The sequence below is a fragment of the Sphingopyxis granuli genome (genome assembly GCF_001559015.1).
Lineage (GTDB): Bacteria > Pseudomonadota > Alphaproteobacteria > Sphingomonadales > Sphingomonadaceae > Sphingopyxis > Sphingopyxis granuli.
Window position 1 is genome coordinate 2,258,112 of record NZ_CP012199.1, and the last position, 110,874, is coordinate 2,368,985.

The window sequence follows — 110,874 nt, forward strand, 5'->3', positions numbered from 1 at the left end:
TGACATGGGCGCGCTGTCGGCCCTGTCGGACCTGCTGGCGGGTCTGGCGCTGCTCGGCTTCGTCGGCGCGCTGATCTGGCTGCTGACGCGTCCGCGCGCGCGCATGGCGGTGCTGATGCCGGCGCCGGGGCGGCTGACGATCGCGGCGGCGGCGATGGCGCTCTGGTGCGCCGCGCTGTATCTGTCGGGCGCGGGGTCGCCGCCGACGCTCGCGGCACAGGCGCTGCGCGATCTGGCGATCCTTGGCTGGCTCGCCGGGACCTTTCGGACCGCGGCGGCGCCGACCTCGCAAGCGCTGCGGCTGATCCAGCGGCTGCTTGCGGCGCTCTGTCTTGCGATGCTGGCGGGCGGCGCGGCCGCATGGCTCCATGACGGCGGCACCGCGGCGGCGTGGCTGAAGCCGACGCTGACGATCGTCGCGATGGTCGTGGCGTCGGGCGGGCTGCTGCTGATCGACGGCGGCGCCCGCCACGCCGGCGGCCGGATGCGGATGCCGACCCTTGCCGTCGCGGGGGGCTTTGCGATGCTGTGGGCCTATGAACTCAATATCCAGTTGATCGGCACGCTGACCGGACAGCGCGCCTCGACGCTGATCGCGCTCGTCCCAGCGGTGGCGCTGCTGATCCTGCCCACCTTCGTCATTGCCGCGATGGATATCGGGCGCGAGCGGATGCGGCTGTCGCGGCCCGCCGCGATGCGCGCCGTCCTGCTCGTCGGCGGCGCCGCCTATCTGATCCTGATCGCGCTGGCGGGCGCCGTGGCGCGGCTGGTCGGCGGGGATTATGGCGAGCTTGCGCAAAGCCTTTTCCTGCTCGTCGCGCTCGGCGCGGGCGGGCTGCTGTTCGCATCGGCGCGCGCGCGCGCGTGGCTGTCGGTCACGATCAGCAAGCATTTCTTCGAGCATCGCTACGACTATCGGTCCGAGTGGATGCGCTTCACCGCGACGCTGGCGCAGGTGGAGGAGGGCGGCACCAGCCTGCATCGGCGCGTGGCCAAGGCGCTGGCCGAACTGACGGGAAGCCCCGCGGCGCTGCTGATGCTGCCCGACGCGCAGGGCGGCTTTCACGTCGCCGAGCATTGGGGCTGGCCCGTCGCGATCGACGAGGATGCACGGCTGCCGCTGCGCACCGCCTTCATGTTGCAGGAAACGCAGCATATCGTCGACCTCGAAGCGGTGCGCCACGGGCGCGCCGACGATGCCGAGGCGCTGGCGATGCCCGACTGGCTGATCGCCGATGCGCGCGCCTGGGTCGTCGTCCCGCTGCTGCATTTCCAGCGCATGATCGCGGTCGCCGTGCTGCACCGCCCGCCCGCGCTGCGCGCGCTCGACTGGGAGGATTTCGACGTGCTGCGGATCGCGGGGCAGCAGGCGGCGAGCTATCTGGCCGAATCGCAGAGCCAGCAGGCGCTTTCCGAGGCGCGCCGCTTCGACGAGTTCAACCGCCGTTTCGCCTTCATCATGCACGACATCAAGAATCTGGCGAGCCAGCTTTCGCTGCTCGCGCGCAATGCCGAGCGCCACGCCGACAAGCCCGCGTTCCGCGCCGACATGGTCGAGACGCTGACAATCTCCGCGGGGCGGCTCAGCGATCTTCTGACCCGGCTGGCACCGCGCGAGCGCGCGCGGGCGGCGAGCGTCGAGCGCGTGCTGGTCGAGCCGATCCTGACCGATGTGGCGGCCGGGCTGCGGCCGCGCGGCGACCTGTTCGTGGGCTGCGATGCCGGGCTCGCCGCGCGCGGCGACGGCGCGGCGATCGCCCAGATCGTCGAGCAGCTCGCCGCCAATGCGCTCGACGCTTCGCCCCAGGGCGCCACCGTGCAGCTTGTCGCGGCGAGCGAGCAGGGGCGGGTGCGAATCGACGTGATCGACCGCGGCGTGGGGATGAGCCGCGCCTTCATCCGCGACGAACTGTTCAAGCCCTTCGTATCGACCAAGGAGGGCGGCTTCGGCCTCGGCGCGTTCGAGGCATTGCAGATCGCGCAGGCGATGGGGGGCATGATCGACGTTTCGAGCGAGCCGGGAGAGGGAAGCCGGTTCACGCTGTGGCTGCCGCTTGCCGGCGGCGCGGCGGCGGAGGAAGCGATCGGAACGATGATGACGAAGGTGGCGACGCGATGAGCGACAGGGGGGGAGAGCCGCGTGCGCTGCTGGTGGTCGAGGACGACCCCGGCCTGCAGGCGCAGCTCAAATGGGCCTATGACGATTATCGCGTGCTGATCGCGGGCGATCATGACGCCGCGATCGACCTGCTGCGTGCCGAGGAGCCGGCGGTGGTTACGCTCGACCTGGGCCTGCCGCCCGACGCCGACGGCACGCGCGAGGGGTTTCGCCTGCTGAAGGCGATCCTCGAAATGAAACCCGATACGAAGGTGATCGTCGTGTCGGGACACGGCGAACGCGCGAGCGCGCTGGCGGCGATTGCGAGCGGCGCCTGGGATTTCTATCAGAAGCCGATCGCCATAGAGGAACTGGGCCTGATCGTTCGCCGCGCCTTTCATGTCCACGATCTGGAGGCCGAGAATGCCCGGCTCGCGGGCGAGGGCGCGAACGACAACCGCGTCCTTGGCGGCATGATTACCGGCGCCCCCGAGATGCTGAAGGTTGCGCGCACGATCGAGCGCGTCGCCGGGCTCGACGTTTCGGTCATGCTGCTCGGCGCGAGCGGCACCGGCAAGGAGTTGCTGGCGCGCGGCCTGCACGAGGCGAGCCCGCGCCGCGACGGTGCCTTCGTCGCCATCAACTGCGCCGCGATCCCCGAGAATCTGCTCGAAAGCGAGCTGTTCGGGCATGAGAAGGGGGCCTTCACCGGCGCCGTCAAGACGACCGAGGGCAAGATCGAACTGGCGCACGGCGGCACCCTGTTCCTCGACGAGGTCGGCGACATCCCGCTGCCGCTGCAGGTCAAGCTGCTGCGCTTCCTGCAGGAGCGGACGATCGAGCGCATCGGCGGGCGCAAGCCGATCGCGGTCGACACGCGCATCGTCTGCGCGACGCACCGCGACCTCGACGCGATGATCGCCGCGGGCAGCTTTCGCGACGATCTCTATTATCGGCTGGCCGAGATGGTGGTGCGGATTCCCGCGCTCGCCGAACGTCCGGGCGACCCGGTGCTGCTCGCGCGGCATTTCCTCCACCAATATGCGCCGGCGATGAACTCGGGCGTCCGCGGCTTCGCGCCCGACGCGCTGCAGGCGATCGACGAGGGGCGGTGGCCGGGCAATGTCCGCGAGCTTGAAAACCGGATCAAGCGCGCCGTCATCATGGCCGACGGCAAGCTCGTCACCCGCGACGACCTCGACATGGCGGCGGCGGGCGACGGGGGCGAGGAGGCCTATCTGAACCTGCGCGGCGCGCGCGAGGCGGCGGACCGGGTCGCGATCCGCCGCGCGATGACGCAGAGCGAGGGCAATATCTCGCTGGCGGCGAAGTTGCTCGGGATCAGCCGTCCGACGCTCTACGACCTTCTCAAGCAATATCAGATGCAGGGGTGAATGCGCGTCCGGGGGGCCTGGATCGGCGCGCTGTGCGGGGCGGCGCTGCTCGCGGGGTGCGGCGGCCCGCGCCCGCAGGACCGGCGCGCGACGCTCGAGGAACGCCGCGCCGAACTGCGCGATGCCATCGCCGATGACCCCGCCGCGCTCGACGCGCGGACCGAACTGGCGCGCGTCGCGATCGCGCTGCACGACGGCGTCGCCGCCGAAGCCGCGGTCAAGGCCGCGCTCGCGGCGGGGGGCAATGCCGAGGTGCTGCGCCCGCTGCTCGCGCGCGCCTATGCGATGCAGGGCGACGGGCGGCGGGCATTGCAGACGCTCGACGCCGGCCCGATCGCGCCCGAGGCGATCGGCGAAGCGGCGTGGGTGGCGGGCAACGTCCATCTCGACAATGGCGACCTGGGCGCGGCGCGCGATGCCTTCGACCGCGCGGTGCGCGAACTGCCGCGCGAATCGGCGCTGTGGGTCGACGTCGCGCGCTTTCGCGACGCCAATGCCGATACGCTCGGCGCGCGCGACGCGGTCGACTATGCGATCGAACTCGATCCGCAGAACAGCGGGGCGCTGGCGCTGAAGGCCAATCTGGTGCGCACGCAGCAGGGCCTGGTCGCCGCGCTGTCCTGGTACGACAAGGCGCTGGCGATCGACCCCGACAATGCCGGGGCGCTGATCGACCAGGCCGCGACCTTCGGCGATCTCGGGCGCTACCGCGACATGCTCGCGGCGCTGCGCCGCGCCGCGGCGGTCACGCCGGGCGATCCGCGCCTCTATTATCTGCAGGCGGTGCTGGCCGCGCGCGCCGACGATTACCAGCTGGCGCGCAGCCTGTTGCAGCGCACGCGCGGCGAGATGGACGATCAGCCCGGCTTCATGCTGCTGAGCGCGGTCGTCGAGTTGCAGCTCGGCGGCGAGGCGGTGGCGGCGAGCTGGGCCGAGCGCCTGCTGATGGCGCAGCCCGACAATGCGACGGCGCGGCGTATCCTGGCGGCGGCGAACTGGGCCGATGGCGATGCCGACGGCGCCGGCGAGGCGCTGGCGCCGCTGGTGGCGCGCGCCGATGCCGACAGCTGGTCGCTGCTGCTCGCGGCGCGCGTCGCCGCAGAGCAGGGCGCGCGTGCGGCATCGGCGGGCTATATGACGCGCGCGGCCGCGCTGACGCGGGGCGATGCGGCGCCCTTTGCGGTCGACGACGACTATGGGCTCGTCGCGATGCGCGCCGACGCCGCGCCGCTCGACCCGGCGAATGTGATCCCCGCCATCGCCGCGGACATCGAACGCGGGCGCGGCGGCGCGGCGATCAATCGCGCGCGGGCGCTCCGCGATGCGAATCGGGGGGTCGCCGACGCGCATATCCTGCTGGGCGACGCCGCGATGGCGGGCGGGCAATATGAGCTGGCGATCGAGGCCTATCGCAAGGCGCGCGACCTCGACGCGAGCGAGCGGACGACGCTGCGCCTCGCCAATGCGCTGTACCGCGCGAACGATCCCGCGGGGTCGGGCGCCGCGATCCTCGCATTACGCGACAGCCAGCCGTCGAGCATCGCCGCCGACCGGCTGGCCGGGCACCTTGCGATGGATCTCGAGCATTGGGACCAGGCGATCGCGCATTTCGAGCGCGTCCGCCGGCGCATCGGCAATCGCGACGTCGTGATCCTGCGCGAACTGGCGCGCGCGTGGGCCGCGAAGGATCGCGACGACCGCGCGCTGCCGCTGATTGCGCTCGCCTACCGGCTCCAGCCGCTGAACGGCGACATCATGCTGATCTATGCCGACCTGCTCGAACGGCAGGGCGACCGGCAGGCGGCGGAGGACCTGCGCGACAAGGCTGACCAGATCGGGCGCTGAGCATCGCGCCGCAACCGGCGAGCCGGCGAATCAGGCGTCGGTCAGGTCGAGCAGCGCGCGCGCGTCGAGGCCGATGCGGCGAATCTGCTGCGCGACCGGCGGCCAGATGTTGGTCAGGAAATCCTCGCGCATCAGGGTGCGCAGCCGATCGGTCGCCCCCTCGGCGACGAACATGCCGACGCCGCGCTTCACCGTGACCAGCCCCTCGTCCTGAAAGGTCTGATAGGCCTTGGCGACGGTCAGCGGGTTGGCGCCTTCCTCCGCCGCGAGCGAACGGACCGACGGCAGCATGTCGCCGTCGCGATAGGTGCCGTCGAGGATCGCGTTGGCGATGACATCGCGCAGCCGCTGGTAGACCGGTTTCGATTGATCGAGCATGCCGACTTAATGCCATAAGACAGCATCACAGTCAAATTGCGATCCTTGCGTGATGCTTTTCGATGGCGAAACTATATGTCCCAGTCGCGGACGACATCGCCATATTCCGGTCGCGGCCGTTCATCGAGCGGCCTGGCCGGCGTGCCGAGGAAGAAATAGCCGACGATCGTATCGCCCTCGCGCGCGCCGAACGCCGCCGCGACCGGCAGGGAATAGGCGGCCCAGCCGGTCAGCCAACTTCCGACGAAGCCATGGGCATGCGCCGCGTGGAGCAGGTTCATGCCGACCGCGCCCGCCGACATCTGTTGTTCCCAGCGCGGAATCTTGCTGTCGGCGACCGGTGTCGAGAGCAGCACCAGCAACGTCGGCGCCTGATGCGCGAACTGGTCGAGCGCGGACAGGTCCATCCCCTCGGCGCCCGGATGCTCGTCGATCCACGCCCGCTTCAGCAGCGCCGCAAAGGCATCGCGCTGGCTGTCCGCCACGGTGACGATGCGCCACGGGGCGAGCTTGCCATGATCGGGCGTGCGCAGGGCCAGCGACAGGATCGCGCGCAGTTGCGCGGCATCGGGTCCGGGCGCGACCATGTCGCGCGCCTTGCCCGAACGGCGTGTCGAAAGATGGGCGAGCAGCGAGGAGGTGTCGTTGAACATGCCCGCGCATGTGGGCTTTTTGCGAAGCTTTCGCAAGAGCACGCCGCGGCCCGGACTGGTTACGCGCGCAATTAGATTCTTTCCATACGCAATTTTCGCGCTAGGTTGTCGCATTCGCGCGGCGGAGGGGCCGCAATACATGAAACAGGGAAAAGGGACGCGCGCGCATGAAAGACATGGCCTTGTGGGACGAGGGGGACTGGATCGCGGTCATCGCGCTGGTCATCCTCGGCGTCTTCCTGAGCATCGGCGCGCTCATCGCGGGCAGCAGAAAGCCCGAGTTCGCCGGGCACCCGAAGGGCCTCTACATGCTCTTCTTCGCCGAGATGTGGGAGCGTTTCTCCTACTATGGCATGCGCGCGCTGCTGATCTTCTACCTGACGCAGCACTGGCTGTTCTCCGACGGCAAGTCGAACCTGATCTATGGCGCCTATACCGCGCTCGTCTATATCACCCCGGTGCTTGGCGGCTATCTTGCTGACCGCTATCTGGGGCAGCGCAAGGCGGTGCTGTTCGGCGGTATCCTGCTCGCACTCGGCCATCTCTTCATGGCGTTCGAGGGCGATCACGGCATCACCGACGCCGCGACGAAGCAGGCCGATTCCGCGATCAACATCTTCTGGCTCGCGCTCGCGCTGATCATCGTCGGCTCGGGTTTCCTGAAGGCCAATATCTCGGTGATGGTCGGCCAGCTCTATCGCCTGACCGACCTGCGCCGCGACGCGGCCTACACCATCTTCTACATGGGGATTAACGTCGGCGCCGCGCTCGGCACGATCCTCGTCGGCTATCTGGGGCAGAAGGTCGGCTGGTCCTACGGCTTCGGCCTCGCGGGCATCGGCATGATCGCCGGCCTGATCGTCTTCGTGCTCGGCAAGAAGGTGCTGCTCGGCGCCGGCGAGGCGTCCGCGCCGCTGTCGCGCCAGACCGAATGGACCGTCTATGGCGTCGGCCTCGCCGCGGTCGCGGTGATGTGGGCGCTCGTCCAGTATCAGGACGTCATTCAGACGCTGCTCGTCGTTTCGGGCTTCTCGCTGCTCGGCTGGGTGCTGTTCCAGGCGTTCAAGCTGGATAAGGAACCGCGCGAACGCATCTTCGCCATCCTCTTCCTGATCGCGCTCAACCCGCTGTTCTGGGGCCTGTTCGAACAGGCGGGCGGCAGCTTCAACCTCTACACCGACCGCTATGTCGATACAGGCGGGGTGCCCGCGTCGGTGTTCCAGTCGATCAACCCGATCTACATCATCCTGTTCGCGCCGGTCTTTGCCGGGCTGTGGCAATGGCTCGGCAAGCGCGGGCTGGAGCCTTCGGCGCCCGCGAAGTTCGCGCTGGCGCTGGCGCAGGTCGGCGCGGGCTTCCTCGTCTTCGTCTGGGGCGCGAACAGCGTTGCGCCGGAAGTCGCGACCCCGGTGATCTTCGTCTTCCTGCTCTATCTCCTCCACACCACGGGCGAGCTTTGCCTGTCGCCGGTGGGGCTGAGCGCGATGAACCGGCTCGCGCCGTCGTTCATGGCGTCGCTGATCATGGGGGCGTGGTTCTACATGACCGCGGTGGGCAATTTCGTCGCCGGCAAGATCGGCGAGGCGACCGGCGGCGAAAGCGGCGACATGACCAAGGAAGCGACGCTCGGCATCTATTGGGAGATCGGCCTGATCACCATCGGCGCGAGCGTCGTCGTCCTCGCGCTGTCGCCGATCGTGAAGAAATGGATGCACCTCGACACGCTGCGCGATCGCGAAGGCGAACTGGCCGGCGCCGAGGAACTGGCCGAGCCGCAGGGCGCCGGCGTCCATCCTGTTACCAATCCGGGAGCATAATATGACAAGGGGCGTAAGGGGCAGCCTGCTGGCTGCGGTGTCGCTGGCGTTCGCGGGATGCGCGGCGTCGAACGGCACGGTGGAGTCGGCGAACGACAAGCCGGCGGCGACGGCGGACAAACCCGCCAAGTTCGACAAGGACCCCTATCCTTCGACCTACAAGCCCTATCCGGGGCAGGCGACCGCGGTGCGCAATGTCACGATCTTCGACGGCGAGGGCGGGCGGATCGACAACGGCACCGTGCTGCTGACGAACGGCAAGCTCGAGGCGATCGGTGGCGCCGACCTGCCGATCCCGGCCGACATCGCGGTCTATGACGGAACGGGCAAATATCTGACCCCCGGCATCATCGACATCCACAGCCATCTTGGCGACTATCCCTCGCCCAGCGTTCCCGCGCATTCGGACGGCAACGAGGCGACCAGCCCGACGACGCCCGAGGTATGGGCCGAGCACAGCGTCTGGCCGCAGGACCCGGGGTTCGGCCGCGCGCTTACCAACGGCGGCGTCACGACGCTCCAGATCCTGCCGGGCAGCGCCAACCTGATCGGCGGACGCTCGGTCGTGCTCAAGAACGTGCCCGCGCGCACGGTGCAGGGCATGAAATTCCCCGGCGCGCCCTATGGGCTGAAGATGGCGTGCGGCGAGAATCCGAAGCGCGTCTATGGCGCCAAGGGCCGGATGCCGTCGACCCGCATGGGCAATATGGCAGTCGATCGCCAGACCTGGGCCAAGGCGGCGGCGTACAAGAAGAAGCTCGACGACGGAAAGACGGTCGACCGCGACCTGGCGATGGAGACGCTCGCGGGCGTGCTGTCGGGCGAAATCCGGGTGCAGAACCATTGCTATCGTGCCGACGAGATGGCGCAGGTCATCGATATGAGCCACGAGTTCGGCTACAAGGTCGCGGCCTTCCATCACGCGGTCGAGGCCTACAAGATCGCCGACCTGCTGCAGCGCGAGGGAATCTGCGCCGCGCTGTGGGCCGACTGGTGGGGCTTCAAGATGGAAGCCTATGACAGCGTGCCGGAGAATATTCCGCTCGTCTACAAGGCCGGCACCTGCACGATCGTCCATTCGGACGATGCGAACCAGATCCAGCGGCTCAACCAGGAAGCGGCGAAGGGCCTTGCCGCCGGGCGCCGCATGGGGATCGAGATCAGCGACGAGCAGGCGTGGACCTGGCTGTCCTACAACCCGGCGAAGGCGCTGGGTATCGAGGCGAAGACGGGCAGCCTGAAGCCCGGCAAGATGGCCGATGTCGTGCTGTGGAACGGCAATCCGTTCAGTGTCTATACGCGCCCCGAAAAAGTGTGGGTCGACGGGGCGCTGCTGTACGACGCGATGGACCCCAAGCGGCGGCCGGTGAGCGATTTCGAGCTGGGCCAGCCGGGCGAGGGAGATGTGAAATGATGCGCGCGCTTCTGCTTTCCGTCGCCGTGGCGGCGGCTTCGCCGGTCGCGGCGCAGGATATCGCGATCACCAACGCGAAGCTGGTCGTCGGTGACGGCAGCGCGCCGATCGAGGGCGGCACCGTCGTGGTGCGCGGCGGCAAGGTCGTCGCCGCCGGCGCGGGTGTCGCCGTTCCCGCGGGGATCGAGGCGGTCGACGCCGGCGGCCGCTATGTGACGCCGGGGATCGTCGCGGCGTTCAGCCGCGTCGGGCTGGTCGAGGTCGATGCCGTGCCGGGCACCAACGACCGCGCCGCGGCGCGCACGCGCTTTTCGGCCGGGCTCGACATCGCGCCCGCGCTCAACCCGATGGGCTCGCCCGTCGCGGTGAACCGCGCCGCGGGCGTCACCCGCGCGATCGTCGCGCCGAGCGGCAGCAGCAACCTGTTCGCAGGGCAGGGCGCCGTCGTCGACCTGGGCGACGACATGGCCATGGTGACGCGGCCCCGCGCCTTGCAGTTCGTCGCCTTCGGCGAGGATGGATCGGCAAAGGCGGGCGGCAGCCGCGCCGCGACCTTCCTGCTGTTCCGCGAACAATTGCTCGCGGCGCGCAGCTATGCGCGCAATCCCGCGGCGCTCGCCGAATGGGGCAATGACGCGATGATCCAGCGCGCCGACGCCGATGCGCTGGTGCGGGTGATCGACGGCACGACGCCGCTGTTCGTGCGCGTCGATCGCGCCGCCGACATATTGAACGTGCTGGGGCTCAAGAGCGATTTCCCGGCGTTGAAGCTCGTCCTCGTCGGCGCGACCGAGGGATGGCTGGTGGCGCCGCAGATCGTCGCCGCGAAGGTGCCGGTGATCCTATCGCCGCTCAGCGACCTGCCCGACAGCTTCGAGCGGCTGGGCGCGACGCAGTCGAACGCGGGACGGCTGAAGGCGGCCGGAATCGACGTGTCGGTCGGTGTGTTCGACGACGACGATGCGCACAAAATGGGGTATACGACGCAATATGCCGGCAATCTGGTGGCGCTCACCCGCCAGCCGGGAGCCAGCGGGCTGAGCTGGGACCAGGCCTTTGCCGCGATCAGCAGCGCCCCGGCGCGCGCGATCGGCATGGACGGCGCCATCGGGTCACTGAAACCCGGCCGGGTTGGCGACGTGGTGATCTGGGACCGCGACCCGCTCGAACTCGGCAGTCGCCCGACGGCGATCTGGATCGACGGCAAGCGCCAGTCGTTGACGACGCGGCAGGACCGGTTGCGCGACCGCTATGCCACGCCGCAGGAAGGGGCGCTGCCCAAGGCCTACGATCGATGACGTAGCGCCGGAAGGGCGCGCAGGAGGGAGACGAACCCCGTGGAACCGATGTCGCTGTTGATCACGACCTGCGTGCTCTTCGTCGGTTCGCACCTCCTGCTCTCGCATCCGTTGCGCGACCCGCTGGCTGGGCGGCTCGGCCCGCGCGGTTTCCAGATCGTCTATTCGGTCGTCGCCTTCGCAACGCTGGCGATGGTCGTGCAGGCGTGGCGCGGCATGCCGCCCGAACCGCCGCTGTGGGCCGTCGACGATCCGTTGTGGGCGCTGGCGTCGCTGCTCGTGCTGTTCGCGAGCATCCTGTTCATGGGATCGCTGATCGGCAATCCGGCGCTGCCCGCGCCCGGCGCCGCCTTTGCCGCGCAGAAGGCGCCGCGCGGCGTCTTCGCGATCACCCGGCACCCGATGATGTGGGGCTTTGCACTGTGGGCGCTCGCCCATGCGCTCGTCATGCCGACGCCGGGGCAACTCGTGCTGTCGGCGACGATCGCCTTTCTCGCGCTCGTCGGTTCGGCGGGGCAGGATGTGAAGAAGGCGCGGCTGATGGGCGATGCGTGGCGGCATTGGGCGGCGCGCACCAGCTTCATCCCCTTCGCGCGGCAGGTCGCGGGCGTCACCCCCTGGGGCGACGCGATCCCGCGCGGCCATGCGCTGGCCGGCGGCTTCGTGCTGTGGCTCGCCGCGACCTGGGCGCACGGCGCGCTCGGCTTCATGGCGGCGGGCATCTGGCGCTGGATCGGGTGAGGGCGCGGTGAACAGCGACGAAAGAATGTCCGACCTGTCGCTGCGCCTGCTCGGCTGCGCCTATGACGAACTCGACCGGGCCGAGCAGCGGGTGATCCGATCGATCGCCGAGCGCTCGCCGACGAGCCAGTCGATCGGCGAAGCCGACGACGGCGCGACGCGGCCGAGCTTCGGCGAGCGGCTCGCCGACCGGGTCGCGGCGGTGGGCGGGTCGTGGCGCTTCATCATCGCCTTTTCGTGCGTGCTGTTCGTATGGATGCTGATCAATTCGAAAGCGCTCGACCGGCTGGGGCTCGCCTTCGACCCCTATCCGTTCATCTTTCTCAACCTGATGCTGTCGATGCTCGCGGCGGTGCAGGCGCCGGTCATCATGATGAGCCAGAACCGGCAGGCGGCAAAGGACCGGCTCACCGAAAAGCTCGATTACGAGATCAACCTGCGCGCCGAACTGGAGATCATGCGGCTGCACGAGAAGATCGACCAGATGCGCATCGCCGAGTTGATGGACAAGGTCGACGCGCTGGCGGAGCGGCTCGACACGCATTTGAGGGGCGTGGGGCGCTCCTAAAGCCGCACCATCCGCATGCCCTGTTCGCCGTAGCGAGGGCCGCTGGTGCCGCCGCGCGGCGCTGCTGCGGCGATTGCGGCGAGGTCGTCGGCGGTCAGCATCAGGTCGGCCGCGCCGACGCTGTCCTCCATCGTCACGCGGCGCTTGGTGCCGGGGATCGGCACGATGTCGTCGCCCTGCGCGAGCAGCCAGGCGAGCGCGACCTGTGCGTTGGAGACGCCATGCCGCGCCGCGACCGCCGCGATCGCATCGACGATCCGCAGGTTCGCGGGCAGATTCTCGTCCGAATAGCGCGGATCGTTGCGGCGCCAGTCCTGCTCGGGCAGGTCGTCGCGGCTGCGCACGCTGCCGGTCAGGAAGCCGCGGCCGAGCGGCGAATAGGGGATGAAGCCGATGCCATGCTCGCGGCAGGCGGGCAGGATTTCTTCCTCCACGTCGCGCTCCCAGATCGAATATTCGCTCTGGAGGGCGGTGATCGGCGCGGCCTTTGCGGCGCGGCGCAGCGTTTCGGGGCCGGCCTCGGACAAGGCGATGTGGCGGACCTTGCCTTCCGCCACCAGCTCCATCATGCCGCCGACGGTTTCCTCGATCGGCACGGCCGGGTCGACGCGGTGCTGGTAGAAGAGGTCGATCGTGTCGATGCCGAGCCGTCGCAGCGATCCTTCGCAGGCGCGGCGGGCGTTGGCGGGGCTGCCGTCGACCCCGGTGATCCGCTGACCTTCGAAGCGGAAGCCGAACTTGGTCGCGACGACGAGTCCCGCGCGCTTGCCCCGGATCGCTTCGCCGAGCAGTTCCTCGTTGCTGAAAGGACCATAGATTTCGGCGGTGTCGAAGAAGGTCACGCCCAGGTCGATCGCGCGATGGATCGTCCGCGTCGATTCGTCGATGTCGGCGTTCTCGCCGTAGAGGATGTTGCCGCCCTTGATCATCGGCATGCAGCCGATGCCGATGGCGGAGACGGTCAGGCCGTTGCCGAGCGTGCGGTATTTCATGGCGAAACTCCTTCTGCGGGTGCGTCGTCGACCCGGTCGGCGGCGAATTTGGTGGCGGCGACGTCGCCGACGACGTTGCCGATGGTGCGGAAGATGTCGGGGAAGGTCTCGACCGCGACGAGCAGCCCCAGCGGCGCGACGGGCACGCCCATCGACACCGCGATCGGGGCGATCGAGGTCACATAGCTGATCGACCCCGGCAGGCTGACCGACGACAGCGCCGCCGCCATCGCGACCGCGAGGCCGACCGCCATCGTCCACGGCGTCAGCCCGATCCCGAACAGCCAGGCGATATAGACGACGACCGCCAGGTTCATCGCGGTGCTGGTGAAGCGGAACAGCGCGACCGCGAGCGGCAGCACGATGTCGGCCTTTTTCGGCGGCACGCCCAGTTCGGCCGACGCCTGGAGCATCGCGGGCAGGCAGGCGAGCGAGCTTTGCGTGCTGATCGCCACCGCCAGCGTCGGCACCATCGCGCGGACGAAGCGCGGCAGCGGCACTCCGACGGCGAGCCAGGCGAGCAGCAGCCCCAGCACGACGCAGCATACCCCGATGCCCGACACGATCAGCACATAATGGACCAGCCCGCCGAACGCCGCGACCCCCGCCTTGACCGCGAGCGCATAGCCGAGCGCGAAGACGCCGAAGGGCGCGAGCGCGAGCACCCAGCCGATGACGACGAGCATCGCGTCGCCCAGCGCCTTGAACAGGTTCGACAGCAGGGCGCGCTGCGCTTCGCCGATGCGGGTGATCGCGAAGGCGAAGATGGTGGTGAAGACGATCAGCGGCAGCACCGCCGTCTCGGCCGCCGCTGCGATCGGGTTGGTCGGGATCAGCGACAGCAGGAAATCGCCGAAGGTCGGCGAGGGCGCGGTCTGCGCCGTGCCGCCGAGCCCGTGGCGCAGCGCCGCGGCCGCCTCCGCCGACAGCGGGAACAGCTCGATCAGCAACGGGGTCATGATCAGTGACATCAGCCCCGACAGGAAGATGGCGCCGAGGAAGGTCATCACCGCGCGCGCGGCGAGCGCCCCGGCGCGCGCGGCGTCGGCGGTCGCGGTGATGCCGGTGATCAGCAGCGCGACGATCAGCGGAATGATCGTCATCTTGAGCGCGTTGAGCCACAGCGTTCCGAACGGTTCGACGAACGGCAGCGACGCCTGCGCCGCCGACGGCGAAACGCCTTCGATGCCGATCCCGAGCAGCATCCCTGCGACCAGCGCCGAAAGGATGATCCATGCCGATTTCACGTTCAAACCCCCCGGCCCGCTTGCCAAGCAAAAATGGGTGACTTAGGGCCGTCCCGGTTGTGCGGGATGGGCTCGCGTCTGATCCCGACGATTAGGAAGCGGAGGTGCCATGCGCAAGTTTTTCGGGACCGACGGCATTCGCGGGCTGACCAACCAGGTTCCGATGACCGTCGAGGTCGCGATGCGCGTGGGCATGGCGGCGGGCGCGCATTTCCTGCGCGGGACGCACAAGCACCGCGTGGTGATCGGCAAGGACACGCGCCTGTCGGGCTATATGCTGGAAAATGCGCTGGTCGCGGGATTCACCAGCGTCGGGATGGACGTGGTGCAGGTCGGGCCGATGCCGACGCCCGCGGTCGCGATGCTGACCCCGTCGATGCGCGCCGACCTGGGCGTGATGATCTCCGCCAGCCACAATCCGTTCCACGACAATGGCATCAAGCTGTTCGGCCCCGACGGCTACAAGCTGTCCGACGCTGACGAGGCGGCGATCGAGCTGCTGCTCGCCAGTGAGCCGCCGCTTGCCGCGCCGGCGCACATCGGGCGCGCCAAGCGGATCGAGGACGCGCGGGGGCGCTATATCCACGCGGTGAAGAACAGCCTGCCGCCCGCAGTGCGCCTCGACGGGCTGAAGATCGTGATTGATTGTGCCAATGGCGCGGCATACAACAGCGCGCCGACGGTGTTCTGGGAACTCGGTGCCGACGTAATCGCGGTCGGCGTCACCCCCAACGGCACCAACATCAACGACAAATGCGGTTCGACCGCGCCGGGCCTGTTGCAGGAAACGGTGGTGGCGAGCGGTGCCGACATCGGCATCGCGCTCGACGGGGACGCCGACCGGCTGATCGTCGTCGACGAAGCGGGCGCGATCGTCGACGGCGACCAGATCATGGCGCTGATCGGTGCAAGCTGGGCGCGGCAGGGGCGGCTGAAGGGCGGCGGCATCGTCGCGACGGTGATGTCCAACCTCGGCCTCGAACGCTTCCTCGAAGGCGAAGGGCTGCGGCTCGACCGCACCAAGGTCGGCGACCGCTATGTCCTCGAACGGATGCGCGAGGGCGGGTTCAACGTCGGCGGCGAGCAGTCGGGACACATGATCCTGTCGGACCATGCGACGACCGGCGACGGCACGCTCGCCGCGCTGCAGGTGCTGGCGGAACTGGTCACGAGCGGCAAGCCGGCGAGCGCGCTGCTCCACCAGTTCGACCCGGTGCCGCAATTGCTGAAGAATGTGCGCTTCGCCGGTGGCAAACCGCTCGAGGATGCGCAGGTCGCGGCGGCGATCGCCGAGGGCGAGGCGATGCTGGCGGACAAGGGCCGGCTGGTGATCCGCGCCTCGGGCACCGAACCCGTCATCCGGGTGATGGCCGAGGGCGACGACGCCGGACAGGTGGAACGGGTCGTCGACATGATCTGCGACGCGGTGCGCGTCGCGGCGGAATAGAAGCTTTTTTGTTTCCGTTCGTGCCGAGCTTGTCGAAGCACCGTTCTTCTCTCTAAGAGCGGGGAAGGAAAAATGGCCCCCTTCGACAAGCTCGGGGCAAACGGAAGTTAAGGAACAATCATATGCTGGAAATGCGCCCCGATTGCGAACGCTGCGGCCGCGACCTGCCCGCCGATATCCACGGCGCGTTCATCTGCTCGTTCGAATGCACGTTCTGCGCGACCTGTGCCGATAAACTCGACGAGCGCTGCCCCAATTGCGGCGGCGACCTGCTCGACCGGCCGTTGCGCGAAGGGGCGGCACTGGCGAAGTTCCCGGCCTCGACCGAGCGACGGCATCCGGGCGCACGATGATTTCGATATTCGGGCTCGTCCGATGACCGCGCGCGTCCTGATCATCGCCGGTTCCGACAGCGGCGGCGGCGCCGGGATTCAGGCCGATATCAAGACGGTGACGATGCTCGGCGGCCACGCGATGACCGCGATCGCCGCGATTACCGCGCAGAACACGATGGGCGTGCAGGGTGTCCACGCGGTGCCGGCCGAGATGGTGCTGATGCAGATCGACAGCGTCGCGGCCGACATCGGCGTCGACGCGGTCAAGATCGGCATGATCGGTAGCGCACAGACCGCGGCGGCGGTCGCCGACCGGCTCGCGCGGCCCGACCTCGCCGGCGCGGCGGTGGTCTTCGATCCGGTGATGGTCGCGACAAGCGGATCGGCGCTCGCCGATGCGGCGACGATTCGCGCCTTCGAGGCGCTGCTCGATCGCGCGACGGTCGCGACGCCGAACCGCGATGAACTGGCGGCGCTCGGCGGTGAGGCGGCGGTGCTCGCGCACGGTTGCGCGCTGCTCGCCAAGGGCGGTCATGGCGACGGCGACACGGTGACCGACCGCCTGATCGAGCCCGACGCGGGCGAGGTCGCGCGCTGGGAGGCGCCGCGGATCGACACGCCGCACACCCACGGCACCGGCTGTACGCTGGCGAGCGCGATCGCGACGGGGCTGGCGCAGGGCATGCCGCTGGAGCCCGCGATCGCGCGCGCGCGCGATTTCGTGCGCCTGTCGCTGCTCGCCGCGCCGGGGCTGGGCGAAGGCCATGGCCCGATGGGGCAGCAGGCGGTGCGCAACGACGGGCTGTTCACCGGCCCCGCTCTCAATCAGTTCACACTGCCGGCGCGGGATTATGCGGCCTCGGTCGCCTTCTACAAGCTGATGGGTCTGACGCAGATCGTCGACAGTCCCGCGAACGGCTATGCACGCTTCGAGGCGGTGAACGGCGTCACCCTGTCGATCCATGTCGGCGAGACCGCGGCAGCGGGCGGCGCGACGACCTATCTCGAAAGCGGCGCGCTCGACGCCTGGGTTGCCTATCTCGCGCGGCGCGGGGTGCGTTTCGACCACATGCCGCGCGACGAGGAATGGGGCTGGCGCGAGGCGCGGCTGACCGATCCGGCCGGCAATTGCCTGTGCCTCTATCAGGCGGGCGAGTATCGGAGGTATCCGCCGTGGCGGCTATGAGCCTCGTTTCCGCAAGCGGGCGGGGCCAGGTGTGGGTGCGAGCGAAGCGAGTTCCCGCTGCCGAGATGGCCCGCCCCGCTGCGACTGGCGAGCAAGCTCGCAGGTCTCGCTGCCCCTCCCGCAAGCGGGAGGGGATATGCTGATCGTCGGCGTCGACGAGGCTGGGCGCGGGCCGCTCGCCGGGCCGGTGGTCGCGGCGGCGGTAATCCTGTGCGACGGTGGCATCGCCGGGCTCGACGATTCGAAGAAGCTCAGCGCGAAGCGGCGTGGAGAACTGGAGGTCCAGATCAAGGCGCGCTGCCGCTGGGGCGTCGGCGAGGCGAGCGTTACCGAGATCGATGCGATCAACATCCTTCAGGCGACCCTCCTTGCGATGACGCGCGCGGTCGAGGCGCTCGGCTGCGACCCGCACGAGGTGCTGGTCGACGGCAACCGGCTGCCGCGATGGCGCTATCGCGCGCGCGCGGTGATCGGCGGCGATGCGCTGCATCCGTGCATCTCCGCCGCGAGCATCATCGCCAAGGAGCATCGCGACCGCATCATGGTCGCGGCGGCGCGCGACTTTCCCGGCTTTGGCTGGGAACGCAACATGGGTTATGGTACCGCGGAGCATCTCGCGGCGCTGCGCCGGCTGGGCGCGACGCCGCATCACCGCTCCAGTTTCGCGCCGGTCGCGCAACTGGCGCTGATCTGACGGCGGGAGAGGGCGATGGGCAGCGGATTCACGGCCGACAATGTGTCGGCCCAGACCGGGCGTGTCTTCCTGATCACCGGGGCCAATGCCGGAATCGGCTTCGAAACCGCAAAGCTGCTGGCCGCGCGCGGGGCGCATGTGATCCTCGCCTGCCGCGATGCCGCGCGCGCCGAGGCGGCGATGGCGCACATCCGTGCCGAGGTGCCGCAGGCCGACCTGACGTTCCAGCCGCTCGACCTCGCCGATCTCGACCGGGTGCGCGACGCGGCGGCGGCGGTGCTGGCGGGCCCGCGCCTGCACGGGCTGATCAACAACGCCGGGGTGATGATCCCGCCCCGGACGCTGACGAAGCAGGGCTTCGAGCTGCAATTCGGGGTGAACCATCTCGGCACCTTCGCCTTCACCGGTCTGCTCCATCGGCATGTCGACCACCGTATCGTCATCACCGCGAGCCTCGCACACAAGGAAGGTCAGATCGATTTCAGCGACCTGTCGGCGACGCGCGGCTATTCTCGCTGGCCGCGCTACCAGATGAGCAAGCTTGCCAATCTGCTGACGATGTTCGAGCTCGACCGGCGGCTGCGCGCGGCGGGGCGGGAGACCGAGGCGGTCGGCTGCCATCCGGGCGTCGCGCTCACCGAATTGACGCGGCACCTGCCGTGGCCGTTGCGCTCGATGACGCCGCTGGCGACCCCTTTCTTCAACAGCGCCGCACGCGGCGCCTGGCCGACGCTGCAGGCGGCGACGGGGCCCAAGGTGCGCGGCGGCGATTATGTCGGGCCGCAGGGGCTGGGCGAGATTTCGGGGCCGTCGGGCGCGGCGCGCGCGACCGGCCGCGCGCGCGATCCCCGGCTCGCCCGCGAATTGTGGGACCGCTCGGTCGAACTGACCGGCGTCGATCCGGGGCTTTAGGTCTGTGACCTAGGATGACGATGCAGCGCCAGATGACCGAAGGCCCGCTCCACGATGCCGCGGGGCGGCTGATCGACCCCGACTATGCGACGCGCGAGGTCCGCCGTTACGACCGCGCGGCGATCGGCGCGGAGCCGGTGCGGATCAAGGAATGGGACTATTATTGCGTGCTCGATGGCGATTTCGGGCTCGCGCTGACCGTTGCCGACAATGGCTATGCGGGTTTTCTGTGCGTGTCTTGGATGGATTTGCGCGGGCGGCGCTTCGTCAACCACGGCGCCCTGATCGCCGAGCCGATGGGCAGCATGGCGCTTCCCGCCAGCGCCGACCGCGGCGACATCGTCCAGGCGCAGGACGGTCTCGAACTCGCCTTTCGCCACGAACCGGGCGGGCGGCGGCTGACGGTCCATGCGCCGGGGTTCGATGATGGGCGCGGGCTGTCGGGCGAGGTCTGGCTCGACCAGCCGCCCATGGACCGGATGGTGATCGCGACGCCCTTCGCCGACGATCCGCAGGCCTTCTATTATAACCAGAAGATCAACTGCATGCCGGCGCGAGGCCGAGTGAGGGTCGGAACGGAAAGCTATGATTTCGTTCCCGAAAGTGCCTTCGCGGTGCTCGACTGGGGGCGCGGCGTCTGGACCTATGACAATGTCTGGTACTGGGGATCGGCGTCGGGACTGGTCGACGGCAGGCCGTTCGGCTTCAACATCGGCTATGGCTTCGGCGACACCTCGGCGGCGAGCGAGAATATGCTGTTCGTCGACGGCCGCGCACACAAGCTGGACCGGGTGACGTTCCACATGCCCGATGGCGCGCCCGACAGCGCGCCGTGGCGATTCACCAGCAATGACGGGCGCTTCGAGATGGATTTCGCGCCGGTGGTCAACCGGTGGGCAAAGGTCGATGCGGGGATGGTCAAGACCGAGCAGGATCAGGTGTTCGGCTGGTTCTCGGGCCGCGTGATCCTCGACGACGGCACGCCGATGACGGTGCGCGACCTGCCCGGCTTCGCGGAGAAGGTCTGGAACCGCTGGTAGCGCCGCGCCATTCGAAAAAATTTTTCGCAGGTGAGTCCGCCGGGCCACACCACCAGTGGTTGAGTCTGCGAGTCGCGGCGGACTCCATATGTCGTGGCAGACTCCTTTCGTTCTCGTCGCGCCGTGCCGCGCCGATGGCGGATTCCTCGGAATCCCGGGCTTGACGGCGGACTCCGCGGGACTCATCAAGGCCTTCTTTCGAACGGAAGCAGGGGCAGGTCATGGGTGTGATGGAACGGGTCGAGGGTCCGGTCGCGAAGCAGCGCGCGGCAGCGAAGGCCGTCGCGAACCTGCCGCTCGACAGCATCCTGCAGGGCGATTGCATCGCGATGATGCGTTCGCTGCCCGCCGCGTCGATCGACATGATCTTCGCCGACCCGCCCTACAACCTCCAACTCGGCGGCGACCTCCATCGCCCCGACGGCAGCCAGGTCGATGCGGTCGACGACGATTGGGACAAGTTCGACAGCCTCGGCACCTATGACCGCTTCACCCGCGCCTGGCTCGCGGAGGCGCGCCGCATCCTGAAGCCCAATGGCAGCATCTGGGTGATCGGCAGCTACCACAACATCTTTCGCGTCGGCACCGCGCTGCAGGATCAGGGTTATTGGATCCTCAACGACATCGTCTGGCGCAAGGCGAACCCGATGCCCAATTTCAAGGGCACGCGCTTCACCAACGCGCACGAGACGCTGATCTGGGCGTCGATGGGCGAAAAGGCGCGCTATACCTTCAATTACCGCGCGATGAAGACGCTCAACGACGAATTGCAGATGCGGTCGGACTGGCTGATCCCGATCTGCGGCGGCCAGGAGCGGCTCAAGAAGGGCGGGCACAAGGTGCACCCGACGCAGAAGCCGGAGGCGCTGCTCTATCGCATCCTGCTTGCCTGCTCGAACCCCGGTGACGTGATTCTCGACCCCTTCTTCGGCACCGGGACGACGGGCGCGGTCGCGAAACGCCTCGGCCGCCATTTCATCGGCATCGAGCGCGAGGACGGCTATATCGCCGCGGCGAAGGAGCGCATCGAAATGGCGCTGCCGCTCGACGAAAGCACGGTGCGGACGATGATGGCGCCCAAGGCGGCGACGCGCGTCGCTTTCGGCACGCTCGTCGAATGCGGGATGATCGCGCCGGGTTCGCGGCTCACCGACGCCAGGCGGCGCTGGAAGGCAACCGTCCGCGTCGACGGCAGCCTCGATTGCGACGGCCAGCCCGCGGGCTCGATTCACAAGGTCGGCGCGGCGGTGCAGGGCGCGCCGAGCTGCAACGGCTGGACCTTCTGGCACCTCGACGACGGCCGGGAACTGCGCGTGATCGACGCAGTGCGGCAGGACTGGCTGCTCGCGAACGAGGCGTAGCCATCCTCCAAATCCGTTCGCCCTGAGCTTGTCGAAGGGCGGTCCTTCTCTTCAACCCCGCAAAGGAAGAACGGTGCTTCGACAAGCTCAGCACGAACGGAGAAGGGGAGGCGGATGTTCGCTCCCTTGACCAAGCCCGACCTTGGCACGACGGGGGAAGGCGCGCGCATCTATCTGCGTCCCGCCTGCTTCATCGACAGGCCGCACGAACTGGGCGACGGCTGTCTGCGCATCGCCGACACGATGCTGTGGTTCGCCGCGTGGCATGTCAGCCTGCGCGATGGCGATGCGGTCCGGTCGGCGATCGTTCCGGTCCCCGAACTAGACGACTGGATCGCCGCGATGCCCGACCGCCTGGCCGAGGCGGCGACCGCGCAGCGCGCCGCCGTCTCGCGGCCCCGCGCCGCGCTGGCGCTCGGCGAACGCACGGTGCGGCTGAACGAGCCGCAGATCGTTGGCATCCTCAACGTCACTCCCGACAGCTTTTCCGACGGCGGCAAGCATGTCGATGCCGCCGCCGCGACCGATGCCGGTTTCGCCATGGCGTCGGCGGGCGCCGCGATCGTCGACGTCGGCGGCGAATCGACGCGCCCCGGCGCGCCGCTCGTCTGGGAAGGTGACGAGATCGGGCGTGTCGAGGGCGTCGTCGCCGCGCTGGCGAAGGGCGGCGTCGCGGTGTCGATCGACACGCGCAAGGCCGCGGTGATGGAGGCGGCGCTCGCCGCCGGCGCCGGCATCGTCAACGATATTTCGGCACTGCGCTACGACGACCGCGCGATGGAGGTCGTCGCAAGCGCCGGCTGTCCGTTGGTGCTGATGCACGCGCCCTCGGCGAAGAGCGACCCGCACGAGGGTGCCCGCTATGACCACGTCCTGCTCGACGTCTACGACATGCTAGCCGACCGCGTCGAGGCGTGCCGCGCGGCGGGGATCGACCCCGCGAGGATCATCGTCGATCCGGGCATCGGCTTCGGCAAGGGGGTTGCCGACAATCTGGCGTTGGTGGGCGGACTGGCGCTGTTCCACACCTTGGGCTGTCCGATCCTGTTCGGCGCCAGCCGCAAGCGGATGATCGGCGCGCTCGACAATGAAGCCGCCACCGATCAGCGGCTCGGCGGCAGCATCGCGCTCCACTATCAGGCGGCGGCGTTGGGCGCGCAGTTGCTGCGCGTCCATGACGTTGCGGAAACCCGGCAGGCGCTACGCGTCTGGCGCGGGCTCAGGGATGCGGCGCTGACGGGATAAGCTTTACCTTCCCTCAAAATCACGACTTTAGATTGAACTACTTCGTCATTGCGACCCGGACCTGATCCGGGGGAAGCAATCCAGAGCGGTTATCGCCACTCTGGATTGCCGCGCGGCTTCGCCGCTCGCAATGACGAGTTGAGTCGATGATGCATCTTCTCCCTTGAGGGGAAAATGGGGTCATGCCGCCGTGTCGATCCCCAGGTCGCTCAGCTTGCGGTAGAGCGTCGAGCGTCCGATGCCGAGCCGGCGCGCGACTTCGCTCATCCGGCCGCGGTAGTGGCCGATGGCGAGGCGGATGACGTCGGCCTCGATTTCTTCGAGCGGGCGCAGGTTGCCGTCGGGCAGGTACAGGGTGATGCCGATTGCCTCGCCGTTGATCGCGACGTCGCTGCCGCTCGATGCGCTGCCGCCGAGCGCCGCCTCGATCGCCTTGAAATCGGCGCTCGTCAGCACGTCGGTCTCGCTGGCGACCGCGGCGCGGAACAGCACGTCCTGCAACTGGCGGACGTTGCCCGGCCACGCATAGGCGGCGAGCAGGCGCAGCGCGTCGTCGGTGACGCCGATCGGCCCCATGCCGGGCAGGCCGCCGATGCGCGCGAGCAGGTGGCGGGCAAGCGGCCCGACGTCGCCGCGCCGCTCGGACAGCGCGGGCAGGGTGAATTGTGCCGCCGACAGCGCATAGAACAGGTCCTCGCGAAAATGCCCCGCCTCGATCAGCTTGTCGAGCGGGCTCGCGCTGGTCGAGATGATGCGCACATCGACGCTCTGGCGGATCGAGCCGCCGATCATCTGCACTTCGCCGCTGTTCAGGAACTCGACGAGCTTCGCCTGCGTCTCGAGCGGGATGCATTCGACATGATCGATGATCAGGCTGCCGCCGTCGGCCTGGACCAGCCGGCCGACCTGACGGTCGAACGCGCCGGGAAAGGCGCCGCGCTCGTGCCCGAACAGGCCCGATCCGATCAGTCCCGGCGATACCGCCGAGCAGTCGACCATGACGAGCGGGCCGCGGGCGCGCGGCGAGGCGCCGTGGATCGCGCGGGCGAACACTTCCTTGCCGGTGCCGGTGCGGCCGTTGATCATCACCGGCACGCGCGCGCGCGCCGCCTTGGCGGCGATGGCGAGCGCGCTGCGGAAATTGGGCGCCGAGCCGATGATTTCCTCGAACGCCAGCGGCGCGCGCAGCTTTTCGGTGAGCGGACGAAGCTCACCCTGCGGACCGCCGGGCGAGGCGATGCGGTCGAGCGCGCCGAGCAGGCGGTCGGGGGCGATCGGCTTCTGCACGAAATCGCTCGCGCCCGCGCGCATTGCGGTGACAGCCGCCTCGACTCCGTTGCGCATCGTGATGACGATCAGCGGCAGCGCGGGCCGCCAGCGGCGCAGTTCGCCGACGAACTCGCCAAGCGGCAGGCCGGGCACGCCCTGATCGACGAGCACCGCGTCGAGCGCCATCCCGTCCTGCGTGCCGAGCCGGGCGAGCGCGGTGTCAGTGTCGGCGGCGATGACGCTGCGCCAGCCGCCGCGCGACGCCAGCGCCGACAGAAAGCGCTGTTGCGCCGGCTCGCTGTCGACGATCATCACCGTTCGCGTGTCGCGCGTGCTTGCCATCGCCCTCGAATCCGTCCTTTGCCGCCGGTCCCCGCGGAAGTGTTCCGCTTTGATGCAGGCTTGTAGCGGACAGGAGTAAAGGGGCGATTAAGGGCTTTCGGGCGTGCCGCAAGGTGCCATGATGGCAAAGCGGGCCTTGAGCATCGCGAAAGGCGTGGCTAAGACCGGCGCGAGACCCGATTCTGGGCCGCATTTCCGCGCGCCTTCGACGGGGAAGAGGCAAGGGGAAAAGCCATGGCGGAACAGCAAATGCAGGCGGCGAACGAAACCTATTCGGGCTTCCTCAGCCTGTTCAAGGTCGGCGCGATCGCCACCGGCATCGTGGCCATCGTCGTCGTCCTGCTGATCTCCTGACGCACGACCGCATGCGCATTGCTGTCCTGAGGGAGCTCGCCCCCGGCGAGACCCGTGTCGCCGCGACCCCGGAAACCGTGAAGAAATTCATCGGCCTGGGCGCTGAAGTTGCCGTCGAGACCGGGGCGGGGGAGCAGGCTTCGATCGCCGACGCCGACTATGCCGCCGCCGGTGCGAGCGTCGCATCGCGTGCCGACGTGTTGAAGGGCGCGGGGATCATCCTCGCCATCCAGGGCCCCGACCCGCAGGGCCTGTCGGGTTTCGCCGATGGCGCGTGGCTCGCCGCCGGGCTGAACCCGTTCGGCGAGCGGGCGCGGGTCGACGAATATGCCAAGCTCGGACTCGAGGCGCTGGCGATGGAATTCATGCCGCGCATCACCCGCGCGCAGTCGATGGACATCCTGTCCAGCCAAGCGAACCTTGCCGGTTACAAGGCGGTGCTGATGGCGGCGAACGCCTATGGCCGCGCCTTTCCGATGATGATGACCGCCGCGGGCACGGTCAGCGCCGCCAAGACTTTCATCATGGGCGTCGGCGTCGCGGGGCTTCAGGCGATCGCGACCGCGCGCCGCCTGGGCGCGCAGGTCAGCGCGACCGACGTGCGCTCGGCGACGAAGGAACAGATTCTCTCGCTCGGCGCCAAACCGATCTTCGTCGAAAGCGTGGCGGGGATCGAGGGCGAGGGCGCGGGCGGCTATGCGACCGAAATGTCCGACGAATATAAGGCGGCGCAGGCCGAACTGGTGTCGTCGCACATCGCCAAGCAGGACATCGTCATCACCACCGCGCTGATCCCGGGACGCCCGGCGCCGCGCCTGATCAGCGACGCGCAGCTCGCGACCATGCGCGCGGGCAGCGTGATCGTCGACATGGCGGCCGAAAGCGGCGGCAATGTCGAAGGATCGGTGTCGGGCGAGACCAGGCGGATCCACGGGGTCACGGTGATCGGCGCGCAGAATATCGCCGCGCTGATGCCCGCCGATACCAGCGCGCTGTTCAGCCGCAACCTGTTCAACTTCCTCTCCGCCTTCTGGGACAAGGAGCAGGGAAGGCCGGTGCTCGACGAGGAGATCGGCAATGCCGTCCGCCTGACGCAGGGCGGCAAGGTCGTCAACGAACGCTTGCTCGGATAGTCAAGGAAGATCGGGAGATATAACATGGACTTCATTGCGATTTTCTCGATTTTCATCCTGGCCTGCTTCGTCGGTTATTTCGTGGTCTGGTCGGTGACCCCGGCGCTGCACACGCCGCTGATGAGCGTCACCAACGCGATTTCCTCGGTCATCATCGTCGGCGCGCTGATCGCCAGCGCCGCGGCGGGATCGCCGCTGTCGAAATGGCTGGGCCTCGCCGCGGTGGTGATGGCGAGCATCAATATCTTCGGCGGCTTCGCGGTCACCGGGCGCATGCTTGCGATGTACAAGAAGAAGGAGCGCTAAGGCGCTGCAATCCATGGATTTGATGACGAGGCGGGGACGGCCGGCTCGGCAGGGGAATTAGCATGCACGAACTCGCACCGATCAATCCCTGGGTGGCGCTGGCCTATCTGGTTTCCGGGGTCTTCTTCATCCTCGCGCTGCGCGGCCTGTCGTCGCCGGCTTCGGCACGACGTGGCAATCGCTTCGGTATGGCGGGCATGGCGATCGCGGTCGTCACCACGCTGGTGACGCACGAACTCGCCAATCCGGTCGAGGTGCTCGGCGCGATCGCGATCGGCGCCGTCATCGGCATCGTCATGGCGCGCAAGATCGCGATGACCGCGATGCCGCAACTCGTCGCGGCTTTCCACAGCCTCGTCGGTCTCGCCGCGGTGGCGGTGGCCGCCGCCGCCTATCTGAACCCCGGCGCGTTCGGCATCGCCGACGAACTGGGCCGGATCTTCACCGTCAGCCGGGTCGAGATGGGGCTGGGCGTCGCGATCGGCGCGATCACCTTTTCGGGATCGGTGATCGCCTTCCTGAAACTCAACGGCAATATGTCGGGCGCGCCGATCATGCTGCCGCTGCGCCATCTGATCAACCTCGGCACGCTCGCCGCGATCCTCGGCCTGATCGGCTATTTCCTGACCGACCAGTCGGGCTGGGTGTTCTGGACGATCACGGGCCTGAGCTTCCTGATCGGCTTCCTGCTCATCATCCCGATCGGCGGCGCCGACATGCCGGTCGTCGTCTCGATGCTCAACAGCTATTCGGGCTGGGCGGCGGCGGCGATGGGCTTCACGCTCGGCAACACCGCGATGATCATCACCGGCGCGCTCGTCGGCTCGTCGGGCGCGATCCTGTCCTACATCATGTGCCGCGCGATGAACCGCAGCTTCATCAGCGTGATCGCCGGCGGCTTCGGCGCCGACACCTCCTCGGCGGGCGGCGCCGCGAAGGAACAGCGGCCGTGGAAGCCGGGCAGCGCCGACGACGCGGCCTTTCTGATGAGCCAGGCCGACAATGTCATCATCGTCCCCGGATACGGCATGGCGGTCGCGCAGGCGCAGCACGCGCTGCGCGAGATGGCCGACCTGCTCAAGAAGGAAGGCGTCAACGTCAAATATGCGATCCACCCGGTCGCGGGGCGCATGCCGGGCCACATGAACGTCCTGCTCGCCGAGGCGAACGTCCCCTATGACGAGGTGTTCGAGCTCGAGGACATCAACAACGAATTCGCCCAGTGCGACGTCGCCTTCGTCATCGGCGCCAACGACGTGACCAACCCGGCGGCGAAGACCGACAAGACGTCGCCGATCTACGGCATGCCGGTGCTCGACGTCGAGAAGGCGAAGACGGTTCTATTCGTCAAGCGCTCGATGGGCGGCGTCGGCTATGCCGGGGTCGACAACGACGTCTTCTACATGGACCAGACGATGATGCTGCTCGGCGACGCGAAGAAGATGGCCGACGACATCGTCAAGGCGCTCAGCGGCAGCGGCCATTGACCTCGACCGTCGCGGCGGCGAAAGCGGGATCGTTATCGGTTTGAAACCGTTATCGATCCCGGCGTCGCCAGGATGACGAAAGAGGGACAAGATTCACGATGCGCAAGATCGGCCTGATCGGTGGAATGAGCTGGGCCTCCACCGAGCTCTATTATCGCCACCTCAACAAGGGACTGCAGAAACGCATCGGATCGAGCTGTTCGGCGCCGATCCTGATGGAGAGCCTCAACTATTGCGACCTGTCGCGGCTGACGACGCCCGAACAGTGGGCGCACGCGCAGGAGGTACTGATCGCCTCGGCGCGGCGGCTGGAAAAGGCGGGGGCGACGGCGCTGATGATCGCCGCCAATTCGATGCACAAGGTCGCCGAAGAGGTCGCGGCGGCGATCGCGGTCCCGCTGATCCACATCGTCGACGAAACGGGCGCGAAGATGCGCGCCGACGGCATCCGGACCGCGGCGGTGATCGGCACGCGCAACGTGATGACCGAGCGGTGGTTCCGCCAGCGGCTGGTGCGGCACGGGCTGACGCTCGCGCCCTATGACGCGGGCAGCGCCGACGCGGTCGACCGCATCATCTATGACGAACTGATGCAGGGCCGCGTGACCGAGGATTCGCGGCGGACGATGCGCACCATCATCACCGACATTGCGAAGCAGGACGTGCAGGCGCTCGTGCTCGCCTGCACCGAACTGGTCATGCTCGTCGATCCCGACGCCAATGTGCTGCCGATCTACGACACGACGCGCATCCACGTCGCCGCCGGCATCGACTGGATTCTGGGCGACGAGCCGTAGACCGCTGCCGCGACAGTATCGGATTCTTAAGGCCGGACCGCTAGAGTGTTTTCAAGTCAGGCGGAACTGCCTGACGGCTCGGAAAACACGGCAAGACAAGAATCTGGAGTGCCGGTTTTGATTCCATCAAAACCGAACGCGCTCCAGGGCCGATCGGGACCGATTGTGGGTGGGGGTGTTTCGAAGGCGTGCGGGTTGCTCTGGCTCTTGTCTACATCGCGGTCCTGCACGGGATCGTGGCGCTCGCGCTGCTGCGCCCCGACCTGATCGACGCGCAGCGCTGGCGCGCGTCGTGGCTCCAGCCCGAACCGAGCGCCTATGGCGCGCAAAGCCACCGCCTGTTCCGCGCCATCGACGCCGACGCGGCGCCGGGCCGGTTGCTGCTGGTCGGCGACAGCCAGTTGCAGCGGCTCGACACCGCGGCGCTCGACCTGCCGGCCTATAATTTTGCCGCGGGCGGCGACACGATGCGCGACGTCGCGCGGCGCATCGCCGACTATCGCCAGCCGGGAGAGGCGAAGGCGGTGGTGCTGTGGGCCGGCGTCAACGACCTGTTGCGCGGGCGCGACCCCGAAGCGGTGCGCGCGGCGTTCGAGCAGGCGGAGGCCGCCATCCCGGCCCCGACTCCGATCCGGCTCGTATCGATCGCACCCGTCGGAGCGAAGCCGCCCCGGCGCGACCTGCAGCGCGCCATCGCGCGGACCAACGCGCTGCTGGCGCAGGCGTGCCGCGCGCGCTGCCGCTTCGTCGACGTGACCGCCGGGCTTGCCGGTGCCGACGGCGCACTGCGACCGGCCTATGACAGCGGCGACGGCCTGCACCTGAACCGTGCCGGCGGACTGGTGGTGGCGGGTGCGATCAACGGCCTGCCGGTGGCGGCACGATGAGCGGCGCGGCGCCGAAAATCCGGCTCCAGAGCCTCGACATCATGCGCGGCCTCGCCGCGCTCGCGGTGCTGCTGTTCCACTACAGCGTCATCCTGCCGCGCTTCGCCCCGGCGGCGCGGCCGATTCCGATCGCGTTCGAGGAGGGCGGCTATGGCGTCCACCTGTTCTTCATCGTGTCGGGTTTCGTCATCCTGATGTCGCTCGAACGCAGCACCGCGTCGCAATTCCTGATCTCGCGCTTCACGCGGCTCTATCCCGTCTATTGGCTCGCCTGCCTGCTGACCTTCGCGGTGCTGACCTCTTCGCACTGGATCGCCTACAGCGTCAGTGCGGGCGAATTCCTGATCAACCTGACGATGATGCAGTCCTTCGTGCGGGTGGGGGCGGTCGACGGCGTCTACTGGAGCCTCGCCTATGAGCTGGGTTTCTACGCCTTTCTCTTCACCGCCCTGCGGCTCGGCGGCGCGCGGATCGTTTCGATCCTGCCGCATTACATGGTGGCGGGCGCGGCGCTGTTTTCGGTCGCCGCGCCCTATATTCCGCATCCGCTGCACCTGCTGCTGATGCTCAACCAATATGCCGACCTGTTCGGCTGCGGGCTGGCGCTCTATCTGCTGCGCACGCGCGGCTTTTCGCTCGCGCAGGCGGCGATCCTGCCCGCTACGCCGCTGGTCGAGGCGCTTTACGATGGCTGGCACGGGCTGATCGTCGTCGGCCTGATCGTGCTAGCGATGAGCTTCGCCTGCCTGACCCGCTGGCAGCCCGGCCGCCTTGCGAGGCCGCTGATCTGGCTCGGCGGCATTTCCTATGCGCTCTATCTGACGCACCAGATGCTCGGCTATGCGCTGATCGCGCACCTGCAGGAGCTGGGGGTCGGGCCCTGGGTGTCGTTCGCGGTCGCGCTGGGCTGTGCGCTGCTGCTCGCGCATCTGCTGACCCATTATTGGGAGCGCCCGGTGTCGGCGTGGATGAAGCGCCGGCTGACGGCGTGGGCCGCGCGCGTCCGCACCCCGCTTGCCGCGCGGGCGCCGTCCGGCTGATCCGCCGCCACCGGGCTTGGCAGCGCCGCGCGATTGTCCCATGATCAGCCCGAGAGGATGGGAGAAAGAGATGCGAGTCCACCAGCTGCCGCACGCCCTTGGCCTTGGGATCGCCGCCGTGGCGATGCTCGCGGCCTTCCCCGTGGAGGCAAAGACCATATCCGTCGCGCCCGGCGGCCCCGACGCCAACGAGGCGTTACAGGAAGCGCTAATCCTGGCCGAGCCCGGCGACATCGTCGAACTGGGCGCCGGGGTGTGGAAGCTGACCGACGGGCTCTCGCTCGACGTCGACAAGGTCACGCTGCGCGGCGCGGGAACGAAGGACGGCACCGGCTCGATCCTCGATTTCTCCGACCAGCAGGGGGCGGGCGAGGGGCTGCTCGTCACTTCCGACGACGTGTATCTGACGAATTTCGCGGTGCTCAACACCAAGGGCGACGGGATCAAGTCTAAGGGCGCCGACCGCATCGTCTATCACCGGCTGCGCGTCGAATGGACCGCGGGGCCGAAGGAGACGAATGGCGCCTATGGCGTCTATCCGGTCGAGAGCAGCGACGTGCTGATCGACAGCGTTTATGTCCGCGGCGCGTCGGACGCGGGCATCTATGTCGGCCAGTCGCGCAATATCGTCGTGCGCGATTCGATCGCGACGGAAAATGTTGCGGGGATCGAGATCGAGAACAGCTTCGACGCCGACGTCCACGACAATGTCGCGACGAAGAACACCGGCGGCATCCTCGTCTTCGACCTGCCCAGCCTGCCGCAGCAGGGCGGGCACAATGTCCGCGTCTTCGACAATGTCGTCAACGACAACAGCACCCCCAATTTCGCGCCGAAGGGCAATATCGTCGCGAGCGTTCCCACCGGCACCGGCGTGCTGGTGATGGCGAACAGTCGGGTCGAGATCTTCGACAATGTGTTCGAGAACAACGGCACCGCCAATGTGATGATCGTCGGCTATCGCTATCCCTATCAGGACGACAAATATCAGCCGCTGCCCCGCGACATCGCCGCGTGGAACAACGAGCATGGCAAGGCCGGGTTCGCACCGGCGTTTCCGGGCGGGGCGGAGATCGCGGCGGCGATGGGCGGTGCGATCCCCCCGGTGCTGTGGGACGGTGCGGGGAGCGCGATCGTCAACGACGACGTCGGCGTGCTGTCGCTGAACCTGCCCGACGTATCGACGCCGCAGAGCGAGGCGAAGCCATCGCCCGCCGACCTGAAAGGCGAGGCGCCGACGCCGCTTCCCGGCATCACGCTGCCCGCGGCGATGGAGGCGAAGGTCCGGTGAGGCGCGTCGCCGCCGCGCTGGCCGCCGCGCTGCTGTGTGCGAGCGGCGCGGTCGCGGTGTCCGAACCGGGGCCGCAGCAGGCGGTGATCGACGGCGATACGATGCCGCGCAAACTGTCCGAATTCGGCCTGTTTCGCGTCGGCACCAGCGAGCCGGTCGGCGGCCTGCTGCCCTATACGCTGCACACCCCGCTGTTCAGCGACTATGCCGAAAAGCACCGGCTGATCTGGATCCCGCCGGGCCAGCATGCCGAGGTGGCCGGCGATGGCGCGATCGCCTTTCCGCTCGGCACCGTGATCGTCAAGAGTTTCGGCTGGCCCGACCGGGCGGACGGCGCTCCGCTCGAGACGCGGCTGCTGATCCACCGTGTGGACGGCTGGGCGGCGCTGCCCTATATCTGGGACGCCGATGGGAAGGACGCGACGCTGGCGCTGGCCGGGCGGCGGGTTCCGGTGACGTTCCGGAGCCCCGACGGCGAGGCACACAGCATCCGGTACGCGGTGCCCAACAAGAATCAGTGCAAGGAATGCCACAGCAAGGCGGGCGCGATCGTCCCGATCGGGCCGAAGGCGGCGAACATCGATTTCGGCGCGGCGGCGGCGCGCGGCGATGTCGCGCGGTTCCTGACCGGCCCGGCGCGGCCGGTCGCGCCGATGCCGCGCTGGAACGACCCGGCGAGCGGATCGCTTCACGATCGCGCGCGCGCCTACCTCGACGCCAATTGCAGCTATTGCCACAACCCCGAGGGCAGCGCGTCGAACAGCGGGCTGTTCCTGCGCTGGACCGACCCGGTGGGCGTCAATTACGGCATCGGCAAGCGCCCGACCGCCGCGGGGCGCGGCAGCGGCGGGATGGAGTTCGCGATAAAGCCCGGCGACCCCGACCACAGCTTCCTCATCTACCGCCTCGAAAGCCTCGACCCCGGCATCGCGATGCCCGAGATCGGGCGCTCGACCGTGCACAGGGAAGGCGTGGCGCTGCTGCGGCAATGGATAGCGGAGATGCCGAAAGGCGAGTGATGGCCGGACATAGCGTCCGCCGCTTTTCGCCGGATGCTTGCCAAGAGCGCCAAACTGACCCTAGGTCGGGCCATGACCTCGCTCGTCCTCCACGATTATTTCCGCTCCTCGGCCAGCTATCGCGTCCGCATCGCGCTGAATCTGAAGAGACTCGCCTATGAGCGCGTCGAGATCAGCCTGATCGCGGGCGAGCAGAAGAGCGACTCCTATCTCGCGCAGAATGCGCAGGGCTTCGTGCCGCTGCTCGTCGCCGACGGGCAGACGATCATCCAGAGCCTCGCGATCATCGACTGGCTCGACCGCGCCTTTCCCGAACCGCGGCTGATCCCCGATGCCGCGATGCCGCGCGCGGTCGCGCTCGCGCAGGCACAGGTCGTCGCCTGCGATATCCACCCGCTCAACAATCTGCGCGTGCTCAAATATCTGAAGCGTGACCTCGGGCTCAACGAGCAGACCAAGGACCGCTGGTATCGCCACTGGATCATCGAGGGCTTCGACGCGCTCGAGGCGATGGCGGGCGACGGCCGCTATCTCGGCGGCGAGACGCCCGGAATCGCCGACTGCTGCCTGGTGCCGCAGATGTACAATGCGCGGCGGTTCGAGGTGCCGCTCGATGCCTATCCGCGGCTCGTCGCCATCGACGCGGCGTGCACAGGGCTGGACGCGTTCCAGCGGGCGCATCCCGACGCGGTGAAAGCGGCATGATCCGGCTTCTCGCGGGGGTCGCGGCGCTGGCGCTGCCGGTGACGGCGCTGGCCGAGGAGACCGGCGATCAGGACATCGTCGTCACGGGCGCGGGATTGCTGCGACCGGCGCCGGGCGACGGGGCACAGGGCGTGGCGGTGCTGCGCGATCTCGACCCCGGCCTCGGCTCGCGCATCGAGAACCGGCTGCGCGACGAGGCGGGGATTGTGCAGTTCCGGCGCTCCGACGGACGCACCGCGCATCCGACGAGCCAGGGCGTGACGCTGCGCGGGCTCGGCGGCAACGCGTCGAGCCGCGCGCTGGTGACGCTCGACGGCGTGCCGCAGGCCGACCCCTTCGGCGCCTGGGTCGCGTGGAGCGCCTATGACGCGATCCGGCTCGGCGGCATCGTCGTCGCGCGCGGCGGCGGCAGCGGCGCCGACGGACCGGGCGCACTCGCCGGCACGATCGGCCTCTATTCCGAAATGGCGGACGGTATCGAGGCGAGCTTCGCCCTCGGCAGCCGCGACGGCTGGGACGCGACGCTCAGCGCCGGAGCGCGGCTCGGCACGGGGCAGGTCGCGATCGACGGGCGCTACAGCCGCGGCGACGGCTTCGTGCCCGTTGCGGCGGGACAGCGCGGCGCGGTCGATCGGGCGGCGCCTTACGAGCAGGGTGGGCTCGGTGTGCGGCTGCGGTTCGACGCGGGTGCCGACAGTCGTGTCGAGGCGAGCCTGCGCGGCTTTTCCGACCGGCGCGACCGCGGCGTCGATTTCACCACCAGCCGGATCGACGGGGTCGATGCCAGCCTGCGCTTCGTCCACGACCCGGCGGGCGCGACCCAGTGGCTGGCGCTCGCCTATGTCCAGCAGCGCGATTTCGACAGCGGTTTCGCCAGCGTCACGGCGGATCGGAACAGTGCCGCGCCGGCGCTGTTCCAGCGTGTGCCCGCGACCGGACTCGGCGGGCGCGTCGAATTGCGGCCGGCGATCGGCGGCGCCAATCCGTTGCGGGTCGGCGTCGACTGGCGCCGGACCGTCGGACGTACCGAGGAGGATTATTTCTTCACCGGCCTCGCCCCCGGCCGTCATCGCGTCGCGGGCGGCAGCAGCGATACGCTCGGCAGCTTCGCCGAATGGACGTCGGGCGATCCGCAAGATGGCTTCCTGTGGACCGCCAGCGGACGCCTCGACCGCTGGTGGCTCGCGGCGGGCTATCGGCACGAATATAATTTCGGCGGCCCGCCGATCAGCGATGCGACCTTCGCGGCGCGACAGGGATGGGAAGGCAGCGGGCGCATCGGGCTGCGCTGGACCGCGAACGGCTTTTCGCTGCGCGCCGCAGGCTATCGCGGCTGGCGCCTGCCGACGCTCAATGAGCTTTATCGCCCCTTCCGCGTCGGCGCCGACGCGACCGCGGCGAACGAACTGTTGAAGCCCGAGCGATTGTGGGGCGGCGAAGTCGGCGCCGATTGGCAGGGCGGTGGAACGAAGCTGTCGGCGACGCTGTTCGCGAACCGGCTGTCGAATGCGATCGCCAACGTGACGCTTGCCACCGGTCCCGGCAATTTCCCCGGCGTCGGCTTCGTCGCGGCGGGGGCGACGTACAGCCAGCGGCAGAATCTCGACGCGATCGACAGCAAGGGGATCGAGGTCAGCGCCGAGCAGGTCATCGGCCCCGCGGTGCTGCGCGCCACCTGGGCCTATACCGACGCGCGCGTCGATGCCTCCGGAGCAGCCGCGGCGCTCGACGGACGGCGCCCGGCGCAGATCGCGAGGCACGGCGCCAGCCTGTCGCTGCGCGACAATGGCGGCGGCCCCTTCGGCGGCTTTGCGACACTGCGCTATATCGGCGCGCAGAATGAGGACGACCTCGGCCTCCAGCGGCTGGGCGACGCGCTGACGCTCGATGCCGGGCTGTCGTGGCGGCTTTCCGGCGCGATCGGGATCGAGGCGCGCGGCGAGAATCTGTTCGGCGAGCCGGTGCCCGCCGCCATCTCCTCCTCGGGGATCGTCGAGCGCGCGACGCCGCGGACCCTGTGGATCGGCACGCGCATCAACTTCTGACGGTCACGGCAACTTCGGACCTTCACAGCGCCGGGTTTGGCGATAAGAAAGGGCATGCCACCCAAGACCCTCAACCTCGACCAGTTCCTGCCCTATCGGCTGTCGATCGCGTCCAACTCGCTGTCGAGCCGGATCGCGGCCGAATATCAGAGCCGGTTCGGCCTCAAGATTCCCGAATGGCGGCTGATGGCCGTGCTCGGCGAAGGGCGGCCCAAGACGCAGCGCGAGCTGGTCGCGGCGACGCGGATGGACAAGGTGACGGTGAACCGGGCGGCGAAGGCGCTCGCCGACCGCAACCTGATCGCGCGACAGGCGCACGAGGCCGACGGGCGCTCGCACCATCTGGAACTGACGGAGACCGGCCGCTCGCTTTACGATGCGATCGTCCCCGCTGCCCTGGCGACCGAAGCGCGGCTCGAATCGCATATCAGCGCCGCCGAGCGCGCGACGCTGATGACGATCCTCGCCAAGCTGACCGCCGCCGCCGAAGATTATGGCTGATCGGACCTATCGCGCCGCGCCTCCCGACGCGTTGCGCGTCGAACCGCTCGGCGACCTCACTCTGATCTTCGACCGGCGTTCGACGCAGACGCATATCGTGGTTTCGCCGATGCCCGAGATATTGGCGGCGATGGGTGCCGATGGCTGCAACGCCGCCGCGGTCGCCGCGCGGCTGGCGGCGGCATTCGACCTCGGCGATGTGGACGGCGCGCAGGCGCTCGTCGCCGAACGGCTCGTCGAACTGGCGGAACTGGGGCTGGTGGTGCCGGTGTGAGACATGGAACGCGCCTCGCGGTCGGCCCGGTGCAGTTCCGCATCGGCAGCGACTGGGCGGCGCCGATCGCCGCGCTGAACCGTCTCTACGCCAGCTATCCCCGCGACGACGACCGCCCCGCCGACGCCACCGTGCGGCTGTTTGCGGCGCGGCCGTGGCGGCGCTGGTTGCGCCCATCGGTGCAGATCGGCGGCGATTTCACCGTTCCCGATGCGCTGCCGCTGCCCCTGTCGATGGGGCTGCTCGCGGCGGAGATGGGGATGAACCTGCAGGTCGCGCTCGGCTGGCGCCGTCACCTGCTGCTCCACGCGAGCGCGGTGGCGAAGGACGGGCGCGCGGCGATCCTGTCGGGCGAATCGGGATCGGGCAAATCGACACTCGCGGCGCTGCTCGGCGAGGACGGCTGGCGGCTGATGGGCGACGAATTCACGCTGGTCGATCCCGCGAGCGGCGACGCGCTGGCGTTCCCGCGCGCCGTCAGCCTGAAGAACGCGGCGATCGCCGAGGTCGCGGCGCGGGTCGATCCCGCGCGCCTCGGCCCGTTGCTTGCGGGCACCCCGAAGGGCGACATCCGCCACCTGATCCCGCGCGCCGATGCCGTTGCGGCGATGCACGATCCAGTGCGCCCGGCGCTGCTCCTCTTCCCGCGCTTCGGTGGCGAAGCGGCGGTCGAGCCGATGGGTGAGGGGGAGGCCTTCGTGCGCCTGACCGAAGCCTCGACCAACTATGTCGCGCTCGGTGAAACCGGTTTTTCTGCGCTGCTGCGGCTGGTGCGCGAGACGCCGGCCTTTGCCGTCTCCTATCCCGACAGCGCCACCGGCATGGCGCTCGTCGACCGGCTGTGGGCGGAGGCGGCGCGGTGAGCGCGGTGCGCGATCTCGTCGCGCTGCTTGCCGGGCGGCAGGACCCGGCGGCGCTGGCGCCGCGCGCGTGGGACGGGGTGATCTCGGTGGCGCGGGCAGAGGCCTTGCTGGGCACATTGGCCTGCCGGCTCGCCGCGGCGCCGCTGCCCCCGCCGGTCGCCGCGCTCTTTGCCGACCAGCGCGCGGCCATCGCGGTCGCGCAGGCGCAGGCATTGTGGGAAGCCGAAATGGCGCGTCGGGCGCTGACGTCCGAACGGCTCGAATTCGTGCTGCTCAAGGGTACCGCCTATGCGGCGGCGGGGCTGTCGTGCAGCGAGGGGCGGCAGATCGGCGACCTCGACATATTGATCCCGTGGCACGAGGTCGGGCGGGTCGAGAACGAACTGCTCGAATCGGGGTGGGAATGGGTGAAGTCCGACCCCTATGACGACGCCTATTACCGCGAGCATATGCACGAACTGCCGCCGATGATCCATCGCAGCCGCGACCGCATGATCGACGTCCACCACACCATCCTGCCGCGCACGCACCGCCGGACGCCCGATCCGCTGGTGCTGGTCAGCGAGGCGGTCGCCACGGCGGACGGGTTCACGGTACTGTGCCCGGTCGACATGGTGTGCCACTGCGCCGCGCACCTGCTGGCCGACGGTGACCTGCAGGGCGGTCTGCGCAACCTGTGGGATTTCCACTGCCTGACGCGCGATTTCGCGGCCGCCGATCCGGATTTCTGGGACCGGCTCGCGGCGCGCGCGGACAAGCACGAACTGGGCCCCGAGGTCGCCCGCGCGGCGCGGCTGGCGCATGCGCTTTACGGCGCGACGCTTCCGGTCGGGTGGAGCCAGCCGCGCGCGGCGGACCGCCTCTATGGGTGTCGCCTGCTCGCGCGCGACGATTGGGGACGCCCCACCGACTTTCTGTTGCAGCAGGCTTTCTATATCCGCTCGCACTGGATGCGCATGCCGCCGGTCCTGCTCGCGCGGCACTTGTGGACCAAGTGGCGCCGCAATCGATAGGGCCTGTCCCTGTTCATCGGATGCCGGCGAGCAGCGGCACCAGTTCGGCATAGTCGTCGATCACATGATCGGCGCCCAGTTCCTCGACCGGCTGGTGCAGGAAGCCGAAGCTGACCGCGACGCTGGTCGCGCCCGCGCCGCGCGCCGCCATGACGTCGAAAATGCTGTCGCCGACAAAGGCGGTTCGCCCGCCGCCGCATGCTGCGATCATCGCGCGGATCGGTTCGGGCGACGGCTTGCGCTTTCCGGGCCCCAGCGTGTCGCCGCCGATGATCGTCGCCATGCGATCGGCGAGCCCCAGGTCCCCGAGCAGCTGGCGTGCGAGGTCTTCGGCCTTGTTGGTCATCACCGCGGTCCGGACGCCGAGCGCGTCGAGGCGGTCGAGCGCCGCGAGCAGGCCGGGGAAGGGACGGCTGTGGACCGCGATGTGCGCCCGGTAATAGGCGATCAATTCGTCATAGAGGCGCGGCGAGGCATCGGCGGGAACGCCGCCGGTCGCCGCGAGTCCCTGTTCGAGCATATGCGCCGCGCCCAGCCCGACCATCGGCCGCACCGCCGCGATATCCTGTGGCGGTCGCCCCGCGACGCCCAGCGCGTGGTTGAGCGCGGCGGTCAGGTCGGCCAGCGTGTCGATCAACGTGCCGTCGAGATCGAAGCCGACGATGCGAAAGGGAAAGTCGCTCATGCGCCCCGCCATGGCGCGACGGTCTGGAAACCGCAATGATTTGCTGGCATGGCAGCGCGCATGAGCAACGCCTCCCTTCCGCCCGTCGCCGCCGTCATCCTTGCCGCCGGCAAGGGCACCCGCATGAAGTCCGACCTGCACAAGGTGCTGCACCCGATCGCCGGGCGGCCGATGCTGCTTCACCTGATGGACAGCTTTGCCGCGCTGGCCCCGGCGGCGACCGTGGTCGTCGTCGGCGACAAACGCGAACAGGTCGAATCCGCGCTGGCCGGCACCGGTGCGGTGACGGTCGTTCAGGATCCCCAGTTGGGAACCGCGCACGCGGCGCTTCAGGCGCGTGAAGCGCTTTCCGGGTTCGGTGGCATGATTCTCGTCTGTTTCGGCGATTGTCCGATGCTGGCCGCCGATACCGTGCTGCGGCTATGTGCGGCGCTCGACGCAGGCGCGCGTGTCGCGGTGCTCGGGTTCCGGCCGGCCGATGCCGCGGCCTATGGACGCATCATCGCCGATGCCGACGGAACGGTCCGCAAGATGGTCGAATATAAGGACGCCACCGCCGAGGAGCGCGCGGTCGATCTGTGCAATTCGGGAGTCATCGTCGCCCGCGCGCCCGATATGTGGCGCCTTCTCGACGCCGTCGGCAACGACAATGCGCAGGGCGAATATTATCTGCCCGACGTGGCGACGGGCGCGATCGCCGAAGGGGGGCGTGTCGTCGCGATCGAGACCGGTGCCGACGAAGTCGCCGGCATCAACAGCCGCGCCGAACTCGCGGCCGCCGAGGCGCAGTGGCAGGCGTTCAAACGCGAGGAGGCGATGGCGGCTGGCGTGTCGCTCAAGGCGCCCGACACCGTCTGGTTCTCGTGGGATACCGAAATCGGCCGCGACGTGACGGTCGAACCCAACGTCTTCTTCGGCCCCGGCGTGCGGATCGCCGACGGCGCGACGATCCGCGGCTTCAGTCATATCGAGGGCGCGGAGATCGGCGCGGGCTGCGAAGTCGGGCCGTTCGCGCGGCTGCGCCCCGGAACCGTGCTCGACGAAAAGGCGAAGATCGGCAATTTCGTCGAGACCAAGAAGACGCATCTGGGCAAGGGCGCCAAGGCGAACCATCTGACTTATCTGGGCGATGCGACGGTCGGCGCGGGGGCCAATATCGGCGCGGGCACGATCACCTGCAACTATGACGGCTATTTCAAATATCGTACCGAGATCGGCGAGCGCGCCTTTATCGGATCGAACAGTGCGCTCGTTGCGCCGGTGCGGATCGGCGCCGATGCGATCGTCGGCGCGGGCAGCACCGTGACGCGTGACGTCGGCGACGGCGAACTGCGGCTGGTACGCGCCGAACAGTCGGTTAAGCCCGGCTGGGCCGACCGCTTCCACGACGCGATGCGCAAGAAGAAGGCGGCGGAGCAGAAATCATGAGCGACCGGTACGAGAACAAGCCCTTCCTGCGCTTCGTCGACGCCTGGGTGCTGAAGGCGATCGGCCACCTCGACCAGGCGACCGAAGCCTATTGCACCGCGATGGAGCCGCAGCTTCGTCAAAGCTTCAACACCACCGGCCGCTGGCCGGAGATCGTCGCGAAGCAGATGAACTTCACCCCCGAGCTTCCGGCGCAGATCCGCAAGATATGGACCGACGGCAAGGTGCGTTTCGAGGCGGGGAACGGTGAGGCGGCCGACCCCGTGCAGTTCGCGATGATTTTCGTCGACCGGACCATGGGCGGCGCAGCACAGGGTTGACATGATATCATGATATGATATCAGTATATCATGACTCGCATACTCGCCGATTTACCTGATGAGGATATCAAATGGCTCGACCAGCTTGCTGTCGAGCAGGGGAAGTCCCGCGCGGCGATCCTGCGCGAAGCGGTGGCGGCTTATCGCCCGCAAACGCCGCTGGACTGGATCGAGGCCGGTTTCGGGGCGTGGAAGGATCGGACCGACATCGGCGACGCTGTTGAGTGGCAGCGGCGTGAGCGCGCCGGATCGACACGACCTTGGGACCCGGATTATCCGGAAGTGCGGGCGGAGTTTCCCGACCTGTTCGACGAGCAGGATGATCGCGAATATGAAATTCACAAAGCCTGGCTGGCCGAACAGGGAATAAAGCCCGGCGAAACCGATCCCGATCCGGCAAAGGCGATACAGGCCCGGCCGGGCGCCAAAGCGAAATCGAAGAAGCGCGCGAAAAAGTGAGCGGCTTTGCTTTCGACAGCAATATCGTCATCGACTTGCTGCGCGGGTTTCCCCAGGCGCGCGCCGAGTTGGAACGCGCCGCGCAAAGGGGGCGGGTCTGGATCAGCCGGGCGGTGTGGATCGAGGTCATGTCCAAAGGCGAGGGCGACGGTCTGCGGCGCGCGGAAATCATGCTGTCCGGTTTCGGGGTTGATGAAATCGACGCCGAAATCGGGGAGCGCGCCGCTGCGCTGCGGCGTGAGCGGTTTCGGCTCAAAGCCATGGATGCGATCATACTGGCGACCGCGCTTACGCGCGGTCGTGTTCTGGTCACGCGAAACACAAAGGATTTTCCGGCGGCGATGCCGGGCATCCGTGTCCCCTACACCCTATAGAAAGACGGTCGCCCATGTGCGGAATCATCGGAATCATCGGCAAGGCCCCCGTGGCGGATCGCCTGGTCGACGGACTCAGGCGGATGGAATATCGCGGCTATGACTCGGCGGGCGTCTGCACGGTCGAGGGCGGCGAACTGATCCGCCGCCGGGCCGAAGGCAAGCTGGGGGGGCTCGTCAAGGAACTGGCCGCGCATCCGGCGCCGGGGACCGTTGGCATCGCCCACACGCGCTGGGCGACGCACGGCGCGCCGACGACGAACAACGCCCACCCGCACGCGACGGGTGAGGTGGCACTCGTCCACAACGGCATCATCGAGAATTTCCGGCCGCTGCGCGAGGCGCTGACCGCGCGCGGTCGCCGTTTCGAGAGCGATACCGATACCGAGGTCGTCGCGCACCTGGTCTCCGAGCGGATCGAGGCGGGGCAATCGCCAGAAGAAGCGGTGAAGGCGGTGCTCCCCGAACTGCGCGGCGCCTTCGCGCTCGCCATCGCATTCCGCAACCATCCCGACCTGCTGATCGGCGCGCGGCTCGGTTCACCGCTCGTCGTCGGCTATGGCGACGGTGAGACCTATCTCGGGTCGGACGCGCTGGCGCTGGCGCCGCTCACGCAGAAGATCGCCTATCTGGAGGAAGGCGACTGGGTCGTTATCACGCGCGACGGTGCGCGGATTTTCGACCGCGACAACACTCCCGTCGAGCGCGACATCACCACCTCGGGCGTCACTGCGACGGCGATCGAGAAGGGCAACTACCGCCACTTCATGCAAAAGGAGATTTTCGAGCAGCCGACCGTCGTCGCGCAGACGCTTTCTTCCTATATCCGCCCGCTCGAACAGACGGTGGCGCTGCCGCAGATGGATTTCGACCTGTCGCGGATCGACCGCATCACCATCGTCGCCTGCGGCACCAGCTTTTATGCCGGCATGGTCGCCAAATACTGGTTCGAGCAGTTCGCGCGCGTGCCCGTCGACATCGATGTCGCGTCGGAGTTCCGCTATCGCGACCCGGTGCTCCAGCCCGGCGGGCTCGCGCTCTTCATCTCGCAGTCGGGTGAGACCGCCGACACGCTCGCGGCGCTGCGCCATTGCAAGGCGCAGGGGCAGACGATCGCGGTCGTCGTCAACGTCCCGACCAGCAGCATGGCGCGCGAGGCCGATCTGCTCCTCCCGACCCATGCGGGGCCGGAGATCGGGGTGGCCTCGACCAAGGCCTTCACCTGCCAGCTCGCGGTGCTCGCCGCGCTCGCGGCGCATCTCGCGCTGCGCAAGGGGAAGCTCGACGCCGCGCAGGAACGCGAGATCGTCCGGCATCTGATCGAAGCGCCCGCCGCGCTCAACGCCGCGCTCGCCCACGACGAGGAGATCGCGGAGATGGCGCCGCTCGTCGCCCCGGCGCGCGACGTGCTCTACCTCGGCCGCGGCCCCGACTATCCGCTCGCGCTCGAGGGCGCGCTCAAGCTCAAGGAAATCAGCTATATCCACGCTGAGGGCTATGCCTCGGGCGAGATGAAGCACGGGCCCATCGCGCTGATCGACGAAGCGGTGCCGGTGATCGTCCTCGCCCCCTCCGGCCCGCTGTTCGAAAAGACCGTCAGCAACATGCAGGAGGTCATGGCGCGCGGCGGCAAGGTCGTGCTGATCAGTGACGCCGAAGGCCTGGCCGAAGCGGGCGAGGGCTGCATGGCGACGATCGAGATGCCCAAGGTCCACCCGCTGATCGCGCCGCTCGTCTACGCCGTGCCGGTGCAATTGCTGGCCTATCACGTCGCGGTGGCCAAGGGGACGGACGTGGACCAGCCGCGTAACCTGGCGAAATCGGTGACGGTGGAGTGACCCCCGCCGCGATCATCTTCGATTTTGACGGCGTCATCGCCGACAGCGAGGTGCGCGCGAACCGGACGCTTGCCGAAAGCCTGACCGCCATCGGGCTGCCAACGACCTATGAAGAATGCCTGCGCGACTATTGCGGGCATAATTGGCAGGAGACCGAGCGGCGGATCGTCGTGCGGCTCGGGCGGCCGTTGCCGCACGATTTCCGCGAGAGGCATCGTGAACGGGCGCAGAAACGCTTTGCCGAAGGTTTCGCACCGGTGCCGGGCGCGCCCGAATTCCTCGACTCGCTGGGCCGCCTGCCGCGCGCCATCGCTTCGTCGAGCAGCCCCGCCTATATCGCCGCGTCGCTCGATCGCTTCGGACTCGCGCGCCATTTCGGACGCCACGTCTACAGCGCCGACGGCTGGGCCCGCGGCAAGCCGCATCCCGATATCTATCTCGCCGCCGCTAAGGGACTCGGCCTCGATCCCGGCGCCTGTCTGGCGATCGAGGACTCGCCGACGGGTGCGCGGGCGGCGCTCGCGGCGGGGATGACGGTGATCGGCTTCTGCGGCGGCGGCCATATCCTCGACCGTAGGGCGCATGGGGAGGTGCTGCGCGGCGTAGGCGTGCATCATGTCGCGCATGGCTATGACGAGGTGCTGCTGCACGCCTGACGCCCGCTCCCTTCGCGGCAAGGGCATTCGCACCAACCCTTTCCTATTATTCGTGGCCGTGCTTAGCTGCTCGTGTAACCATTGGCTCCCGCCATGCGAATTCAGAGTGAAGTTGCGCAGTTTTTCGCGCCTTTCGGAGAATCGCTTTTCGCGGCCGCAGCCTTTGGCGCTCCGGCGCGTATCGGCGCCGGGGAAGAGAGAGGGAAGAGGAGAGAGCCATGTGCGACGAATTCACCGAAGCCGATCTCGACCGCGCCGGGCTTCCCGTCCGGCGGCGCGCGTTCGGCGCCCTGATCGGAGCGGGAGCGGTGGCCTCGATGCTGCCGGCGGCGGCCTGCGCCGCGGGGGCCGTGAAGGGACGCGACGTGACGATCGCGACCGACGACGGCACCGCCGACGCCTATTTCACCGCGCCTGGAGAGGGCAGGCATCCGGGCGTGCTGATCTGGCCCGACATTCGCGGCCTGCGCCCGGCCTTTCGCCAGATGGCTGATCGGCTGGCCGGCGAAGGCTATGCGGTGCTGTGCGTGAATCCCTTCTATCGCTGGGCGAAGGCGCCGGTCGTCTATCCCGGCCATGATTTCGACGACCCGGGCGTGCGCGACACGCTGTTCGGCTATCTGAAGCGGTTCGATCGTGCGACGGTGCAAAGTGATGCGAAGGCGCATCTTGCCTTTCTCGATGCGCAGGCGGAGGTCGATACGGAGCGCGGCATCGGCACCGCGGGCTATTGCATGGGTGGGCCGATGGTCATCTACACCGCGGCGCTGAACCCGGGGCGCGTCAAGGCGGCGGCGAGCTTCCACGGTGCCTCGGTCGCGACCGACAAGCCCGACAGCCCGCATCTGCTGATTCCAGAAACGCAGGCCGGCTTCCTGTTCGCGATCGCCGACAATGACGACCAGAAGGACCCGGAGGAGAAGGTCCGGCTGAAAGCAGCGCTCGACCCGCGTCCCGAGTGGCACGAGGTCGAGGTCTACAAGGGCGCGATGCACGGCTGGTGCCCGCCCGACGGCCGTGCCTATGACGAAGCGGCGGCGGAGAAGGCGTGGGGACGGATGCTCGAACTGTTCAAGGCCGCGCTATAGTTTTTGATCACGTCATTGCGAGCGGAGCGAAGCAATCCAGGGCGGGTTTACGCCAGCTCTGGATTGCCGCGTCGCCTTCGGCTCCTCGCAATGACGAGGTTACCCCATAGGGTAGAGGATATCCTTGCCGACCTTGTTCAGCGCCTTCATCACATCGTCGCCCAGCACGAGGTCGATCGCATCGAGGATCGGGTCGACCTGTTCGTGGCTGCTGACGCCGACGATCGTCGAGGCGACGAAATCATGCTGCTTCGACCAAGCGGTCGCCATCGTCACCGGGTGCAGCCCCGCCTCTTCGGCGATGGCAAGGTAGCGTTCGGTCGCGGCGAGACTCCGGTCGTTCACGAAACGCCGTCCCATCGCGGCCTGCCGGCCCTCCATCGCCAGATAGCGCGAGAAGCGGGCACCCTCCGGCCGTGCGCCATCCTGATATTTCCCCGACAGCACGCCGCCGGCGAGCGGCGAATAGGGGATCAGGCTGACGCCTTCCTGTCGGCAGACCTGCGCGAGCTCGTCCTCGAAGCGGCGGTTGTTGAGGCTGAAATTGTTCTGGATCGTGTGATAGCGCGCGCCGCCCAGCCGCTCGGACGCCGCCAGCGCCTTCATCAGGCCCCAACTCGTCTCGTTCGAACAGCCGAGGATGCGCACCTTGCCCTCGCGCACCATTTCGTCGAGCGCGTCCATCATCTCGTCATAGGGGGCGTCATGGTCGGGCCAGTGCGTCTGGTAGAGGTCGACATAGTCGGTCTGGAGCCGCGTCAGGCTGCCCTCGATCGCCGCGCGGATATGGTGACGGTCGAGCGCGGTGGTGCCGCCGCGGCACGGCGACTTGAACCAGACGTGGCTCGGCCCCGATACCTTGGTCGCGAGAATGATCGCGTCGCGCGGCTTCGTCTTCATCCAGCGGCCGACGATCTCCTCGGTGCGGCCGACCCATTGGATGTCGGGCGGCACCGGATAGCCCTCTGCCGTGTCGAAGAAATTGATGCCCGCCTCGAAGCAGCGGTCGAGTACCCGGAACGCGGTCGCTTCGTCGGCCTGGCTGCCGAAGGTCATCGTGCCCATGCAGATGTCGGTGACGTGGATGGCGCTCTGGCCGAGGCGGCGGGTCTTCATGGGCTGGGGTCTCCATCATTGTTCGGGGCCGAGGCGACTTGGAACGTCGGACATTAATTTAGTGCCACCCCTCTTCCGTTCGTGTCGAGCGAAGTCGAGACACCTATCGACCTTGCGCTCTGTCGTTGGGTGTCTCGACTTCGCTCGACACGAACGGGAAGATAATTCGGATATAACGGACGACGCTGTAGGTTGCGAAACGCAACGTTGCAATCGGAGGAGCGGGCACCCAATTAGGGCCGATGCTGAAACTCGCCTTCCTCGACCTCGTCCCCGTCACCGACAATGGGACGGTCGCGCAATCGCTCGCCAACGCCGCCGATCTGGCCGGCCATGCGGAAGAACTCGGCTATTCGCGCTATTGGGTCGCGGAACATCACGGCATGGCGGGGATTGCGAGCGCCGCGACCTCGGTCGTTCTGGCGCACATCGGCCATGCGACGCGGACGATCCGCATCGGTGCGGGCGGCATCATGCTGCCGAACCATGCGCCGATGGTGATCGCCGAGCAGTTCGGGACGCTCGAGGCGCTGTTTCCAGGGCGCATCGACCTGGGGCTCGGCCGTGCGCCGGGGTCGGACCAGCGCGTCGCGCAGGCGCTGCGGCGCAATCTTGCGAGCGACGAGCGCCAGTTCCCGCAGGACGTTGTCGAGTTGCAGGCCTTCCTCGCGGGCGGCGAGCGGCTCGGTATCCGCGCGGTGCCGGGGGAGGGGACGAACATTCCGCTGTGGATATTGGGGTCGAGCCTGTTCGGCGCGCAGCTCGCGGCGATGCTGGGCCTGCCCTATGCCTTCGCCAGCCATTTCGCGCCCGACGCGCTCGACGAGGCGCTGGCGCTCTATCGCCGCCAGTTCAAGCCGTCGGCGCAGCTTTCCGAACCCTATGCCATGGCGGCCTTCAACGTCTTCGCGGCCGACACGCGCGAGGAGGCGGAGTATCTCGCCTCGTCGCAGCAGCAGGCGTTCGTGGCGCTGCGCACCGGCAATCCAGGCCGGATGCCGCCGCCACGCGCGGGATACACGGACAGCCTGCCGCCGAATGCGCGCGCGATCCTCGACCATGTGCTGCAATGCTCGGCGGTCGGGACGGTCGAGGATGTCGCGGCGGGGCTGAAGGCGTTCGTGGCGCGTACCGGTGCCGACGAGGTCATTGTCGCATCCTCGATGTACGACCATGACGCGCGCAAGCGCTCGCTGGCGCTGGCGATGGAGGCGGCGAAAAGCCTTTAGCCCGCCGTGTTGACGCGCCTTACGCCGCGGCGGTATAGGAGCCGCCCGACCAAGGGCGGCCCGGATGCGGTCGCCTTTTTCCTTTTATCTGTCTGGAAAGGTGCTGTGCCATGTCGATCACGCCGCTGATGCCCGTTTACCCCCGGTGCGGTGTGCGTCCGGTGCGCGGCGAAGGGGCCTATCTGATCGGCGAGCGAGGCGAGCGCTATCTGGATTTCGCGAGCGGCATCGCGGTCAACCTGCTCGGCCACGGGCACCCGCACCTGACCAAGGCGATCCAGGATCAGGCGGCGACGCTGATGCATGTGTCGAACCTTTACGGCAGTCCGCAGGGCGAGGCCTTTGCGCAGCGCCTTGTCGACAATACGTTCGCCGACACCGTCTTTTTCACCAATTCGGGCGCCGAGGCGGTCGAATGCGCGATCAAGACCGCGCGCGCCTATCATTCGAGCGCGGGCAATGCCGAAAAGCACGTCCTGATCACCTTCAACAACGCATTCCACGGGCGGACGCTGGGGACGATTTCCGCGACCAATCAGGAAAAGCTGCGCAAGGGGTTCGATCCGCTGCTTCCGGGTTTCGCCTATGCGCCGTTCGACGACCTGAACGCCGCGCTCGACCTCGTCGACGACAATACGGCGGGGTTCCTGGTCGAGCCGGTGCAGGGCGAGGGCGGCATCCGCCCCGCGTCGCAGCCCTTTCTGCAGGGGCTGCGCGACATCTGCAACGAACGCGATCTGATGCTGATCTTCGACGAGGTTCAGTGCGGCGTCGCGCGTACCGGCACCCTCTATGCCTATGAGCAATATGACGTCGCGCCCGACATATTGGCGAGCGCCAAGGGGATCGGCGGCGGTTTCCCGATGGGGGCCTGCCTGGCAACCGAAAAGGCGGCGCGCGGCATGACGTTCGGCACGCACGGTTCGACCTATGGCGGCAACCCGCTGGCGATGGCGGCGGGACAGGCCGTGTTCGACGTGATCCTCGAGGAGGGATTCCTCGATCAGGTCAAGGCGACCGGCGAGCGCCTGCGCGGCGCGCTCGAACAGATGATCCCGAACCACGACGACCTGTTCGAAAGCGTCCGCGGCATGGGACTGATGCTTGGAGTCAAGCTCAAGGCGGAAAGCCGGGCCTTCGTCGCGCACCTGCGCGACAACCACGGGCTGCTGACCGTGGCGGCGGGCGACAATGTCGTGCGCGTCCTGCCGCCGCTCAACATCGAACAGCATCATATCGACGAATTCATCGAGAAACTGTCGGCGGGAGCGGCGAACTATACGCCGCCGGAAAGCTGATGCGGCATTTCCTGAACCTGTCCGACGCCGGCGGCGATGCGATCGCGGCGATGCTGGCCGATGCGATCGACCGCAAGGCGGCGCGCGCCGGCTGGCCCAAGGGCAAGCCCGACGCCGATGCGCCGCTCGCCGGCCATGTGCTCGCGATGATCTTCGAAAAGAACTCGACCCGCACCCGCGCCTCCTTCGACATCGCGATCCGCCAGCTCGGCGGTTCGGCGATGGTCATGGACTCGGGGTCGATGCAGCTCGGGCGCGGCGAGACGATCGCCGACACCGCGCGCGTGCTGTCGCGCTATGCCGACGCGATCATGATCCGTACCGACGATCATGCCAAGGTCGAGGACATGGCGGCGCATGCACCGGTGCCGGTGATCAACGGGCTGACCGACCTGTCGCATCCCTGCCAGATCGTCGCCGACCTGCTGACGCTCGTCGAACATGGCAAGGCACTGCCGGGGCTCGAACTCGCATGGCTGGGCGATGGCAACAATGTCCTGTCGTCATTGATCGAAGCGGCGGGGTTGTTCGGTTTCCATATCCGCGCCGGCTGCCCGCAAGGTTATGAGCCCGATCCCGGCTTCGTCGAGGCGGCGCGAGCGCGCGGCGTCCGTATCGACCTCTTTTGCGACGCGCGCGAGGCGGCGGCGGGTGCCGATGTCGTCGTCACCGACACCTGGGTGTCGATGGGGCAGGCGCATGCGCATAACAAGCTCGCCGCGATGGCGCCCTTCCAGGTCGACGAGCGACTGATGGGGGAGGCGAAGGCGGACGCGCTGTTCCTGCATTGCCTGCCCGCGCATCGCGGCGAGGAAGTCGTCGACGCCGTGATCGACGGGCCGCAATCGCGCGTGTGGGACGAGGCGGAAAACCGCGTCCACGCCCAGAAATCGATCCTGCTGTGGGCGCTCGGCCACCTATGAGCGAGGCGCCGGAAAGCTGGTTCGACCAGCCGCTGGCATTCACTATCGCCGACCGCCATGTGCGCGGGCGGCTGGTGCGGCTCGGCCCGGCGCTCAACCGGATCATGGCGGCGCACGACTATCCGCCGGTGGCCGAAAAGCTGCTGGCCGAGGCGCTGGTGCTGACGGTGCTGCTCGGCTCGACGCTCAAGGACGAGCGAAGCCAGCTTACCTTGCAGGCGCAGACGGGGGGGGGGCCGGTTGAGCTGCTGGTTTGCGATTATCGTGGCGGCGAATTGCGCGGATATATGAAGTTCGATGCCGAGCGGCTGGCGGGAATCGGCCCGGATCCGAGCCTGTTCGCGCTGTTCGGCGAAGGCTTTCTCGCGATCACCTTCGACCATGCGCTGACCGGGGAGCGCTATCAGGGCATCGTTCCGCTCGAAGGCGCATCGATCGGGGAGGCCGCCGAGCATTATTTCGAGCAGTCCGAACAGATTCCGAGCCTGATCCGCCTCGCGGCCCGGCGCGATCCCGAGGCGGGCTGCGTCGCGGGCGGCCTGCTGCTCCAGCATCTGCCCGAGGGCGAGGCGGGGCGCGACCGGCTACACCTGCGGCGCGAGCATCCCGAATGGGAGCATGCGCGCACCATCGCGGCGACGCTGAGGGACGAGGAACTGACCGACCCCGCGACCTCGCTCGAAACGCTGGCATGGCGCCTCTATCACGAGGACGAGGTGCGGGTGGAACCGGGCACGATGGTGTCGCGCGGGTGCCGGTGCAGCATCGAGCATTTTGCCGGGGTGCTGGCGCAGTTTCCCGAAACCGAGCGGCGCGAGATGGCCGACGAAGGGGGCGTGATCCCGGTCGATTGCGCTTTCTGCTCGCGCATCTTCCCGATCGCGCTCGACGACATCGCGGCGCGCGATTGAGCCGCCGCGGTCCCGGAACGGGGCGACGAAACGACGCTATTCAGCGCCAAGCGGTTGAAACCGCGCCCTCGTCTTGCTAACGGACTGTCCACAGGGTCGCGTTTTGCCTGGGTGCGGGCAGCCGGTGGACAAGGTGGAAATGGCGATCTTCTCTCCCTTCATGCGATGGATTTCGACGATTGCGGCGGTGGCGGCGGGTGCGACCGCGGTGCCCGCGCAGGCGCCGTCGCTGGCGATGCTCGACCGGCTCGAAAAGGGAAGCTGGCAGCTTCGCGAGCGCGGCAGCGACAAGGTCATGCAGACGCTGTGCCTCGGCGATGCGCGGCGGATGATCCAGGTCTATCACCCGCGCTCGGGCTGCTCGCGCTATGTCATCGAGGACACGCCCAATTCGGTGACGGTCCATTACACCTGTCCCGGCGCCGGGCACGGCCGCACCACCATTCGCGCCGAGACCAACCGCCTCGTCCAGATCGACACGCAGGGAATCGCCGAAGGACGGCCCTTTTCGCAGGCGATCGAGGGACGCCGCACCGGCGGCTGCTGAACCGCGTTAAGCAGGCCTTAACCTTCTTCCTTCACAAAGGGGGACAGAGCCGATGTGTGGTTCTTCTTCCTAAAGGCTTTCATGCCAAACTGGGCCGTGCAGCAAAGGCTGCGCGGCCCGTTTCCTTTGTCGGCGCGGGCCTTGCGCGGGCGCCGCCGCGAGCGTAACGGGCGGCGCATGCAGGACCTTGCCGGAAAGCCTTTGGTCGTCCTTTTGTCGGGCGGCCTCGATTCGATGGTCTGCGCGGGCCTCGCGCGCGAGGCCGGGGCGCGGATCGTCGCGCTCACCATCGATTATAACCAGCGCCATCGCGTCGAACTCGAATCGGCGGCGCGGATCGCCGCCGCGGTCGGCGCGGACGAGCATATCGTGCTGCCGCTCGACCTGCGGCGCTTCGGCGGGTCGGCGCTGACCGCCGATATCGCGGTGCCGAAGGACGGGGTGGGGGAGGATATTCCCGTGACCTATGTCCCGGCGCGCAACCTGATCTTCCTGTCGCTGACCCTGGGCCTTGCCGAAGCGCGCCGGGCGGCGGATATCGTGATCGGAGTCAACGCGCTCGACTATTCGGGCTATCCCGACTGCCGCCCCGAGTTCATCGCCGGCTTCGAGGCGCTCGCACGGCTCGCGACGCGCGACGGCGACCAGGGCGTCGCCTTTCGCATCCATGCGCCGCTGCAATATATGTCGAAGGCCGATATCGCGGCCGAGGCGGCGCGGCTCGGCCTCGACGCGGGGATGAGCTGGTCCTGCTATGATCCGGCACCCGATGGCCTGCATTGCGGGCTGTGCGACAGCTGTCGCCTGCGCAGCAAGGGATTTGCCGAGGCGGGGCTGACCGATCCGACGCGCTATGCGGTGAAGCCCCCGGCATGAGCTATGCGGTCAAGGAGATTTTCCTGACCCTGCAGGGCGAAGGCGCCCGGTCGGGGCGCCGCGCGGTGTTCTGCCGCTTTGCCGGATGCAACCTGTGGACCGGTCGCGAGGTCGATCGGGCGAAAGCGGTATGCCGCTTTTGCGATACCGATTTCGTCGGCACCGACGGGACGCTTGGCGGCAAATATGCCGACGCCGCGACGCTGGCGACGGCGATCGCGCAAAGCTGGGGCGAGGCGCGCGATCGTCGTTATGTCGTGCTGACCGGCGGCGAACCGATGCTGCAGGTCGATCGGGCGCTGATCGACGCGCTGCACGGCGAAGGTTTCACCATCGCGATCGAGACCAACGGCACGCTGCCGGTTCCGCGCGCCATCGACTGGATCTGCGTCAGCCCGAAGGCGGGAAGCGAACTGGTCCAGACGAGCGGCGACGAACTGAAACTGGTCTGGCCGCAGCCGGGCAGCGACGTCGAGCGTCTGGCCGGCCTCGATTTCGCACATCGGCTGATCCAGCCGCTCGACGACGCGCATGCGGCCGACAATGCGCGCGCCTGCATCGAGTTGGTGATGCGCGATCCGCGCTGGCAGCTGTCGCTCCAGACGCACAAGCATCTGGGGCTGCGCTGACCGGCGGATCATGGGGAAGGCCGTGGGTGTCGACCTGGGTTCCGGGCGCGACGATCTGGATCGACCTGCTTGCGTCATTGCGAGCGGAGCGAAGCAATCCAGGGCGGTTACCGCACGCTCTGGATTGCCGCGCGGCTTCGCCGCTCGCAATGACGATTCCAACGCATGGCATCAGGCTCTAAACTCTGTCCTGTTTGACTCGAATCGAGCCCTTCCCGTTCAAGTGAGGGGGGATCGTACAAGGGTTCGAGCCCCACCCCAACCCCTCCCCCGAAGGGGAGGGGCTTACCATGCCGCCTCGACCCTGAAAAAGCTGGTGATTATCGCTTTCCGGCAAGGAGTGTTCCCCGGCGAAAGCCGGGGTCCATGTGGGGCAGCGCCATGCCATCTGGACCCCGGCTTTCGCCGGGGAACAGCTCCCGATGTGCCTGAAGGGCATATAGGCCAAACAGGTTCAGCATGCCGACGTTCGGCAAAGGATCGGGTCAGCCCTTTTTGGCTGCGCTCTCCGGGGTGACCGCCTTGCGCGCCGCGGGCATGTCGACCGCGTCGGGATTGTCGTCGGCCGCGTCCGGGGCGGCATCGGCGTCGTCCGTCGTCGCCTCGTCGGGCTTGGCCGCTTCCTTCTTCGACCCATCGTCGGGCACGCTGTTGTCGATCGCGGTGCCGTCGCCCGCGGCGTCGTCGAGGATAATCATCGAATCGCTGATAGTCCCCGGCTGCACCTCCACCGCGTCGAGCTTGGCGGTCGAGGAGCCGCCGCTGTCGCCGCCACCGCAGGCGGCAAGGGGAAGAAGCAGGAGCGAAGCGAGAAGCGAACGGTTCATGCGGGCTTCCTAATCGCTTGCCGGAAGCTTGTCGAGAAAGGCGGGCAGCGCCTGCCGCAAGGCGGCGTCGACGTCATCCATATCGGCATCGATTCCCAGCGCGGCGAGGCTCGTGACCGGAAATTCGGCGATGCCGCAGGGGACGATTCCGGAGAAATGCGACAGGTCGGGAGCGACGTTGAGCGCAAAGCCGTGCAGCGTCACCCAGCGCCGCACCCGGACGCCGATCGCGCCGATCTTCGCTTCGCGACCCTGCGCATCGTCGGTCCAGATGCCGATGCGCCCCTCGGCGCGCCGCGCCACAACACCGAAAATCGCCAGCGCGTCGATCACCCAGCCCTCGAGCGCCGAAACATAGGCGCGCACGTCGCGCCCGCGCCGGGCGAGGTCCAACTGGACATAGCCGACGCGTTGGCCGGGGCCATGGTATGTGTAGCGGCCGCCGCGTCCCGCGACATGCACCGGGAAGCGCGCTTCCAGCAGTTCGGCAGGATCGGCGCTCGTCCCGGCGGTGTAGAGCGGCGGATGTTCGAGCAGCCAGATGCGTTCGCGCGCATCGCCAGCCTGGATCGCGGCGGCGCGCCCCTCCATGTCGGCAAGCGCCTCCGCATAATCGGCAAGACCGGGCGTGACGCGCCATTCGGGCAGGGCGGGGTCGGGCATGGTCGCTCCCTGCCTCGCGGTTCCCGACGACGCAAGCCCGCGCTGCGCGGCACTGCCGAGAATGCTGGACAGGAGAGGCCGGGCACGTCACTCTCCCCCGGAAAACGGAACCACCGAAAAGCGACGGGGTATCAATGACAAAATTCGACATGGGCGCGGCGTGGGACGATGCGGTCCAGCTGCTGCGCTCCCACAGCGGCCTGACCGGCACGATCGCGGCGGTCTTTCTCTTCCTTCCGGCGCTCGCGGTCGCCTGGTTCGGCCCGGTGCCGATCGAACCGCCGAGCGGCGCGACGGTCGACCAGATCATGGCGACCTTTCGCGAGAATATCCGGCAGATGGTGCCGGGCAGCCTTGTCGTGGCGCTGTTCACGATTGCCGGGACGCTGGCGATCCTGCGGCTGTGGCTGTCGCGCACCGGGACGAGCGTCGGCGAGGCGCTGAGCTTTGCGCTGACGCTGTTCCCGACCTTGTTGGTGGCGCATCTGCTGGCGGGCATCATGCTGGCGCTGGGCTTCATCCTGCTCATCGTGCCGGGACTCTATCTGGTCGGCCGGCTCGCCCTGATCGCACCCGCGGTCGCCGACCGGCGAATCCGCAATCCCATGGCCGCGATCGGCGAAAGCTGGCGGCTGACCCAGGGCAATGCCTGGTCGATCTTCTTTTTCCTGTTCCTGGTCGCGCTGGTCTTCGGAATCGCATCGGTGATCCTCGGCAGCCTCGTCGGGATTGTCGGCGGAACCGGCGCGGGGATCGGTCGGATTCTCAGCGGGCTCGTCGAGGCCGGGTTCGGCGCGGTTGCCAGCTTCGTTTCGATCGCGGTGTCGGCCGCCGCGTATCGCCAGCTCGCCGTGCGGCGGAGCGAACTGTTCGAATGATGGCAGGGGCCGGAAAGCGGAAGCGCGGAAGCCGGTTCGGCAAGCAGGGGAGACGGATGACATGAACCGAATTAGCATAAGCGAGGCCTGGTCCTATGCGACCGGTTTCTTCAGCGGGCAGGCGGTCCATCACGCGATCGTGCTGATCGGCGTCGGCATCGCGGCGCCGCTGATCCTCCAGCTTCTGCTGGGCGGCGGCGCGACGATGTTCGATCCGGCCGCCATGGCCGAAAACAGCGCCGGCCTGATCGCGGCGATGGGGGCGACGGGCGCCCTGCTCGGCATCGTCAACTATGTGCTCCAGACGGGCAGCTATTTCGCGTCCTGGCGGATCGGCCTGACCAATGGCGGCGAGCCGGTCGGCGCGGCGCTCGGCTATGGAATGATCGCTTCGTTGCCGGTGCTGCTGCTGGCGGTCGTGGTCGTCCTGCTGCTCGGCATCATCGGTTTCCTGTTCTTCGGCAGCGCCCTGACGACGCTGGCGAGCGGGGGCGAGCCGAGCAGTTCGGCGCTGATGGGAATTGGCCTGGCATTCTTTCTGATCGCGCCGCTGTTCCTGCTGTTCCTCGTCTGGCTCGCCGCGCGCCTTTGCTGCACCGGCCCCTATATGGCCGACCAGCGCAGCTATAACGTGCTCGCGGCGCTCGGCGCTTCGTGGCGGATGACCGCCGCGTCGCAGTGGAAGATTTTCGCCTATTTCATCCTGCTCGGCGTCGCGCTGATCGTGATCTTCATGATCCTGGGGATGATCGTCGGCGTGTCGCTGCTGGCCGGCGGCGCGCCGGGCACCGGGTCGATGCTCGGCCTGATCATCGGCGCGATCCTGCTCAGCGTCCCGATGGCCTATCTGCAGGTCGGGGTGCCGGCGGGCCTCTATCGCGCGCTGGGCGGGACCAACAGGAGCGACGTGTTCGCCTGATCTGCGACGCGAGGGAAGGCGGTCCGACCGTGGAGCCGCCTTCCGTCCGTCAGCTCCATTTGGCGACCGGCGGCAGGCTCATCAGGATCGCGTCGATATTGCCCCCGGTGCGCAGTCCGAACAGCGTGCCGCGGTCGTAGACGAGGTTGAACTCGGCATAGCGGCCGCGCCAGACGAGTTGCGCCTCGCGGTCCGCGTCGGTGAACGGCTGGTTCATCCGCCGCCGCACGATCTGCGGGAAGATGTCGAGGAACGCTTCGCCGACCGCGCGGGTGAATTCGAAGTTGCGGTCGAATTCGGCGTCGTCGCCGCATTCGAGATGGTCGTAGAAGATGCCGCCGACGCCGCGATGCACGCCGCGGTGCGGGATGAAGAAATAGTCGTCGGCCCATTTGGCGTAGCGCTGATAGACATCGGGCCCGAAGGGGGCGCAGGCCGCGCGCAGCCGCGCGTGAAAGGCGTCGGTATCCTCGGCATAGGGAATCGGCGGGTTGAGGTCGGCGCCGCCGCCGAACCAGCGCTTCTGGGTGACGAGGAAGCGCGTATTCATATGGACCGCCGGGACATGTGGATTCGCCATGTGCGCGACGAGGCTGATGCCGGTGGCGAAGAAGCTGGGGTCGTCGCCCGCGCCGTGGATCGACTGGGCGAAATCGGGCGCGAAACGGCCGCCGACGGTCGAGACGTTGACCCCGACCTTCTCGAACACCTGCCCCGTCATCACCCCGCGCACCCCGCCGCCGCCTTCGCCGGAAGCGAGCCCCTCGGCCTCGCGGTCCCAGGGCGTGTAGGCGAAGCGGGCGTCGCTGCCGGCTTCGGCCTCGATCGCCTCGAACGCGGCGCAGATCCGGTCGCGCAGCGACTCGAACCAGTCGCGTGCCGCCTGTTGCTGGGGATCGAGCGTGATCATGCGGGAAAGCCTTTCGTCTGCCTGAGCGCTTCGGCGAGCGCGATGCCAGCCGCCACCGCGACATTCAAGGACCGAAAGCCCGGACGCATCGGAATCGCGACCCGCGCCGCCGCGGCATCGTGGACATGGGGCGGAGCGCCCGCGGATTCGCTGCCGAGCAGCAGCGTGTCGCCGGGCTGGAAATCGAAGGCGGGAAGGGGAGTCGCCCCGGCCGTCGTCAGCAGCACCAGCCGTTTCCCTTCCGCTGCGCTCCACGACCGGAACGCGGCCCAGTCGGCGTGGCGCCGGCTGTTGGCGCGCGTGGCGTAATCCATGCCAGCGCGTTTCAGCGCCGCGTCCGAAAAGGGGAAGCCGCACGGCTCGATGATGTGGACCGCGACGCCCAGGCAGGCGGCGGTGCGCAGCGTCGTGCCGACGTTGCCCGCGATCTCGGGCTGGAACAGCGCCAGGTCCATGTCGCCGCCATAGCGCCGGCCCGGCAGCGAATCGAGAGGCGAGGGGCCAAGCCCGCCGCATTGGCGGAAAAGGGGAAATTGCCTGTTGGCAAGGCGGGTATGTGCGGCTATCAGGCCGGCAATTCCCGGAGGGGCCGCCGGGGCTGCGTCGTTTCGCGCGCATGCATCAGGGGCGGGTCATTCCTTTCCGGGAACTTTGTCAGTTCACCCATGCAAGGGCAGTCGAATGGCCAGTGAAACCGAAACCTCCGCCGGCATCGAAGATGGCGTGCGGCGCCGGGACTTCATCAATATCGCGGCAGTGAGTTTTGCCGGAGTCGGGTCCGTCGCGGTGGTTCTTCCCCTGGTCAATCAGATGAATCCGTCCGCCGACGTGCTCGCGCTGTCGTCGACCGAAATCGACATTTCGGCGATCCAGCCGGGGCAGTCGATCAAGACGAGCTGGCGCAAGCAGCCGGTGTTCGTCCGCAACCTCGTCCCCGCCGAGATCGCCGAGGCGAACAAGGTGCCGCTCAGCGAACTGCGCGACCCCGAAACGCTGGCCGAGCGGACCAAGGTGGGCAAGGAGAACTGGCTGATCACGCTCGGTGTCTGCACACACCTCGGCTGCGTTCCGCTGGGCGCCGCCGAAGGCGAGCCGCGCGGCGATTTCGGCGGCTATTTCTGCCCGTGCCACGGATCGCACTACGACACCGCGGCGCGCATCCGCAAAGGTCCGGCGCCCAAGAATCTGGTCGTGCCGCCCTATGATTTCACCAGCGACACCGTCGTGACGATCGGCTGAGGAGCGAGATAAGATGAGCTTTCCCTGGGCCAACCAGTATCAGCCCCAGCACCCGCTGATGAAGTGGCTGGACGAGAAGCTGCCGATGCCGCGCCTCGTCTACAATGCGATCGGCGGCGGCTATCCGGTGCCGCGCAATCTCAACTATTTCTGGAACTTCGGCGTCCTCGCCGGCGCCGCGCTGGCGATCCAGATCATCACCGGCATCGTCCTTGCGATGCATTATGCCGCCAATGCCGGTGTCGCGTTCGACTCGGTCGAGCACATCATGCGCGACGTCAACGCGGGCTGGTTCATCCGCTACGCGCACATGAACGGCGCGAGCATGTTCTTCATCGTCGTCTATCTCCACATCTTCCGCGGCCTCTATTACGGGTCGTACAAGGCGCCGCGCGAAATGGTGTGGCTGCTCGGCGTCGTCATCTTCCTGCTGATGATGGCGACCGCCTTCATGGGTTACGTGCTCCCCTGGGGCCAGATGAGCTTCTGGGGCGCGCAGGTCATCACCGGCTTCTTCTCCGCCATTCCGGTGGTCGGCGAGCCGGTCCGCGTCTGGCTGCTCGGCGGCTTCGCGCCCGACAACGCCGCGCTCAACCGCTTCTTCTCGCTGCACTATCTGCTGCCGTTCGTGATCGCGGGGGTCATCATCCTCCACATCTGGGCACTGCACATCCCGGGTTCGTCGAACCCGACGGGCATCGAGGTGAAGGACGAGCAGGACACGGTGCCCTTCCATCCCTATTACACCGCGAAGGACGGGTTCGGACTCGGCATCTTCCTGCTCGTGTTCGTCGCGCTGACCTTCTTCGTCCCGAACATGCTGGGCCACGCGGACAACTATATCCCCGCGAACCCGCTTTCGACGCCCGCGCATATCGTGCCCGAATGGTATTTCTGGCCCTTCTACGCGATCCTGCGCGCGTTCACCTTCAACTTCCTGTGGATCGACGCGAAGCTGTGGGGCGTCATCGCGATGTTCGCGGCGATCGCGCTGCTGTTCTTCCTGCCCTGGCTCGACAGTTCGCCGGTGAAGTCGTCGAACTATCGTCCGCTGTACCGGAAGTTCTTCTGGCTGCTCGTCCTCGACGTGTTCATCCTGGGCTGGTGCGGCATGAGCCCCGCCGAGCAGCCCTATGTGATCATGAGCCAGCTCGCGTCGATCTATTATTTCGCGCACTTCCTGATCATTCTGCCGATCGTTTCGCGGATCGAACGTCCCGAACCGATGCCGAATTCGATCACGGAAGCGGTCCTTGCAAAACATGCCGACGCCGCGTCGGCGGCAACGGCCTGAGCGCCGGACTTATATAGGAGCTGATACAGCCATGGTTCGTCCGCTCGGTTTTCTCGTCGGCCTGGGTTTCATTGCCGCGTTGGTGCTCGCGATTCTCACGACGCCGCTCACCAATGAGCCCAATGCCTCGCACGAGTTCCATAAGCATCCGAAGCATTTGAAGCTCGCCAGTGACGGCCTGGTGCCGCACTGGGACAAGGCGCAACTTCAGCGCGGGATGCAGGTCTACAAGGAAGTCTGCTCGGCCTGTCACAGCCTGAACCTCGTCGCGTTCCGCAACATTCAGGACCTGGGCTATACCGAAGGCCAGGTGAAGAGCTTCGCCAAGAGCTATGACAATATCCCGTCGATCAACCCGGACACGGGCGAACCGGCGACGCGCACCGGCCTGCCGTCGGATCATTTCCCGGCGCCCTATGCCAACGAGGTCGCGGCGCGTGCGGCGAACAACAACGCGCTGCCCCCCGACCTGTCGCTGATCACCAAGGCGCGCGAAGGCGGCAAGGATTACATCTATTCGCTGCTGACCGGTTTCCAGAACCCGCCGGCGAACCTGCCCAAGGAACTGCGCCCCGGCACCGGGCTGCACTACAACCCCTATTTCGCGAACCTGAACCTCGCGATGGCGCCGCCGCTCGCGGACGGTCAGGTCACCTATGCCGACGGCACCAAGGCGACCGTCGACCAGATGGCGAGCGACGTGACGGCCTTTCTGGTCTGGACCGCCGAACCGAAGCTGGTGAAGCGCGTGCAGGTGGGCTGGGGCGCCTTCATCTTCCTGCTGATCTTCAGCACGCTGACCTATCTGTCCTATCGGAACATCTGGGCCGACAAGGAGCACTGATCGGTGACGGAAGGGCGGCCGCTTGCATGATCGCCCTTCCGCCCCGTCCCGATCTCGACCTCGCGGCGCTCGTCCGCACGATCCCCGACTTTCCGAAGCCGGGGATTTCCTTTCGGGACATCACGACGCTGATCGGCGACGCCGCCGGTTTCGCCGAAAGCGTCCGCCGGCTTTGCGACCGCGCGGCGATCCATCGTCCCGACCTGATCGTGGCGGTGGAGGCGCGCGGTTTCCTGTTCGGTGCGGCGATGGCGACCGCGATGGGGCTGGGGCTCGTTCCCGTGCGCAAGGCTGGCAAGCTGCCCGGCATGACGATCGGGGTCGATTACGAGCTCGAATACGGCGTCGATCGGCTCGAACTGCACGAAGGCGCGGTGCTGCCGGGACATCGTGTCGTGCTGATCGACGATCTGCTGGCGACCGGCGGCACCATCCTCGCCACCGCGCAGCTCATGCGCAGCGCCGGGGCCGAGGTCGCCGCCGCGCTGTTCGTGATCGACCTGCCCGACCTCGGCGGTTCGGCGCGGCTGGCGGCCGCCGGGCTGGCATGCGAAACGCTGATCGGCTTCGACGGGGATTAGGGCATGATGACATCAGACGGACTCGTCATTGCGAGCGGCGAAGCCGCGTGGCAATCCAGAGCAGGCATAAAGCGCCCTGGATTGCTTTGCTCCGCTCGCAATGCCGACGTGGGTCAACCCAAAGTCATCAGAGTCTAGGTTCGGGATGGAGCCGAACCGGCTCTCCGCCCTTTGCGCATTGCTTGCGGACGATCCGGTCCGGCTGGAGGCTCTGGCGGCCGTCGCCGCGCTGACGCTGCCCGACGGCTGGATCGGGGCGGGCTTCGTTCGCGACGCGGTCTGGGACCATCTGCACGGCCGCCTTCGGTCGCCTCCCGCCGGGGATATCGATGTGATCTGGTTCTCGCGCACGCTAGTGGATCCGGCGATCGACCGCGACATCGAACGGCGCCTGTCCGCCGTTCTGCCGAAATTCGCATGGTCGGTGAAGAATCAGGCTCGAATGCATCATCGGAATGGCGACCGCGCCTATAAGTCGGCGGCAGATGCGATGATGCATTGGCCCGAGACGGCGACCGCCGTTGCCGCGCGGCTGCATGCCGGAACGGTGGAGATCAATGCTCCTTTCGGCCTGGACGATCTTTTCGGGCTGTGCTTGCGGCCAACGCCAGCTTTCGTCGGGGAGAGGCGGGCGATCTTCGATGGGCGGGTGGCATCGAAGCAGTGGCTGAAACGCTATCCGATGCTGACGATCCCGTCTCTTCCCGCTTCGCCGTAAGGAATCGTTCCCCGGCAGAAGCCCGGGGTTCATGCTCGGCGGCGGTAAACCCTGACCGCCTTTGGATGAACCCCGTCGTGTCCCCGCGCAGGCGGGGACCCGGAGCCGCATGACGCCGACCTTGGCTTTGTCCGCTTCGGGCTCCCGCCTTCGCGGGAGCACTCGGTTTTGCATCTCGGGACGACCATGCCTCAGGTTCGTCTCCGGACTCCGGCTTGCCCGGAGGGACGAACCCCTGTCTGCCTGATGGGCATACAGGCCAAGCAAGTTCAGGTAGACGCTTTGGAACGCGCATCATCCCGTGCCAGCGGCGTGGGATCAGGAGGATCGCACCGAGGCGCGGTCCTCACTTTTTTCGCCATTGCTCCGACTATCAGAAGGGCAGCCAGCTCTGCTTCTTGCGGAACTTCATATAGCCGACATTGGCGCCGAGCCGCGCCCCGACGCCGACGCGGATCGGGATCAGCACGACGTCGCCGCGGCGCAGATAGGAAGCGTTGAAGCCGCCGAGCAGATAGGCGGCGCCTTCGCCCGCCGGATAGCGCTTGTAGAGATCTTCGCTGTCGAAGAGATTGTAGACGAGCACGAAGGTATTGCCGGCGTTGGCGCCCGCGTCGAAACCGATCGACGGCCCGGTCCAGTATGCGGGGCGTTCGCCCTCGACCTTGTGGTACAGCGTCCCCGACCCATAGCGCAGCCCGATGCCGAGCGCGCCGCTGGCCTCGCGGCCGACGATATAGGCGTTGGGTTCGCCCTGCTTGCGCAAAATGTCCTCGATCATCGCGGCGAGGCCCTGCGCGCCCTTGCCGAACACGCCTTCGGCGGCGCCGATCAGGTCGTCCTGCTTGTAGGTCGTGCCGGGCTGGGCGTTGGTCGCCGCCGTCGCTGGATCGGTGGTTGCGGTCGTCGTATCGGGCGTGGTGCCATATTGCTCGCTGCCCGTCGCGAGGTCGCTGTCATAGGTTTCGCTTCCCGGCGCCGTCGAGGGCGTATCGACGGGCGGGGGCGGGGCGGGATTGTCGAGGTCCGAATCGATCGCGGTGTTCGGATCGACCGAGGTCATCTGCGCGGCCGCCGGCAACGGAGCGAGCGCCATCCCGATCGACGCGAGGGCCATGGTCGCAAAGGTGGTGAGCGTCCGGCGCATTTCTTCCCCCAACAGCTGTCCGGCACGCATCGACGGGCCGAAGGTCGCGTTAATCATGACTCGCTTTGATCTCCGGGCAATGAACCGGCGATGACCCGAGTCGAATTTGCGTTGGACCGAATCGCGCGGGCCGTCAAATGCGCCGAACGAGCCGTGAAATGCCGAATCTTAGGCGTTGCGGGCTGGCACGGGGCTGGCTATAGGCCCCGCTCAGGCCAACACCGTCGCACTTGCGGCGGGCCATGCGGAGACGTGGGTGAGTGGCTGAAACCAACGGTTTGCTAAACCGTCGTACTGGTAAATCCGGTACCGAGGGTTCGAATCCCTCCGTCTCCGCCACCTTTTCCCATTTCGTCAGCGCCGGCGTTCGAGCCACCAGTTCTGGCGCCAGCCATAGCTGCTGGCGATCGGCCGGCCCGCCGCGTCGGTGGCGGGACGGAAGCGGAAGCGTTCTTCGATCAGCCGGCAGGTGGTCGAATCGAGCGCGGGGTCGCCGCTCGACCGCGTGACGCGGCAGGCGGTGACGCGTCCGGTCGGCTGGATGGTAAAGCGAACCTCGACTTCTCCGCCGATCTTCGCGCGGCTGGCCGCCTTCGGATAGTCGCTGTCGCGGATCGTGCCGCTGCGCCAGACCGGTCGCGTCCCGCCGCCGGTGCCGTTTCCCGAGCCGCCGGCGCCGGTGCCGTCGCCGCGCCCTCCGGCGCCCGAACCCGGTCCGGCGACCGGGGCGGCACCCGCCGACGCCTGGCTTCCCTCGCCGGGGCGCGGGGCGGCCGCGATCGGCGGAGGATTCGGCGGTGGAACCAGCGGTTTCGGGGCCGCGACCGCCGCCGCTTTCGCCTGCTTGTTGACGGGAGACGCCTTGCCGCTGGCGCTGCGGGACGAGGTCGGTTGCGGGGCGGGAGCGACCTCCGGTTCCGGCCGGGGCGCGGGAATGGCTATGGCCGCGATCGTCTCGCTGGCGCGACGCACGACCGCAAGATCGAGGCCGCTCGCGAGGCCGAGTCCGATCGCGGCCGCGACCAGCAGCGACGCCGTGCCGGCCGCGACCCGCTCGCCTCTCGATGCCTGCCCCGAATAGATCATCGCACGCCGTTCCTTCCGCGCACCCGCGTGCGCCGCGACGACGTTCTAGAGAAACTCCTCTAGCGTGGACATGAACCGATCGAACTGGTCGTGATGCAGCCAGTGGCCCGCCTTTTCGAATTCGATCACCTTTGCGGTGCGGAAATGCTCGAGCCGCCCGTCCTTTTCGGGATTCGAGGCCCAGCTGTCGGCGCCGTAGAGAAGCAGCGTGGGGCAGGCGATCGCGGTCCACAGCGACGCGATGTCGTCCTGCGGCATGTCGAAGCCCGACCAGACATTCAGATAATTGTCGAACTTCCAGCTCCAGCTGCCGTCCTCGTTGCGATTGATCCCCTGCACGGTCAGGTGGCGCGCCTGTTCGGGCGTCAGATAGCTGTTCTCCGCCATCATCCGCGCGAGCGCGTCGTCGAGCGTGGCATAACGCTTTGGGATGCGCCCGGCGGCCTGGCGCTTGTCCTCGATCCATTGGCGGAAGCGATCGGCGACAGGTTTCGCGGCGCGTTCGGCCAGCATCCTGGGCGAAGGGCCGAGACCCTCGATCGCCACCAGCTTGCGCACATTGTCGGGGTAGAGGCCGGTATAGCGCAGCGCGACATTGCCGCCCATCGAATGCGCGACGATCGTCACCGGCGCGAGGTCGAGCTGGTGGATGAGCTGCGCGAGATCGTAGACGAAGGCGTCCATGTCGTAATTGCCGTCGGGCGACCAGGCGCTGTCGCCATGGCCGCGCAGGTCGGGCGCGATGACATGATAGCGATCACATAGTCGCTCCGCGACCCAATCCCAGCTTCGGCAATGGTCGCGGCCGCCGTGGACGAGCAGCAGCGGCGGCGCGTCGTCATTTCCCCAGTCGACATAATGCAGCTTGAGCCGCTGCGAGATGAAGCTGTGCGATGTGGGGCCACTTGCCATCGGTTCGTCCTTGCTGTCTGGTCGCGTTTCAAAAGGCGACCGATTCCGATCCGTCAACCCGCTTTGCGGATCAGGGTGCGGTCGCCGCGCGAAAATCGAGCGAGGAGCAACACGGATGACGACGTTTCGGGACAATCTGCTGGCCGGCAAGACGGCGTTCGTGGCCGGCGGGACCAGCGGCATCAACCTTGGCATCGCGAAACGCTTCGCCGAACTGGGGGCGAAGGTCGCGGTCGCCGGGCGCGATCCCGACAAGGCGGCGCGCGCCGCGGCCGAGATCGGAGCGGGAGCGCTCGGCCTGTCGGGCGATGTGCGCGATTATGATGCGATTCGCGGGGTGATGGAGACGGCCGCCGACCGGCTGGGAGCGATCGACATCGTCATTTCGGGCGCCGCGGGCAATTTCCTCGCCCCGGTGCTCGGCATGTCGGCCAACGCCTTTCGCACCGTCGTCGACATCGATCTCAACGGCACCTTCAACGTCTTCCGGGGGTGTCACGACCTGCTGAACAAGCCCGGCGCGTCGCTGATCGCGATCACGGCGGGGCAGGCGGTCAACGCCATGACGCTTCAGGCGCATGCCTGCGCCGCGAAGGCCGGGATCAATCAGCTCGTCCGCACGCTCGCGCTCGAATGGGGCCCCGACGTGCGGGTGAACGGCATCTCGCCCGGGCCGATCGCCGATACCGAAGGCATGAAGCGGCTGGCGCCCGACGCGGCGACCCGCGAGGCGCATTATGCGCGCATCGCGATGAAGCGGTGGGGCAAGGTCGAGGAAGTGGCCGAATCGGCGGTGTTCCTCTGCTCGCCGGCGGCCGCCTATATCACCGGAACGATCCTCGATTGCGACGGGGGCAGCCAGGTCGGCGATGCGTCGCGCATCGACCAGACCCGGGGCCTGTGACGGGCGCGCCGATGCCATGTGGGCACGGCCCGGTCGGTGACGATGGGAAGGAAATGGTGGGCGTGGCAAGGATTGAACTTGCGACCCCTGCGATGTCAACACAGTGCTCTACCACTGAGCTACACGCCCACACGTTCTGGGGTGACGCGCCCCTTAATGGGCTTGGCGCAGGCTGGCAAGCCTTTCGCGCGCCCGGCGACGATTATTGTTGGTGCGACCGGTCGGCGCGCCCGAACAGCAGGTCGACCTCGCGCACCAGGTCCTTGAGGTGGAAGGGCTTCGACAGCAGCTTCGCCTGTGGGACATTCTCTTCCGCGCGCAGCGTGACGGCGGCGAAGCCGGTGATGAACATCACCTGCGTCTGCGGCGCCGCCTTCGCGCTGTGCTGCGCGAGTTCGATGCCGTCCATCTCGGGCATCACGATATCGGACAGCAGCAGGTCGAACGTCCCCGAATCGATGTAGGGCACCGCTTCGGTGCCGCGGTCGACGGCGGTCACGTGATAGCCGGCGCTGGTCAGCGCGCGCGCCAGATATTCGCGCATCACGTCATCGTCTTCGGCCAGCAAAATCCGGATCATGCTGTCAATTCGCCCCCTGGTCCTGCGGCGTCGCCCCATGGGATCCTGCCGTCGTCGCGATGCCCGCCATAGTGGCAGAGGCTTAACAAATTCGGTGACGCTGGATTCGCCGGGCGAATTTTGCCACCTTGGCCGCATGCCGCAGCCTATCTTCCAGAGCGCCGCCATCGCTGTCAATCGACCTGCGGCCAGCGGACCCGTTCTGGTCTCGGTTCCCCATGCGGGACGCCTCTACCCGCCCGAGGTACTGGCGGCGGCGCGCGTCGACCGCGCGATGCTCGAGCGGCTGGAGGATGGCTGGTGCGACCTGCTGGCGGCCGGAGTGACGGCAGCGGGCGGCACGGTCGTCCAAGCCCTGTGGGCGCGCGCGGTCGCAGACTGCAATCGCGGCGAAGGCCAGATGGCGCCGGGCGAGGTCGCGGTGACGCTGCGCCCGCAATTCTCGGCGCCCGGCCGCAAGGAGCGGGCGGGGCTGGGCGTCGTCCCGACGCGCCTCGCCGATTGCGGAACGCTGTGGAAGCGCCCGATGGATGCGGCCGGCCTGCGCTGGCGACTCGATTCGCTGCACCGACCATATCATGCCGCGCTCGCGGCCGAGCAGGCCGCCCTGCGTGCGCGCTTCGGCCACGCGATCCTGATCGACCTTCACAGCATGCCGCCGATTCCGTCGGGTCAGCCGGGGCATGGCGCGCGGATCGTGATCGGCGACCGTTTCGGCGCGACGGCCGATCCGGCGCTGGTCGATCTGGTCGTCGATGCGGCGGCGGGGCTTGGCGAGCCGGTAACGCGCAACCAGCCCTATGCCGGCGGTCATATCATCCGGACCCACGGCTGCCCCGCGGACGGCCGGCATGCGGTTCAGATCGAGATCGATCGGCGCCTGTATCTGGACGGGATGGGCAGACCCGACGCTGCGGGCGTGGCGCGGCTCTCGCGCTGGCTGGCGGAACTGGTCGCCGCCGCGAACAGCCTGTTTTCAGGCGACGAAGGGCTGCCGCAAGCGGCCGAATAAAAAACCACCTCGTACCGAAGTACGAGGTGGCCAGGGTCCAGGGAGGACGCACCCGCGTCATGGGACGGGGCACTCGCCGCAGTGGAAAGGGGGCAACCACGACGGCGTACCGACAATCTAGGACGTTCCGCGCCGCGTTACAAGAAGCGGAAAGAAATAATGTTGCGAAAGAAAACTGGTCGGGGAGAGAGGATTCGAACCTCCGGCCCCTGCCTCCCGAAGACAGTGCTCTACCAGGCTGAGCTACTCCCCGACCGATCTCCAGCGCCGACGAAGCGGCGCGAAGGCAGGGCGGTCCTCTAGACGCGCCGCCCGGGAACTGCAAGCGGCAATCGCACCAGGATCGGCACTACAGCAAGTGCGCGCGGCGAAAGCTGAAATGGCCGCTGTCGACGAAGATCAGATGGTCGAACAGGTCGATGCCCATCGGACGAAGGAACCGCGAAACCGCGCGGGTGCAGGCGAGGTCGCCTTCGCTGGGCCAGGCGACGCCCGAGGGATGGTTGTGCGCCATCAGCACGCCGGTCACCGCCGGGCCGAGCAGCCTTCGCCAACGCGTCGGGGGAATGGCGCAACGCCCCGACAGCGTCGCTTCGACCCGTTCGGCGGAAATCAGCCGTGCATGGCCATCGAAGGCCAGCAACTGGACGGTTTCGCCGTCGTTGCTGAAGGATGGGCGCAGCAGATGGCGCGCGACATCGTCCTCGTCCGCGCATCGCACGAAGCCGGTCGCGGCCATGTCGGCCCCGTTGCCAAGCGGATCGGAGAGATTCATCGCGCCGTCTATGCGGCGCGGCGCCCGGCGCTCCAATCGGCATCTGCGCCGTAACGGAGGGTCATGGCTGCCGCTGCCCTTGCCGTCCTCCCGTCGGGCGCTTAGCACTGGAGCCCGCAATACAGGAGCAGGTCTTGCCCGATTCCATCCATTATGAACTGCAATATCTCGACCTGATGCGCCGAATCTGGGCCGAGGGCGACGAGCGGATCGACCGCACCGGCGTCGGCACGCGCTCGCTGTTCGGCGAGACGATGCGATTCTCGCTCGCCGACGATGCGATCCCGCTGCTCACCACCAAACGGGTCTATTGGAAAACCGCGCTGCGCGAGATGCTGTGGTTTCTGACCGGCGACACCAACATCCGTCCGCTGGTCGCGCAGGGGGTGCGGATCTGGACCGACTGGCCGCTCGATCGCTATCGCCGCGAGACCGGCGAAGATATCGGCGCGGAGGATTTCGAGGCGCGCATCCTTTCGGATTCCGATTTCGCGGCGGCATGGGGCGACCTCGGTCCCGTTTACGGCCATCAATGGGTGAACTGGCCGCGCTACGAGCCCGCGGGGGATGGCCTGTTCCGCCGGGCCGAAAAGGGGCACGACCAGATCGCGGCGCTGATCGATTCGCTGCGCAGCAATCCCGGGTCGCGGCGGCACATCTTCACCGGCTGGAACGTCGCCGACCTCGATCGCATGGCCTTGCCGCCGTGCCACATGACCTATCAGTTCCATGTGCGCAGCGACGGCGGATTGTCGTGCCTGCTGTTCCAGCGCTCGTGCGACCTGGGGCTCGGCTTCGCGTTCAACATATTCGAGGCGGCGCTGCTGACGCGGATGATCGCGCAGCAATGCGACCTGCACGCGCACGAACTGGTGTGGACCGGCGGCGACGTGCATCTCTATCTCAACCACGCCGCGCTCGTCGAAGAGCAGTTGCGGCGCACCCCGGCCGGCGCGCCGAAGCTGCGCATCCTGCGGCGGCCGGAGAGCATCTTCGCCTATCGCTTCGAGGATTTCGCGGTCGAGGCCTATGCCCCGCAGGCGCATATTCCCGCGCCCGTCGCGGTCTGATCGCGGATATTGCAATGGAACAGCGACTGTAATAATATGTCGCCACATTGAAATATAACTAAACGGCGCGTGATTCGCGTCGAAGGGAAGAAGACATGCCTGAGACGCCTCGGCGCCCGGCGGGCAATCTGCCGCCGCTGTCGCTCCATATTCCCGAACCGCGCTATCGCCCCGGCGATACCCCCGACTTCAGCGACGTTCCGGTTCCTGCCGTCGATGCCACGCCGCGCCCCGGCGAGGCGACGAAACCCGACGCGATGCGCGACCTGTGTTACGGCCTGGTGCGCGTGCTCGATTTCGACGGGCAGGCGAAAGGACCGTGGGACCCGAAGCTGGCACCCGAGCGGCTGCGCACGATGCTGCGCTACATGATGACGGTGCGGGCGTTCGACGACCGCATGTTCCGCGCGCAGCGGCAGGGCAAGACCAGCTTCTACATGAAATCGACCGGCGAAGAGGCGACCTCGGTGGCCTCGACGATGGCGATCGACCGCGCCGACATGGTGTTCCCCAGCTATCGCCAGCAGGGCATATTGATCGCGCGCGACTATCCGCTGGTCCAGATGATGAACCAGATCTATTCGAATCGCGGCGACCATCTGCTCGGGCGTCAGCTTCCGATCATGTATTCGGCGCCCGACTACGGCTTCTTCAGCGTCTCGGGCAATCTGGCGACCCAATATCCGCAGGCGGTGGGCTGGGCGATGGCGTCCGCCTCGAAGGGCGACAGCCGCATCGCAACGACATGGTGCGGCGAGGGATCGTCGGCCGAGGGCGACTTCCACTCGGCGCTGACCTTCGCGACCGTCTACAATGCGCCGGTCATCTTCAACGTCGTCAACAACCAGTGGGCGATCTCCAGCTTTTCGGGTTTCGCCGGCGGTGAGCGCACCACCTTCGCGGCGCGCGCGGTCGGCTATGGCATCGCCGGGCTGCGTGTCGACGGTAACGATCCGCTCGCGGTCTATGCCGCGACCCAGTGGGCGGCGGACCGCGCGCGGACGAACAACGGCCCGACGCTGATCGAACATTTCACCTATCGCGCCGAGGGGCACAGCACCTCCGACGACCCGAATGCCTATCGCGCGGCGCAGGAGGCCAGCGCCTGGCCGTTCGGCGATCCGATCATGCGGTTGCGCCAGCATCTCGAACGGCTCGGCGAATGGGACGGCGAACGTCACGAAGCGTTGAAGCAGGAACTCGACGATCTGATAAAGACGTCACAGAAACAGTCTGAAAAACTTGGAATTTTGGGGCACGGCATGCACCAGCCCTTCGAAACCATGTTCGAGGATGTGTTCGAGCACATGCCCTGGCACCTTCAGGAACAATGCGAACAGATGCTTGCCGAGCAACGGGCCAAGTTCGGCCCCGACTGGAAGCCCGAGTGATGAGCGCGCCCGTGAAGACCATGAACATGATCGAGGCGATCAACAGCGCCATGGACATCATGCTCGAACGCGACCCCGCCACCGTGGTGATGGGCGAGGACGTCGGCTATTTCGGCGGCGTCTTCCGCGCCACCGCGGGGCTGCAGAAAAAGCATGGCCGGACCCGCGTCTTCGACACGCCGATCAACGAATGCGGCATCATCGGAGTCGCGGTCGGCATGGGTGCCTATGGCTTGCGGCCGGTGCCGGAGATTCAGTTCGCCGACTATATCTACCCCGGTCTCGACCAGCTGGTCAGCGAGGCGGCGCGACTGCGCTACCGGTCTGCCAACGACTATATCTGCCCGATGACGGTGCGCACGCCGTTCGGCGGCGGCATCTTCGGCGGGCAGACGCACAGCCAGTCGCCCGAAAGCATCATGACGCATATCTGCGGCGTGAAGACGGTGATCCCGTCCAATCCCTATGATGCGAAGGGGCTGCTGATCGCGGCGATCGAGGATAACGACCCCGTCGTCTTCCTCGAACCCAAGCGCATCTACAACGGGCCGTTCAGCGGCTATTACGACCGCCCGGTCGAACCCTGGTCGAAGCATGCGGCGAGCGCGGTTCCCGAGGATTATTACCGCATCGAACTCGGCAAGGCCGCGACGGTGCGCGAGGGCGAGGCGGTGACGGTGCTCGTCTATGGCACGATGGTCCATGTCGCGAAGACGATCATCGAGGAGATCGGGGTCGACGCCGAGATCCTCGACCTGCGCACGCTGCTGCCGCTCGACATCGCGGCGGTCGAGGCGTCGGTGAAGAAGACCGGACGCTGCCTGATCATCCACGAGGCGACGCGCACGTCGGGCTTTGGCGCCGAGCTCGCCGCGCTGGTGCAGGAACGCTGCTTCTATCACCTCGAGGCGCCGGTCGAGCGCGTGACGGGTTTCGACACGCCCTATCCGCACAGCCTCGAATGGGCCTATTTTCCGGGTCCGGTGCGCATCGCCACCGCGCTCGACAAGCTGATGAAGGACTGACCGCCATGGCCCGCTATTCGTTCCGCCTGCCCGATATCGGCGAAGGGATCGCCGAGGCCGAGATCGTCACCTGGCACGTCCGGGTCGGCGACCGCATAGAAGAAGATGCGCAGCTTGCCGACATGATGACCGACAAGGCGACCGTCGAGATGGAATCGCCGGTGTCGGGGGTGATCGTCGAACTGGCGGGTGAGGTCGGCGACATGGTGCCGATCGGATCGACGCTCGCGGTCATCGAAACCGATGCCGACGCGGAAGCATCCGACACGCCGGAGAGTGGTTCGAGTGCCGAATCGATCGATGAAGTTACAGTTTTAGAAGAGGTTGCGGAGACTTTCGAAGATTCTGTCGAGGATTCGGCCGAAGCGCCCGCCGCCGTTGCCGAAGCAAGTCCGCCCGCGGCCACTCCCGCAGGCGGGAAAGACGACAGGGCGGTGCTCGCATCCCCCGCCGTCCGCGCGCGGGCGCGCGATCTCGGCGTCGACCTGTCGCAGGTCCAGGCCGAGGGCGACCGCATCCGCCACGCCGATCTCGACGCCTATCTGCGCTATGGCGCGGGGCAGGGCTATCGGGCACCGGGCGCATCGCGCGCCCGCGCCGACGAACCGATCAAGGTCATCGGCATGCGCCGCAAGATCGCCGAGAATATGGCCGCCTCGAAGCGCGCGATTCCGCATTTCACCTATGTCGAGGAAATGGACGTCACCGCGCTCGAGGCGATGCGCGCCGATCTGAACGCAAATCGCGGAAATCGGCCGAAGTTGACGATGTTACCTTTCCTGATCGTCGCGATCTGCCGCACGATTCCCGAATTTCCGATGATCAACGCGCGCTACGACGACGAAGCGGGCGTGGTGACGCGGCACGGCGCCGTGCATCTGGGCATGGCAACGCAGACCGACGCCGGGCTGATGGTCCCGGTGATCCGTGACGCGCAGGACAAGAATGTCTGGCAATTGGCGTCGGAAATCAGCCGCCTGGCCGAAGCCGCGCGCACCGGCAAGGCGAAGGTTGACGAACTCACCGGCGGCACGCTGACCGTTACCTCGCTCGGCCCGCTCGGCGGCATCGCGACGACGCCGGTGATCAACCGGCCCGAGGTCGCGATCATCGGTCCCAACAAGATCGTCGAGCGGCCCGTCTTCGCCAAAAATCCTCAAGGGGGCGACGACATCCGCCGCGCCAAGCTGATGAACCTGTCGATCAGCTGCGATCACCGCGTCGTCGACGGCTGGGACGCCGCGAGCTTCGTTCAGGCGCTCAAGCGGCTGGTCGAAACGCCGGTGCTGCTGTTCGCCGACTGACGGATTTGTCCTACAGGCCGAGCCCCGCGAAGCTCGTCTGGTCGAACTTCAGCCGGAAGGTCATATAGGCGCCCGAGCGGGCGAAGCGCGCTTCCTCGAAATCGCGGTCGTGGAAACCCGCGAAATTATAGCCGAGGGTGATGTTGACATTGTCAACCGGCGCGATCGTCAGCGTCGGACCGCCGGCCCAGGCGACGGTATCGGCGTCGGTGCCGACGCGCACGGTGCCCGAAGCGCCGATCGCGGCCCGTGCGCCGAGGTTGAGGCGCAGGTCGACGCCGAACAGGTTCGACCAGCCCTTCACATCGTCGGCGCCGAACCGGTCGAAATTGTAGCGCGTGCCCCAGAAGAAGCCGAATTCGCCGCGTTCGTACCACATACGGCCGTCGGCCTGCCGTGCGTCGCGAGCGGCAAGCGGCGTCCAGTTCACCGACAGGCTGTTGAGCAGCCGGCGGCTGGTCACGTCGCCGCTGACGGTCAGCGGTGCGCTGCCCACGGGACCGAGCTGGCCCGCGACGGCGCCGCGCACCTCGTCCGACCGATATTCGGCCTTGTCGAGCCATGACACGCGCGAATCCGCGGGGCGATGCGCCCAGCTCGCTTCGAACTGCATCGTTTCGGTACTCGGCATCGCGCCGCTGCCGCTCGCCCGCGTCCAGATGAGCAGCGCGCCGAGCGCCCGGCCTTCGCCGAGCTGACGGAGTCCGCCGAGCGTCAGGCCATAGCGGTTGGCCAGTTCGCCGTCGCGATATTCGGCGCGACCGGTCAGCGTCCAGCGGTCGGCGCGATAGGTGGCGCCGGTGCTGATCGCGACAAAATCCTCGGTCAGCGTGCCTGCATTGCCAAGGAAACCGCCCGAGGCGACCGGGGTGTTGACATTGATAACATCGTGCGCGCGGATGCCGCCGAGCGTCCGATTGCCGTCGACGGCCATGTCGACCGACCAGCGCTCACCGAGCCGCAGCGACTGCGACAGGCCATAGGCGGCGAAACTGCGCGGGCCATATTCGCTGATCTGCTGCTGGTTGGCGGCGGCGAGCAGGCGCGCGCCGTCCCACGGCGCCAGATCGAAGCCGAGGCGGGCCGTGCGCGCCTTCACCGCGTCGCCGTCGGCGATCTCGTAGCTGCCGACCAGATTGACGTCGCGCGTCACCGCGAAGCGTGCGCCGAGGCGGTGACGGCTCGGGAAATCGACGCTCGCATCGCGGCCGCCGAGCGCGAATTCGGTCTGGGCGTCGAGTTCAAGCCGCTTTTCGAACAGGCGCTGCGTCGCGCCCAACTGGACGATGTCCGAACGGTTGCGCGTTCCATCGCTCAGCCGGTCGTCGGCATGGGTCAGGCCGGCGCGCGCGACGGTCGTGCCCCCGCCAGCGTTCCGATCATATTCGACCAGCGCGCGCGCGGCGCGGCGGCGGGTGCCGGCGTCGAGGAAGCTTTCCTGCCACGCGCTTCCCGTCATCGACAGCGCCGAACCGACGCGCAGGCGGGCATCGACGCCGATCTTGCGCGTGCCGTCCTCTCCGCCGCTGAGTTGGCCGGTGCCGAATCCCGCCTCGCGCTCGCGGGCGTAGGCGAGCAGGTCGGCGCGGCTGCTGTGATGCTCGGCCTCGACCAGCCACGCGCGGGCCGTACCGCGAGCGGCCTTGCCGCCCGCGCGGGCGCTGGCGTCGCTCAGGGCGAGTTCGGCGCGGATCTCGGTATCGGCGCCGGGGCGATAGCGCGCATCGACGCCGCCCAGGTCCGTGCGGGCGTCGCTATCCTCGTCGTGGATGAAGGTTGCGCCGATGCGCAGCTTTTCGTCGCGCGACCGATAGCTGACGCGGCCGCCCGCGTTGAGCACGCGCTCGCCGACGCCGTCGACCTCATATTCGGCGACGATATATTGGGGATCGAGGTTCGACGAGCGGCTGAGAATGGGGGAGCGGAACCGCAGCGTTCCGGCCAGATAATCGATGTCGTAATCGATGTGGCGGGTCATGGTAACACTGTCAACAATGCGCTCGCTGTGCAGGCGGTCGCGCGTTTCGATCGTGATCCGCTCGCTGTTCGGCAGGATATCGCGGGCGCCGAGCGGGTAGGGGCCGGTAAGGCCGTTGCCCTGGATCTCGTCGCGGCGAAAGCGGTAGGGGGTGTCGGCGACGAAAGCGGTCGCGGCGAGCGTGCGGCCGCGATATTCGGCCTTTCCGCCGTTCAGCGCCCGATTGTAGCGCGCGAGCTGGGGATCGGAGATGCCGGTCTCGAAATCGCCGAACATCGCATAGAATTGCGGCCGTTCGAGCCGCAGATAGAGCTTGCGCACCGACGCCGCATCGTGGCGCATCTCGTTGCGGTCGGCGTAGACGGTGTAATAGGCGCGCGGGTCGATCACGCCGCCGAAGCGCGCGTCGTCCTGCTCCTTGTCGCTGTCATAGGCGAGCGTCATCAGCCATTTGCCGCGCACCCGCCCCTTGGCATAGAGCGCGAGCCGCGCGTCGGTGTGAAGGTCGTCGAGCGTTTCGGCCACCGATTCCATGCGGTCGTCGAGCGTATTGTAGCCGAGCGTTCCGGCGGCGAAGCCGACCACGGTCCACGGGCGGTCGCCGGGGTCGAGCCACATGTCGAGCGTCTGCCTGCGCTCGACCTTGTCGTCGCGAAAGGCGAAATCGATCGTCAGCGTGCCCGAGGCGGTGGTGGGTTCGAGCTCGATATAGGCGATGCCGTCGTCGCCCGCGGTTTTCCACAGCGGGCGCGCCCGTTCGAGCCCGGCCAGCTGGCGGGCCTGCTGCGCATCGGCCTCGACGGCGGGATAATATGGGGCAGGGACGCTGAAATCGCCCGTCAGCCCCTTGCGGATCGGCTTGCCGTCGCGGTCGGTCAGCCGCACCGCGATGACGGGACGGGTGACGCCGTCAGCGACGAGGACCGACCGTTCGCGCACCAGCGTCGCGCGCATCGGCGTTATCGAATAATGGACCTTGCGCTCGATCCTTTCGATGATGACACCGTCAACACCGCGGATTTCCGCGGTCAGGCTGTTGTCGCCTTCTTGAATCTCGATCCCGCGCCAGACGCTGACCGCGATCCGGCCGTCGGCGGACTTTGTCATGCCGTCGAAGGCGAGCGGGTCGACGGGCTTGCCGTTGATGCGGAGCGCGACGCTCTGGCCGGGCAGGTGCTTGATCGCCGCCCGCACCGACTTGGCGCGCGGATTGTGATCGGGGGCGGGAAAGAGCCACGCGATGCCCGGTTCCTGGCCAGCCAGCCAGTCGCGATGCGCGCCCGCGGCGTCTGCATCGCTGGGTACCGCCGTCGCTTCGGGGGCCGTGGTCCGGGGCGCGATCCGCGGGGCGGCGGGGACGGCGCGGAAGTCGGCGCGCTTCAGCGACCCGCCGCGCCCCTCGACGAAGCGCGAGATGGGGCTGCCGGCGCTCTGTGTCGAGCGCGCGCAATCGACGGCTTCGCGATCGAGCGGCAGCGTCGACGGGTCGATCTGGACGACGTGAAGGCCGGGGCGCACGCCCTCGAAATGATAGCGGCCGTCCTCGTCGGTGACGGTATAGCTGCCGTCCTGCAACATCACGCGCACGCCGGCGACGCCGGCCGCCTTGCCCGGATCGACGCCGCAGCCGCTATCGGCGATGCGGCCGATGATCGTCATTCGATCGCCCAGCCGGTCGCGCTTGATCGCAATCGCGGCCTCCGCGACATTGCTCGCCGACCCGCGGTTGTCGGACGCCGATGCCCGATTGAGCGCCCGTCCCGGCTGCGCCGAGACGATCACCTCGGCCAGATAGGTCAGCAGCACCGAACGGCCGGGCGCGACGCCGGGCAGCGTGACCGCGAAGTCGCGGCCATTCGCCGCAACCTGTGCCTCGACGCGTTCACCGTCGGCGCGGACGGTATCGGTCCGCAGGCGCATGCCGGTGGGCAGCGTGTCGCGGACCGTCACCGCGCCCGTCGTGCGCCGCGCGTCGCCATTGGCGACTTCTATGCGATACTGGACGATGTCGCCGGGAACCGCGACTTCGGTCGAGGTCGACTTGCGCAGCGCCAGCGGCAGGCCGGGCTTGTCCACCGGAATATCGACCCGGACCGGCGCCGGGCTGGCGAGGGTGAAGGCCCGGCCATAGCTGGCATCGCCGATCGTGAAGGGGCGATCCGCATCGGGACGGCGGAGACCGGCCAGTTCGGCCGGACTCGAAGCCGAGGGGGCTGCGTAGGGCGCCGGCGGCTCGACGACCAGGCGATAGCGGCCGGGCGCGACGAAGGGAAAACGATAATCGCCTTCGGGAAAGCGATAGACGGTGCCGCCCGCGTCGGTCACCGACTGGCCGGTGACGACCGACGAAGGGTAGGCGGACACGCCGTCGTCGCCGAACACCGGCGCCGGGTTGCCGGTCGCCGCATCGACGATCGTCACACGGGCGCCCGCCACGGGGGCGCCGTCGCCGCTGTCGAACACGATGCCGAAGGGATCGACGAGGAAATCGATCGTCGCGAGCGCGGTCATTCCCGCGCCGGCCTGGTCGGATATGTGCAGCGTCATCGTGGCGCCCGGAGCGACCGACAGGCGGCAGTCGCCCGCCGCAATCGCCGGCGGCGTGCCGATGGTGTTGATGAAACCGACGAACTCGCCGCTGTCCGGCGCCGTTTCGGTGAGGGTGATGCGCTCGCTGTCGCCGTTTTCCAGCGCCAGGACGACTGGAAGCGTATCGCGCCGCGCCGGATCGCGATTGGCCGAAGCGAGCGTCACGCCGACCACCAGCAATTCGCCGGCGCGGAAGGTGCCGCTCTGTTCGAGCGCCGCGGGATCGGTCGAAAGGCCGGCATAGGCGCCCGCGACCTGGATCAGATGCGCACCGCCTCGCGCGGCGGAGGCTCCGTTGGAAGCGCCGCCATCGCACGGCGTCGGCATCAGCGGCATCGATCTGCCGCCACCGCCATCGGTCAGGCGATAGGTGGCGATCGTCGGCTTTTCGGGGGAACGCTGCCGGACTGCGATATCGACCCGGTTCGACGAGATCCGTGCGGAATCGCCGATGCCATCATTCCATTGGGCAGAAGCCGTGTTCGAGATGATTCTCGGGGCATCCTGCGCGCGCGCCGACGGGGCCGCGCACAGCATGGCTGCCGCGGCGAGAGCGCCCGCAAGGCTCAGGGATTTCGCGATCGATGTCATCGGCCGTGCGTAGGGAAGGCGGGGGCGCCGGACGCGCCGGCATCCCTGCGCCCTCCCTGCTTTCGTCAGTTGACCGTGGCGCGGAAGACGAGCGTGCGGGTGTCGCCCGCCGCGATCGTCGGGATCGTTCCGGTCACGTTCGGCTCCGAATAGCCGCCGCCCGCGTTGCCGTCGGCATTGCAGACGCCGCCGCTGACCGTGCCGTCGAGCCGGATCGAATCGGCGACGAAGGTCAATTGCGTCGGAACGGGATCGGTGATCGCCACCGATGTCGCCTCCGCACCGCCCGGTGCGTTGGCGACTGCGATGCAATATTCGACCGTTGCCCCCGGGATCAGCTTCGGATTCGTCCCGTGATTATAGGGGTCGGATATGACACGGCTCGATTTGGTGACGGTCAGCGTCGCGGTCTTGACCGTATAGTCGTCGGCCGCACTGTGCGATCCGTCGCGGCTGCCGTCGATTGCACCGCCGGTATCGGCGAACACCGTGTCCTTGGCCGCGGTGTTGGCGCCCGTCGTCTGGCTGATCGCGCCGCCCTGCGTGCCGGGCGTATTGCCCTCGAACGCGGTAGCCTGCAACTGCACGACCGCCTTGGCGCCCGTCGCAAGCCCGGCCGGGATGTCCGCGACGACGAACAGCGTGATCGGCGTATCGGTCGCGAGTTCGTCGATATAGGTGACGAGCGTGTCCGACGGATCGAAGACGCCGACGGTTCCGCCGGCGCTGTCGCGATAGATGCGGACGTTGGTCGCGTTGAACGAATCGGTGCCGCCGTGCGGCGCCGACCCGCCGGCCGGCTGTGTCACCGTCAGACCGAAGTCGAGCACCTCGTTCGATGAATTGGTGAGCTGGAAGGTGGTGACGGCACTGGTCGTTCCCGGCGCGACTTCGGTCGTCGCATTGCCGGCCTCTTCGACGAGCAGATTGATCTTGCGGTCGACGACGAACTCGTCCGACGCGGTCGTGGTGCCCTGATCGACGCCCCCCACCTGATATTGGACGCTTGCGATATTGGTAATCGGGGTGCCCGCGGTCGTGCCGGCCGCAAGGGCCGGCGTGGCGGCGATGCTTGCGATCGCCGCGAAACCGAAGGCGCCCGTGGTCGTCAGCTTGCTGGTCATAGCTGAGCTCCTAGGCCTTGATTGGTCGCTGTCCCCACCGCCGCGACCGTTAAGCGGTTTGTTTCAGGGGGTTATTTGACAACCCCCCGGAACATGAGCTTGCCGCCGCCGCCGGCCGGAATGGCTTTCTGAAAGGCCCAGCGGATGTGCGTGACGTCGGCGGGCTGCGCGGCGCGCCGGCTGCCATCGGGCAGCGCGACCGTCAGATCGGCGAGCAGTCCCCAGTTCCGGCCGCCATCGACCGAAACGAGCGGGCTGCTCGCGGCGTCGGTGAAACTGATCGCATCGGGGAGCGGATTGGTGACGACGAAGCGCTCGGCCGGGCGCGCGCTGGCGTTGCGGTAGTCGAGCACGAAGACGAGCCGGTCGCCGGGCGTGACGACCTTGGGCTCCTCCAGCGAGACGCGCTGCTTGCCGGCGGCGTCGGTGATCACCCGCTCGACGAACACGCTGTTGGCGAGCGCGACCTGGTCGGCGGCGAGCGCCTGGCCCGGCAGGCTCGCGGCGAGCAACAGAAAAATGGCGGTGCGCATGGACTTCTCCATCAGTTGATTTTCGTCTGGAAGGTGACGGTGCGGGTTTCGCCCCCGGCGACGGCGCCCAGCGCCACATGGACCCGCGTCCCATCATAATCGCCCGCATCGCCGTCGGCGGCGTCGGACAGCGCGGTGCCGCCCAGCCTGATCGAGCCGGCGACATAGCTGGTGTCCGCCGGGACCGTATCGGTGATGGCGAGACCGTTGACCGATCCGCTGCCGTTGACCGTGGCGGTGATCGCATAGGTGATGGTGGCTCCGGGAACCGGTTCGCTGCCGCCGAAGGGGTCGGCGACGGTGGCGACCTTCACCAGCGCCACGGTGGCGGACGAGACCTTGAACGCGCCGGCATCCTGCCCGTCGGCGCCGGTCGATCCGACGACCGCGTCGCCGCCGCCCTCGCCCAGGCCGGCGAAGCTGGTGCCGGGTGCGCCGGTTCCGGTCTTGGCGGCCGCGGTCAGGCTGACGATGCCGCGATGGCCGTCGCTGACGGTGCCCGGCGTCGTTGCGAGCACGAAGACGATGACGCTCTCGTCGGGGTCGAGCAGCGGTTCGTTCGCGCCCGGCGTATAGAGCGTATCGGTGCCGGCATCGAAGACGCCGTCGCCATTGTCGATGTAGATCTGGGTGACGGCCGGATCATAATCGTCGCCGCCGCCGTTGGCGATCGTGCCGAGCACGAAGGCCTCCTCGCCATTGCCGTTGTTCGTCACCGAGAAGGTGAGCCGCTGCCCGGTCGCGCCCGGCGTCGTGACGACGTCGCCCGGGTCGCTCGAATCGACGGTGACGTCGAGCAGTTCGTCGACGCGCAGGTCGACCTTGTTCGAATCGATCGTCTGCGGTCCCCCGCCATTGTCGAAACTGGCGGTCGCGGTGTTGCTGATCGTGGAACCGGCACGGGTGCCGGCGGCCTGGGCCTGCATCGGCACGGTCAGTGCCGCGAGCAGGACGAGGGAATAAGGGAAGGGTGTACGAAGCGGTCGCTGCGCGCCCCCCACAGGCGCTTTTACCATGATATGTGACTCCGAAGGCTGGTCCGTGCCGACGGTCATCGCGGAAAAAGGAAAATTTCTGGTTAAATTGCCGGTAGGGACGCGACATTCTGGCTCGAAACAGGACAGGATGGTTTTTCGCGTCTTGTCTCAGCGGCCGTCTGGCGCGGCCCGGGAAACTCGCTTAAGACGAAGCGGTTAACCAGGAGGCCCGCGTGACCGAGGACAGGGGGAGGAAGGGCGCGCGTCCGACGCGCGGCAATCCCCTGCAGCAGATCGAGATCGACGATTTTCGCCGCGATCGGCTGCTCGCGGCGCTGGCGCTGATATTGGGCGCGGCTTTCTGCCTCGGGCTGCCTTTCGCGCTCCAGGCCGGCGCCGAATTCTTCCTGCCGCTGACCGCCGCGATCGTGATCGCCATCGCGCTGGTGCCGCTGCTCGAATGGCTCGAACGGCGCGGCGTGCCTTCGGCGCTCGCGTCCTTCCTGTCGCTGTCGGCCTTCCTGATGCTGGTGAACGCCGCGCTGGCGATCATCGTCGTTCCTGCGACCGGCTGGTTCGCGCGGCTCCCCGAATCGATCCCGCGCATCCAGAGCAATCTCGCGCCGCTGATCGACTTCTATTCGACGTTGCAGAAGTTCGTCGACCGGACGCTGACCTCGGTCGCGAGCGGGACCGAGGCGGCGTCGCAGGCGGTCGCGGCGACCGCGCCGACCTCCGTGGTCGATTATTTCATCTCCGCCGCGCCGTCGGCGGCGATCCAGCTCTTCTTCGCGGTGCTGGTGATCTTCTTCTTCCTCGCCGGCTGGACACGGCTGCGCAAGGGAACGATCCGGCGCCGCGGCAGCTTCGACGGCGCGATGCAGACCGCGCGCGTGATCCAGAATGTCGTCGATGCGACGGCCGACTATCTGGCGACGATCACGATGATCAACGCGATCCTGGGCCTCGTCGTCGCGCTGCTGCTTTGGGCGCTGGGCATGCCGTCACCCTTCATGTGGGGCGGGATCGTCACCCTGTGCAACTTCGTCCCCTATCTGGGTCCGATCGTCGCCGCGACGCTGCTCGGGCTGGGCGGGCTGATGACATTCGACGCGGTCGGATTCGCGCTGTTGCCCGCGCTGATCTTCGTCGGCGTCCATCTGGTCGAGGCGAATCTGATCACGCCGCTGGTCCTTGGACGGCGGCTGACGGTCAATCCGCTGCTGATCCTCGTCTCGCTGAGCTTCTGGGGCTGGGTCTGGGGGGCGCCTGGCGCGCTGCTCGCGGTACCGCTGCTGCTGATTCTCCAGACGGTGTTGCAGTCGACGGGAACCCCCGATCTGGCCGGTTTCCTGTTCGAGCGCGGCACGTTGACCACGGTGGAGGAGATGCGCGACCGGTTAAATCGCACCGAGATGGAAAGCGACGGTTGACAGGTCGGGACAGGGGCCATATTGGCGCGGCTCCCAAGCGCAAGCGGGTGTAGCTCAGTTGGTTAGAGCGCCGGCCTGTCACGCCGGAGGTCGCGGGTTCGAGTCCCGTCACTCGCGCCATTCCCTGCCCAGGGCGGGAAGGCGCCCCTCCCGAAAATATCTGATCGAACCGATGCGCTTGTCATTGGCCGGGGCCGTTCCGGTTCGGTGGCTCTATCCGCGCCAGCGGCCGAGTTCCATCCAGCGCAGCAGCGGTTTCAGCGGCAGCACCCACACGATCCCCGCCACCAGATAGAATAGGCCCTGCACCAGCACCGGCCAGGTGCCGATCCACGGCGAAAGCGCGACGACGATCGTCGCCCAGGCGGCGATCAGCAGCAGGATCAGCGCGATTCCGGCGGGCTTGCGCCAGCTTGGCTGGGGATCGGGGGCAGCGGTCATAGACGGTCTCCACACAGGATGAATTCCTGTTCGGTCCATATGGCATCGAGCGGCGCGTCGAGCGCCGACACGGGAAGCGCGTCCACCTCCTGCACCGACCATCCGACGCCGATGCGGGGGAGGGACGGGTGGGCCGCGAGGAAGCGGTCGTAATGCCCGCCGCCCTGTCCGAGGCGGCCGCCGTGCCGGTCGAACCCGACGAGCGGGACGAACAGGATCGACGGGATCGCGCTTTCGGTGTCGGGGCCCGGTTGCGGTGAGCCCCACGGCCCGCGCACCAGCGCCGCGCCCTCCGGACAGCGCCGGAACGCCATGGCGGCGTCGCGCGCCGCATGATGGGGCAGGGCAAGCGCGCCGCGCGCCGCGATGCCGGTTAGCGCGGGCAGGATGTCGGGTTCGTCGCCCCACGGTGCATAGCCGCCGACCAGCGGCTCCTCCGCCAGCCGCTCGGCGAGCGGAGCGGGCAGCACGCGGAAGGCGGCGAGCCGCGCCATCGGATCGAGATTCGCCGCGAAATGCCGGCGCCGGAAACGCAGCCTGTCGCGCAGTTCCTGTTTTCGCTGCGCCAGGTCGGGGGCCGGGTCGGTCATCGCCTGTCGCAGCCTCTCTTGCGCGGTGGGTGGCGGGACCACCGTGGTCGTTTGCCGGAAAATCCTCTGACGCCAGTAACGTCAGGTGGGGGCCATGTACGTCGGACCAGGGTCCGGGCAGGGACAGCTCCCTTGGATGATGTATCGCCTCAGGGATATTCGCAGCGGCTCGTGCCGGGCAGTGCCCGCCGCCCCCTATCTAGGGATGCCGGCACCGGGTCTCAACCCATTCCGTCAGGGTATCCGCTCGGCCCGGTCGGCGAGCGCTTCGATCCGCTCGGCGATCTGGAGCAGGGCGCGGTCGTGGGCGTTGCGCGGCGGCGGCGCTGACGCCTGCCGTGCGGTGTCGAGTTCGGCGCGCAGCGCCTGCTCGCGCGCCTCGGCTTCGCGCAGAGCGTCGCGCGCCGCTGCCTCGCGGCTTTCGGCGAGCGCGACCGCGGCGCGCAGCGAATCGGACTGGGGTTCGGCCTTTTCGACCTTGGCTCGCGCCTCGTGCGCCTCGTCGGCGAGCAGAAGCGCGGTGAACAGCAGCTGGCGGACCTCGGTTCCACCCTGGATCGTGCGCGCCTTGGTGTCGACGATCCCCGCGAGCTGGTGAAGCCGCTCTTCCTGCCCGTCGGCGCAATGCACGTCATAGGGGCGGCCGGCGATCTGGAGCTTGACGTCAGCCATGTTTCGCCTCGTTGATCAGCCGGTCGAGTTCGCCGATGACCGCAGCAACCTCGGCTTTCAGGGCGCTTTGGCCGGCGGTTTCGGACGGTGTGGCGGCGGGAGCCGGCCTGCTTTCGCGATCGGCCAGCGCCTTTTCGATCCGGCTCAGCGCCCGCTCGATGCGGCCGATGGCCAGGCTGGATTCGTCGAGATCGAGTTCCATGACCAAGGGTTAGCAGCGCCGCGAAGGGGGTGCAATCGCCTCTCCACGCCGAAATGCGGGCGAAATTCTGCCGCGAGCGGTTGACTCTGGGCACTGCCCCCGCAAAGGGCTGTCGCGCAACCAGCCTGTCCACTCCGGGGGAATGATGACACTGCCCGAACGTCAGCTCGCCAACGCGATCCGCGCGCTCGCGATGGACGCCGTCCAGGCCGCGAACAGCGGCCATCCGGGCATGCCGATGGGCATGGCCGATGTCGCGACGGTGCTTTATTCGGATTATCTGAAGTTCGATCCCAGCGATCCGGCATGGCCCGACCGCGACCGATTCGTTCTTTCGGCGGGGCATGGCTCGATGCTCGCCTATGCGACGTTGCACCTCGCGGGCTATGCGCACCCGACGATCGACGAAATCCGCGCGTTCCGCCAATTGAACAGCCCGTGCGCGGGGCATCCCGAGAATTTCGAGCTGGCGGGCGTCGAGATGACGACCGGGCCGCTGGGGCAGGGGCTCGCGACCGCGGTCGGCATGGCGATCGCCGAGCGCCATCTGAACGCGATCTACGGCGACGCGCTGGTCGACCACCGTACCTGGGTGATCGCCGGCGACGGCTGCCTGATGGAGGGCATCAACCACGAAGCGATCGGCCTGGCCGGGCATCTGGGGCTCGGCCGCCTGATCGTGCTGTGGGACGACAATCGCATCACTATCGACGGCTCGACCGACCTGTCGACGAGCGAGGATGTGCGGGCGCGCTATGCGGCGACCGGCTGGCACGTCGAAAGCTGCGACGGGCACGATCCCGCCGATATCCGCCGCGCGATCGACGCCGCCATCGCCGATGGCCGCCCGTCGCTGATCGCCTGCCGGACGCTGATCGGTTTCGGCGCCCCGAACAAGCAGGGCACCGCGGCGACGCACGGATCGCCGCTCGGCGCCGACGAGATCGCTGCGGCGCGCGCCAATCTCGGCTGGACGGCCGAACCCTTCGTGATTCCCGCCGAGATCGCCGAAGCGTGGCAGGGGTTCGGCGCGCGGGGCCGGACGCTTCATGCCGAATGGAACGATCGGCTTGCAACGAACGGGAATAAAAAGGAATTCGAGGATCGTCTGAGCGGCAAGGTCGCGCCGGACGACGCCTTCCGCGCCTATCTCGACTCGCTCGTGGCCGAACCGCCCAAGGTCGCGACGCGCAAGGCGTCGGAAAACGCCCTGACCGCGCTCACCGCCGATATCGCGGCGCTCGTCGGCGGCAGCGCCGACCTGACGGGTTCGAACAACACCAAAACGTCATCGACCAAACCGTTGACCAAGGATGATTATTCGGGCCGCTATATCTATTATGGCATCCGTGAATTCGGCATGGCGGCCGCAATGAACGGCATGGCGCTGCACGGCGGCGTCATCCCCTACGGCGGCACCTTCCTGGTGTTTTCGGATTATTGCCGCGGTGCGATCCGCCTGTCGGCGCTCCAGCGCCAGCGCGTCGTCTATGTGATGACGCACGACAGCATCGGGCTGGGCGAGGACGGGCCGACGCACCAGCCGATCGAGCATCTGCAATCGCTGCGCGCGATGCCGAACCTGCTCGTCATGCGCCCCGCCGATGCGGTGGAGACCGCCGAATGCTGGGCGATCGCGCTGGCGCAGGACAGTCGCCCGACGCTGCTCGCGCTGACCCGCCAGAACCTGCCGCCGCTGCGGCATGACGTCACCGAAAATCTTTGTTTGAAAGGCGCTTACCGCCTGCGCGACGCAGCGGCGGCGCGCCGCGTCGTGCTCGTCGCGACGGGTTCGGAGGTGTCGCTTGCGCTCGACGTTGCCGAGCGGCTCGAAGCGGCGGGGCAGGGCGCCGACGTCGTTTCGATGGTCTCGACCGAATTGTTCGACGAACAGGACAGCGCCTATCGCGCCGACGTCCTGCCGCGCGACGCGCTGATCGTCTCGATCGAGGCGGGCACCACCTTCGGATGGGAACGCTATACCGGCCGCGACGGTCTGCGCTTCGGCATCGACAGCTTCGGCGCTTCGGCGCCGATCGACGATCTCTACCGGCATTTCGGCCTGACCGCCGATGCCATCGCTCCCCAGATCCTGGCCCGGCTCGGTCAATAAGGACCCGCCCGACCTCTTCCGCAGAAAGGACGTTTCGACATGGCAGTGAAAGTCGCAATCAACGGTTTTGGACGCATCGGCCGCCTGGTGGCCCGCGCGATCCTCGAACGGCCGGACTGCGGCCTCGAACTGGTCGCGATCAACGACCTCGCCGATGCGAAGGCGAATGCGCTGCTGTTCAAGCGCGACAGCGTCCACGGCCCGTTCCCGGGCGAGGTCAAGGCCGAAGGCGACCGGATGATCGTCAATGGCAAGGCGATCCGCGTGACCAAGGAACGCGACCCCGCGAACCTGCCGCACGGCGAACTGGGCGTCGATATCGCGCTCGAATGCACGGGCTTCTTCGCCGACGCGGAAAGCGCGGGCAAGCACCTCGCCGCCGGCGCCAGGCGCGTGCTGATCTCGGCCCCCGCCAAGGGCGTCGACCTGACCGTCGTCTATGGCGTCAACCATGACAAGCTGACCGCCGATCACAAGATCGTGTCGAACGCCAGCTGCACCACCAACTGCCTCGCACCCGTCGCCAAGGTGCTTCACGAGGCGCTGGGGATCGAGCGCGGCCTAATGACCACGGTCCACGCCTACACCAACGACCAGAAGATTCTCGACCAGATCCACAGCGACATGCGCCGCGCCCGCGCTGCCGGTATGTCGATCATCCCGACGACGACCGGCGCCGCGCGCGCGGTTGCCGAGGTGCTGCCCGAGCTCAAGGGCAAGCTCGACGGTTCGGCGATCCGCGTGCCGACCCCGAACGTCAGCCTGGTCGACCTGACCTTCACGCCGGGCCGCGACACGAGCGTCGAGGAAGTGAACAAAATCCTCAAGGATGCGTCGGAAGGCGCGCTGAAGGGCGTCCTCGCCTATTCGGACGAGCCGCTGGTGTCGATCGACTATAATCATTGCCCGGCCAGCTCGACGGTCGACAGCCTCGAAACCTCGGTGCTCGAAGGCAAGCTGGTTCGCGTCGTCAGCTGGTACGACAATGAATGGGGCTTCTCGAACCGCATGGTCGATACTGCGGGCGTGATCGCCGGGCTGCTGTAATCCCAAGCCCCGTTTGGGCTGACCCCGGATCAGGTCCGGGGGAAGCCCTGTCCTTGTTGAAGAAAAGAACGGCCCTTCGACAGGCTCGGGGCGAACGGAGTGAGAGATGACAGGTTTTCGGACCCTCGACGACATCGGCGACGTCACCGGCAAGAAGGTGCTGGTGCGCGTCGACCTCAACGTCCCGATGTCCGACGGCGCGGTCACCGACGACACGCGCATCCGCGCGGCGATGCCGACGATCCGCGAGCTGTCCGACAAGGGCGCGATCGTGCTGCTGCTCGCGCATTTCGGGCGGCCGAAGGGAGCGAAGAATCCCACCCAGTCGCTGAGCCTCGTCATCGACGCGGTGATCGACGTGCTCGGCCATTCGGTGATGTTCATCCCCGACTGCATCGGCGAGGGCGCGAAGGCCGGCGTCGCGGTGCTTGCCCCCGGCGACGTCGCGGTGATGGAGAATACGCGCTTCCATCCCGGCGAGGAGAAGAACGACCCCGCCTTCGCCGACGCGCTGGCCGAGGTGGGCGACCTCTATGTCAACGACGCCTTCTCCGCCGCGCACCGTGCCCATGGCTCGACCGAAGGCATCGCGCATCGCCTGCCGGCTTATGCCGGGCGGGCGATGGAGGCCGAGCTCAAGGCGCTCGACGCGGCGCTCGGCAACCCGGCGCATCCCGTCGCGGCGGTTGTCGGCGGCGCCAAGGTGTCGACCAAGATCGACGTGCTGCGGAACCTTGTCGGCCGGGTCGATCACCTGATCATCGGCGGCGGCATGGCGAACACCTTCCTCGCCGCGCGCGGGGTCGATGTCGGCAAGTCGCTGTGCGAGCACGATCTGGTCGAGACCGCCAACGCCATCTTCGACAGCGCCGACAAGGCCGGATGCACGATCCATCTGCCCTATGACGTGGTGGTCGCGAAGCAGTTCGCGCCCAATCCGCCGACGCGCACCGTCAACGTCCACGAGGTTGCGGCCGACGAGATGATCCTCGACGTCGGCCCGGCGGCGATCGAGGCGCTGGGCGATGTGCTCAAGACCTGCCGCACGCTGGTGTGGAACGGGCCGCTCGGCGCCTTCGAGACGCCGCCTTTCGACACCGCGACGGTCGCGCTTGCCCGAACCGCGGCGGCGCTGACGCGCGAAGGGTCGCTGACCTCGGTCGCCGGCGGCGGCGATACCGTCGCGGCGCTCAATCACGCGGGTGTGGCGGACGACTTCACCTTCGTCTCGACTGCCGGCGGCGCCTTCCTCGAATGGATGGAAGGCAAGCCGCTGCCGGGCGTCGATGCGCTGAGGGGCTGACGCGACCCTGCGATTTGCTTCCTGTCGGGGCGCGGGCTATCGCTCCCCCAATCTATGCAGCCCAATGGAGATGACATGACTGCCGCCAATGCCGAGATGCTGGACAAGATCAAATCGGGTCAGGGATTCATCGCCGCGCTCGACCAGAGCGGCGGTTCGACGCCCAAGGCCCTGAAGGGCTATGGCATCGACGAAGGGGCCTGGTCGGACGACGAGGAGATGTTCGGCCTGATCCACGCGATGCGCAGCCGCATCGTCACCGCGCCCTGCTTCGGCGGCGGCAAGGTGATCGGCGCGATCCTGTTCGAACGCACGATGGACGGCGAGGCCGGCGGCAAACCGGTGCCGGCGCTGCTGTGGGAGCGCGGCGTGGTGCCGTTCCTGAAGGTCGACAAGGGGCTGGAGGCCGAGGCCGACGGCGTCCAGATGATGAAGCCGATGCCCGATCTCGACGCGCTGTGCCAGCGTGCGGTCGCCAAGGGGGTGTTCGGCACCAAGATGCGCAGCGTCATCAACCTTGCCAATCCGGCGGGCGTCAAGGCGATCGTCGAGCAGCAGTTCGCCGAGGCAAAGCGCATCGCGGCGCACGGCCTGGTTCCGATCATCGAGCCCGAAGTGAACATCAAGAGCGCCGAGCGTGCCGCGGCGGACCGCCTGCTGCTTCAGGAAACGCTGGCGGCGCTCGATGCTTGGGACGGCGCGCCGGTGATGCTGAAGCTGTCGCTGCCGACCGAGCCCGGCCTGTTCCAGCCGCTCGTCGACCATCCCAGGGTGCTGCGCGTCGTCGCGCTGTCGGGCGGCTACAAGCGCCCCGAAGCCTGCGTCGAACTGGCGAAGAACCCCGGCATCATCGCGAGCTTCAGCCGCGCGCTGCTCGAAGACCTGCGCGCCTCGATGGACGACGCGGCGTTCGACGCCTCGCTGGGTGGGGCGATCGACGAAATCCACGCCGCCTCGGTGGCTTGATGAGCGACAGCTGGCGAGCCGTCGATGCCTATATCGCCGGGAAACTGCTCGGCGATGACGACGCGCTCGCCGCTGCGCTTGCGAACAACGAGGCCAATGGCCTGCCGCCGATCGACGTTTCGGCGGCGCAGGGCAAGATGCTGTTCCTGCTCGCGCAGATCGCGGGCGCCCGCCGCATCCTCGAAATCGGGACGCTCGGCGGCTATTCGACGATCTGGCTCGCCCGCGCGCTGCCCGAAGGCGGCGAACTGGTGACGCTGGAGATCGAGGAGGCGCACGCCCGTGTCGCGCGCGCAAATCTCGATCGTGCGGGGGTGTCGGATCGGGTCGATATCCGCGTCGGGCCGGCGAGCGACAGCCTCGCCGCGATGACTGGCGCGGCGCCGTTCGACTTCGTCTTTATCGACGCCGACAAGCAGGGCAACGCCCATTATGTCGCCGAAGCGATCCGGCTCGGCCGCAGCGGCACCACGATCGTCGTCGACAATGTCGTGCGCGAAGGCGGTGTGCTCGATCCGGACAGCGGCGATCCGCGGATCGACGGCACGCGGGCGCTGTTCGACATGCTGAACGCCGACGCGCGTATCGACGCGACCGCGGTGCAGACGGTCGGCGTCAAGAAATGGGACGGGTTCGTCCTGGCGCGGGTGCGTTGAGCCTCCGCAAAGCAATCGCCCTCAATAGCCGTGTCCCCGCGCAGGCGGGGACCCAGAGCGCCCCGATGCCACTCGGCAATTCTCCCCCCTTTCGGTAGTTCATCGTTCCCCGGCGAAAGCCGGGTTCCACGCGAGGCAGGGTTATGCCATCTGGACCCCGGCTTTCGCCGGGGAACAAACCCTCACGTGTCCTATTGCCTGCGGGGGAACGCTACAGCCCGCCGTCGAAGCGGAACGAAAAGCGATAATCCTCCGGCGCGATCGCCGTGTCGGTGCGTCTGTCGGGGCGCACCGCCAGCAGGCGGATGCTGCCGTCGGCGAGCGGGGTGGCTCCGCCCAACATGACTTCGAACGGCTGCTCCTCTCCGGTCGGGCGCAGCCACAGCATCTTTACCCGCACCCGCCCCGCATGGACGCAGCGGACGTTCGCCGGACAGCGGCTGTCCTCCAGCACCTCTACCGGCTGCACGATCGGGCCATCGACGTAGGCGCGCTGGCCGAGCGCGACGTTGCTGCCGTCGGGAAGCGGAGCCTGCTGGCCCGTCGCGGCGCAGGCCGAGAGGGCGAGAGCGGGGAGGACCGCGAGAGAAGGAAGCTTCTGCATTTGCCGGACCCTGAACGCGCCGCTATGAACCCGCCATGACCACACCAGCCTGCCAGCTCTACCTGATTTCCCCGCTCGACGTCGGGGGCGATTTTCCCGAGAAGCTCGAGCAGGCGCTGGCGGCGGCGCCCGTCGCGGCCTTTCAGTTTCGCGTCAAGGATGTAACCCAGCACGAAGCCGCCCGGCTCGCCGAACCGTTGCAGGCGATCTGTGCAGCGCACGGCACCGCCTTCATCGTCAACGACGACATGGCGCTTGCCCGGCGGATCGGCGCGGACGGTGTGCATCTGGGGCAGGGTGACGGCGACCCGAAGGAGGCGCGCCGCCTGCTCGGGCCGCAGGCTCAGATCGGGATCACCTGCCACAACAGCCGCCACCTCGCGATGGAGGCGGGCGAGGCGGGGGCCGACTATGTCGCGTTCGGCGCCTTCTTCCCGACCAGCACCAAGGCGGTCGAGCATCGCGCCGATCCCGAGATATTGACCTGGTGGCAGGGGCTGTTCGAACTGCCCTGCGTCGCGATCGGCGGCATCACTACCGACAATGCGCGGACATTGGTCGATGCAGGCGCCGATTTCCTCGCGGTGTCGGCGGGCGTGTGGGCCTATCCCGGCGGTCCCGCAGAGGCGGTACGGGCGTTCGCCGCGATCCTCGACCTCCGGTCGGGGGGATAATCCTTTCCCGGCTCTTCGGCCTCCTCCGCTTCACGGCGCGGTGCGGCCGCGTCCTTGCGCCAGCCGAACAGGCCGGCACAGGGCGCATGGTGCGGCTGTGCGCCGGGCGGGGCAGTGGGCGGATGCAACGTCATGCGAAACACTATGACGACGGCGGAAATCGGAATATTGGATCAATGCGTCAAACCCGCTTCGGCTCGTCGCCTTTCGGCGCGGGCGTGGGATCGGATGGACGCGCGGCCGCCGCGTAGAGGTAAGTGGGGAGGAAAGAGATGATCGACACCAGCGGACGCGCCGCGGACCTGCGCGAACTGACGCTTCGCGGGATCATCCTCGGCGGGCTCATCACGCTGCTCTTCACCGCGGCGAATGTCTATCTGGGGCTCAAGGTCGGGCTGACCTTCGCGACCTCGATTCCCGCGGCGGTGATCTCGATGGCGATCCTGCGCTTCCTGTCGGGCGCGACGATCCTCGAGAACAACATCGTCCAGACGATCGCCAGCGCCGCGGGGACGCTCGCCGCGATCATCTTCGTGCTGCCGGGGCTCGTCATCGTCGGCTGGTGGCAGGGCTTTCCCTATTGGACCACCGCCGCTGTCTGCTTCATCGGCGGAACGCTGGGCGTGATGTTCTCGGTGCCGCTGCGGCGCGCGCTCGTCGCCGGATCGGACCTGCCCTATCCCGAGGGGGTCGCCGCCGCCGAAGTGCTGAAGGTCGGCTCGCGCGCCGGCGACGGCGCCGAGGAGAATCAGCGCGGCCTGCGAACGATCCTGCTCGGCTCGCTCGTCAGCGCCGGGTTCGCGCTGCTCGGCGCGATGAAGCTGGCGGCGACCGAGATCGGCCGGAATTTCAAGATCGGCGCGGGCGCGAGCGGGGCGAGCGCCAGCCTGTCGCTCGCGCTGATCGGCGTCGGCCATCTCGTCGGCCTGTCGGTCGGCCTCGCCATGCTGCTCGGCATGCTGATCGCGTGGGGCGGGCTGATGCCGGTGCTGACCGCGGCGCAGGGCGTCGCGGGATCGGTCGACGATGTCGTCGGCGCGGTCTTTTCGCAGCAGGTGCGTTTCATCGGCGCGGGCACGATCGGCGTCGCCGCGCTGTGGACGCTGTTCAAGATCGTCGGGCCGGTCGTCCGGGGCATCCAGGGATCGATCGCTTCGTCGCGTGCGCGCGGCGCGGGCGAGACGGTCGCGCTCGGCGAACGCGACCTCTCGTTCGGCATCGTCGTCGGCACCATTCTCGGCTCGCTCGTCCCGATCGCCGGGCTGCTGTGGTTTTTCGCGCAGGGCGGGCCGATCGCCGCGCACCCCGTCGGGGTGATCGCCGCGACCCTGGTCTTCGTGCTGTTCGTCGGCGCGATCATCGCCGCGGTCACCGGCTATATGGCGGGCCTGATCGGCGCGTCGAACAGCCCGGTGTCGGGGGTCGGCATCCTCGCGGTCATCGCGGCATCGCTGATGCTGCTCTTTTTCTTCGGGCGCAATCATAGCGAGGCCGACACGGCGGCGCTCGTCGCCTATGCGCTGTTCACCACCGCGATCGTCTTTTCGGTGGCGACGATCTCGAACGACAATCTTCAGGACCTGAAGACCGGCCAGCTCGTCGGGGCGACGCCGTGGAAACAGCAGTTCGCGCTCGTCATCGGCGTCGGTTTCGGTTCGCTCATCATCCCGCCGGTGCTCGATCTGCTCAACCAGGCGTTCGGCTTCGCCGGCGCGGAAGGGGCGGGGGCCAATGCGCTGCCCGCGCCGCAGGCGGCGCTGATCAGCGCGCTGGCGAAGGGCGTGCTCGGCGGCGACCTGCGCTGGGACCTGATCGGCTATGGCGCGCTGATCGGCGTCGCGGTGATCGCGGTCGACGAACTGCTGGGGCGGCTGGGCAAGATGCGGCTGCCGCCGCTCGGCGTCGGCATGGGCATCTATCTGCCAATGTCGCTCACCATCCTGATCCCGATCGGCGCCGCCATCGGCCACCTGTGGGAGAAGCGCGCGGCGCGCAGCGCCAAGCCAGAATTCTACAGCCGCATGGGCGTGCTGCTCGCGACCGGCTTCATCGTCGGCGAAAGTCTGTTCGGCGTGCTCTTCGCGGGCGTCGTCGCGGGTTCGGGAAGCGACGCGCCGCTCGCGGTAGTGGGCGAGGGGTTCGGGACGAACGCGATCCTGATCGGGGTGCTGCTGTTCGTCGGCGTGATCGCCTTCACCTATCGCCGGACGCGGGCGGCGGCGGACGCGACGCCGTAAGCCGCTTGCTCTCCGCCGCGCCGACCGCTAAGGGCGCGCTCCTGTGACCGGTGCGCTCCGCGCGCGCCGGCGGCTCTTTACCATCCTTGTTCAAGTGAGTGTGCGCGATGAAAATCTCCGGCGTTGATATCCGTCCCGGCAATATTATCGAATATGAGGGCGGCATCTGGAAGGTCACCAAGATCCAGCACACCCAGCCGGGCAAGGGCGGCGCCTATATGCAGGTGGAGGCCAAGAATCTGATCGACGGCCGCAAGCTCAACAACCGCTTCCGCAGCGCCGACACGGTCGAGAAGGTCCGCCTCGACACCAAGGATTTCCAGTATCTCTATGCCGAGGGCGACGATCTCGTCTTCATGGACAAGGATACGTACGAACAGATCAACATCTCGAAGGATGTCGTCGGCGAAGCCGCCGATTTCCTGCAGGACGGGATGGAGGTCGTGCTCGAACTGTGGGAAGAGCGTCCGATCTCGGTCGAACTGCCCGAACAGATCGAAGCGACGATCGTCGAGGCCGACGCGGTGGTGAAGGGCCAGACGGCCTCCTCGTCCTACAAGCCCGCGATCCTCGACAATGGCGTGCGCGTGATGGTGCCCCCGCACATCACCAGCGGCACCCGCATCGTGGTCAATGTCTACGACCGCGAATATGTCCGCCGCGCGGACTGACTGGTTTCCCCTCCCGCTTGCGGGAGGGGTTAGGGGTGGGCGACAGGCCCGCCCCTTCTAGCGCACACCCCCGGCCCCTCCCGCAAGCGGGAGGGGGGAGATAGAAAATGGCCATTTCCGGCATCATCACCGTCATGGAACGCGCCGCGCGCAAGGCGGGCACGAAGCTGCGCCGCGACTTCGGCGAGGTCGAGCATCTTCAGGTTTCGCAGAAGGGGCCCGCCGATTTCGTGTCAAAGGCTGATCAGGCGGCCGAGCGCACGCTCTATGACGAATTGAGCCATGCGCGCCCCGGCTGGGGCTTCCTGATGGAAGAGGCGGGGGAGATCGAGGGCGAGGCGGGCAAGCCGCGCTTCATCATCGACCCGCTCGACGGCACGTCGAACTTCCTGCACGCCATTCCGCAGTTCGCCATCTCGATCGCGGTGCAGGAACCGAAGCTCGGCGGCGGCTGGGGCGACGTCACCGCGGCGCTCGTCTATCAGCCGGTGACAGACGAAAGCTATTGGGCCGAGCGCGGCCGCGGCGCGTGGCTGCACGACCGCCGCCTCCGCGTCTCGTCGCGCCGTAGCCTGCACGAATGCCTTGTCGCGACCGGCATCCCCTATATGGGCCATGGCGACATGGCGCAGTGGGGCCGCGTCTTCGGCGCCGTCGCGCCCGAGGTTGCCGGCATCCGCCGCTTCGGTGCGGCGTCCCTCGACCTTGCGTGGGTTGCGGCGGGGCGCTTCGACGGCTTCTGGGAAAGCGACCTCGCGATCTGGGACGTCGCGGCGGGAATGCTGCTGGTGCGTGAGGCGGGCGGATTCGTCAGCGATTTCCGCGGCGGCGACCGCACGATCGAGCGCCGCGAATTCGTCGCCGGCAGCGCGGCGGTGCATTCGAAGCTGCAAAAGCTGGTCGCCGGCGCCTTGCGCGGCGCCTGAGAAGAAAGCACGGGGCAGACGACCGGCTTTCAACCTTGAGTCACTCTGAACTTGTTTGGCGTATATATCGTTCAGGCAAGTAAGAGCTTGTTCCCCGGCGAAAGCCGGGGTCCAGATGGCATGGCGCGGCTCCGCATGGACCCCGGCTTTCGCCGGGGAACAATTACCTGTCGGCGCCCGGCGCTCAGTCTTCGAAGATGAATTCGCGGAACGTGTCCATCAGCGACGACCAGGTGTTGAAGGTCTCGCCGATATTCTCGCGCGGGATGCCGTTGAAATCGACGTCGACATCCATTTCGAGCACCGGATCGCCCTCGTCGTCGCGATAGGCGCGGGCGAAGCGCTTTTCCTTGTTCCACTGGTTGAACTTTTCGAGCGGCACCTGCTTGGCGTCGCTGAATCCCATGTAATATTGCAGCGTCTTGCAGTTCCGGCCTTCGGTGCAGTTCATGAACAGGACCAGGAATTTCAGCCCGTTGCGGTTGCTTTCGATATAGGGGTCGTCGCCCGGCTTGCTGACCAGCGTCGCGGGCCAGCCCTGCGACTCGACGATCGCCTTGATCGTCGCCGGATTCGACGCGTTCACCAGCTCGGCGTGGGCCGGAACGGCCGCCAGCGTGGCGATCGTCGCCATGGCGAGGGCGCCCCGCAGAAGAAATCGTCCCATATATGCTCCCATCTCGCAATCGGACCCGATCCGGGCCGTCGGCCGGCCCCCATCATCGGCCTATCACAGGCTTGGCGCGCCTTGCCAGCGCCGTTTATGCTCTGGATCACAGCATGCTGGGAATTTCATGCCCGCAGCGCTTGCGAGGCGCGACGCGCTGGCCTAAAGCGCCCCGCTAACGGGTGGCGAACAACCCAGAAACGAACACAGGACTGCGTGCTTCATGGTCGACCTGACGCAATATCTGCCGATTCTGATTTTCCTGGCCGTCGCGGTCGGGCTGTCGGCGGCCTTCGTCTTCCTGCCGATGGGGATCGCCCGGCTCACCGGCGCCCATCAGCCCGATCCGGCGAAGCTCAGCGAATATGAATGCGGCTTTCCCGCGTTCGAGGATGCGCGCAGCCAGTTCGACGTGCGTTTCTATCTCGTCGCGATTCTCTTCATCATCTTCGATCTCGAAGCCGCCTTTCTCTTTCCGTGGGCGGTCAGCCTCAAGGAGATCGGCTGGGCCGGCTGGGCGACGATGATGATATTCCTGGCCGAACTCGCGATCGGCCTTGTCTATGCGTGGAAGAAAGGGGCTCTGGACTGGGAATGAGCAACACCTCCATCCTGACCCCCGGCCAGATGCCGGTCGCGCCGGGCACCGCCCCGGACCAGGGCTTTTTCGACGACCTCAACGCCGAAGTCGGCGACAAGGGTTTTCTCGTCACCACGACCGAGGATCTGTTCGGCTGGGCGCGCACCGGCTCGCTGTGGTGGATGACCTTCGGGCTCGCCTGCTGCGCGGTCGAGATGATCCACGTCAACATGCCGCGCTATGACATGGAGCGCTTCGGCGCCGCGCCGCGCGCCAGCCCGCGCCAGTCGGACGTGATGATCGTCGCCGGAACGCTGTGCAACAAGATGGCGCCTGCGCTGCGCCGGGTCTACGACCAGATGTCGAACCCCAAATATGTCATCTCGATGGGAAGCTGCGCCAACGGCGGCGGCTATTATCATTACAGCTATTCGGTGGTGCGCGGCTGCGATCGCATCGTGCCGGTGGACATCTATGTTCCCGGCTGCCCGCCGACCGCCGAGGCGCTGCTCTATGGCGTGATGCAATTGCAGCGGAAGATTCGCCGCGTCGGGACGATCGAACGCTGATGTCCAGCCCCGCTCCCCTGATCGCGCCGCGCGAAGGCCTCGCCGAGGCGCTGAAGAAACTGCTCGGCAAGGATCTGCTCGCGCATGTCCAGGCCGTCGGCGAGGACAGCATCACCGTTCGCCGCGACGCGGTCGACGGCGTGATGGTGACGCTGCGCGATGCGCTCGAATATCAGCAGCTCATGGAGATTGCCGGGGTCGACTATCCCGACCGCCCGGAGCGCTTCGAGGTCGTCTATCACCTGCTCAGCGTTACCCGGAACCATCGCCTGCGCGTCCGCGTCACCACCGACGAGGTGACGCCGGTGCCGACCGTGGTGCCTGTCTGGCCGGTGGCCGGCTGGCTCGAGCGCGAGGTGTTCGACATGTACGGGGTGCTGTTCAGCGGCAACCCCGACCTGCGCCGCATCCTGACCGACTATGGCTTTCAGGGGCATCCGCAGCGCAAGGATTTCCCGCTCACCGGCTATATCGAACTGCGCTATTCGGAAGAGGACAAGCGCGTCGTCTATGAACCGGTGCGGCTGGCGCAGGATTTCCGCAACTTCGACTTCATGTCGCCGTGGGAAGGCGCCGACTATATCCTGCCCGGCGACGAAAAGGCGGGCGGCACGGGCGAGGCGCCGGGCAAGGGAGCGCCCACCCCGATGACCGCCGATCAGGTCAAGAAGGCCGACGAGGCCAAGGCCGCGCCGCCGCCGACTCCCAAGACCACCGACAAGCCGGCGCAGACGGGCGCGGGAAGCAAGGCGAACGACGCCGCCGCGAAGACGAGCGAAGACGGCGCCAAGGCCAAACCCGCGTCGAAGGCGAAGACGCCCGCGACAGCGAAGGCCGAGAAAGCCCCCGCGAAGGCGAAGGCTCCCGCCAAGCCGCGCGCGCCGCGCAAGCCCAAAGGAGGTGACGCATGACCGATTCTCCCACGGTCCGGCATCACGGCAGCGACATGTTCGAAGGCTATCCGGTCGACACCGCGGACACGGCGGGCGACCAGGCGGTGACGAACTACACGATCAACTTCGGCCCGCAACACCCCGCGGCGCACGGCGTGCTGCGGCTGGTGATGGAACTCGACGGTGAGATCATCGAACGCGTCGACCCGCATGTCGGCCTGCTCCACCGCGGCACCGAGAAACTGATCGAATACAAGACCTATCTTCAGGCGCTGCCCTATTTCGACCGGCTCGACTATTGCTCGCCGCTGGGGATGGAGCACAGCTATGTCCTCGCGATCGAGAAGCTGCTCGATCTGGAGGTGCCGGCACGCGCGCAATATCTGCGGACGCTGTTCGCCGAACTGACGCGCATCTGCAACCACATGCTCAACATCGGGTCGCACGTGATGGACGTCGGCGCGATGACCCCGAACCTGTGGGTGTTCGAACTGCGCGAGGATTGCCTGAACTTCTTCGAACGCGCGTCGGGCGCGCGCATGCACTCGGCGTGGTTCCGCCCCGGCGGCGTGCATCAGGATGCGCCCGAAAAGCTGCTCGTCGACATCGGCGAATGGTGCGAGACGCGCCTGCCGAAGCTGTTCGGCGATGCGATGAGCCTTGTCATCGACAACCGCATCTTCAAGCAGCGCAACGTCGATATCGCGACGGTGAGCAAGGAAGACGCGCTGGCATGGGGTTTCTCGGGCCCGATGATCCGCGGCAGCGGCATTCCGTGGGATATCCGCAAGAGCCAGCCCTATGACGCCTATGCGCAGATGGAATTCGACATTCCGGTCGGCACGCGCGGCGACTGCTACGACCGTTTCATGGTCCGCGTGCAGGAGGTCTATCAGTCGGCGCGCATCATCAAGCAGTGCCTGCGCGACATGCCGAGCGGCCCGGTCGCCAGCCTCGACCGCAAGGTCGTGCCGCCGAAGCGCGCCGAGATGAAGAGCTCGATGGAATCGCTGATCCATCACTTCAAGCTCTACACCGAGGGTTTCCACGTCCCCGCGGGCGAAGTCTATGTCGCGACCGAAAGCCCGAAGGGCGAATTCGGCGTCTATCTGGTCAGCGACGGCAGCAACAAGCCGTACCGCTGCAAGATCCGCCCGACGGCGTTCAGCCACCTTCAGGCGATGGACATGATGGCCAAGGGCCACATGCTCGCCGACACGACTGCAATCATCGGCGCCATCGACGTCGTTTTCGGAGAGTGTGACCGCTAATGGCCGACGCACCCAACATCCCCGACGAAGCCGAAGTCCGCGCGCGCTGGGGCGATTTCGCGTGGACGCCCGAAAATGCCGAACAGGCGAAGGTCATTATCGCGCGCTACCCCGCGGGGCGGCAGCGCTCGGCGGTGATGCCGCTGCTCGACCTCGCGCAGCGGCAGGTAGGGGCAGCGACGAACACGCAGGGCTGGCTGCCGATACCGGTGATCGAATATGTCGCCGCGCAGCTCGATATGCCCTATATCCGCGCCTACGAGGTCGCGACCTTCTACACCATGTACAATCTCGCGCCGGTCGGCCGCTATCATGTGCAGGTCTGCGGCACGACGCCGTGTATGCTGCGCGGGTCGGACGACGTCATGGCGGCGTGCAAGAACCGCGGCATGGTCAAGGGAAAGACCACCCCCGACGGGTTGTTCACGCTGACCGAGGTCGAGTGCATGGGCAATTGCGCCAACGCGCCGATGGTCCAGATCAACGACGACAATTACGAAGACCTCGATTACGACAGCATGACCCGTATCCTCGATGATCTGGCGGCGGGCAAGCAGCCGAAGACCGGGACGCAGAACCCGAAGCGCCACACCAGCGATCCCGAGGGCGGCCCGACGACGCTGACCGAGATGGTGTCGGCGAACCACGATTACCGGAAGGAGTGGTAAGCGATGCTCGCCGATAAGGATCGCATCTTTACCAACCTCTACGGGTTCCAGCCATGGAACCTGAAGGCCGCGCAGGCGCGCGGCGATTGGGACAAGACCAAGGATCTGATGAAGCGCGGCCAGGACGCGATCATCGAGGAGGTCAAGGCGTCGGGCCTGCGCGGGCGCGGCGGCGCGGGCTTTCCCACGGGCCTCAAATGGTCGTTCATGCCCAAGGAGCCGCGCGAGGATCGTCCAAGCTTCCTCGTCATCAACGCCGACGAATCCGAGCCGGGGTCGTGCAAGGACCGCGAGATCATCCGCCACGATCCGCACAAGCTGATCGAGGGCGCGCTGATCGCCGGCTATGCGATGCGCGCGCGCGCCGCCTATATCTACATTCGCGGCGAGTTCATCCGCGAGGCCGAAACGCTCTTCGCCGCGGTGCAGGAGGCGTATGACGCCGGCCTGCTCGGCAAGAATGCGGCGAAATCGGGCTACGACTTCGACGTCTTCGTCCACCGCGGCGCCGGCGCCTATATCTGCGGCGAAGAAACCGCGATGATCGAAAGCCTCGAAGGCAAGAAGGGGCAGCCGCGCCTGAAACCGCCGTTTCCGGCGGGCGCGGGCCTCTATGGCTGTCCGACGACGGTCAACAACGTCGAGAGCATCGCGGTCGTGCCGACGATCCTGCGCCGCGGCGCGGCGTGGTTCGCGAGTTTCGGGCGCGAGAACAACAAGGGCACCAAGCTTTTCCAGATCAGCGGCCATGTCGAGCGGCCGTGCGTGGTCGAGGAAGAGATGGGCATCAGCTTCCGCGAACTGATCGAAAAGCATTGCGGCGGCATCCGCGGCGGCTGGGACAATCTGCTCGCGGTGATCCCGGGCGGATCGTCGGTGCCGCTGGTCCCGGCGGCCGAGATCATGGACGCGCCGATGGATTTCGATGGCCTCAAGGCGCTCGGGTCGGGCCTCGGCACCGCCGCCGCGATCGTGATGGACAAGTCGACCGACGTCGTCCAGGCGATCAGCCGCATCAGCTATTTCTACAAGCACGAAAGCTGCGGCCAGTGCACCCCGTGCCGCGAGGGCACCGGCTGGATGTGGCGCGTGATGGAACGCCTGCGCACCGGCGACGCGACGATCGACGAGATCGACACGCTGTTCGACGTGACCAAGCAGGTCGAGGGCCACACCATCTGCGCGCTGGGCGACGCGGCGGCGTGGCCGATCCAGGGCCTGATCCGCCATTTCCGCCCCGAACTGGAGCGCCGTATCCGCGAAAATGGCGGCATGATGGAGGCCGCGGAATAATGCCTAAAGTAACCGTAGACGGCATCGAACTCGACGTTCCGCAGGGCGCGACGGTCCTGCAGGCGTGCGAGATGGCGGGGAAGGAAATCCCGCGTTTCTGCTATCATGAGCGGCTGTCGATCGCCGGCAATTGCCGCATGTGCCTGGTCGAGGTGTCGCCGGGGCCGCCGAAGCCGCAGGCATCGTGCGCGCTGCCCGCATCCGACGGGCAGATCATCCGTACCGACAGTCCGATGGTCAAGAAGGCGCGCGAGGGGGTGATGGAGTTTCTGCTCATCAACCATCCGCTCGACTGCCCGATCTGCGACCAGGGCGGCGAATGCGACCTGCAGGATCAGGCGGTCGCCTATGGCCGCGGCGGATCGCGCTTTCACGAGAACAAGCGCGCGGTGACCGAAAAATATATGGGGCCGATCGTCAAGACGATCATGACCCGCTGCATCCAGTGCACGCGCTGCGTCCGTTTCGCGGAAGAGGTCGCGGGGGTCGAGGATATCGGCGCCCTCTATCGCGGCGAGAATATGCAGATCACCTCCTATCTGGAGCGCGCGGTTGCGAGCGAGCTTTCGGGCAACGTCGTCGACCTCTGTCCGGTCGGCGCGCTGACCAGCAAGCCCTATGCGTTCGAGGCGCGTCCGTGGGAGCTGACCAAGACGCTCGGCATCGACATGAGCGACGCGGTCGGCACCAACGTCCGCATCGACAGCCGCGGGCGACAGGTGCTGCGCGTGCTGCCGCGCGTCAACGACGACGTGAACGAGGAATGGGCGAGCGACAAGACGCGCCACCATGTCGACGGCCTGATCCGCCGCCGCCTGGATCGTCCCTATGTCCGCAAGGACGGCCAGCTCGTCGAGGCGAGCTGGGCCGAAGCGTTCGAGGCGATCAGGGCCGCGAATGCCGGCGCTTCGGTCGCGGCGATCGCGGGCGACATGGCCGACTGCGAGACGATGTTCGCCGCGAAGGCGCTGGTGACCGCGCTCGGCGGCCATCTGTTCGAGGGGCGCCAGACCGGGCTTGCCTATGACGTCACCAGCCTGTCGGCGGTCAATTTCAACACGACGATCGCCGAGGCCGAGAATGCCGACGTGATCCTGCTGGTCGGCACCAACCTGCGCTGGGAAGCGCCGCTCATCAACACGCGTGTCCGCAAGGCGGTGTACAAGAAGGGCGCGAAAGTGTTCGGCATCGGGCCAGAGATCGACCTGACCTACAAGGTCGAATGGCTTGGCAACGACGCCTCGCTCGTCGCGAAGTTGCCCAAGGCGGCGCTCGATGCGCTGAAGGGCGCGCAGCGGCCGATGCTCATATTCGGCGGCGGAGCGCTGTCGGTGCCCGGCGTCCACGGCGCCGGCCTTGCACTCGCCAGGAGCGTGAACGCGGTCAGGGACGGCTGGAACGGCTTCAACGTCGTCCATTTCTCCGCCGCGCGCATGGGCGCGCTGATGCTCGGCTATTCGCAGCCGGGCGGCATCAACGACGTGATCGCGGCCAAGCCGAAGCTCGCTTTCTTCCTTGGTGCCGACGACGTCGATTTCGCGGCGTTCGATGGAACGCTGAAGGTCTATGTCGGCCATCATGGCGACAAGGGCGCGCACGCCGCCGACGTCATTCTGCCCGCCGCGGCGTGGACCGAGAAGGATTTCACCACGGTCAACACCGAGGGCCGCGTCCAGCGCAGCGACAAGGCGGTGTTCGCGCCCGGCGACGCGCGCGAGGACTGGAGCATCTTCCGCGCTCTTGCCGATGCGCTGGGCGTTTCGGTCGGCTTCGACAGCTTTGACGAGTGCCGCGCGGCGATGATCGCGGCGGTGCCGGAACTGGGTATCGAAGGGCTGGTCGATTACGGCTGGCCAAAAGACTTTAATGACTTACCCAAGCTGCCCGCCAGGCCCGAGGCGCGCGAAATTCCGTCGCCGATCAAGGATTTCTACCTGACCAACGCCATCTGCCGCGCCTCGCCGACGATGCAGCGCTGCTCGGACGAACTGCTCCACGGCGTCGATTTTGCGGAGGCGGCGGAATGACCGAGTTTTTCCAGAATCTCGGCCTGTCCTACGAATGGGCGTGGGGGCTTGCCACCATCTGCGGCATCCTGCTCATTGCGCTGCCGCTGATGCTCGCGGTGGCGATGATCATCTATGCCGATCGCAAGATCTGGGCGGCGATGGCGCTGCGGCGCGGGCCGAACGTCGTCGGGCCCTTCGGTCTGCTCCAGAGCTTCGCCGACGGGCTGAAGGTCTTCCTGCAGGAAACGATCATTCCGTCGAGCGCCAACCGCGGCCTGTTTCTGATCGCGCCGATCATCACCTTCACGGTGGCGCTGATGGCGTGGGCGGTGATCCCGTTCAATTCGGGTGCGGTGCTCGCCGACATCAATATCGGTCTGCTCTACATCCTCGCCATCTCGTCGCTCGGCGTCTATGGCGTCATCCTGTCGGGCTGGTCGTCGAACTCCAAATATCCTTTCTTCTCCGCGCTTCGCGCGTCGGCGCAGATGATCAGCTACGAAGTGTCGATCGGTTTCATCCTGATCGGCGTCGTGCTGTTCGCCGACAGCTTCAACCTGAACCAGATCGTCAGGGTGCAGCAGGGGCATGGGCTCGGCATCGTCAACGCCTTCGGCTTCAACCTGCTGCTCTTCCCGCTCGCGGTGCTGTTCTTCATCTCGTCGCTGGCCGAGACCGCGCGCACCCCGTTCGACCTGACCGAGGCCGAGAGCGAACTCGTCGCAGGCTATCAGACCGAATATTCGTCGATGAGCTTCGCGCTCTTCTGGCTCGGCGAATATGCGAACGTGCTGCTGATGTGCACGCTCAACGCGGTGCTGTTCTGGGGCGGCTGGCTGCCGCCGGTCGACTGGGCGCCGCTCTATGTCGTGCCCGGCTGGATCTGGCTGTTCGCGAAGATCTTCTTCTTCTTCTTCGTCTTTTCCTGGGTGAAGGCGACCGTCCCGCGCTACCGCTACGATCAGCTCATGCGGCTGGGCTGGAAGGTCTTCCTGCCGATCTCGCTCTTCTGGGTGTTCCTGGTGTCCGGCTATCTGATGCTGACGAGGTATTCATGAGTAACATCGCCCATCTCGTCAGAACCTTCACCCTGTGGGAGTTCGTGCAGGCGCACTGGCTGACGCTCAAATATTTCTTCAAGCCGAAGGCGACGATCAACTATCCCTTCGAGAAGAACCCGCTGTCGCCGCGTTTCCGCGGCGAGCATGCGCTGCGCCGCTATCCAAACGGCGAGGAGCGCTGCATCGCGTGCAAGCTGTGCGAAGCGGTGTGCCCGGCGCAGGCGATCACGATTGAGGCCGAACCGCGCGACGACGGGTCGCGCCGCACGACACGCTACGACATCGACATGACCAAGTGCATCTATTGCGGCTTCTGCCAGGAAGCCTGCCCGGTCGATGCGATCGTCGAGGGGCCGAACTTCGAATTCGCGACCGAAACGCGCGAGGAACTGCTCTATGACAAGGCGAAGCTGCTCGCCAATGGCGACAAATGGGAGCGCGCGATTGCGGCCAATCTTGCCGCCGACGCGCCCTATCGGTAAGGGCGCGCGGACATGATTCAGCTCATCGCCTTCTACCTCTTCGCAACCGTCACCATCGCGGCGGCCGCGATGGTGATCCTCGCACGCAACCCGGTCCACAGTGTCATGTGGCTGATCCTCGCCTTCTTCAACGCGGCAGGGTTGATGCTGCTCGCGGGGGCCGAGTTCATCGCGATGCTGCTCGTCATCGTCTATGTCGGCGCGGTCGCGGTGCTGTTCCTGTTCGTCGTGATGATGCTCGACATCGATTTCGCCGAACTGCGCGCCGGTTTCGTGCGCTATCTGCCGCTGGGCGCGCTCGTCGCGATCATCCTCGCGGCCGAACTGGTCTTTGCCGTCGGGGCATGGAGCGCGGGCGGGATCGACCTCGCCAATCGCGCCGCGCCGATCGCGGCCGACACCAGCAACATCCAGCAGATCGGCGAACTGCTCTACACGCGCTACATCTTCCTGTTCGAGGCGGCGGGCCTGATCCTGCTCGTCGCGATGGTCGGCGCGATCGCGCTGACGCATCGCCGGCGCGGCGGCACGCGCAACCAGAATATCGCCGCGCAGAACCGCCGTCGCCCGTGGGAGGCGACCCGGTTGGTCGATCCGGGCGTCGGGCAGGGGATGGAACTGTGATTTCGGTCGGCCACTATCTTGCCGTTTCGGCGGTGCTGTTCACGCTCGGCGTGCTCGGCATCTTCATCAACCGCAAGAACATCATCGTCATCCTGATGGCGATCGAACTGATCCTGCTCGCGGTGAACATCAATCTCGTCGCGTTCAGCGCCGCGCTCGGCGATCTGGTCGGGCAGGTCTTCGCGATGTTCGTGCTGACCGTCGCCGCGGGCGAAGCGGCGATCGGGCTCGCGATCATCGTCATCTATTTCCGCGGCCGCGGCACCATCGCCGTCGACGATGCCAACCGGATGAAGGGGTAAGCCGGTGATCCAGGCTATCGTTTTCCTGCCGCTGCTCGCGGCTCTCGTCGCAGGGCTGGGCCAGCGCGTGATCGGCAATGTGCCGTCGAAAATCATCACGACGGGCGCGCTGTTTACGAGCTGCGCGCTCAGCTGGCCGATCTTCCTCTCCTTCGTCGCGGGAACGGGCGAGGCGAGCGTGACGCCGGTGCTGCACTGGGTCCAGTCGGGCGCGCTCCAGTTCAACTGGGAATTGCGCGTCGACACGCTGACCGCGGTGATGCTGGTGGTGGTGACGACGGTGTCGGCGCTCGTCCACCTCTACAGCTGGGGCTATATGGCCGAGGACCCGGACCAGCCGCGCTTCTTCGCCTATCTGTCGCTGTTCACCTTCGCGATGCTGATGCTGGTGACCGCGAACAACCTCGTCCAGATGTTCTTCGGCTGGGAAGGCGTCGGTCTCGCCTCCTATCTGCTGATCGGTTTCTGGTACAAGAAGCCGAGCGCCAACGCCGCGGCGATCAAGGCGTTCGTTGTCAACCGCGTCGGCGACCTCGGCTTCATGCTCGGTATCTTCGGCACCTTCCTGGTATTCGGTACGGTGTCTATCCCCGCGATCCTCGACGCCGCGCCGGGGATGGCGGGCACGACGATCGGTTTCCTCGGCATGCGGCTCGACACGATGACTGTGCTCTGCCTGCTGCTGTTCATCGGCGCGATGGGCAAGTCGGCGCAGCTTGGGGTGCATACCTGGCTTCCTGACGCGATGGAGGGCCCGACCCCGGTGTCGGCGCTGATCCACGCCGCGACGATGGTCACCGCGGGTGTGTTCATGGTCTGCCGCCTGTCGCCGATGTTCGAGGCGGCGCCGGTTGCGCTCGGCGTGGTGACCTTCGTCGGCGCCGCGACCTGCCTGTTCGCCGCGACGGTCGGCACGACGCAATGGGACATCAAGCGCGTCATTGCCTATTCGACCTGTTCGCAGCTCGGCTACATGTTCTTCGCGGCGGGCGTCGGTGCCTATGGCGCGGCGATGTTCCACCTGTTCACGCACGCCTTCTTCAAGGCGCTGCTGTTCCTGGGCGCAGGCAGCGTCATCCACGCGATGCACCACGAACAGGACATGCGCTATTACGGCGCGCTCCGTAAGCATATCCCGCTCACCTATTGGGCGATGATGGCGGGGACGCTGGCGATCACCGGCGTCGGTATCGCGGGCGTCGCGGGATTCGCCGGCTTCTATTCGAAGGACGGCATCCTCGAGGCGGCCTTCGCGTCGGGCGGCGGCGGCGTCGTCGCCTTCTGGGTCGGTATCTTCGCTGCGCTGCTCACCAGCTTCTATTCGTGGCGGCTCGTCTTCCTGACCTTTCACGGCAAGCCGCGCTGGGAGCAGAGCGAGCATATCCAGCACGCGGTGCACGACGATCATGGCCACGGCCTCGACGATCACGCGCATCATCATGAAGCGCACGGCGACGGCACCGCGGGTTATCATCCGCACGAAAGCCCGCTGTCGATGCTGATCCCGCTGGTGGTACTGTCGCTCGGCGCGGTGTTCGCCGGCATCCTTTTCCACCACCAGTTCATCTATCCGGAGGAAGGCGCGGCTTTCTGGAAGGGCAGCCTGTTCTTCGATGAACATCTGATGCACGCCGCGCACGAGGTGCCGCTGTGGGTCAAGTGGATGCCGTTCACGGTGATGGCGATCGGCCTGTTCCTCGCGTGGAACAGCTATATCCGCGACACCAGCCTGCCGGCGAAGTTCGTGGCGCAGTTCAAGCTGCTGCACCGCTTCCTGTACAACAAATGGTATTTCGACGAGCTTTACGACATCCTGTTCGTGAAGCCCGCCTTCGCGATCGGCCGCTTCTTCTGGAAGCGGGGGGATGAGGGCACCATCGACCGCTTCGGTCCTGATGGCGCCGCGGCGCTCGTCGAGGGGGGCACGCGGCTCGCGGTCCGGCTGCAATCGGGTTATGTTTATGGATATGCGTTCGTGATGCTGCTCGGTCTTGTCGGCCTCGCCAGCTGGGCCATGGTGAATTTCCTGTGAGCGGGCTTCCCATCCTGTCGCTGATGCTGGCGATCCCCATGGTCGCCGCCATCCTCTGCCTGTTCCTGGAGGCGCGGCCCGCGCGCCAGGTCGCGCTCGCGGCGACGCTGCTCGACTTCGCGCTCGCGGTGCTGATGTGGACGCAGTTCGACATCGGCGGCGCGCAGTGGCAGTTCGTCGAACGCGCCGACCTGTTCGGCCGCTTCCAGTGGGCGCTCGGCGTCGATGGCGTCGCGATGATGCTGGTCGTGCTCAGCGCCTTCCTGATGCCGCTGTGCATCCTCGCGAGCTGGGAATCGGTCAAGGAGCGCGTCGGGCTCTACATGGCGATGTTCCTGATCATGGAAGTGATCATGATCGGCGTCTTCGTGGCGCAGGACCTGCTGCTTTTCTACATCTTCTTCGAAGGCGTGCTGATCCCGATGTATCTGATCATCGGCATCTGGGGCGGAGCGAACCGCCGCTACGCGGCTTACAAATTCTTCCTCTACACGCTGCTCGGGTCGGTGCTGATGCTGCTCGCGATGATCGCGATGATCCGCGAGGCAGGGACGACCGAAATCCCGGTACTGCTCAACTACGACTTCCCGCCGGAGATGCAGACCTGGCTGTGGCTCGCCTTCTTCGCCAGCATGGCGGTCAAGATGCCGATGTGGCCGGTTCACACCTGGTTGCCCGACGCGCACGTCCAGGCGCCGACGGCGGGGTCGATGATCCTGGCGGGCGTGCTGCTGAAGATGGGCAGCTATGGCTTCCTGCGCTTCATGATGCCGATGTTCCCCGACGCCTCGGCGCAGTTCATGTGGCTGATCTTCGGGCTGTCGATGGTCGCGGTGATCTACACCAGCCTCGTCGCGCTGGTGCAGAGCGACATGAAGAAGCTGATCGCCTATTCGTCGGTCGCGCACATGGCGATCGTCACCGCTGGCCTTTACGCCTTCAACCAGCAGGGGATCGAGGGCGCGCTGATCGTCATGCTCAGCCACGGCGTCGTGTCGGCCGCGCTCTTCTTCTGCGTCGGCGTCATCTATGACCGGCTGCACACGCGCGAGATCGACCGCTACGGCGGGCTTGCGGTGAACATGCCGGCCTATGCGCTGTTCTTCCTGCTGTTCACCATGGCGTCGATCGGCCTGCCGGGCACCAGCGGCTTCGTCGGCGAATTCCTGAGCCTTGCCGGCCTCTACGAGGCGTCGAGCTGGGCCGCGCTGGCGTGCACCACGGGCATCATCCTCGGCGCCGCCTATATGCTTTACCTCTACCGCCGCGTCGTGTTCGGCGAACTGACCAAGGACGATGTGAAGGCGATGCCCGACCTCAATCCGCGCGAATGGGCGATCTTCGTGCCGCTGGCCGCGGTGACGCTGTGGATGGGCGTCTATCCCGAAAGCTTCCTTGCGCCAATGCGTGGCGACGTGACGACGGTGGTCGCGCGGCTGGCCCCGACCAAGCCCGCGGGCGATGCGCAGCTTGCCGCCGCTAGGCCGAAAGCCGCCGCACCGGCCGATGCGCACCATGCGGGAGGCGTGCAATGACCGCCGATCTCGCTCTCATCTGGCCCGAGCTGATCCTGACGATCGGCGGGCTGGTCACGCTGCTGCTCGGCACGTTCGGCGGCGACCGCCGGGTCGGGCTCTACCAGCTTGCGTCGCTGCTGACGCTGGCCGCCGGCGCGGCTGCGGTGGTGGCGCTGTTCGGCACCCAGGCCTCGGTCTTTTCGGGGACCCTCGCGGTCGACGATTTCGGCGGTTTCGCCAAGCTGATCATCTATGCCGCGAGCTTCGTCTGCATCGCGATCGCGCCGCGCTATTTCGGCGAGGGTATGCGCGCCGAATATTCGGCGCTGATCGTCTTCGCGACGCTCGGCATGGGGATCATGGCCGCGTCGCGCGACCTGATGACGCTCTATATCGGGCTCGAACTCAACAGCCTCGGCTCTTATGTGCTCGCCAGCTTCATGCGCGGCGACGACCGGTCGAGCGAGGCGGGGCTCAAATATTTCGTCCTCGGCGCGCTGGCGTCGGGCTTCCTGCTGTTCGGCATCTCGCTGCTCTACGGCTTTTCGGGCACCACCGATTTCGCCGGCATCGCGCGCGCGATGGGCGGCGGGATCAACATCGGGCTGCTGTTCGGCATCGTCTTCGTGATCGCGGGGCTCGCGTTCAAGATCAGCGCCGTGCCGTTCCACATGTGGACGCCCGACGTCTATGAAGGCGCGCCGACCCCGGTGACGACGCTGTTCGCCAGCGCGCCCAAGGTGGCGGCGATGGCGCTGCTCGTGCGCGTCGTGATCGACGCGATGGGATCGGCCGGCCCGGCGCTCGCCGCGTGGCAGCAGATCATCATCTTCCTGTCGCTCGCTTCGATCATCCTCGGCGCGGTCGGCGCGATCGGGCAGAAGAATATCAAGCGCCTGCTTGCCTATTCGTCGATCAACAACGTCGGCTTCATGCTGATCGGCCTTGCCGCCGGGACGCAGCAGGGGGTCGAGGCGGTGCTGACCTATCTGCTTGTCTATGTCGTCACCACGATCGGCGCGTTCCTGTTCGTGATGCAGCTTCGCGACGCCGATGGGCGCATGGTGGAAAGCATTCCCGCCTACGCCGGCCTGTCGAAGCGCCAGCCGGGGCTCGCCGCGGCGATGGCGGTGTTCCTGTTCAGCCTCGCCGCGATCCCGCCGCTGTTCGGCTTCTGGCCGAAGTATCTGGTGTTCGAGGCCGCGGTGAACGCCGGGCTCGTCCCGCTGGCGGTGGCCGGGGTCGTCGTGTCGGTGATCGGCGCTTTCTATTACATCGCGATCGTCAAGACGATGTTCTTCGACGACGAGGCTGATGCGGTGATCCGCAACGACGGATCGCGGATCGAGGGCGCGGTGATCGGCGTCAGCGCGCTGTGGCTGTCGGTGATCGGCTATCTGTTCATCCCGATGCTGGCGGTGGCCGCGGCGGGCGCCGCATCGGTGCTGTTCTGATCCCGCCGATCGAGCGGATCGCGCAGACAGGTTCGACCAATGCCGACCTGCTGGCGCGGCTGGCAGGCGGCGAGCATGTCGGCGAAGGCCATTGGCTGGTCGCCGATCGCCAGACCGCCGGACACGGGCGGCTCGGCCGTCCGTGGGGCGACGGGCTCGGCAATTTCATGGGCTCGACCGTTGTGCGGCTGACCGCCGCCGACCCGCCGGCCTCGACGCTGGCGCTGGTCGCCGCGGTCGCGCTGGCGCGGGCCCTCGCGGCCTTTGCGCCGCAGGTTCCGATCCAGGTCAAATGGCCGAACGACCTGCTCGTCGACGGCGCGAAATGTTCGGGAATCCTGCTCGAAAGGGCGGGCGATACCGTGGTGATCGGCATCGGCGTCAATCTGGCCGTCGCGCCCGATCTGCCGGATCGCCCGACCTTTTCCTTTGCAAGCCGCGGCGTCGCCATCGACCGCGACCGTTTTGCCGATGCGCTGGCGGTGGCGCTGATGGACGCGCTGTGGGCGTGGCGACAGGAAGGCGTCGCCAGCATCGTACGCGCCTGGCTGCCGCTCGGCCATCCGGTCGGAACGCCGCTCCATGTGTCGGAACAGGGCATCGACGGGACGTTCGACGGCCTCGCGCCCGACGGGGCGCTGCGCTTGCGCGGCGCGGACGGGACGGTCATGCTGATCC

At 67.3% G+C, this 110,874-nt stretch carries 109 protein-coding genes and 4 tRNA genes (2 of these 113 running past the window's edge); 85 read left to right on the top strand and 28 right to left on the bottom strand.

Features of this window, described 5'->3' with window-relative positions; all coding sequences use genetic code 11:
* The 4 genes in view from SGRAN_RS10405 to SGRAN_RS10420 are tightly spaced (at most 1 nt apart) and all read left to right on the top strand, a layout consistent with a single transcriptional unit that may run on beyond the window.
* Nucleotides 1-3, top strand: partial view of a TIGR03013 family XrtA/PEP-CTERM system glycosyltransferase gene (locus SGRAN_RS10405; RefSeq protein ID WP_067183361.1) — the 3' end only. It extends 1,386 nt beyond the left edge of the window; only the last 3 of its 1,389 coding nucleotides appear in the window; its start codon lies beyond the left edge, outside the window; its stop codon occupies nt 1-3.
* A gap of 1 nt (nt 4) precedes the next feature.
* Complete coding sequence (gene prsK / locus SGRAN_RS10410) at nt 5-2,119, top strand: XrtA/PEP-CTERM system histidine kinase PrsK (protein WP_067183363.1); 2,115 nt, start codon at nt 5-7, stop codon at nt 2,117-2,119.
* Complete coding sequence (prsR, locus tag SGRAN_RS10415; RefSeq protein WP_067183365.1) at nt 2,116-3,492, top strand: PEP-CTERM-box response regulator transcription factor; 1,377 nt, start codon at nt 2,116-2,118, stop codon at nt 3,490-3,492. Before prsK ends, prsR begins: the two co-directional genes overlap by 4 nt.
* Nucleotides 3,493-5,337, top strand: coding sequence for a tetratricopeptide repeat protein (locus tag SGRAN_RS10420; protein WP_067183368.1), 1,845 nt, complete (start codon nt 3,493-3,495; stop codon nt 5,335-5,337). It begins immediately after the preceding gene.
* Between the two features lie 30 nt (nt 5,338-5,367).
* On the opposite strand, the gene SGRAN_RS10425 is transcribed toward SGRAN_RS10420, so the two are convergent.
* Entirely contained in the window at nt 5,368-5,715 is a 348-nt protein-coding gene (locus SGRAN_RS10425) for a GntR family transcriptional regulator (protein ID WP_067183371.1), read from the bottom strand.
* A 71-nt stretch (nt 5,716-5,786) separates the two neighbouring features.
* A complete protein-coding gene (locus SGRAN_RS10430) occupies nt 5,787-6,368 on the bottom strand; it encodes a nitroreductase family protein (RefSeq protein WP_067183373.1) in 582 nt (193 codons plus the stop codon).
* Between the two features lie 167 nt (nt 6,369-6,535).
* Between SGRAN_RS10430 and SGRAN_RS10435 the strand changes: the two genes are divergently transcribed.
* The 5 genes from SGRAN_RS10435 to SGRAN_RS10455 are packed head-to-tail and all read left to right on the top strand — an operon-like array spanning nt 6,536 to nt 12,206.
* A complete protein-coding gene (locus SGRAN_RS10435; RefSeq protein ID WP_067183376.1) occupies nt 6,536-8,185 on the top strand; it encodes a peptide MFS transporter in 1,650 nt (549 codons plus the stop codon).
* Between the two features lies 1 nt (nt 8,186).
* Nucleotides 8,187-9,599: an amidohydrolase gene (locus SGRAN_RS10440; RefSeq protein WP_082737195.1), complete on the top strand. Its 1,413-nt coding sequence runs from the start codon at nt 8,187-8,189 to the stop codon at nt 9,597-9,599.
* Nucleotides 9,596-10,897 (top strand): amidohydrolase family protein, encoded by a 1,302-nt coding sequence (locus SGRAN_RS10445; protein WP_067183380.1) that lies wholly within the window; start codon nt 9,596-9,598, stop codon nt 10,895-10,897. The genes SGRAN_RS10440 and SGRAN_RS10445 overlap by 4 nt, the downstream gene beginning before the upstream one ends.
* Before the next feature lie 39 nt (nt 10,898-10,936).
* Complete coding sequence (locus SGRAN_RS10450) at nt 10,937-11,638, top strand: NnrU family protein (protein WP_082737196.1); 702 nt, start codon at nt 10,937-10,939, stop codon at nt 11,636-11,638.
* A 25-nt stretch (nt 11,639-11,663) separates the two neighbouring features.
* Complete coding sequence (locus SGRAN_RS10455; protein ID WP_067183386.1) at nt 11,664-12,206, top strand: DUF1003 domain-containing protein; 543 nt, start codon at nt 11,664-11,666, stop codon at nt 12,204-12,206.
* On the opposite strand, the gene SGRAN_RS10460 is transcribed toward SGRAN_RS10455, so the two are convergent.
* Both SGRAN_RS10460 and SGRAN_RS10465 read right to left on the bottom strand, forming a co-directional pair.
* The gene (locus SGRAN_RS10460; RefSeq protein WP_067183388.1) at nt 12,203-13,198 is read right to left on the bottom strand and encodes an aldo/keto reductase; all 996 of its coding nucleotides are present in this window, start codon (nt 13,196-13,198) and stop codon (nt 12,203-12,205) included. The genes SGRAN_RS10455 and SGRAN_RS10460 overlap by 4 nt on opposite strands.
* Entirely contained in the window at nt 13,195-14,445 is a 1,251-nt protein-coding gene (locus tag SGRAN_RS10465) for a dicarboxylate/amino acid:cation symporter (protein WP_067107073.1), read from the bottom strand. Before SGRAN_RS10465 ends, SGRAN_RS10460 begins: the two co-directional genes overlap by 4 nt.
* Before the next feature lie 109 nt (nt 14,446-14,554).
* On the opposite strand from SGRAN_RS10465, the gene glmM reads away from it, so the two are divergent.
* The 8 genes from glmM to folP all read left to right on the top strand — a co-directional run bounded on the left by glmM (nt 14,555) and on the right by folP (nt 22,665).
* Nucleotides 14,555-15,892: a phosphoglucosamine mutase gene (gene glmM / locus SGRAN_RS10470; protein ID WP_067183390.1), complete on the top strand. Its 1,338-nt coding sequence runs from the start codon at nt 14,555-14,557 to the stop codon at nt 15,890-15,892.
* A gap of 122 nt (nt 15,893-16,014) precedes the next feature.
* Nucleotides 16,015-16,245: a DUF1272 domain-containing protein gene (locus tag SGRAN_RS10475; protein ID WP_067107017.1), complete on the top strand. Its 231-nt coding sequence runs from the start codon at nt 16,015-16,017 to the stop codon at nt 16,243-16,245.
* Between the two features lie 22 nt (nt 16,246-16,267).
* On the top strand, nt 16,268-17,413 hold the full coding sequence (gene thiD / locus SGRAN_RS10480; RefSeq protein ID WP_067183393.1) for a bifunctional hydroxymethylpyrimidine kinase/phosphomethylpyrimidine kinase: 1,146 nt from the start codon (nt 16,268-16,270) through the stop codon (nt 17,411-17,413).
* Between the two features lie 136 nt (nt 17,414-17,549).
* A complete protein-coding gene (locus SGRAN_RS10485; protein ID WP_067183396.1) occupies nt 17,550-18,107 on the top strand; it encodes a ribonuclease HII in 558 nt (185 codons plus the stop codon).
* Between the two features lie 15 nt (nt 18,108-18,122).
* Entirely contained in the window at nt 18,123-19,019 is an 897-nt protein-coding gene (locus SGRAN_RS10490) for an oxidoreductase (RefSeq protein ID WP_067183399.1), read from the top strand.
* 32 nt (nt 19,020-19,051) lie between these two features.
* The gene (locus SGRAN_RS10495) at nt 19,052-20,059 is read left to right on the top strand and encodes a DUF2804 domain-containing protein (RefSeq protein ID WP_210434224.1); all 1,008 of its coding nucleotides are present in this window, start codon (nt 19,052-19,054) and stop codon (nt 20,057-20,059) included.
* Between the two features lie 221 nt (nt 20,060-20,280).
* A complete protein-coding gene (locus SGRAN_RS10500) occupies nt 20,281-21,420 on the top strand; it encodes a site-specific DNA-methyltransferase (protein ID WP_067183405.1) in 1,140 nt (379 codons plus the stop codon).
* A 114-nt stretch (nt 21,421-21,534) separates the two neighbouring features.
* A complete protein-coding gene (gene folP / locus SGRAN_RS10505) occupies nt 21,535-22,665 on the top strand; it encodes a dihydropteroate synthase (protein ID WP_067183408.1) in 1,131 nt (376 codons plus the stop codon).
* Between the two features lie 180 nt (nt 22,666-22,845).
* Here folP and SGRAN_RS10510 read toward each other — a convergent pair whose 3' ends face one another.
* Nucleotides 22,846-24,276: a sigma-54-dependent transcriptional regulator gene (locus SGRAN_RS10510; RefSeq protein ID WP_067106997.1), complete on the bottom strand. Its 1,431-nt coding sequence runs from the start codon at nt 24,274-24,276 to the stop codon at nt 22,846-22,848.
* A gap of 365 nt (nt 24,277-24,641) precedes the next feature.
* On the opposite strand from SGRAN_RS10510, the gene SGRAN_RS10520 reads away from it, so the two are divergent.
* From SGRAN_RS10520 to SGRAN_RS10585, 14 genes are all read left to right on the top strand, one after another.
* Nucleotides 24,642-25,763, top strand: coding sequence for an NAD(P) transhydrogenase subunit alpha (locus SGRAN_RS10520; protein ID WP_067183411.1), 1,122 nt, complete (start codon nt 24,642-24,644; stop codon nt 25,761-25,763).
* A 24-nt stretch (nt 25,764-25,787) separates the two neighbouring features.
* On the top strand, nt 25,788-26,069 hold the full coding sequence (locus SGRAN_RS10525) for a proton-translocating transhydrogenase family protein (RefSeq protein ID WP_067106989.1): 282 nt from the start codon (nt 25,788-25,790) through the stop codon (nt 26,067-26,069).
* A 62-nt stretch (nt 26,070-26,131) separates the two neighbouring features.
* On the top strand, nt 26,132-27,556 hold the full coding sequence (locus tag SGRAN_RS10530) for an NAD(P)(+) transhydrogenase (Re/Si-specific) subunit beta (RefSeq protein WP_067183412.1): 1,425 nt from the start codon (nt 26,132-26,134) through the stop codon (nt 27,554-27,556).
* A 98-nt stretch (nt 27,557-27,654) separates the two neighbouring features.
* Entirely contained in the window at nt 27,655-28,353 is a 699-nt protein-coding gene (locus SGRAN_RS10535) for an aspartate/glutamate racemase family protein (RefSeq protein WP_067183415.1), read from the top strand.
* Between the two features lie 188 nt (nt 28,354-28,541).
* Nucleotides 28,542-29,240, top strand: a complete 699-nt coding sequence (locus SGRAN_RS10540; protein WP_067183416.1) for a GDSL-type esterase/lipase family protein — start codon at nt 28,542-28,544, stop codon at nt 29,238-29,240.
* A complete protein-coding gene (locus SGRAN_RS10545; protein ID WP_067183419.1) occupies nt 29,237-30,280 on the top strand; it encodes an acyltransferase family protein in 1,044 nt (347 codons plus the stop codon). Before SGRAN_RS10540 ends, SGRAN_RS10545 begins: the two co-directional genes overlap by 4 nt.
* A 70-nt stretch (nt 30,281-30,350) precedes the next feature.
* On the top strand, nt 30,351-31,571 hold the full coding sequence (locus SGRAN_RS10550) for a parallel beta-helix domain-containing protein (protein WP_067183421.1): 1,221 nt from the start codon (nt 30,351-30,353) through the stop codon (nt 31,569-31,571).
* The gene (locus SGRAN_RS10555; RefSeq protein ID WP_067183423.1) at nt 31,568-32,590 is read left to right on the top strand and encodes an SO2930 family diheme c-type cytochrome; all 1,023 of its coding nucleotides are present in this window, start codon (nt 31,568-31,570) and stop codon (nt 32,588-32,590) included. Before SGRAN_RS10550 ends, SGRAN_RS10555 begins: the two co-directional genes overlap by 4 nt.
* A 72-nt stretch (nt 32,591-32,662) precedes the next feature.
* Entirely contained in the window at nt 32,663-33,295 is a 633-nt protein-coding gene (gene maiA, locus SGRAN_RS10560) for a maleylacetoacetate isomerase (RefSeq protein WP_067183424.1), read from the top strand.
* The gene (locus tag SGRAN_RS10565; RefSeq protein WP_067183427.1) at nt 33,292-35,340 is read left to right on the top strand and encodes a TonB-dependent receptor; all 2,049 of its coding nucleotides are present in this window, start codon (nt 33,292-33,294) and stop codon (nt 35,338-35,340) included. Before maiA ends, SGRAN_RS10565 begins: the two co-directional genes overlap by 4 nt.
* A 54-nt stretch (nt 35,341-35,394) precedes the next feature.
* A complete protein-coding gene (locus tag SGRAN_RS10570) occupies nt 35,395-35,841 on the top strand; it encodes a MarR family winged helix-turn-helix transcriptional regulator (RefSeq protein WP_067183428.1) in 447 nt (148 codons plus the stop codon).
* Nucleotides 35,834-36,115: an HPr-rel-A system PqqD family peptide chaperone gene (locus tag SGRAN_RS10575; RefSeq protein WP_067183431.1), complete on the top strand. Its 282-nt coding sequence runs from the start codon at nt 35,834-35,836 to the stop codon at nt 36,113-36,115. The genes SGRAN_RS10570 and SGRAN_RS10575 overlap by 8 nt, the downstream gene beginning before the upstream one ends.
* Nucleotides 36,112-36,978: an HprK-related kinase A gene (locus tag SGRAN_RS10580; RefSeq protein ID WP_067183433.1), complete on the top strand. Its 867-nt coding sequence runs from the start codon at nt 36,112-36,114 to the stop codon at nt 36,976-36,978. The genes SGRAN_RS10575 and SGRAN_RS10580 overlap by 4 nt, the downstream gene beginning before the upstream one ends.
* Complete coding sequence (locus SGRAN_RS10585) at nt 36,975-37,991, top strand: nucleotidyltransferase domain-containing protein (RefSeq protein ID WP_082737448.1); 1,017 nt, start codon at nt 36,975-36,977, stop codon at nt 37,989-37,991. Before SGRAN_RS10580 ends, SGRAN_RS10585 begins: the two co-directional genes overlap by 4 nt.
* A gap of 13 nt (nt 37,992-38,004) precedes the next feature.
* Here the strand turns inward: SGRAN_RS10585 and SGRAN_RS10590 are convergent, their stop codons facing one another.
* Nucleotides 38,005-38,676 carry an HAD hydrolase-like protein gene (locus SGRAN_RS10590; protein ID WP_067183436.1) on the bottom strand — a complete coding sequence of 224 codons (672 nt, stop codon included), beginning with the start codon at nt 38,674-38,676 and terminating at the stop codon, nt 38,005-38,007.
* Nucleotides 38,677-38,736: 60 nt separating this feature from the next.
* Here SGRAN_RS10590 and glmU point away from each other — a divergent pair, with 60 nt between their 5' ends.
* The 7 genes from glmU to SGRAN_RS10625 all read left to right on the top strand — a co-directional run bounded on the left by glmU (nt 38,737) and on the right by SGRAN_RS10625 (nt 44,839).
* A complete protein-coding gene (glmU, locus tag SGRAN_RS10595) occupies nt 38,737-40,104 on the top strand; it encodes a bifunctional UDP-N-acetylglucosamine diphosphorylase/glucosamine-1-phosphate N-acetyltransferase GlmU (protein WP_404950415.1) in 1,368 nt (455 codons plus the stop codon).
* Nucleotides 40,101-40,424, top strand: a complete 324-nt coding sequence (locus SGRAN_RS10600) for a hypothetical protein (RefSeq protein ID WP_067183441.1) — start codon at nt 40,101-40,103, stop codon at nt 40,422-40,424. The genes glmU and SGRAN_RS10600 overlap by 4 nt, the downstream gene beginning before the upstream one ends.
* Before the next feature lie 30 nt (nt 40,425-40,454).
* Nucleotides 40,455-40,883 carry a ribbon-helix-helix domain-containing protein gene (locus SGRAN_RS10605; RefSeq protein ID WP_082737199.1) on the top strand — a complete coding sequence of 143 codons (429 nt, stop codon included), beginning with the start codon at nt 40,455-40,457 and terminating at the stop codon, nt 40,881-40,883.
* Entirely contained in the window at nt 40,880-41,257 is a 378-nt protein-coding gene (locus SGRAN_RS10610) for a type II toxin-antitoxin system VapC family toxin (RefSeq protein ID WP_067183443.1), read from the top strand. The genes SGRAN_RS10605 and SGRAN_RS10610 overlap by 4 nt, the downstream gene beginning before the upstream one ends.
* 14 nt (nt 41,258-41,271) lie before the next feature.
* Nucleotides 41,272-43,095, top strand: coding sequence for a glutamine--fructose-6-phosphate transaminase (isomerizing) (gene glmS / locus SGRAN_RS10615; RefSeq protein ID WP_067183445.1), 1,824 nt, complete (start codon nt 41,272-41,274; stop codon nt 43,093-43,095).
* On the top strand, nt 43,092-43,751 hold the full coding sequence (locus SGRAN_RS10620; RefSeq protein ID WP_067183447.1) for an HAD family hydrolase: 660 nt from the start codon (nt 43,092-43,094) through the stop codon (nt 43,749-43,751). The genes glmS and SGRAN_RS10620 overlap by 4 nt, the downstream gene beginning before the upstream one ends.
* 218 nt (nt 43,752-43,969) lie before the next feature.
* Nucleotides 43,970-44,839: a dienelactone hydrolase family protein gene (locus tag SGRAN_RS10625; protein ID WP_067183450.1), complete on the top strand. Its 870-nt coding sequence runs from the start codon at nt 43,970-43,972 to the stop codon at nt 44,837-44,839.
* A 99-nt stretch (nt 44,840-44,938) separates the two neighbouring features.
* Here SGRAN_RS10625 and SGRAN_RS10630 read toward each other — a convergent pair whose 3' ends face one another.
* Complete coding sequence (locus SGRAN_RS10630; protein ID WP_067183453.1) at nt 44,939-45,955, bottom strand: aldo/keto reductase; 1,017 nt, start codon at nt 45,953-45,955, stop codon at nt 44,939-44,941.
* A 242-nt stretch (nt 45,956-46,197) separates the two neighbouring features.
* On the opposite strand from SGRAN_RS10630, the gene SGRAN_RS10635 reads away from it, so the two are divergent.
* The 7 genes from SGRAN_RS10635 to queE all read left to right on the top strand — a co-directional run bounded on the left by SGRAN_RS10635 (nt 46,198) and on the right by queE (nt 52,368).
* Nucleotides 46,198-47,184, top strand: a complete 987-nt coding sequence (locus SGRAN_RS10635) for an LLM class flavin-dependent oxidoreductase (RefSeq protein WP_067183456.1) — start codon at nt 46,198-46,200, stop codon at nt 47,182-47,184.
* Between the two features lie 110 nt (nt 47,185-47,294).
* The gene (locus SGRAN_RS10640; RefSeq protein WP_067183458.1) at nt 47,295-48,482 is read left to right on the top strand and encodes an aspartate aminotransferase family protein; all 1,188 of its coding nucleotides are present in this window, start codon (nt 47,295-47,297) and stop codon (nt 48,480-48,482) included.
* Nucleotides 48,479-49,405 (top strand): ornithine carbamoyltransferase, encoded by a 927-nt coding sequence (gene argF / locus SGRAN_RS10645; protein WP_067183460.1) that lies wholly within the window; start codon nt 48,479-48,481, stop codon nt 49,403-49,405. Before SGRAN_RS10640 ends, argF begins: the two co-directional genes overlap by 4 nt.
* Nucleotides 49,402-50,316 (top strand): Hsp33 family molecular chaperone HslO, encoded by a 915-nt coding sequence (gene hslO, locus SGRAN_RS10650; RefSeq protein WP_067183462.1) that lies wholly within the window; start codon nt 49,402-49,404, stop codon nt 50,314-50,316. The genes argF and hslO overlap by 4 nt, the downstream gene beginning before the upstream one ends.
* 124 nt (nt 50,317-50,440) lie before the next feature.
* Complete coding sequence (locus SGRAN_RS10655; RefSeq protein WP_237234009.1) at nt 50,441-50,863, top strand: hypothetical protein; 423 nt, start codon at nt 50,441-50,443, stop codon at nt 50,861-50,863.
* A 177-nt stretch (nt 50,864-51,040) separates the two neighbouring features.
* On the top strand, nt 51,041-51,739 hold the full coding sequence (gene queC / locus SGRAN_RS10660) for a 7-cyano-7-deazaguanine synthase QueC (RefSeq protein WP_067187027.1): 699 nt from the start codon (nt 51,041-51,043) through the stop codon (nt 51,737-51,739).
* Entirely contained in the window at nt 51,736-52,368 is a 633-nt protein-coding gene (queE, locus tag SGRAN_RS10665) for a 7-carboxy-7-deazaguanine synthase (RefSeq protein ID WP_067183467.1), read from the top strand. The genes queC and queE overlap by 4 nt, the downstream gene beginning before the upstream one ends.
* A gap of 485 nt (nt 52,369-52,853) precedes the next feature.
* Here queE and SGRAN_RS10670 read toward each other — a convergent pair whose 3' ends face one another.
* Together SGRAN_RS10670 and lipB are read right to left on the bottom strand one after the other, a co-directional pair.
* Nucleotides 52,854-53,195, bottom strand: coding sequence for a hypothetical protein (locus SGRAN_RS10670; protein WP_067183468.1), 342 nt, complete (start codon nt 53,193-53,195; stop codon nt 52,854-52,856).
* A 9-nt stretch (nt 53,196-53,204) separates the two neighbouring features.
* Complete coding sequence (gene lipB, locus SGRAN_RS10675) at nt 53,205-53,858, bottom strand: lipoyl(octanoyl) transferase LipB (protein WP_067183471.1); 654 nt, start codon at nt 53,856-53,858, stop codon at nt 53,205-53,207.
* 134 nt (nt 53,859-53,992) lie between these two features.
* Here lipB and SGRAN_RS10680 point away from each other — a divergent pair, with 134 nt between their 5' ends.
* On the top strand, nt 53,993-54,736 hold the full coding sequence (locus SGRAN_RS10680; protein WP_067183474.1) for a glycerophosphoryl diester phosphodiesterase membrane domain-containing protein: 744 nt from the start codon (nt 53,993-53,995) through the stop codon (nt 54,734-54,736).
* Nucleotides 54,737-54,797: 61 nt separating this feature from the next.
* Nucleotides 54,798-55,655: a hypothetical protein gene (locus SGRAN_RS10685; protein ID WP_067183476.1), complete on the top strand. Its 858-nt coding sequence runs from the start codon at nt 54,798-54,800 to the stop codon at nt 55,653-55,655.
* Between the two features lie 49 nt (nt 55,656-55,704).
* Here SGRAN_RS10685 and hemF read toward each other — a convergent pair whose 3' ends face one another.
* Nucleotides 55,705-56,565: an oxygen-dependent coproporphyrinogen oxidase gene (hemF, locus tag SGRAN_RS10690; protein ID WP_067183478.1), complete on the bottom strand. Its 861-nt coding sequence runs from the start codon at nt 56,563-56,565 to the stop codon at nt 55,705-55,707.
* Complete coding sequence (locus SGRAN_RS10695; RefSeq protein WP_067183481.1) at nt 56,562-57,020, bottom strand: tRNA (cytidine(34)-2'-O)-methyltransferase; 459 nt, start codon at nt 57,018-57,020, stop codon at nt 56,562-56,564. Before SGRAN_RS10695 ends, hemF begins: the two co-directional genes overlap by 4 nt.
* A gap of 226 nt (nt 57,021-57,246) precedes the next feature.
* Here SGRAN_RS10695 and petA point away from each other — a divergent pair, with 226 nt between their 5' ends.
* The 5 genes from petA to SGRAN_RS10720 all read left to right on the top strand — a co-directional run bounded on the left by petA (nt 57,247) and on the right by SGRAN_RS10720 (nt 61,241).
* Nucleotides 57,247-57,804 carry a ubiquinol-cytochrome c reductase iron-sulfur subunit gene (gene petA, locus SGRAN_RS10700; RefSeq protein ID WP_067106747.1) on the top strand — a complete coding sequence of 186 codons (558 nt, stop codon included), beginning with the start codon at nt 57,247-57,249 and terminating at the stop codon, nt 57,802-57,804.
* Between the two features lie 13 nt (nt 57,805-57,817).
* Complete coding sequence (locus SGRAN_RS10705) at nt 57,818-59,098, top strand: cytochrome b (protein WP_067106745.1); 1,281 nt, start codon at nt 57,818-57,820, stop codon at nt 59,096-59,098.
* 31 nt (nt 59,099-59,129) lie between these two features.
* On the top strand, nt 59,130-59,942 hold the full coding sequence (locus SGRAN_RS10710) for a cytochrome c1 (RefSeq protein ID WP_067106743.1): 813 nt from the start codon (nt 59,130-59,132) through the stop codon (nt 59,940-59,942).
* 26 nt (nt 59,943-59,968) lie between these two features.
* A complete protein-coding gene (locus tag SGRAN_RS10715; protein WP_067183483.1) occupies nt 59,969-60,523 on the top strand; it encodes an adenine phosphoribosyltransferase in 555 nt (184 codons plus the stop codon).
* Nucleotides 60,524-60,668: 145 nt separating this feature from the next.
* Nucleotides 60,669-61,241: a nucleotidyltransferase family protein gene (locus SGRAN_RS10720; protein ID WP_067183485.1), complete on the top strand. Its 573-nt coding sequence runs from the start codon at nt 60,669-60,671 to the stop codon at nt 61,239-61,241.
* A gap of 373 nt (nt 61,242-61,614) precedes the next feature.
* On the opposite strand, the gene SGRAN_RS10725 is transcribed toward SGRAN_RS10720, so the two are convergent.
* Entirely contained in the window at nt 61,615-62,388 is a 774-nt protein-coding gene (locus SGRAN_RS10725) for a DUF1134 domain-containing protein (RefSeq protein WP_082737449.1), read from the bottom strand.
* 246 nt (nt 62,389-62,634) lie between these two features.
* On the opposite strand from SGRAN_RS10725, the gene SGRAN_RS10730 reads away from it, so the two are divergent.
* Nucleotides 62,635-62,727, top strand: a tRNA-Ser gene (locus tag SGRAN_RS10730).
* A 15-nt stretch (nt 62,728-62,742) separates the two neighbouring features.
* Here SGRAN_RS10730 and SGRAN_RS10735 read toward each other — a convergent pair.
* A complete protein-coding gene (locus tag SGRAN_RS10735; protein WP_067183488.1) occupies nt 62,743-63,474 on the bottom strand; it encodes an energy transducer TonB in 732 nt (243 codons plus the stop codon).
* A 45-nt stretch (nt 63,475-63,519) separates the two neighbouring features.
* Entirely contained in the window at nt 63,520-64,386 is an 867-nt protein-coding gene (locus SGRAN_RS10740) for an alpha/beta fold hydrolase (protein WP_067183491.1), read from the bottom strand.
* 115 nt (nt 64,387-64,501) lie between these two features.
* Here SGRAN_RS10740 and SGRAN_RS10745 point away from each other — a divergent pair, with 115 nt between their 5' ends.
* Complete coding sequence (locus SGRAN_RS10745) at nt 64,502-65,290, top strand: SDR family oxidoreductase (RefSeq protein ID WP_067183493.1); 789 nt, start codon at nt 64,502-64,504, stop codon at nt 65,288-65,290.
* A 54-nt stretch (nt 65,291-65,344) separates the two neighbouring features.
* On the opposite strand, the gene SGRAN_RS10750 is transcribed toward SGRAN_RS10745, so the two are convergent.
* Together SGRAN_RS10750 and cpdR are read right to left on the bottom strand one after the other, a co-directional pair.
* Nucleotides 65,345-65,419 (bottom strand) — tRNA-Val (locus SGRAN_RS10750).
* A gap of 73 nt (nt 65,420-65,492) precedes the next feature.
* Nucleotides 65,493-65,870 (bottom strand): cell cycle two-component system response regulator CpdR, encoded by a 378-nt coding sequence (cpdR, locus tag SGRAN_RS10755; protein ID WP_067183496.1) that lies wholly within the window; start codon nt 65,868-65,870, stop codon nt 65,493-65,495.
* A 94-nt stretch (nt 65,871-65,964) separates the two neighbouring features.
* Here cpdR and SGRAN_RS10760 point away from each other — a divergent pair, with 94 nt between their 5' ends.
* Nucleotides 65,965-66,882 carry an N-formylglutamate amidohydrolase gene (locus tag SGRAN_RS10760; RefSeq protein WP_237234010.1) on the top strand — a complete coding sequence of 306 codons (918 nt, stop codon included), beginning with the start codon at nt 65,965-65,967 and terminating at the stop codon, nt 66,880-66,882.
* Nucleotides 66,883-67,058: 176 nt separating this feature from the next.
* On the opposite strand, the gene SGRAN_RS10765 is transcribed toward SGRAN_RS10760, so the two are convergent.
* Both SGRAN_RS10765 and SGRAN_RS10770 read right to left on the bottom strand, forming a co-directional pair.
* Nucleotides 67,059-67,135 (bottom strand) — tRNA-Pro (locus SGRAN_RS10765).
* Between the two features lie 96 nt (nt 67,136-67,231).
* A complete protein-coding gene (locus tag SGRAN_RS10770; protein WP_067183500.1) occupies nt 67,232-67,657 on the bottom strand; it encodes a JAB domain-containing protein in 426 nt (141 codons plus the stop codon).
* A gap of 134 nt (nt 67,658-67,791) precedes the next feature.
* On the opposite strand from SGRAN_RS10770, the gene thyA reads away from it, so the two are divergent.
* From thyA to SGRAN_RS10790, 4 genes are all read left to right on the top strand, one after another.
* Nucleotides 67,792-68,727: a thymidylate synthase gene (thyA, locus tag SGRAN_RS10775; RefSeq protein ID WP_404950417.1), complete on the top strand. Its 936-nt coding sequence runs from the start codon at nt 67,792-67,794 to the stop codon at nt 68,725-68,727.
* 95 nt (nt 68,728-68,822) lie between these two features.
* Entirely contained in the window at nt 68,823-70,118 is a 1,296-nt protein-coding gene (locus tag SGRAN_RS10780; RefSeq protein WP_067183502.1) for a 3-methyl-2-oxobutanoate dehydrogenase (2-methylpropanoyl-transferring) subunit alpha, read from the top strand.
* Between the two features lie 20 nt (nt 70,119-70,138).
* Entirely contained in the window at nt 70,139-71,143 is a 1,005-nt protein-coding gene (locus tag SGRAN_RS10785) for an alpha-ketoacid dehydrogenase subunit beta (protein ID WP_067187030.1), read from the top strand.
* A 5-nt stretch (nt 71,144-71,148) separates the two neighbouring features.
* Complete coding sequence (locus tag SGRAN_RS10790) at nt 71,149-72,447, top strand: dihydrolipoamide acetyltransferase family protein (protein ID WP_067183504.1); 1,299 nt, start codon at nt 71,149-71,151, stop codon at nt 72,445-72,447.
* A gap of 10 nt (nt 72,448-72,457) precedes the next feature.
* On the opposite strand, the gene SGRAN_RS10795 is transcribed toward SGRAN_RS10790, so the two are convergent.
* The 4 genes from SGRAN_RS10795 to SGRAN_RS10810 form a co-directional block, all read right to left on the bottom strand.
* Entirely contained in the window at nt 72,458-77,605 is a 5,148-nt protein-coding gene (locus tag SGRAN_RS10795) for a DUF11 domain-containing protein (protein ID WP_067183507.1), read from the bottom strand.
* Nucleotides 77,606-77,670: 65 nt separating this feature from the next.
* Nucleotides 77,671-78,729 (bottom strand): DUF11 domain-containing protein, encoded by a 1,059-nt coding sequence (locus tag SGRAN_RS10800; protein ID WP_067183510.1) that lies wholly within the window; start codon nt 78,727-78,729, stop codon nt 77,671-77,673.
* Nucleotides 78,730-78,800: 71 nt separating this feature from the next.
* Nucleotides 78,801-79,262 carry a hypothetical protein gene (locus SGRAN_RS10805; protein WP_237234011.1) on the bottom strand — a complete coding sequence of 154 codons (462 nt, stop codon included), beginning with the start codon at nt 79,260-79,262 and terminating at the stop codon, nt 78,801-78,803.
* 11 nt (nt 79,263-79,273) lie between these two features.
* Complete coding sequence (locus SGRAN_RS10810; protein ID WP_067187031.1) at nt 79,274-80,278, bottom strand: DUF11 domain-containing protein; 1,005 nt, start codon at nt 80,276-80,278, stop codon at nt 79,274-79,276.
* A gap of 194 nt (nt 80,279-80,472) precedes the next feature.
* Between SGRAN_RS10810 and SGRAN_RS10815 the strand changes: the two genes are divergently transcribed.
* Nucleotides 80,473-81,672 (top strand): AI-2E family transporter, encoded by a 1,200-nt coding sequence (locus tag SGRAN_RS10815; protein WP_082737201.1) that lies wholly within the window; start codon nt 80,473-80,475, stop codon nt 81,670-81,672.
* Nucleotides 81,673-81,715: 43 nt separating this feature from the next.
* Nucleotides 81,716-81,792, top strand: a tRNA-Asp gene (locus tag SGRAN_RS10820).
* 93 nt (nt 81,793-81,885) lie between these two features.
* Here SGRAN_RS10820 and SGRAN_RS10825 read toward each other — a convergent pair.
* The 4 genes from SGRAN_RS10825 to SGRAN_RS10840 form a co-directional block, all read right to left on the bottom strand.
* Nucleotides 81,886-82,113, bottom strand: a complete 228-nt coding sequence (locus SGRAN_RS10825; RefSeq protein ID WP_067183515.1) for a DUF2842 domain-containing protein — start codon at nt 82,111-82,113, stop codon at nt 81,886-81,888.
* On the bottom strand, nt 82,110-82,703 hold the full coding sequence (locus SGRAN_RS10830) for a 5-formyltetrahydrofolate cyclo-ligase (RefSeq protein WP_067183518.1): 594 nt from the start codon (nt 82,701-82,703) through the stop codon (nt 82,110-82,112). The genes SGRAN_RS10825 and SGRAN_RS10830 overlap by 4 nt, the downstream gene beginning before the upstream one ends.
* 234 nt (nt 82,704-82,937) lie before the next feature.
* Complete coding sequence (locus SGRAN_RS10835) at nt 82,938-83,375, bottom strand: cell division protein ZapA (RefSeq protein ID WP_067183520.1); 438 nt, start codon at nt 83,373-83,375, stop codon at nt 82,938-82,940.
* Complete coding sequence (locus SGRAN_RS10840) at nt 83,368-83,577, bottom strand: hypothetical protein (protein WP_067183523.1); 210 nt, start codon at nt 83,575-83,577, stop codon at nt 83,368-83,370. The genes SGRAN_RS10835 and SGRAN_RS10840 overlap by 8 nt, the downstream gene beginning before the upstream one ends.
* A gap of 145 nt (nt 83,578-83,722) precedes the next feature.
* Between SGRAN_RS10840 and tkt the strand changes: the two genes are divergently transcribed.
* The 5 genes from tkt to SGRAN_RS10865 all read left to right on the top strand — a co-directional run bounded on the left by tkt (nt 83,723) and on the right by SGRAN_RS10865 (nt 89,662).
* Nucleotides 83,723-85,690, top strand: a complete 1,968-nt coding sequence (gene tkt / locus SGRAN_RS10845) for a transketolase (protein WP_067187033.1) — start codon at nt 83,723-83,725, stop codon at nt 85,688-85,690.
* A gap of 39 nt (nt 85,691-85,729) precedes the next feature.
* Nucleotides 85,730-86,737, top strand: a complete 1,008-nt coding sequence (gene gap, locus SGRAN_RS10850; RefSeq protein ID WP_067183525.1) for a type I glyceraldehyde-3-phosphate dehydrogenase — start codon at nt 85,730-85,732, stop codon at nt 86,735-86,737.
* 106 nt (nt 86,738-86,843) lie between these two features.
* Nucleotides 86,844-88,040, top strand: a complete 1,197-nt coding sequence (locus tag SGRAN_RS10855) for a phosphoglycerate kinase (protein WP_067183527.1) — start codon at nt 86,844-86,846, stop codon at nt 88,038-88,040.
* A 75-nt stretch (nt 88,041-88,115) separates the two neighbouring features.
* Nucleotides 88,116-89,006, top strand: a complete 891-nt coding sequence (locus SGRAN_RS10860) for a fructose bisphosphate aldolase (RefSeq protein WP_082737202.1) — start codon at nt 88,116-88,118, stop codon at nt 89,004-89,006.
* Nucleotides 89,006-89,662 carry an O-methyltransferase gene (locus SGRAN_RS10865; protein ID WP_067183530.1) on the top strand — a complete coding sequence of 219 codons (657 nt, stop codon included), beginning with the start codon at nt 89,006-89,008 and terminating at the stop codon, nt 89,660-89,662. Before SGRAN_RS10860 ends, SGRAN_RS10865 begins: the two co-directional genes overlap by 1 nt.
* A gap of 211 nt (nt 89,663-89,873) precedes the next feature.
* On the opposite strand, the gene SGRAN_RS10870 is transcribed toward SGRAN_RS10865, so the two are convergent.
* Nucleotides 89,874-90,266 (bottom strand): hypothetical protein, encoded by a 393-nt coding sequence (locus SGRAN_RS10870; protein WP_067183533.1) that lies wholly within the window; start codon nt 90,264-90,266, stop codon nt 89,874-89,876.
* Nucleotides 90,267-90,301: 35 nt separating this feature from the next.
* On the opposite strand from SGRAN_RS10870, the gene thiE reads away from it, so the two are divergent.
* From thiE to SGRAN_RS10890, 4 genes are all read left to right on the top strand, one after another.
* On the top strand, nt 90,302-90,940 hold the full coding sequence (gene thiE / locus SGRAN_RS10875) for a thiamine phosphate synthase (RefSeq protein ID WP_067183536.1): 639 nt from the start codon (nt 90,302-90,304) through the stop codon (nt 90,938-90,940).
* A gap of 272 nt (nt 90,941-91,212) precedes the next feature.
* Nucleotides 91,213-93,177: an OPT family oligopeptide transporter gene (locus tag SGRAN_RS10880; RefSeq protein WP_067183538.1), complete on the top strand. Its 1,965-nt coding sequence runs from the start codon at nt 91,213-91,215 to the stop codon at nt 93,175-93,177.
* A gap of 107 nt (nt 93,178-93,284) precedes the next feature.
* A complete protein-coding gene (efp, locus tag SGRAN_RS10885; RefSeq protein WP_067183541.1) occupies nt 93,285-93,848 on the top strand; it encodes an elongation factor P in 564 nt (187 codons plus the stop codon).
* 107 nt (nt 93,849-93,955) lie between these two features.
* Entirely contained in the window at nt 93,956-94,774 is an 819-nt protein-coding gene (locus SGRAN_RS10890; protein ID WP_067183544.1) for an inositol monophosphatase family protein, read from the top strand.
* A 184-nt stretch (nt 94,775-94,958) separates the two neighbouring features.
* Here the strand turns inward: SGRAN_RS10890 and SGRAN_RS10895 are convergent, their stop codons facing one another.
* A complete protein-coding gene (locus SGRAN_RS10895) occupies nt 94,959-95,441 on the bottom strand; it encodes a YbjN domain-containing protein (RefSeq protein WP_067183547.1) in 483 nt (160 codons plus the stop codon).
* 223 nt (nt 95,442-95,664) lie between these two features.
* Here SGRAN_RS10895 and SGRAN_RS10900 point away from each other — a divergent pair, with 223 nt between their 5' ends.
* The 15 genes in view from SGRAN_RS10900 to SGRAN_RS10970 are tightly spaced (at most 35 nt apart) and all read left to right on the top strand, a layout consistent with a single transcriptional unit that may run on beyond the window.
* Entirely contained in the window at nt 95,665-96,039 is a 375-nt protein-coding gene (locus SGRAN_RS10900) for an NADH-quinone oxidoreductase subunit A (RefSeq protein ID WP_067112197.1), read from the top strand.
* On the top strand, nt 96,036-96,590 hold the full coding sequence (locus tag SGRAN_RS10905) for a NuoB/complex I 20 kDa subunit family protein (protein ID WP_104959671.1): 555 nt from the start codon (nt 96,036-96,038) through the stop codon (nt 96,588-96,590). The genes SGRAN_RS10900 and SGRAN_RS10905 overlap by 4 nt, the downstream gene beginning before the upstream one ends.
* Entirely contained in the window at nt 96,590-97,501 is a 912-nt protein-coding gene (locus SGRAN_RS10910) for an NADH-quinone oxidoreductase subunit C (protein WP_067112194.1), read from the top strand. The genes SGRAN_RS10905 and SGRAN_RS10910 overlap by 1 nt, the downstream gene beginning before the upstream one ends.
* Nucleotides 97,502-97,536: 35 nt before the next feature.
* On the top strand, nt 97,537-98,754 hold the full coding sequence (locus tag SGRAN_RS10915; protein WP_210434239.1) for an NADH-quinone oxidoreductase subunit D: 1,218 nt from the start codon (nt 97,537-97,539) through the stop codon (nt 98,752-98,754).
* A complete protein-coding gene (gene nuoE / locus SGRAN_RS10920) occupies nt 98,754-99,422 on the top strand; it encodes an NADH-quinone oxidoreductase subunit NuoE (protein WP_067183551.1) in 669 nt (222 codons plus the stop codon). The genes SGRAN_RS10915 and nuoE overlap by 1 nt, the downstream gene beginning before the upstream one ends.
* 3 nt (nt 99,423-99,425) lie before the next feature.
* Nucleotides 99,426-100,715, top strand: coding sequence for an NADH-quinone oxidoreductase subunit NuoF (gene nuoF, locus SGRAN_RS10925; RefSeq protein WP_067183554.1), 1,290 nt, complete (start codon nt 99,426-99,428; stop codon nt 100,713-100,715).
* Nucleotides 100,715-102,742 (top strand): NADH-quinone oxidoreductase subunit NuoG, encoded by a 2,028-nt coding sequence (nuoG, locus tag SGRAN_RS10930; protein ID WP_067183556.1) that lies wholly within the window; start codon nt 100,715-100,717, stop codon nt 102,740-102,742. Before nuoF ends, nuoG begins: the two co-directional genes overlap by 1 nt.
* Complete coding sequence (gene nuoH / locus SGRAN_RS10935; RefSeq protein WP_067112179.1) at nt 102,739-103,782, top strand: NADH-quinone oxidoreductase subunit NuoH; 1,044 nt, start codon at nt 102,739-102,741, stop codon at nt 103,780-103,782. The genes nuoG and nuoH overlap by 4 nt, the downstream gene beginning before the upstream one ends.
* Nucleotides 103,779-104,267: an NADH-quinone oxidoreductase subunit NuoI gene (gene nuoI / locus SGRAN_RS10940; RefSeq protein ID WP_067183557.1), complete on the top strand. Its 489-nt coding sequence runs from the start codon at nt 103,779-103,781 to the stop codon at nt 104,265-104,267. Before nuoH ends, nuoI begins: the two co-directional genes overlap by 4 nt.
* A 12-nt stretch (nt 104,268-104,279) precedes the next feature.
* Entirely contained in the window at nt 104,280-104,891 is a 612-nt protein-coding gene (locus tag SGRAN_RS10945) for an NADH-quinone oxidoreductase subunit J (RefSeq protein WP_067183560.1), read from the top strand.
* Complete coding sequence (nuoK, locus tag SGRAN_RS10950) at nt 104,888-105,193, top strand: NADH-quinone oxidoreductase subunit NuoK (RefSeq protein ID WP_067106636.1); 306 nt, start codon at nt 104,888-104,890, stop codon at nt 105,191-105,193. The genes SGRAN_RS10945 and nuoK overlap by 4 nt, the downstream gene beginning before the upstream one ends.
* Nucleotides 105,194-105,197: 4 nt before the next feature.
* On the top strand, nt 105,198-107,225 hold the full coding sequence (gene nuoL, locus SGRAN_RS10955; protein WP_067183563.1) for an NADH-quinone oxidoreductase subunit L: 2,028 nt from the start codon (nt 105,198-105,200) through the stop codon (nt 107,223-107,225).
* Nucleotides 107,222-108,760, top strand: a complete 1,539-nt coding sequence (locus tag SGRAN_RS10960) for an NADH-quinone oxidoreductase subunit M (RefSeq protein ID WP_067183565.1) — start codon at nt 107,222-107,224, stop codon at nt 108,758-108,760. Before nuoL ends, SGRAN_RS10960 begins: the two co-directional genes overlap by 4 nt.
* Nucleotides 108,757-110,196, top strand: coding sequence for an NADH-quinone oxidoreductase subunit NuoN (gene nuoN, locus SGRAN_RS10965; RefSeq protein ID WP_067183568.1), 1,440 nt, complete (start codon nt 108,757-108,759; stop codon nt 110,194-110,196). Before SGRAN_RS10960 ends, nuoN begins: the two co-directional genes overlap by 4 nt.
* Nucleotides 110,118-110,874 carry the 5' portion of a biotin--[acetyl-CoA-carboxylase] ligase gene (locus SGRAN_RS10970; protein WP_082737203.1) on the top strand. 47 nt of this gene lie beyond the right edge of the window, so the window shows 757 of its 804 coding nt (coding positions 1-757); the start codon lies at nt 110,118-110,120; its stop codon lies off the right edge, out of view. Before nuoN ends, SGRAN_RS10970 begins: the two co-directional genes overlap by 79 nt.

Bases quoted from the DNA above. Each gene is read 5' to 3' on its own strand.
- glmS (WP_067183445.1), top strand. From the start codon at position 41,272: ATGTGCGGAATCATCGGAATCATCGGCAAGGCCCCCGTGGCGGATCGC.
- SGRAN_RS10840 (WP_067183523.1), bottom strand. From the start codon at position 83,577: ATGGAACTCGATCTCGACGAATCCAGCCTGGCCATCGGCCGCATCGAG.
- SGRAN_RS10565 (WP_067183427.1), top strand. From the start codon at position 33,292: ATGATCCGGCTTCTCGCGGGGGTCGCGGCGCTGGCGCTGCCGGTGACG.
- maiA (WP_067183424.1), top strand. From the start codon at position 32,663: ATGACCTCGCTCGTCCTCCACGATTATTTCCGCTCCTCGGCCAGCTAT.
- SGRAN_RS10550 (WP_067183421.1), top strand. From the start codon at position 30,351: ATGCGAGTCCACCAGCTGCCGCACGCCCTTGGCCTTGGGATCGCCGCC.
- SGRAN_RS10825 (WP_067183515.1), bottom strand. From the start codon at position 82,113: ATGACCGCTGCCCCCGATCCCCAGCCAAGCTGGCGCAAGCCCGCCGGA.
- SGRAN_RS10670 (WP_067183468.1), bottom strand. From the start codon at position 53,195: ATGAACCGTTCGCTTCTCGCTTCGCTCCTGCTTCTTCCCCTTGCCGCC.
- SGRAN_RS10490 (WP_067183399.1), top strand. From the start codon at position 18,123: ATGGGCAGCGGATTCACGGCCGACAATGTGTCGGCCCAGACCGGGCGT.
- SGRAN_RS10830 (WP_067183518.1), bottom strand. From the start codon at position 82,703: ATGACCGACCCGGCCCCCGACCTGGCGCAGCGAAAACAGGAACTGCGC.
- SGRAN_RS10630 (WP_067183453.1), bottom strand. From the start codon at position 45,955: ATGAAGACCCGCCGCCTCGGCCAGAGCGCCATCCACGTCACCGACATC.
- SGRAN_RS10910 (WP_067112194.1), top strand. From the start codon at position 96,590: ATGTCCAGCCCCGCTCCCCTGATCGCGCCGCGCGAAGGCCTCGCCGAG.
- SGRAN_RS10455 (WP_067183386.1), top strand. From the start codon at position 11,664: ATGTCCGACCTGTCGCTGCGCCTGCTCGGCTGCGCCTATGACGAACTC.
- lipB (WP_067183471.1), bottom strand. From the start codon at position 53,858: ATGCCCGACCCCGCCCTGCCCGAATGGCGCGTCACGCCCGGTCTTGCC.
- SGRAN_RS10790 (WP_067183504.1), top strand. From the start codon at position 71,149: ATGGCCCGCTATTCGTTCCGCCTGCCCGATATCGGCGAAGGGATCGCC.
- SGRAN_RS10500 (WP_067183405.1), top strand. From the start codon at position 20,281: ATGGGTGTGATGGAACGGGTCGAGGGTCCGGTCGCGAAGCAGCGCGCG.
- SGRAN_RS10795 (WP_067183507.1), bottom strand. From the start codon at position 77,605: ATGACATCGATCGCGAAATCCCTGAGCCTTGCGGGCGCTCTCGCCGCG.
- SGRAN_RS10600 (WP_067183441.1), top strand. From the start codon at position 40,101: ATGAGCGACCGGTACGAGAACAAGCCCTTCCTGCGCTTCGTCGACGCC.
- SGRAN_RS10590 (WP_067183436.1), bottom strand. From the start codon at position 38,676: ATGAGCGACTTTCCCTTTCGCATCGTCGGCTTCGATCTCGACGGCACG.
- efp (WP_067183541.1), top strand. From the start codon at position 93,285: ATGAAAATCTCCGGCGTTGATATCCGTCCCGGCAATATTATCGAATAT.
- SGRAN_RS10705 (WP_067106745.1), top strand. From the start codon at position 57,818: ATGAGCTTTCCCTGGGCCAACCAGTATCAGCCCCAGCACCCGCTGATG.
- SGRAN_RS10805 (WP_237234011.1), bottom strand. From the start codon at position 79,262: ATGCGCACCGCCATTTTTCTGTTGCTCGCCGCGAGCCTGCCGGGCCAG.
- SGRAN_RS10785 (WP_067187030.1), top strand. From the start codon at position 70,139: ATGAACATGATCGAGGCGATCAACAGCGCCATGGACATCATGCTCGAA.
- SGRAN_RS10900 (WP_067112197.1), top strand. From the start codon at position 95,665: ATGGTCGACCTGACGCAATATCTGCCGATTCTGATTTTCCTGGCCGTC.
- nuoI (WP_067183557.1), top strand. From the start codon at position 103,779: ATGAGTAACATCGCCCATCTCGTCAGAACCTTCACCCTGTGGGAGTTC.
- SGRAN_RS10570 (WP_067183428.1), top strand. From the start codon at position 35,395: ATGCCACCCAAGACCCTCAACCTCGACCAGTTCCTGCCCTATCGGCTG.
- SGRAN_RS10720 (WP_067183485.1), top strand. From the start codon at position 60,669: ATGGAGCCGAACCGGCTCTCCGCCCTTTGCGCATTGCTTGCGGACGAT.
- SGRAN_RS10715 (WP_067183483.1), top strand. From the start codon at position 59,969: ATGATCGCCCTTCCGCCCCGTCCCGATCTCGACCTCGCGGCGCTCGTC.
- SGRAN_RS10855 (WP_067183527.1), top strand. From the start codon at position 86,844: ATGACAGGTTTTCGGACCCTCGACGACATCGGCGACGTCACCGGCAAG.
- SGRAN_RS10835 (WP_067183520.1), bottom strand. From the start codon at position 83,375: ATGGCTGACGTCAAGCTCCAGATCGCCGGCCGCCCCTATGACGTGCAT.
- SGRAN_RS10640 (WP_067183458.1), top strand. From the start codon at position 47,295: ATGTCGATCACGCCGCTGATGCCCGTTTACCCCCGGTGCGGTGTGCGT.
- SGRAN_RS10440 (WP_082737195.1), top strand. From the start codon at position 8,187: ATGACAAGGGGCGTAAGGGGCAGCCTGCTGGCTGCGGTGTCGCTGGCG.
- SGRAN_RS10800 (WP_067183510.1), bottom strand. From the start codon at position 78,729: ATGACCAGCAAGCTGACGACCACGGGCGCCTTCGGTTTCGCGGCGATC.
- SGRAN_RS10890 (WP_067183544.1), top strand. From the start codon at position 93,956: ATGGCCATTTCCGGCATCATCACCGTCATGGAACGCGCCGCGCGCAAG.
- tkt (WP_067187033.1), top strand. From the start codon at position 83,723: ATGACACTGCCCGAACGTCAGCTCGCCAACGCGATCCGCGCGCTCGCG.
- SGRAN_RS10745 (WP_067183493.1), top strand. From the start codon at position 64,502: ATGACGACGTTTCGGGACAATCTGCTGGCCGGCAAGACGGCGTTCGTG.
- SGRAN_RS10780 (WP_067183502.1), top strand. From the start codon at position 68,823: ATGCCTGAGACGCCTCGGCGCCCGGCGGGCAATCTGCCGCCGCTGTCG.
- SGRAN_RS10445 (WP_067183380.1), top strand. From the start codon at position 9,596: ATGATGCGCGCGCTTCTGCTTTCCGTCGCCGTGGCGGCGGCTTCGCCG.
- prsR (WP_067183365.1), top strand. From the start codon at position 2,116: ATGAGCGACAGGGGGGGAGAGCCGCGTGCGCTGCTGGTGGTCGAGGAC.
- gap (WP_067183525.1), top strand. From the start codon at position 85,730: ATGGCAGTGAAAGTCGCAATCAACGGTTTTGGACGCATCGGCCGCCTG.
- SGRAN_RS10905 (WP_104959671.1), top strand. From the start codon at position 96,036: ATGAGCAACACCTCCATCCTGACCCCCGGCCAGATGCCGGTCGCGCCG.
- nuoN (WP_067183568.1), top strand. From the start codon at position 108,757: ATGACCGCCGATCTCGCTCTCATCTGGCCCGAGCTGATCCTGACGATC.
- SGRAN_RS10495 (WP_210434224.1), top strand. From the start codon at position 19,052: ATGACCGAAGGCCCGCTCCACGATGCCGCGGGGCGGCTGATCGACCCC.
- nuoE (WP_067183551.1), top strand. From the start codon at position 98,754: ATGGCCGACGCACCCAACATCCCCGACGAAGCCGAAGTCCGCGCGCGC.
- nuoG (WP_067183556.1), top strand. From the start codon at position 100,715: ATGCCTAAAGTAACCGTAGACGGCATCGAACTCGACGTTCCGCAGGGC.
- SGRAN_RS10685 (WP_067183476.1), top strand. From the start codon at position 54,798: ATGAACCGAATTAGCATAAGCGAGGCCTGGTCCTATGCGACCGGTTTC.
- SGRAN_RS10545 (WP_067183419.1), top strand. From the start codon at position 29,237: ATGAGCGGCGCGGCGCCGAAAATCCGGCTCCAGAGCCTCGACATCATG.
- nuoH (WP_067112179.1), top strand. From the start codon at position 102,739: ATGACCGAGTTTTTCCAGAATCTCGGCCTGTCCTACGAATGGGCGTGG.
- SGRAN_RS10865 (WP_067183530.1), top strand. From the start codon at position 89,006: ATGAGCGACAGCTGGCGAGCCGTCGATGCCTATATCGCCGGGAAACTG.
- SGRAN_RS10735 (WP_067183488.1), bottom strand. From the start codon at position 63,474: ATGATCTATTCGGGGCAGGCATCGAGAGGCGAGCGGGTCGCGGCCGGC.
- SGRAN_RS10485 (WP_067183396.1), top strand. From the start codon at position 17,550: ATGCTGATCGTCGGCGTCGACGAGGCTGGGCGCGGGCCGCTCGCCGGG.
- cpdR (WP_067183496.1), bottom strand. From the start codon at position 65,870: ATGATCCGGATTTTGCTGGCCGAAGACGATGACGTGATGCGCGAATAT.
- SGRAN_RS10535 (WP_067183415.1), top strand. From the start codon at position 27,655: ATGCGCAAGATCGGCCTGATCGGTGGAATGAGCTGGGCCTCCACCGAG.
- thiE (WP_067183536.1), top strand. From the start codon at position 90,302: ATGACCACACCAGCCTGCCAGCTCTACCTGATTTCCCCGCTCGACGTC.
- SGRAN_RS10530 (WP_067183412.1), top strand. From the start codon at position 26,132: ATGCACGAACTCGCACCGATCAATCCCTGGGTGGCGCTGGCCTATCTG.
- SGRAN_RS10710 (WP_067106743.1), top strand. From the start codon at position 59,130: ATGGTTCGTCCGCTCGGTTTTCTCGTCGGCCTGGGTTTCATTGCCGCG.
- SGRAN_RS10510 (WP_067106997.1), bottom strand. From the start codon at position 24,276: ATGGCAAGCACGCGCGACACGCGAACGGTGATGATCGTCGACAGCGAG.
- SGRAN_RS10625 (WP_067183450.1), top strand. From the start codon at position 43,970: ATGTGCGACGAATTCACCGAAGCCGATCTCGACCGCGCCGGGCTTCCC.
- hemF (WP_067183478.1), bottom strand. From the start codon at position 56,565: ATGATCACGCTCGATCCCCAGCAACAGGCGGCACGCGACTGGTTCGAG.
- SGRAN_RS10525 (WP_067106989.1), top strand. From the start codon at position 25,788: ATGGACTTCATTGCGATTTTCTCGATTTTCATCCTGGCCTGCTTCGTC.
- petA (WP_067106747.1), top strand. From the start codon at position 57,247: ATGGCCAGTGAAACCGAAACCTCCGCCGGCATCGAAGATGGCGTGCGG.
- SGRAN_RS10915 (WP_210434239.1), top strand. From the start codon at position 97,537: ATGTTCGAAGGCTATCCGGTCGACACCGCGGACACGGCGGGCGACCAG.
- SGRAN_RS10435 (WP_067183376.1), top strand. From the start codon at position 6,536: ATGAAAGACATGGCCTTGTGGGACGAGGGGGACTGGATCGCGGTCATC.
- SGRAN_RS10605 (WP_082737199.1), top strand. From the start codon at position 40,455: ATGACTCGCATACTCGCCGATTTACCTGATGAGGATATCAAATGGCTC.
- SGRAN_RS10475 (WP_067107017.1), top strand. From the start codon at position 16,015: ATGCTGGAAATGCGCCCCGATTGCGAACGCTGCGGCCGCGACCTGCCC.
- SGRAN_RS10680 (WP_067183474.1), top strand. From the start codon at position 53,993: ATGACAAAATTCGACATGGGCGCGGCGTGGGACGATGCGGTCCAGCTG.
- nuoF (WP_067183554.1), top strand. From the start codon at position 99,426: ATGCTCGCCGATAAGGATCGCATCTTTACCAACCTCTACGGGTTCCAG.
- SGRAN_RS10575 (WP_067183431.1), top strand. From the start codon at position 35,834: ATGGCTGATCGGACCTATCGCGCCGCGCCTCCCGACGCGTTGCGCGTC.
- SGRAN_RS10870 (WP_067183533.1), bottom strand. From the start codon at position 90,266: ATGCAGAAGCTTCCTTCTCTCGCGGTCCTCCCCGCTCTCGCCCTCTCG.
- SGRAN_RS10880 (WP_067183538.1), top strand. From the start codon at position 91,213: ATGATCGACACCAGCGGACGCGCCGCGGACCTGCGCGAACTGACGCTT.
- queC (WP_067187027.1), top strand. From the start codon at position 51,041: ATGCAGGACCTTGCCGGAAAGCCTTTGGTCGTCCTTTTGTCGGGCGGC.
- SGRAN_RS10740 (WP_067183491.1), bottom strand. From the start codon at position 64,386: ATGGCAAGTGGCCCCACATCGCACAGCTTCATCTCGCAGCGGCTCAAG.
- thiD (WP_067183393.1), top strand. From the start codon at position 16,268: ATGACCGCGCGCGTCCTGATCATCGCCGGTTCCGACAGCGGCGGCGGC.
- hslO (WP_067183462.1), top strand. From the start codon at position 49,402: ATGAGCGAGGCGCCGGAAAGCTGGTTCGACCAGCCGCTGGCATTCACT.
- SGRAN_RS10420 (WP_067183368.1), top strand. From the start codon at position 3,493: ATGCGCGTCCGGGGGGCCTGGATCGGCGCGCTGTGCGGGGCGGCGCTG.
- SGRAN_RS10725 (WP_082737449.1), bottom strand. From the start codon at position 62,388: ATGCGCCGGACGCTCACCACCTTTGCGACCATGGCCCTCGCGTCGATC.
- folP (WP_067183408.1), top strand. From the start codon at position 21,535: ATGTTCGCTCCCTTGACCAAGCCCGACCTTGGCACGACGGGGGAAGGC.
- SGRAN_RS10770 (WP_067183500.1), bottom strand. From the start codon at position 67,657: ATGAATCTCTCCGATCCGCTTGGCAACGGGGCCGACATGGCCGCGACC.
- SGRAN_RS10860 (WP_082737202.1), top strand. From the start codon at position 88,116: ATGACTGCCGCCAATGCCGAGATGCTGGACAAGATCAAATCGGGTCAG.
- SGRAN_RS10635 (WP_067183456.1), top strand. From the start codon at position 46,198: ATGCTGAAACTCGCCTTCCTCGACCTCGTCCCCGTCACCGACAATGGG.
- SGRAN_RS10945 (WP_067183560.1), top strand. From the start codon at position 104,280: ATGATTCAGCTCATCGCCTTCTACCTCTTCGCAACCGTCACCATCGCG.
- SGRAN_RS10810 (WP_067187031.1), bottom strand. From the start codon at position 80,278: ATGGTAAAAGCGCCTGTGGGGGGCGCGCAGCGACCGCTTCGTACACCC.
- queE (WP_067183467.1), top strand. From the start codon at position 51,736: ATGAGCTATGCGGTCAAGGAGATTTTCCTGACCCTGCAGGGCGAAGGC.
- SGRAN_RS10520 (WP_067183411.1), top strand. From the start codon at position 24,642: ATGCGCATTGCTGTCCTGAGGGAGCTCGCCCCCGGCGAGACCCGTGTC.
- SGRAN_RS10430 (WP_067183373.1), bottom strand. From the start codon at position 6,368: ATGTTCAACGACACCTCCTCGCTGCTCGCCCATCTTTCGACACGCCGT.
- SGRAN_RS10695 (WP_067183481.1), bottom strand. From the start codon at position 57,020: ATGGACCTGGCGCTGTTCCAGCCCGAGATCGCGGGCAACGTCGGCACG.
- glmU (WP_404950415.1), top strand. From the start codon at position 38,737: ATGAGCAACGCCTCCCTTCCGCCCGTCGCCGCCGTCATCCTTGCCGCC.
- SGRAN_RS10895 (WP_067183547.1), bottom strand. From the start codon at position 95,441: ATGGGACGATTTCTTCTGCGGGGCGCCCTCGCCATGGCGACGATCGCC.
- prsK (WP_067183363.1), top strand. From the start codon at position 5: ATGGGCGCGCTGTCGGCCCTGTCGGACCTGCTGGCGGGTCTGGCGCTG.
- SGRAN_RS10460 (WP_067183388.1), bottom strand. From the start codon at position 13,198: ATGAAATACCGCACGCTCGGCAACGGCCTGACCGTCTCCGCCATCGGC.
- SGRAN_RS10425 (WP_067183371.1), bottom strand. From the start codon at position 5,715: ATGCTCGATCAATCGAAACCGGTCTACCAGCGGCTGCGCGATGTCATC.
- glmM (WP_067183390.1), top strand. From the start codon at position 14,555: ATGCGCAAGTTTTTCGGGACCGACGGCATTCGCGGGCTGACCAACCAG.